This window comes from Rhizobium sp. WSM4643, from assembly GCF_025152745.1.
Taxonomy (GTDB): domain Bacteria; phylum Pseudomonadota; class Alphaproteobacteria; order Rhizobiales; family Rhizobiaceae; genus Rhizobium; species Rhizobium leguminosarum_I.
Window position 1 is genome coordinate 1,687,882 of sequence record NZ_CP104040.1, and the last position, 112,361, is coordinate 1,800,242.

The 112,361-nt window shown below is 60.1% G+C and carries 111 protein-coding genes, 6 tRNA genes and 2 pseudogenes (2 of these 119 only partly in view); 73 read left to right on the top strand and 46 right to left on the bottom strand.

What is annotated here, in order from left to right; all coding sequences use genetic code 11:
• Together N1937_RS08595 and N1937_RS08600 are read left to right on the top strand one after the other, a co-directional pair.
• On the top strand, positions 1–2,331 hold the 3' portion of the coding sequence (locus N1937_RS08595) for a valine--tRNA ligase (protein WP_260058289.1). 513 nt of this gene lie to the left of the window's left edge; the window shows 2,331 of its 2,844 coding nt (coding positions 514–2,844); its start codon lies off the left edge, out of view; it ends in the stop codon at positions 2,329–2,331.
• A gap of 398 nt (positions 2,332–2,729) precedes the next feature.
• Positions 2,730–3,977, top strand: a complete 1,248-nt coding sequence (locus N1937_RS08600; protein WP_170258540.1) for an OmpP1/FadL family transporter — start codon at positions 2,730–2,732, stop codon at positions 3,975–3,977.
• Positions 3,978–4,024: 47 nt separating this feature from the next.
• On the opposite strand, the gene N1937_RS08605 is transcribed toward N1937_RS08600, so the two are convergent.
• The gene (locus N1937_RS08605) at positions 4,025–4,342 is read right to left on the bottom strand and encodes a hypothetical protein (protein ID WP_170258539.1); all 318 of its coding nucleotides are present in this window, start codon (positions 4,340–4,342) and stop codon (positions 4,025–4,027) included.
• Positions 4,343–4,697: 355 nt separating this feature from the next.
• Here N1937_RS08605 and exoR point away from each other — a divergent pair, with 355 nt between their 5' ends.
• The gene (exoR, locus tag N1937_RS08610) at positions 4,698–5,495 is read left to right on the top strand and encodes an exopolysaccharide production regulator ExoR (RefSeq protein ID WP_260058290.1); all 798 of its coding nucleotides are present in this window, start codon (positions 4,698–4,700) and stop codon (positions 5,493–5,495) included.
• Between the two features lie 108 nt (positions 5,496–5,603).
• On the opposite strand, the gene xth is transcribed toward exoR, so the two are convergent.
• A complete protein-coding gene (xth, locus tag N1937_RS08615; RefSeq protein ID WP_260058292.1) occupies positions 5,604–6,395 on the bottom strand; it encodes an exodeoxyribonuclease III in 792 nt (263 codons plus the stop codon).
• 227 nt (positions 6,396–6,622) lie between these two features.
• The gene (gene erpA / locus N1937_RS08620) at positions 6,623–6,955 is read right to left on the bottom strand and encodes an iron-sulfur cluster insertion protein ErpA (RefSeq protein WP_017964047.1); all 333 of its coding nucleotides are present in this window, start codon (positions 6,953–6,955) and stop codon (positions 6,623–6,625) included.
• A 222-nt stretch (positions 6,956–7,177) separates the two neighbouring features.
• On the opposite strand from erpA, the gene N1937_RS08625 reads away from it, so the two are divergent.
• The 13 genes from N1937_RS08625 (at position 7,178) to N1937_RS08685 (ending at position 22,716) form a co-directional block, all read left to right on the top strand.
• Positions 7,178–8,395 carry a deoxyguanosinetriphosphate triphosphohydrolase gene (locus N1937_RS08625; protein WP_017964048.1) on the top strand — a complete coding sequence of 406 codons (1,218 nt, stop codon included), beginning with the start codon at positions 7,178–7,180 and terminating at the stop codon, positions 8,393–8,395.
• Positions 8,396–8,460: 65 nt separating this feature from the next.
• Positions 8,461–10,218, top strand: a complete 1,758-nt coding sequence (gene argS / locus N1937_RS08630) for an arginine--tRNA ligase (RefSeq protein WP_260058293.1) — start codon at positions 8,461–8,463, stop codon at positions 10,216–10,218.
• A gap of 61 nt (positions 10,219–10,279) precedes the next feature.
• Entirely contained in the window at positions 10,280–13,477 is a 3,198-nt protein-coding gene (locus N1937_RS08635) for an SPOR domain-containing protein (protein WP_260058294.1), read from the top strand.
• A 116-nt stretch (positions 13,478–13,593) separates the two neighbouring features.
• Positions 13,594–14,607, top strand: a complete 1,014-nt coding sequence (gene nagZ / locus N1937_RS08640; protein WP_170277932.1) for a beta-N-acetylhexosaminidase — start codon at positions 13,594–13,596, stop codon at positions 14,605–14,607.
• An 18-nt stretch (positions 14,608–14,625) separates the two neighbouring features.
• The gene (locus N1937_RS08645; protein ID WP_260058296.1) at positions 14,626–15,483 is read left to right on the top strand and encodes a segregation and condensation protein A; all 858 of its coding nucleotides are present in this window, start codon (positions 14,626–14,628) and stop codon (positions 15,481–15,483) included.
• On the top strand, positions 15,480–16,196 hold the full coding sequence (gene scpB, locus N1937_RS08650; protein ID WP_260058297.1) for an SMC-Scp complex subunit ScpB: 717 nt from the start codon (positions 15,480–15,482) through the stop codon (positions 16,194–16,196). The genes N1937_RS08645 and scpB overlap by 4 nt, the downstream gene beginning before the upstream one ends.
• Before the next feature lie 181 nt (positions 16,197–16,377).
• On the top strand, positions 16,378–16,569 hold the full coding sequence (locus tag N1937_RS08655; protein ID WP_018073376.1) for a twin-arginine translocase TatA/TatE family subunit: 192 nt from the start codon (positions 16,378–16,380) through the stop codon (positions 16,567–16,569).
• A 51-nt stretch (positions 16,570–16,620) separates the two neighbouring features.
• Complete coding sequence (gene tatB, locus N1937_RS08660; protein ID WP_017964055.1) at positions 16,621–17,232, top strand: Sec-independent protein translocase protein TatB; 612 nt, start codon at positions 16,621–16,623, stop codon at positions 17,230–17,232.
• A complete protein-coding gene (gene tatC / locus N1937_RS08665) occupies positions 17,229–18,056 on the top strand; it encodes a twin-arginine translocase subunit TatC (protein ID WP_260058305.1) in 828 nt (275 codons plus the stop codon). Before tatB ends, tatC begins: the two co-directional genes overlap by 4 nt.
• A 101-nt stretch (positions 18,057–18,157) precedes the next feature.
• Positions 18,158–19,441: a serine--tRNA ligase gene (gene serS / locus N1937_RS08670; RefSeq protein ID WP_260058306.1), complete on the top strand. Its 1,284-nt coding sequence runs from the start codon at positions 18,158–18,160 to the stop codon at positions 19,439–19,441.
• 4 nt (positions 19,442–19,445) lie between these two features.
• Positions 19,446–20,219, top strand: coding sequence for a 5'/3'-nucleotidase SurE (gene surE, locus N1937_RS08675; RefSeq protein ID WP_170258530.1), 774 nt, complete (start codon positions 19,446–19,448; stop codon positions 20,217–20,219).
• Entirely contained in the window at positions 20,216–20,869 is a 654-nt protein-coding gene (locus tag N1937_RS08680; RefSeq protein WP_260058308.1) for a protein-L-isoaspartate(D-aspartate) O-methyltransferase, read from the top strand. Before surE ends, N1937_RS08680 begins: the two co-directional genes overlap by 4 nt.
• 242 nt (positions 20,870–21,111) lie before the next feature.
• Positions 21,112–22,716: a peptidoglycan DD-metalloendopeptidase family protein gene (locus N1937_RS08685; protein WP_260058309.1), complete on the top strand. Its 1,605-nt coding sequence runs from the start codon at positions 21,112–21,114 to the stop codon at positions 22,714–22,716.
• A gap of 54 nt (positions 22,717–22,770) precedes the next feature.
• Here N1937_RS08685 and N1937_RS08690 read toward each other — a convergent pair whose 3' ends face one another.
• A complete protein-coding gene (locus N1937_RS08690; RefSeq protein WP_260058310.1) occupies positions 22,771–23,643 on the bottom strand; it encodes an ATP-binding protein in 873 nt (290 codons plus the stop codon).
• 309 nt (positions 23,644–23,952) lie between these two features.
• Here N1937_RS08690 and yajC point away from each other — a divergent pair, with 309 nt between their 5' ends.
• The 5 genes from yajC (at position 23,953) to N1937_RS08715 (ending at position 28,676) form a co-directional block, all read left to right on the top strand.
• Positions 23,953–24,300: a preprotein translocase subunit YajC gene (yajC, locus tag N1937_RS08695; RefSeq protein WP_003558894.1), complete on the top strand. Its 348-nt coding sequence runs from the start codon at positions 23,953–23,955 to the stop codon at positions 24,298–24,300.
• Between the two features lie 45 nt (positions 24,301–24,345).
• A complete protein-coding gene (secDF, locus tag N1937_RS08700) occupies positions 24,346–26,886 on the top strand; it encodes a protein translocase subunit SecDF (protein ID WP_260058316.1) in 2,541 nt (846 codons plus the stop codon).
• 4 nt (positions 26,887–26,890) lie between these two features.
• On the top strand, positions 26,891–27,277 hold the full coding sequence (locus N1937_RS08705) for an Mth938-like domain-containing protein (protein WP_162118720.1): 387 nt from the start codon (positions 26,891–26,893) through the stop codon (positions 27,275–27,277).
• A gap of 2 nt (positions 27,278–27,279) precedes the next feature.
• On the top strand, positions 27,280–28,137 hold the full coding sequence (locus tag N1937_RS08710) for a phytoene/squalene synthase family protein (RefSeq protein WP_260058317.1): 858 nt from the start codon (positions 27,280–27,282) through the stop codon (positions 28,135–28,137).
• A gap of 71 nt (positions 28,138–28,208) precedes the next feature.
• On the top strand, positions 28,209–28,676 hold the full coding sequence (locus N1937_RS08715) for a hypothetical protein (RefSeq protein WP_170261381.1): 468 nt from the start codon (positions 28,209–28,211) through the stop codon (positions 28,674–28,676).
• Positions 28,677–28,786: 110 nt separating this feature from the next.
• Here the strand turns inward: N1937_RS08715 and trmFO are convergent, their stop codons facing one another.
• The 3 genes from trmFO to N1937_RS08730 all read right to left on the bottom strand — a co-directional run bounded on the left by trmFO (position 28,787) and on the right by N1937_RS08730 (position 30,893).
• Entirely contained in the window at positions 28,787–30,217 is a 1,431-nt protein-coding gene (trmFO, locus tag N1937_RS08720; protein ID WP_260058318.1) for a methylenetetrahydrofolate--tRNA-(uracil(54)-C(5))-methyltransferase (FADH(2)-oxidizing) TrmFO, read from the bottom strand.
• Positions 30,218–30,309: 92 nt separating this feature from the next.
• A complete protein-coding gene (locus N1937_RS08725; RefSeq protein WP_003539017.1) occupies positions 30,310–30,453 on the bottom strand; it encodes a DUF1127 domain-containing protein in 144 nt (47 codons plus the stop codon).
• A 293-nt stretch (positions 30,454–30,746) separates the two neighbouring features.
• A complete protein-coding gene (locus N1937_RS08730) occupies positions 30,747–30,893 on the bottom strand; it encodes a DUF1127 domain-containing protein (protein WP_010067591.1) in 147 nt (48 codons plus the stop codon).
• A gap of 869 nt (positions 30,894–31,762) precedes the next feature.
• On the opposite strand from N1937_RS08730, the gene N1937_RS08735 reads away from it, so the two are divergent.
• The 5 genes from N1937_RS08735 (at position 31,763) to N1937_RS08755 (ending at position 36,072) form a co-directional block, all read left to right on the top strand.
• A complete protein-coding gene (locus N1937_RS08735; RefSeq protein ID WP_260058325.1) occupies positions 31,763–32,866 on the top strand; it encodes a DUF2157 domain-containing protein in 1,104 nt (367 codons plus the stop codon).
• On the top strand, positions 32,863–33,453 hold the full coding sequence (locus N1937_RS08740) for a GDYXXLXY domain-containing protein (RefSeq protein ID WP_170280568.1): 591 nt from the start codon (positions 32,863–32,865) through the stop codon (positions 33,451–33,453). Before N1937_RS08735 ends, N1937_RS08740 begins: the two co-directional genes overlap by 4 nt.
• A gap of 153 nt (positions 33,454–33,606) precedes the next feature.
• A tRNA-Leu gene (locus N1937_RS08745) sits at positions 33,607–33,691 on the top strand.
• Between the two features lie 200 nt (positions 33,692–33,891).
• Complete coding sequence (gene tig, locus N1937_RS08750) at positions 33,892–35,376, top strand: trigger factor (RefSeq protein WP_162118715.1); 1,485 nt, start codon at positions 33,892–33,894, stop codon at positions 35,374–35,376.
• 276 nt (positions 35,377–35,652) lie between these two features.
• Positions 35,653–36,072 (top strand): nuclear transport factor 2 family protein, encoded by a 420-nt coding sequence (locus N1937_RS08755; RefSeq protein ID WP_170258524.1) that lies wholly within the window; start codon positions 35,653–35,655, stop codon positions 36,070–36,072.
• Positions 36,073–36,187: 115 nt separating this feature from the next.
• Here N1937_RS08755 and N1937_RS08760 read toward each other — a convergent pair whose 3' ends face one another.
• The 5 genes from N1937_RS08760 to map form a co-directional block, all read right to left on the bottom strand.
• The gene (locus N1937_RS08760; RefSeq protein ID WP_260058328.1) at positions 36,188–37,957 is read right to left on the bottom strand and encodes a B12-binding domain-containing radical SAM protein; all 1,770 of its coding nucleotides are present in this window, start codon (positions 37,955–37,957) and stop codon (positions 36,188–36,190) included.
• A gap of 159 nt (positions 37,958–38,116) precedes the next feature.
• Complete coding sequence (locus N1937_RS08765) at positions 38,117–38,926, bottom strand: endonuclease/exonuclease/phosphatase family protein (protein WP_260058329.1); 810 nt, start codon at positions 38,924–38,926, stop codon at positions 38,117–38,119.
• Positions 38,927–38,984: 58 nt separating this feature from the next.
• Positions 38,985–40,391 carry a Si-specific NAD(P)(+) transhydrogenase gene (sthA, locus tag N1937_RS08770; RefSeq protein ID WP_222281141.1) on the bottom strand — a complete coding sequence of 469 codons (1,407 nt, stop codon included), beginning with the start codon at positions 40,389–40,391 and terminating at the stop codon, positions 38,985–38,987.
• 119 nt (positions 40,392–40,510) lie between these two features.
• Positions 40,511–41,338, bottom strand: coding sequence for a RadC family protein (radC, locus tag N1937_RS08775; RefSeq protein WP_222281142.1), 828 nt, complete (start codon positions 41,336–41,338; stop codon positions 40,511–40,513).
• A 7-nt stretch (positions 41,339–41,345) separates the two neighbouring features.
• Positions 41,346–42,182, bottom strand: a complete 837-nt coding sequence (gene map, locus N1937_RS08780) for a type I methionyl aminopeptidase (protein WP_012757260.1) — start codon at positions 42,180–42,182, stop codon at positions 41,346–41,348.
• A 248-nt stretch (positions 42,183–42,430) separates the two neighbouring features.
• Between map and N1937_RS08785 the strand changes: the two genes are divergently transcribed.
• The 3 genes from N1937_RS08785 (at position 42,431) to N1937_RS08795 (ending at position 43,722) form a co-directional block, all read left to right on the top strand.
• Positions 42,431–43,090 (top strand): TetR/AcrR family transcriptional regulator, encoded by a 660-nt coding sequence (locus tag N1937_RS08785; protein WP_222290665.1) that lies wholly within the window; start codon positions 42,431–42,433, stop codon positions 43,088–43,090.
• 129 nt (positions 43,091–43,219) lie between these two features.
• On the top strand, positions 43,220–43,393 hold the full coding sequence (locus tag N1937_RS08790; RefSeq protein ID WP_170261388.1) for a hypothetical protein: 174 nt from the start codon (positions 43,220–43,222) through the stop codon (positions 43,391–43,393).
• Positions 43,390–43,722, top strand: coding sequence for a DUF6105 family protein (locus tag N1937_RS08795; protein WP_017964078.1), 333 nt, complete (start codon positions 43,390–43,392; stop codon positions 43,720–43,722). Before N1937_RS08790 ends, N1937_RS08795 begins: the two co-directional genes overlap by 4 nt.
• Here the strand turns inward: N1937_RS08795 and ruvX are convergent.
• Entirely contained in the window at positions 43,659–44,153 is a 495-nt protein-coding gene (gene ruvX / locus N1937_RS08800; protein ID WP_170258518.1) for a Holliday junction resolvase RuvX, read from the bottom strand. The two genes, N1937_RS08795 and ruvX, sit on opposite strands and share 64 nt — an antisense overlap.
• Before the next feature lie 116 nt (positions 44,154–44,269).
• Here ruvX and N1937_RS08805 point away from each other — a divergent pair, with 116 nt between their 5' ends.
• The 4 genes from N1937_RS08805 (at position 44,270) to N1937_RS08820 (ending at position 47,249) form a co-directional block, all read left to right on the top strand.
• Positions 44,270–44,974 carry a metal-dependent hydrolase gene (locus N1937_RS08805; protein ID WP_162118709.1) on the top strand — a complete coding sequence of 235 codons (705 nt, stop codon included), beginning with the start codon at positions 44,270–44,272 and terminating at the stop codon, positions 44,972–44,974.
• Positions 44,975–45,043: 69 nt separating this feature from the next.
• Positions 45,044–45,331 (top strand): Asp-tRNA(Asn)/Glu-tRNA(Gln) amidotransferase subunit GatC, encoded by a 288-nt coding sequence (gene gatC / locus N1937_RS08810; protein ID WP_017964081.1) that lies wholly within the window; start codon positions 45,044–45,046, stop codon positions 45,329–45,331.
• Between the two features lie 57 nt (positions 45,332–45,388).
• Positions 45,389–46,870, top strand: a complete 1,482-nt coding sequence (gatA, locus tag N1937_RS08815; protein ID WP_260058332.1) for an Asp-tRNA(Asn)/Glu-tRNA(Gln) amidotransferase subunit GatA — start codon at positions 45,389–45,391, stop codon at positions 46,868–46,870.
• Positions 46,871–46,973: 103 nt separating this feature from the next.
• Positions 46,974–47,249, top strand: a complete 276-nt coding sequence (locus tag N1937_RS08820) for a hypothetical protein (protein ID WP_017964083.1) — start codon at positions 46,974–46,976, stop codon at positions 47,247–47,249.
• Positions 47,250–47,299: 50 nt separating this feature from the next.
• On the opposite strand, the gene N1937_RS08825 is transcribed toward N1937_RS08820, so the two are convergent.
• Positions 47,300–47,557 (bottom strand): YjhX family toxin, encoded by a 258-nt coding sequence (locus N1937_RS08825; RefSeq protein WP_017964084.1) that lies wholly within the window; start codon positions 47,555–47,557, stop codon positions 47,300–47,302.
• A 311-nt stretch (positions 47,558–47,868) separates the two neighbouring features.
• Between N1937_RS08825 and N1937_RS08830 the strand changes: the two genes are divergently transcribed.
• Positions 47,869–48,378: a GNAT family N-acetyltransferase gene (locus tag N1937_RS08830; protein ID WP_017964085.1), complete on the top strand. Its 510-nt coding sequence runs from the start codon at positions 47,869–47,871 to the stop codon at positions 48,376–48,378.
• A gap of 4 nt (positions 48,379–48,382) precedes the next feature.
• Here the strand turns inward: N1937_RS08830 and N1937_RS08835 are convergent, their stop codons facing one another.
• Complete coding sequence (locus N1937_RS08835) at positions 48,383–48,694, bottom strand: DUF1294 domain-containing protein (RefSeq protein WP_162118703.1); 312 nt, start codon at positions 48,692–48,694, stop codon at positions 48,383–48,385.
• 148 nt (positions 48,695–48,842) lie between these two features.
• Here N1937_RS08835 and gatB point away from each other — a divergent pair, with 148 nt between their 5' ends.
• The 5 genes from gatB to N1937_RS08860 all read left to right on the top strand — a co-directional run bounded on the left by gatB (position 48,843) and on the right by N1937_RS08860 (position 52,383).
• Positions 48,843–50,345: an Asp-tRNA(Asn)/Glu-tRNA(Gln) amidotransferase subunit GatB gene (gatB, locus tag N1937_RS08840; RefSeq protein ID WP_170258512.1), complete on the top strand. Its 1,503-nt coding sequence runs from the start codon at positions 48,843–48,845 to the stop codon at positions 50,343–50,345.
• A gap of 3 nt (positions 50,346–50,348) precedes the next feature.
• Positions 50,349–50,852 carry a GNAT family N-acetyltransferase gene (locus N1937_RS08845; protein WP_170258511.1) on the top strand — a complete coding sequence of 168 codons (504 nt, stop codon included), beginning with the start codon at positions 50,349–50,351 and terminating at the stop codon, positions 50,850–50,852.
• Between the two features lie 4 nt (positions 50,853–50,856).
• The gene (locus tag N1937_RS08850) at positions 50,857–51,330 is read left to right on the top strand and encodes a GNAT family N-acetyltransferase (RefSeq protein WP_260058334.1); all 474 of its coding nucleotides are present in this window, start codon (positions 50,857–50,859) and stop codon (positions 51,328–51,330) included.
• Between the two features lie 103 nt (positions 51,331–51,433).
• Complete coding sequence (locus N1937_RS08855) at positions 51,434–51,832, top strand: NADH:ubiquinone oxidoreductase subunit NDUFA12 (protein ID WP_162118699.1); 399 nt, start codon at positions 51,434–51,436, stop codon at positions 51,830–51,832.
• 116 nt (positions 51,833–51,948) lie between these two features.
• Positions 51,949–52,383: a DUF2155 domain-containing protein gene (locus N1937_RS08860; RefSeq protein WP_017964092.1), complete on the top strand. Its 435-nt coding sequence runs from the start codon at positions 51,949–51,951 to the stop codon at positions 52,381–52,383.
• Between the two features lie 110 nt (positions 52,384–52,493).
• On the opposite strand, the gene aat is transcribed toward N1937_RS08860, so the two are convergent.
• The 5 genes from aat to N1937_RS08885 all read right to left on the bottom strand — a co-directional run bounded on the left by aat (position 52,494) and on the right by N1937_RS08885 (position 56,317).
• The gene (aat, locus tag N1937_RS08865; RefSeq protein ID WP_162118698.1) at positions 52,494–53,108 is read right to left on the bottom strand and encodes a leucyl/phenylalanyl-tRNA--protein transferase; all 615 of its coding nucleotides are present in this window, start codon (positions 53,106–53,108) and stop codon (positions 52,494–52,496) included.
• Positions 53,109–53,115: 7 nt separating this feature from the next.
• Positions 53,116–54,471 (bottom strand): acetyl-CoA carboxylase biotin carboxylase subunit, encoded by a 1,356-nt coding sequence (gene accC, locus N1937_RS08870; protein ID WP_017964094.1) that lies wholly within the window; start codon positions 54,469–54,471, stop codon positions 53,116–53,118.
• Between the two features lie 4 nt (positions 54,472–54,475).
• The gene (gene accB / locus N1937_RS08875) at positions 54,476–54,940 is read right to left on the bottom strand and encodes an acetyl-CoA carboxylase biotin carboxyl carrier protein (RefSeq protein WP_170261398.1); all 465 of its coding nucleotides are present in this window, start codon (positions 54,938–54,940) and stop codon (positions 54,476–54,478) included.
• A 20-nt stretch (positions 54,941–54,960) separates the two neighbouring features.
• The gene (aroQ, locus tag N1937_RS08880) at positions 54,961–55,398 is read right to left on the bottom strand and encodes a type II 3-dehydroquinate dehydratase (protein WP_162118696.1); all 438 of its coding nucleotides are present in this window, start codon (positions 55,396–55,398) and stop codon (positions 54,961–54,963) included.
• A 160-nt stretch (positions 55,399–55,558) separates the two neighbouring features.
• Entirely contained in the window at positions 55,559–56,317 is a 759-nt protein-coding gene (locus N1937_RS08885) for a DsbA family protein (protein WP_170280583.1), read from the bottom strand.
• 211 nt (positions 56,318–56,528) lie between these two features.
• Between N1937_RS08885 and N1937_RS08890 the strand changes: the two genes are divergently transcribed.
• Entirely contained in the window at positions 56,529–57,686 is a 1,158-nt protein-coding gene (locus N1937_RS08890; RefSeq protein WP_260058337.1) for a pyridoxal phosphate-dependent aminotransferase, read from the top strand.
• Here N1937_RS08890 and N1937_RS08895 read toward each other — a convergent pair.
• From N1937_RS08895 to N1937_RS08905, 3 genes are all read right to left on the bottom strand, one after another.
• On the bottom strand, positions 57,623–58,012 hold the full coding sequence (locus N1937_RS08895; protein WP_441005660.1) for an HlyD family efflux transporter periplasmic adaptor subunit: 390 nt from the start codon (positions 58,010–58,012) through the stop codon (positions 57,623–57,625). The two genes, N1937_RS08890 and N1937_RS08895, sit on opposite strands and share 64 nt — an antisense overlap.
• Before the next feature lie 664 nt (positions 58,013–58,676).
• Positions 58,677–60,014 carry a DUF2778 domain-containing protein gene (locus N1937_RS08900; RefSeq protein WP_260058338.1) on the bottom strand — a complete coding sequence of 446 codons (1,338 nt, stop codon included), beginning with the start codon at positions 60,012–60,014 and terminating at the stop codon, positions 58,677–58,679.
• 207 nt (positions 60,015–60,221) lie between these two features.
• A complete protein-coding gene (locus N1937_RS08905; protein WP_260059080.1) occupies positions 60,222–62,090 on the bottom strand; it encodes a PHA/PHB synthase family protein in 1,869 nt (622 codons plus the stop codon).
• Positions 62,091–62,239: 149 nt separating this feature from the next.
• Between N1937_RS08905 and N1937_RS08910 the strand changes: the two genes are divergently transcribed.
• The 5 genes from N1937_RS08910 (at position 62,240) to recJ (ending at position 67,886) form a co-directional block, all read left to right on the top strand.
• The gene (locus N1937_RS08910) at positions 62,240–62,653 is read left to right on the top strand and encodes a hypothetical protein (RefSeq protein WP_260058339.1); all 414 of its coding nucleotides are present in this window, start codon (positions 62,240–62,242) and stop codon (positions 62,651–62,653) included.
• Positions 62,654–62,875: 222 nt separating this feature from the next.
• The gene (locus N1937_RS08915) at positions 62,876–64,093 is read left to right on the top strand and encodes an LL-diaminopimelate aminotransferase (protein WP_026154130.1); all 1,218 of its coding nucleotides are present in this window, start codon (positions 62,876–62,878) and stop codon (positions 64,091–64,093) included.
• A gap of 61 nt (positions 64,094–64,154) precedes the next feature.
• On the top strand, positions 64,155–65,480 hold the full coding sequence (locus N1937_RS08920; RefSeq protein ID WP_260058342.1) for a homoserine dehydrogenase: 1,326 nt from the start codon (positions 64,155–64,157) through the stop codon (positions 65,478–65,480).
• A gap of 162 nt (positions 65,481–65,642) precedes the next feature.
• Positions 65,643–65,897, top strand: coding sequence for a hypothetical protein (locus N1937_RS08925; RefSeq protein WP_026154131.1), 255 nt, complete (start codon positions 65,643–65,645; stop codon positions 65,895–65,897).
• A gap of 186 nt (positions 65,898–66,083) precedes the next feature.
• A complete protein-coding gene (gene recJ / locus N1937_RS08930; RefSeq protein ID WP_170258613.1) occupies positions 66,084–67,886 on the top strand; it encodes a single-stranded-DNA-specific exonuclease RecJ in 1,803 nt (600 codons plus the stop codon).
• Positions 67,887–67,933: 47 nt separating this feature from the next.
• On the opposite strand, the gene N1937_RS08935 is transcribed toward recJ, so the two are convergent.
• From N1937_RS08935 to gloA, 5 genes are all read right to left on the bottom strand, one after another.
• A tRNA-Glu gene (locus N1937_RS08935) sits at positions 67,934–68,008 on the bottom strand.
• Positions 68,009–68,230: 222 nt separating this feature from the next.
• Positions 68,231–68,305 (bottom strand) — tRNA-Glu (locus N1937_RS08940).
• A gap of 74 nt (positions 68,306–68,379) precedes the next feature.
• Positions 68,380–68,454, bottom strand: a tRNA-Glu gene (locus tag N1937_RS08945).
• A gap of 197 nt (positions 68,455–68,651) precedes the next feature.
• A complete protein-coding gene (locus N1937_RS08950; RefSeq protein WP_441005671.1) occupies positions 68,652–69,707 on the bottom strand; it encodes a D-Ala-D-Ala carboxypeptidase family metallohydrolase in 1,056 nt (351 codons plus the stop codon).
• Positions 69,708–69,882: 175 nt separating this feature from the next.
• On the bottom strand, positions 69,883–70,323 hold the full coding sequence (gloA, locus tag N1937_RS08955) for a lactoylglutathione lyase (RefSeq protein WP_170258615.1): 441 nt from the start codon (positions 70,321–70,323) through the stop codon (positions 69,883–69,885).
• A gap of 195 nt (positions 70,324–70,518) precedes the next feature.
• Here gloA and N1937_RS08960 point away from each other — a divergent pair, with 195 nt between their 5' ends.
• Positions 70,519–71,097, top strand: coding sequence for a cold-shock protein (locus tag N1937_RS08960; RefSeq protein WP_012757289.1), 579 nt, complete (start codon positions 70,519–70,521; stop codon positions 71,095–71,097).
• A gap of 2 nt (positions 71,098–71,099) precedes the next feature.
• The gene (locus N1937_RS08965; protein ID WP_260058352.1) at positions 71,100–71,588 is read left to right on the top strand and encodes a DUF192 domain-containing protein; all 489 of its coding nucleotides are present in this window, start codon (positions 71,100–71,102) and stop codon (positions 71,586–71,588) included.
• Positions 71,589–71,795: 207 nt separating this feature from the next.
• Here the strand turns inward: N1937_RS08965 and N1937_RS08970 are convergent, their stop codons facing one another.
• Positions 71,796–72,506 (bottom strand): AbiU2 domain-containing protein, encoded by a 711-nt coding sequence (locus tag N1937_RS08970; protein WP_260058354.1) that lies wholly within the window; start codon positions 72,504–72,506, stop codon positions 71,796–71,798.
• Between the two features lie 146 nt (positions 72,507–72,652).
• On the opposite strand from N1937_RS08970, the gene N1937_RS08975 reads away from it, so the two are divergent.
• Entirely contained in the window at positions 72,653–72,961 is a 309-nt protein-coding gene (locus N1937_RS08975; protein WP_260058355.1) for a hypothetical protein, read from the top strand.
• Between the two features lie 121 nt (positions 72,962–73,082).
• On the opposite strand, the gene N1937_RS08980 is transcribed toward N1937_RS08975, so the two are convergent.
• Positions 73,083–73,159: transfer RNA gene (locus tag N1937_RS08980), tRNA-Pro, on the bottom strand.
• Between the two features lie 705 nt (positions 73,160–73,864).
• Here N1937_RS08980 and N1937_RS08985 point away from each other — a divergent pair.
• From N1937_RS08985 to N1937_RS08995, 3 genes and pseudogenes are all read left to right on the top strand, one after another.
• Entirely contained in the window at positions 73,865–74,170 is a 306-nt protein-coding gene (locus tag N1937_RS08985) for an ETC complex I subunit (protein ID WP_017964111.1), read from the top strand.
• A 57-nt stretch (positions 74,171–74,227) separates the two neighbouring features.
• Positions 74,228–74,304 (top strand) — tRNA-Arg (locus N1937_RS08990).
• Positions 74,305–74,414: 110 nt separating this feature from the next.
• Positions 74,415–74,626, top strand: a pseudogene (locus N1937_RS08995) (ATP-binding protein); the annotation flags it as partial.
• Between the two features lie 184 nt (positions 74,627–74,810).
• Here N1937_RS08995 and N1937_RS09000 read toward each other — a convergent pair.
• Complete coding sequence (locus tag N1937_RS09000) at positions 74,811–76,658, bottom strand: M10 family metallopeptidase C-terminal domain-containing protein (protein ID WP_260058357.1); 1,848 nt, start codon at positions 76,656–76,658, stop codon at positions 74,811–74,813.
• 579 nt (positions 76,659–77,237) lie between these two features.
• Positions 77,238–78,272 (bottom strand): annotated as a pseudogene (locus tag N1937_RS09005) (IS256 family transposase); the annotation flags it as partial.
• A 300-nt stretch (positions 78,273–78,572) separates the two neighbouring features.
• Between N1937_RS09005 and N1937_RS09010 the strand changes: the two are divergent.
• A complete protein-coding gene (locus N1937_RS09010; RefSeq protein WP_260058358.1) occupies positions 78,573–79,166 on the top strand; it encodes a hypothetical protein in 594 nt (197 codons plus the stop codon).
• Positions 79,167–79,306: 140 nt separating this feature from the next.
• Here the strand turns inward: N1937_RS09010 and N1937_RS09015 are convergent, their stop codons facing one another.
• On the bottom strand, positions 79,307–79,588 hold the full coding sequence (locus N1937_RS09015; protein ID WP_162118793.1) for a hypothetical protein: 282 nt from the start codon (positions 79,586–79,588) through the stop codon (positions 79,307–79,309).
• A gap of 691 nt (positions 79,589–80,279) precedes the next feature.
• The gene (locus N1937_RS09020; protein WP_017964116.1) at positions 80,280–80,570 is read right to left on the bottom strand and encodes a DUF982 domain-containing protein; all 291 of its coding nucleotides are present in this window, start codon (positions 80,568–80,570) and stop codon (positions 80,280–80,282) included.
• Between the two features lie 750 nt (positions 80,571–81,320).
• On the opposite strand from N1937_RS09020, the gene N1937_RS09025 reads away from it, so the two are divergent.
• On the top strand, positions 81,321–81,500 hold the full coding sequence (locus N1937_RS09025; protein WP_017964118.1) for a hypothetical protein: 180 nt from the start codon (positions 81,321–81,323) through the stop codon (positions 81,498–81,500).
• A gap of 151 nt (positions 81,501–81,651) precedes the next feature.
• On the opposite strand, the gene N1937_RS09030 is transcribed toward N1937_RS09025, so the two are convergent.
• From N1937_RS09030 to N1937_RS09055, 6 genes are all read right to left on the bottom strand, one after another.
• Positions 81,652–81,963 (bottom strand): hypothetical protein, encoded by a 312-nt coding sequence (locus tag N1937_RS09030; RefSeq protein ID WP_170258289.1) that lies wholly within the window; start codon positions 81,961–81,963, stop codon positions 81,652–81,654.
• A 210-nt stretch (positions 81,964–82,173) separates the two neighbouring features.
• Positions 82,174–82,602 carry a DUF3597 domain-containing protein gene (locus N1937_RS09035; protein WP_162118790.1) on the bottom strand — a complete coding sequence of 143 codons (429 nt, stop codon included), beginning with the start codon at positions 82,600–82,602 and terminating at the stop codon, positions 82,174–82,176.
• A 329-nt stretch (positions 82,603–82,931) separates the two neighbouring features.
• Positions 82,932–83,705 (bottom strand): amino acid ABC transporter ATP-binding protein, encoded by a 774-nt coding sequence (locus tag N1937_RS09040; RefSeq protein ID WP_162118789.1) that lies wholly within the window; start codon positions 83,703–83,705, stop codon positions 82,932–82,934.
• A 35-nt stretch (positions 83,706–83,740) separates the two neighbouring features.
• Positions 83,741–84,895, bottom strand: coding sequence for an amino acid ABC transporter permease (locus N1937_RS09045; RefSeq protein WP_017964123.1), 1,155 nt, complete (start codon positions 84,893–84,895; stop codon positions 83,741–83,743).
• A gap of 1 nt (position 84,896) precedes the next feature.
• Complete coding sequence (locus tag N1937_RS09050; RefSeq protein ID WP_260058365.1) at positions 84,897–86,099, bottom strand: amino acid ABC transporter permease; 1,203 nt, start codon at positions 86,097–86,099, stop codon at positions 84,897–84,899.
• A 103-nt stretch (positions 86,100–86,202) separates the two neighbouring features.
• Positions 86,203–87,228, bottom strand: a complete 1,026-nt coding sequence (locus N1937_RS09055; protein WP_017964125.1) for an amino acid ABC transporter substrate-binding protein — start codon at positions 87,226–87,228, stop codon at positions 86,203–86,205.
• A 361-nt stretch (positions 87,229–87,589) separates the two neighbouring features.
• Between N1937_RS09055 and N1937_RS09060 the strand changes: the two genes are divergently transcribed.
• Positions 87,590–88,780 carry a cystathionine beta-lyase gene (locus N1937_RS09060; protein ID WP_170262068.1) on the top strand — a complete coding sequence of 397 codons (1,191 nt, stop codon included), beginning with the start codon at positions 87,590–87,592 and terminating at the stop codon, positions 88,778–88,780.
• A 31-nt stretch (positions 88,781–88,811) separates the two neighbouring features.
• Here the strand turns inward: N1937_RS09060 and N1937_RS09065 are convergent, their stop codons facing one another.
• Complete coding sequence (locus N1937_RS09065) at positions 88,812–89,966, bottom strand: FAD-dependent monooxygenase (RefSeq protein ID WP_260058369.1); 1,155 nt, start codon at positions 89,964–89,966, stop codon at positions 88,812–88,814.
• Between the two features lie 27 nt (positions 89,967–89,993).
• The gene (locus N1937_RS09070; protein WP_260058371.1) at positions 89,994–90,239 is read right to left on the bottom strand and encodes a zinc-finger domain-containing protein; all 246 of its coding nucleotides are present in this window, start codon (positions 90,237–90,239) and stop codon (positions 89,994–89,996) included.
• Between the two features lie 157 nt (positions 90,240–90,396).
• Here N1937_RS09070 and N1937_RS09075 point away from each other — a divergent pair, with 157 nt between their 5' ends.
• The 6 genes from N1937_RS09075 to clpA all read left to right on the top strand — a co-directional run bounded on the left by N1937_RS09075 (position 90,397) and on the right by clpA (position 96,263).
• Positions 90,397–91,182: an alpha/beta fold hydrolase gene (locus N1937_RS09075; protein WP_260058373.1), complete on the top strand. Its 786-nt coding sequence runs from the start codon at positions 90,397–90,399 to the stop codon at positions 91,180–91,182.
• Positions 91,183–91,310: 128 nt separating this feature from the next.
• Positions 91,311–92,144, top strand: a complete 834-nt coding sequence (gene cysE, locus N1937_RS09080) for a serine O-acetyltransferase (protein WP_011651805.1) — start codon at positions 91,311–91,313, stop codon at positions 92,142–92,144.
• 140 nt (positions 92,145–92,284) lie between these two features.
• On the top strand, positions 92,285–92,488 hold the full coding sequence (locus tag N1937_RS09085; RefSeq protein WP_003539277.1) for a DUF3126 family protein: 204 nt from the start codon (positions 92,285–92,287) through the stop codon (positions 92,486–92,488).
• Positions 92,489–92,760: 272 nt separating this feature from the next.
• Positions 92,761–93,135 carry a phasin family protein gene (locus tag N1937_RS09090; RefSeq protein ID WP_017964130.1) on the top strand — a complete coding sequence of 125 codons (375 nt, stop codon included), beginning with the start codon at positions 92,761–92,763 and terminating at the stop codon, positions 93,133–93,135.
• 274 nt (positions 93,136–93,409) lie between these two features.
• Positions 93,410–93,760 (top strand): ATP-dependent Clp protease adapter ClpS, encoded by a 351-nt coding sequence (gene clpS / locus N1937_RS09095; protein ID WP_017988219.1) that lies wholly within the window; start codon positions 93,410–93,412, stop codon positions 93,758–93,760.
• Between the two features lie 10 nt (positions 93,761–93,770).
• Positions 93,771–96,263 (top strand): ATP-dependent Clp protease ATP-binding subunit ClpA, encoded by a 2,493-nt coding sequence (clpA, locus tag N1937_RS09100; RefSeq protein WP_260058386.1) that lies wholly within the window; start codon positions 93,771–93,773, stop codon positions 96,261–96,263.
• An 87-nt stretch (positions 96,264–96,350) separates the two neighbouring features.
• On the opposite strand, the gene N1937_RS09105 is transcribed toward clpA, so the two are convergent.
• From N1937_RS09105 to N1937_RS09120, 4 genes are all read right to left on the bottom strand, one after another.
• Positions 96,351–96,782: an HIT family protein gene (locus N1937_RS09105; RefSeq protein ID WP_170262092.1), complete on the bottom strand. Its 432-nt coding sequence runs from the start codon at positions 96,780–96,782 to the stop codon at positions 96,351–96,353.
• A 55-nt stretch (positions 96,783–96,837) separates the two neighbouring features.
• Positions 96,838–98,028 carry a GNAT family N-acetyltransferase gene (locus tag N1937_RS09110; RefSeq protein WP_222290845.1) on the bottom strand — a complete coding sequence of 397 codons (1,191 nt, stop codon included), beginning with the start codon at positions 98,026–98,028 and terminating at the stop codon, positions 96,838–96,840.
• A 178-nt stretch (positions 98,029–98,206) separates the two neighbouring features.
• Entirely contained in the window at positions 98,207–98,926 is a 720-nt protein-coding gene (locus N1937_RS09115; protein WP_017964134.1) for a glycerophosphodiester phosphodiesterase, read from the bottom strand.
• Entirely contained in the window at positions 98,923–99,393 is a 471-nt protein-coding gene (locus N1937_RS09120) for a RidA family protein (protein WP_017964135.1), read from the bottom strand. Before N1937_RS09120 ends, N1937_RS09115 begins: the two co-directional genes overlap by 4 nt.
• Positions 99,394–99,529: 136 nt before the next feature.
• Between N1937_RS09120 and N1937_RS09125 the strand changes: the two genes are divergently transcribed.
• From N1937_RS09125 to bamA, 13 genes are all read left to right on the top strand, one after another.
• Positions 99,530–100,366, top strand: coding sequence for a cell envelope integrity EipB family protein (locus N1937_RS09125; protein WP_017964136.1), 837 nt, complete (start codon positions 99,530–99,532; stop codon positions 100,364–100,366).
• Positions 100,367–100,557: 191 nt separating this feature from the next.
• A complete protein-coding gene (locus N1937_RS09130; RefSeq protein WP_162118779.1) occupies positions 100,558–101,634 on the top strand; it encodes a toxic anion resistance protein in 1,077 nt (358 codons plus the stop codon).
• A 14-nt stretch (positions 101,635–101,648) separates the two neighbouring features.
• Positions 101,649–103,217 (top strand): substrate-binding domain-containing protein, encoded by a 1,569-nt coding sequence (locus N1937_RS09135; protein ID WP_162118802.1) that lies wholly within the window; start codon positions 101,649–101,651, stop codon positions 103,215–103,217.
• Positions 103,218–103,224: 7 nt separating this feature from the next.
• Positions 103,225–103,842, top strand: coding sequence for a 5-bromo-4-chloroindolyl phosphate hydrolysis family protein (locus tag N1937_RS09140; protein ID WP_170258300.1), 618 nt, complete (start codon positions 103,225–103,227; stop codon positions 103,840–103,842).
• A complete protein-coding gene (locus N1937_RS09145) occupies positions 103,842–104,948 on the top strand; it encodes a substrate-binding domain-containing protein (RefSeq protein WP_260058388.1) in 1,107 nt (368 codons plus the stop codon). The genes N1937_RS09140 and N1937_RS09145 overlap by 1 nt, the downstream gene beginning before the upstream one ends.
• Before the next feature lie 181 nt (positions 104,949–105,129).
• Entirely contained in the window at positions 105,130–105,897 is a 768-nt protein-coding gene (rpsB, locus tag N1937_RS09150; RefSeq protein ID WP_260058389.1) for a 30S ribosomal protein S2, read from the top strand.
• Between the two features lie 256 nt (positions 105,898–106,153).
• Positions 106,154–107,080, top strand: coding sequence for a translation elongation factor Ts (gene tsf / locus N1937_RS09155; RefSeq protein WP_017964142.1), 927 nt, complete (start codon positions 106,154–106,156; stop codon positions 107,078–107,080).
• A 96-nt stretch (positions 107,081–107,176) separates the two neighbouring features.
• A complete protein-coding gene (gene pyrH / locus N1937_RS09160; protein WP_003539289.1) occupies positions 107,177–107,899 on the top strand; it encodes a UMP kinase in 723 nt (240 codons plus the stop codon).
• A 164-nt stretch (positions 107,900–108,063) separates the two neighbouring features.
• Positions 108,064–108,624 carry a ribosome recycling factor gene (gene frr, locus N1937_RS09165; protein ID WP_017964143.1) on the top strand — a complete coding sequence of 187 codons (561 nt, stop codon included), beginning with the start codon at positions 108,064–108,066 and terminating at the stop codon, positions 108,622–108,624.
• A 37-nt stretch (positions 108,625–108,661) separates the two neighbouring features.
• Positions 108,662–109,405, top strand: coding sequence for an isoprenyl transferase (locus tag N1937_RS09170; protein WP_064250068.1), 744 nt, complete (start codon positions 108,662–108,664; stop codon positions 109,403–109,405).
• Positions 109,405–110,235 carry a phosphatidate cytidylyltransferase gene (locus N1937_RS09175; protein ID WP_260058393.1) on the top strand — a complete coding sequence of 277 codons (831 nt, stop codon included), beginning with the start codon at positions 109,405–109,407 and terminating at the stop codon, positions 110,233–110,235. Before N1937_RS09170 ends, N1937_RS09175 begins: the two co-directional genes overlap by 1 nt.
• Positions 110,236–110,259: 24 nt before the next feature.
• Positions 110,260–111,393 (top strand): RIP metalloprotease RseP, encoded by a 1,134-nt coding sequence (rseP, locus tag N1937_RS09180; RefSeq protein ID WP_017964146.1) that lies wholly within the window; start codon positions 110,260–110,262, stop codon positions 111,391–111,393.
• A 197-nt stretch (positions 111,394–111,590) separates the two neighbouring features.
• Positions 111,591–112,361, top strand: the start of a protein-coding gene (gene bamA, locus N1937_RS09185; RefSeq protein ID WP_162118774.1) for an outer membrane protein assembly factor BamA. The gene runs 1,563 nt beyond the window's last position; 771 of the gene's 2,334 nt are visible here — the first part of the coding sequence; its start codon is at positions 111,591–111,593; its stop codon lies off the right edge, out of view.

Consider the following 112,361-nt stretch of genomic DNA (forward strand, 5'->3'; position numbering starts at 1 on the left):
GACAAGCGCCTGGTCAATTGGGACCCGAAGCTCTTGACGGCGATTTCCGATATCGAAGTCGAGCAGCACGAGGTCAAGGGCAATCTCTGGCACCTGCGCTATCCGCTGGAAAAGGGCGTAACCTACCAGTACCCGATCGCTTTCGATGAAGAAGGCAAGCCGACCGAATTCGAGACGCGCGATTATGTAGTCGTCGCAACGACACGACCGGAGACCATGCTGGGCGATACCGGTGTGGCTGTCAATCCGAAGGATGAACGCTATCAGGGCATTGTCGGCAAGCATGTCATTCTGCCGATCGTCGGCCGCAGGATTCCGATCGTTGCCGACGATTATGCCGATCCGGCTGCCGGCACCGGCGCGGTGAAGATAACGCCCGCGCACGATTTCAACGACTTCGACGTCGGCAAGCGCGCAGGTCTTCGTGTCATCAATATCATGAATGGCGACGGCACGATCACCATCAAGGACAATGAGGACTTTCTCGAAGGTCTCGACAATCCGGCGGCGCTGCATGGCGCCTGGGATCGCCTGGAAGGGCAGGACCGTTTCTATGCGCGCAAGGTCATTGTCGAGATTTTCGAAGAGGCGGGCCTGGTCGACAAGATCGAACCGCACAAGCATATGGTCCCGCACGGCGACCGCGGCGGCGTGCCGATCGAGCCGCGGCTGACCGAACAATGGTATGTCGATGCCAAGACGCTCGCCGAACCGGCGATCGCTTCGGTGCGCGAAGGCCGCACCAGGATGGTGCCGAAGAGCTGGGACAAGACTTATTACGAATGGATGGAAAACATCCAGCCCTGGTGCGTCTCCCGTCAGCTCTGGTGGGGTCACCAGATCCCCGCCTGGTACGGCCCGGACGGCCAGGTCTTCGTCGAAAGGGCCGAGGAAGAGGCACTGCAGGCGGCGATCCAGCATTATCTCTCTCATGAGGGGCCGATGAAGGCCTATGTCGAGGACCTGCTCGAAAACTTCAAGCCGGGCGAGATCCTGACGCGTGACGAGGACGTGCTCGACACCTGGTTCTCCTCAGCACTCTGGCCCTTCTCGACGCTCGGCTGGCCGGACGAGACGCCGGAGCTGGCGCGTTATTACCCGACCAATGTTCTCGTTACCGGCTTCGACATCATCTTCTTCTGGGTCGCCCGCATGATGATGATGGGTCTGCACTTCATGAAGGACGAGGACGGCGAACCCGTCGAGCCGTTCCAGACCGTCTATGTCCACGCGCTGGTGCGCGACAAGAATGGGCAGAAGATGTCGAAATCGAAAGGCAACGTCATCGATCCCCTGGAGCTGATCGACGAATACGGCGCCGACGCGCTACGGTTCACTCTGGCGATTATGGCGGCGCAGGGCCGCGACGTGAAGCTCGATCCGGCCCGCATCGCCGGCTACCGCAATTTCGGCACCAAGCTCTGGAACGCCACGCGCTTCGCTGAGATGAATGGTGCGAAGAGCGACCCGCACTTCGTGCCGGAGGCCGCCGAACTCACCATCAACCGCTGGATCCTTACGGAACTTGCCCGCACGGAACGTGACGTTACGGAAGCGCTCGAAGCCTTCCGCTTCAACGATGCCGCCGGCGCGCTCTATCGCTTCGTCTGGAACGAGGTCTGCGACTGGTATCTCGAGCTCTTGAAGCCGGTCTTCAATGGCGAAGACGAGGGCGCCAAGGCTGAAGCCCAGGCTTGTAGCGCTTATGTTCTCGAAGAGATTTACAAGCTGCTGCATCCCTTCATGCCCTTCATGACCGAAGAGCTCTGGGCGCATACGGCAGGCGAAGGTAAAGAGCGCGACACATTGGTCTGCCATGCCGAATGGCCGGCGCCGTCCTATGCCGACGACGGAGCGGCCGACGAGATCAACTGGCTGATCGACCTCGTTTCCGGCATCCGCTCGGTGCGCGCCGAAATGAATGTGCCGCCGTCGGCGACAGCGCCGCTCGTCGTCGTCAAGGCCAATAACCTGACACGCGAAAGGCTGTTCCGCCACGACGCCGCCATCAAGCGGCTTGCGCGCGTCGAGGCGATATCGCTGGCTGAGGATGCGCCCAAGGGTGCCGCTCAGATCGTCGTCGCCGAAGCTACCATCTGCCTGCCGCTCGGCAAACTGATCGACCTTTCCGCCGAAAAGGCTCGCTTGGAAAAGGCGATTGCCAAGATGGAAGGCGAGATCTCCCGCATCGACGGCAAGCTCTCCAATGAGAAGTTCGTCGCCAACGCCAATCCCGACGTGGTCGATGCCGAACGCGATCGTCTCGAGGAACTGAAGGGTCAGATCGCAAGCTTGAGGATCGCTCTTTCCAGGGTGAGCGAAGCCGGGTAAGTTTCACCAACCCATTTTGGTAAGTTATTTCAAGGACGCGCCCTCTGCCGGCGCGTCTTTTTGTCGTTCTGGGCACACGCGATTCGGTCGTGAATTCGGCTAATTCGGGCGCTGAGCCTGTGGATTGAGGCTGAACGGGCGTCCAGATGGCGAAAACTGCCACTGTTGTGGGATTGATACAGCTTCGGCAATATTTGGAATGAAAACCCAAAAGCCCACCTGAAATTAGGCAAGTCTGGAATAAAATTTTATTAACCAGGTTTTTTGACGTGTCCGTCAATTTCTTTACGTAAGTTGGTCGTTGCAATGCCCGGGAGCGCTGCCGTAGGCGCGTTGCCATATCACGCGAACACTTACTAGAGTGGGGTCACATCAATTGCTGGAGTGGGGGAGACACAATGGCATCTCGTAGGTTTTCCAAGGGCATAACGTCGCTCGTTCTTCTTTCGTCGCTTGCCTCGCCGTCCTTCGCCGGGGGGCTGGAGCGTGGCGGCTATAACATCGATCAGTTGTTCGACACGTCGCCTTTCACGTTTCAGTCCGGTGTGACCTACGTCACACCGCAACGCAGGCTGAAGGATGTCCGAGATACGGATACGTCGATATTCTCAGGCGGCGGCAATCTGAACAGCCGTCCAAACACAGCTGACGATACCTCAAATTATACCATCCCATATATTGGCTTTAAGGCTGGATTTGGCGACGCAATCGACTGCTTGGTCGACTATTCAGAGCCCTTCGGCGGGCATAACGACCCCGGTGTGAACTGGGCTGGCGCCAACAACAACATTGAGACAGAGATCAAAACCCGCAACTATGGCGGCACCTGCTCCTATCGTTTTGATGTCGGCCCTGGGCAGCTTCGCTTCATCGGCGGCGCTTTCTATCAGGAAGTCGAAGGCTTCAAGGAACGTCTGGTTTCAACGCTTCCGCTTCTGCTCGGTACCGGAACTGGCGTCGGTCGCCTCGATATCGACGATAGCGGCTGGGGCTGGCGCGCCGGTCTCGCCTACGAGATCCCCGAATATGCGATGCGTGCGAGCCTCGTCTATAACAGCCGTGTCAACTACGATAACCTGACCGGGACTGTTGATCTGCGTCAGGTTCCAATTGTGCCGCTATATGGGGGCCAGGTAACACCTGTTTCCGGTTCCGCCGAAGCGCCGGATTCGCTGGAGCTGAAGTTACAAAGCGGCATCGCTCCGGATTGGCTTGCATTCGGATCGGTTAAATGGACGAATTGGAGCGTCCTGCAGTCGGTAGCATTCTGCCCGACCAACGGGTTGCCTTGCCCAGCGGGCGGTCTAACTTCGCTCGACCTTCTTTACCAGGACGGTTGGACGATCTCCGGTGGTGTCGGCCACAAGTTCAACGACCAGTGGGCAGGTGCAGTCAGTCTCACCTGGGACCGTGGCACCAGCCAGGGCTATGGCGCGCAGACCGATAGCTGGACGCTGGGGCTCGGTGCAGCCTTCACCCCGACCGAACATATCGAATGGCGCGTCGCCGGTGCCGTGGGCGTGTTGACGAGCGGTTCGTCCGGCGCCGTGACCCAGAACGGCGTCACGTTTGGAGATGATGTCTCCTATTCTTTTGGCAACGATCTGGTCGCTGCGCTGTCGACGAGCCTAAAGATCAAGTTCTAATTCTCCCACTTGAAGAATTGAGGAGCCCGGCGCTGCCGGGCTCTTCTTTATTCGTGGCCGTTAATCATGCCATTTCCCGGTCCCAATTTGTGACGATTCAGCAACACATTTTTACGACGTTTGGCGTATGGTGGTGGCGGGGCGAATTTGTCCATTTCCCGCCACAAAGAGGGCGCAGCGATATTTGCGAGTGAGGAAATGGCAGGCATACGGTGCGTGTAAATAGTAGCATGGGTCGATTTTTTTCCGGGTACATCAGATCGTGCGGCGCGATTGGCAACAATCGTTTGATTGCGGTCGTTTCGCTTTTCGAACAAGGCTGTTCCAGCCGCCAATCCGGCCTCGCGACGAAGTCGTCGATCCATTCATTGTCGTTATTTTCGACCCGCTCAGCTGAGCGGCCCGGCTTTGCCGAAAGGTCGATACCGGTTTCGTCACATTTGCCGTTTACGAATGCGATAAAGGCGGGAAGGCGGGATGCCGCGCCTGCCGAAAGAGTGCCACGGAGATTGCAGTCGGGCCATGCCGGGAGCCGGGTGGCTCTGAAGGATGTGCTGAGAATATCGCCTTTGAGAAAAGGCCAGTGGGCTGGATGCGACGCGGGCAAAGGAGCCATGGAGCTCGCCGCGGGATCGCTCGCCTCGAAGGAATACATCCGCGGGATGCACGGCGCCAGCGCCGTTGCCGCCTGCCTTGGATGAACGAAAGAAATCGGTTGAAATGGTGACGTCCGAGTTCAAACTGTTCAAATTCATGCTGGTGGGCATGTCGATAGCCATAGCGCTGTCCGGTCCGTGCCGCGCATTCGACATCAAAGGCGGCGTCAGCAAGGAGTCCGGACCCTTCGATCTCTTCAAGTTCGGCTTCAAGGCCTATAAGAACGGCCAGAAGGAAGAGGCGGTCGAAGCCTATAAATACGCCGCCGAAAAGGGCCACACCGGCTCGCGCTGGGCGCTCGCCAACATGTATGCCGACGGCGACGGTGTCACGCAGGATGATTTTGAAGCCTTCAAGATCTATAGCGAGATCGCCCAGCAGGGCGTCGAACCTGGTTCGGAAGATACGGGTTTCTTCGTCAACGCGCTGCTCTCGCTCGCCAGCTATTACAAGCATGGCATTGCCGGCAGCCCGGTCAGGATCGACCTCAGCCAGGCGCGCCAGCTTTATTTTCAGGTGGCCTCCACCTTTGGCGTGCCCGAGGCGCAGTTCCAGCTGGCGCAGATGATGCTGGCCGGCGAGGGCGGCAATGCCAGCCCGCAGCAAGCCAAGAAATGGCTAAACCAGGCCCGCAAGAGTGGCCATCCTGGCGCCATGGCAGTCTTCGGCAATATTCTGTTCGACGAAGGCCAGACGGCTCGCGGCCTGGCGCTGATGACGGCAGCACTCGACCGCTGCAAGCCCAAGGACTGCGGCTGGATGGAAGCGCTGCAGGAGCAGGCCTTCTCGGTTGCCAACGAATCCGACCGACGCACGGCTGTCTCCCTCTCGCACACCATCGCGAGCGGTTCCGACGACTAGAGCAATTCCAGGAAAAGTGCGAAGCGGTTTCCGTCCGGAATTGCGTAAAGACAAAAGGCTAGAGCGGCGCCCGTAAAAGCTGAACCGCTCTAAGCCCCGATCGGACGCTCAGCCCGCCAAATCGAAATAGGCGATGACAGGCACGTGGTCGGACGGCTTTTCCCAGGCCCGCACATGTTTTTCGATCGCAGCCGATGTCATTCGGTCGGCAGCTTCCGGCGATAGCAGCAGATGGTCGATGCGGATGCCATTGTTTTTCGGCCAAGCGCCGGCCTGATAATCCCAGAAGGAATAGAACTGCGTCGCATCCGTCGTCGCGCGCACCGCATCCATCAGCCCGAGATTTTCGAGCCTGCGGAACGCCTCCCGGGTCTGTGGCAGAAACAGTGCGTCGTTTTCCCAGACCTTGGGATCGAAGCAGTCGTGCGGTTCCGGGATGACATTGTAATCGCCGGCAAGAACCAGCATCTCCTCATAGGCCAGCCGTTCAGCAGCGAACGTCCTTAGACGCTCCATCCAGGCGAGCTTGTAGGGATATTTCTCCGTTTCGACAGGATTGCCGTTTGGTAGGTAGATGCAGCAGACGCGCAGGATGCGCGTATCGGACAGCGTAAACGCCGCTTCGAGGAAACGCGCCTGTTCGTCCAGCGGATCGCCGGGCAGGCCGCGGTTCACTTCGAAAGGTGAGCTCTTGGAGAGGATCGCCACGCCGTTGAAGCCTTTCTGGCCGTGCGTCTCGACATGATAGCCGAGCGCCTCGATCTCCAGTCGCGGGAAAGCTTCGTCGACCGTCTTGATCTCCTGAAGGCAGACGATATCCGGATCGGAATCCTTCAGCCATTGCGTGAGATTGTCGATGCGCGCCTTGACGCCGTTGATGTTCCAGGTCGCGATCTTCATGGCTCTGTCCCGTTCCGCATACTGCATGTCGCCCAGAAGTGTGCAGCGGTTCTGGGATAACGACAGGCATAAAAACAAAGGGCTAAAGCGCACCGCATGAAGCAGCGTCGATGCAGCGCACTTTAGTGCGCTTCTTTTATCGCGGTCTTTCACCGGCGGACAAGACGATAAACCGGCCGGAAGGAATTCTTCGGCCGGTTTGATGGGGAGTCCGTGCGTTTAGACGTTCAGATCGAGAAACTGGTGCCGCAGCCGCAGCTTGCCACTGCATTCGGGTTCTTGATCTGGAAGGATTGGCCAAGCAGATTGTCGACGAAGTCGATCTCCGAGCCCGCCATGTAGACGATCGACAGGCTGTCGATCAGCACCTTGGCATTGTTCTTCTCGACGATGATGTCGTCGTCCGCTGCGCTGTCGGCAAGATCGAACTTGTAGGAAAAGCCCGAACAGCCGCCGCCTTCGACGGAAACGCGCAAGGCGCTCTTGCCGGCTTCGGCGCCGACGATGGCTGCGATACGCTTTGCCGCGGCATCTGAAAGGGTTACACTTGTATCCGTCATATTTCCTCCTGCCGGGGTCAAGATCCGGAGAGAATGGGTTTGGGCACTTGAATGTTCAAATGCCTGATATCAAAGAAACTTACCATGATCTTCGCGAAAAGGCGATGATGCGCCGAAGCGATTAGGAAAGAGCCTCTTTGCCGTTTCATCGACCTATAGGTATGAAGAGCACAAAGCGGCGTCAATGGGGGGAAGCGGCAACATGCAGGATGACGGTGAAGAATGACGATCGATACGCGTGCTTTGGGTTTCGGCAGCAGTGAAAGGGCGGTTTATGCGGCCGACCCCTGGACGACGCGCGGACGGCTCTATCAGGAAGACGGAAGCCCGACGCGCTCCGATTTCCAGCGTGACCGCGACCGCATCGTCCACACCACCGCCTTCCGCCGGCTGAAGCACAAGACCCAGGTCTTCATCGCCCAGGACGGCGATCATTACCGCACCCGGCTGACGCATACGATCGAAGTGGCGCAGATCGCCCGCGCTCTTGCCCGCGCGCTGAAGCTCGACGAGGATCTGGCCGAAGGTGTGGCGCTCGTGCACGATTTCGGCCACACGCCGTTCGGCCATACCGGCGAGGATGCGCTGCACGAGGTGCTGCTGCCCTATGGCGGCTTCGACCATAATGCACAATCGCTACGCATCGTGACCAAGCTGGAGAGGCGTTATGCCGAATTTGACGGCATCAATCTGACATGGGAAAGCCTGGAAGGTCTCGTCAAGCACAATGGTCCGCTTCTGACGCCTGATGGAGTGGGTACGCACGGTCCCGTTCCGCAGCCGATCCTCGATTATTGCGAGCTGCACGATCTCGAGCTTGCAAGCTATGCCAGCCTCGAAGCCCAGGTCGCGGCGATCGCCGACGACATCGCCTATAATACCCATGATATCGACGATGGCCTGCGTTCCGGCTACCTGACTTTCGACATGCTGGAGGAAATCCCGTTTCTTGCCGGGCTAATGGCCGAGGTGAGGGAGCGATATCCGCACCTGGAGCCGAGCCGCTTCACCCATGAGATCATGCGCCGCCAGATCACCCGCATGGTCGAAGACGTGATCGGCGTCGCGCAGCAGCGCCTGTCCCTCTTGCGCCCTGAGAGTGCAGACGATATTCGCGGCGCCGGCCAGGTTATCGCCACCTTTTCCGAGGGGATGGCCGAGACCGACAGGCAGATCAAGGCGATGCTCTTCAAACGCATCTACCGCAATCCCGATATCATGCGCATCCGTGCCGGTGCTGCCCAGATCGTCACCGATCTCTTTGCCGCCTACATGGCCAATCCGAAAGAGATGCAAAGCCACTACTGGGTCGATCATATCGCCGGCCTATCCGATGCGCCGAAGGCCCGCCATGTCGGCGATTATCTCGCCGGCATGACCGACACCTATGCGATCAGCGCCCACAGGCGGTTGTTTGACCACACTCCTGATTTGCGATAGGCAGCGGTCGCCCACGCCGAGGGCCGATTTGAGCCTTTGGCACAGCCTATGCATGGAAGAGTGCGATGAACCTTTTTACCGACTTCGAAGCCAGGATCAAAACCGCCCTTGAACAGATCGATCTGGTCAGGGAAAAGCGATCCGAGCTCGATTTCGGCCGCATCACCGTCGAGCCGCCGCGTGACGCGAGCCATGGCGATGTCGCGACCAATGCCGCGATGGTGCTGGCAAAACCGCTCGGAACCAACCCGCGCGCGCTGGCCGATGTCATCATCGCCAAGCTGAAAGAGGATTCCGACGTCGCCGATATCTCGGTCGCGGGTCCGGGCTTCATCAACATCCGTCTCGCCGTCGGCTACTGGCAGCGGCTGCTCGCCTCGATGATCGGTGCCGGTACCGATTACGGTCGCTCGACGCTTGGAAACGGCAGGAAGGTCAACGTCGAATATGTCTCGGCCAACCCGACCGGCCCGATGCATGTCGGCCATTGCAGGGGTGCCGTCGTCGGCGACGCGCTTGCCAACCTGCTCGCTTTTGCCGGTTACGGTGTCGAGAAGGAATATTACATCAACGACGCCGGCTCGCAGATCGATGTGCTCGCCCGCTCCGTCTTCCTGCGCTATCGCGAAGCGCTCGGCGAAAAGATCGGCGAAATCCCCTCGGGTCTCTATCCCGGCGACTATCTCGTGCCCGTCGGCCAGTCGCTTGCCGCCGATTACGGCGTGCGGCTGCACAACATGCCGGAAGACCAATGGATGCCGATCGTCAAGGACCGCACGATCGATGCGATGATGGTGATGATCCGGGACGATCTGGCGGCGCTGAACGTCCATCACGACGTCTTCTTCTCCGAACGCACCCTGCATGCCAATGGCGCGGCCGCGATCCGCACCGCGATCAACGACCTGACCTTCAAGGGCTATGTCTACAAGGGCACGCTGCCGCCGCCGAAGGGCCAGCTTCCCGAGGACTGGGAGGATCGCGAACAGACCCTGTTCCGTTCGACCGAGGTGGGCGACGATATCGACCGGCCGCTGATCAAGTCGGATGGCTCCTACACCTATTTCGCCGCCGACGTCGCCTACTTCAAGAACAAGTTCGACCGTGGTTTCGACGAGATGATCTATGTGCTTGGCGCTGACCATGGCGGTTACGTCAAACGCCTGGAAGCGGTTGCACGTGGCGTTTCGGACGGCAAGGCGAAGCTGACTGTGCTGCTCTGTCAGCTCGTCAAGCTCTATCGCAACGGCGAACCGGTGAAGATGTCGAAGCGTTCGGGCGATTTCGTCACGCTTCGGGACGTCGTCGAAGAAGTCGGCCGTGATTCGGTCCGGTTCATGATGCTTTACCGCAAGAATTCCGAACCGCTCGACTTCGATTTCGCCAAAGTGACGGAACAATCGAAAGATAATCCAGTCTTCTACGTGCAATATGCGCATGCTCGCTGCATGTCGGTCTTCCGGCAGGCGAGGGAGGCTTTTCCCGACCTCGATGTCTCGCCCGAGAAACTCGCGAAAACCGTTGCAGGCATTGGCGATCCGGCCGAATTGCAGCTCGTCGCCAAGCTTGCTGAATTCCCGCGTGTCGTCGAGGCAGCGGCCCAGTCGCAGGAGCCGCATCGCATCGCTTTTTACCTCTACGACGTCGCCAGTTCCTTCCACGCGCACTGGAACAAAGGTAAAGATCAGACGGAATTACGATTTGTTAATGATAAAAACCGAGAATCAAGTATTGCCAGACTTGGGCTGGTGTACGCTGTCGCGTCGGTTTTGAAGTCGGGACTCGCCATTACAGGCACTGCCGCACCGGACGAAATGCGATAACGTCACCATTTCCCCACAATGCGCTGGCATTTGAGCGTTGGCGTTTGCGAGTGGGATAGGCATGGCTGATAAACAACTTGCGTATGATACGCGCGGAAAAAACGATCTGTTTGGCGACGATGATCCGTTGGCTGAACTTGCCCGTATCGTCGGCTTCGAGCCGCGTGTTGCAGCGAATACGGTGACCGAGGCCGAACGCCGCGAGCCCGCCCTTGATCTCGAGGACGAGCTGGGGCGTGAGTTCGATCTATACGATTCGCCCCGTCCGCTCGCAGAGCTCGACCGGCCCGCCGAGCCGATCTCTGATGATATGCCTGAAGATTACGTCGAGCCGGTTCTCGATACTTCTCCGGCTGCCGAAAATGCGGAGGTTCCTGAGCCGGTTTCCGTCGCCGCAGTTGAGGCTGAAGAAGCAGCTGTGCCTGCGGCCGCCGACTGGGCGGAGCATCTTTCCCCCGAGCCCGAGGCATCGCTGCAATCAGCATTCGGCGGTGCACGCGATCTGATCGAGGAGCTTGAGCTGTCGATCGGCGCCGCACCCGTCTCTTCGCTGGCGCAGCCCGCCAAGGCGCCGCAATGGTCGGCTGCCAGCATCCGGCTACCGCTTGCCAATTTCCATGCTCCGAAACGCGAAGAACCGGTTGTTTTGCCGGAGCCTGTGGCCGAAACGGTCGTAGCACCGGCAGCTGAAGTGCCGTCTGTCGATCTTCCTGTCCTGAAGCCTGAACTTGTCATCGAACCGCCGGCGCCCGTCGCCGCCATAGAGCCTTCCGAGGGATTCGAATCCGCTTCACCGTCGCTTGGCTTCCCCGCCGAACTCGACCGCCATGATGAGGTGATCGCGCCGGAAGAGACTGCCGAGGCCGAAGAATTCATCGAAGTCGAGGAGGAACCGGAGGATTTCGGGTCCGATGCCGGTTTCGATCTGATCGCCGCCGCCGTCCAGGGCGAGATCCAGGCCGATGCCGCGCTGACCGAAGTCGTGCCTGATGTTCCGCACACCGCCGGCACTTTCGATCTTGACGATCTGCTTGCCGACGTCTCGCGTTATCCGGTGCCGCAACGTGCCAATCCGGCGCCCGTCACGCCGCCGCCCGCATCGATCGAGGCCGCGCCCATTCCTGCCGCCCCCGTGGCAGACGCACCTGTCCAGACCGAGGTGATCGCCCCCCCACCAGTCGCCGCAGCGTCCGTCCGGCCTGCTCCGGTCTATGCAGCCGAAGCCGCACGGCCAGTCGCGCCGCAGCTTGCAGAGGTCGTTGCGTCAGAGCCTGCTGCAACGGCATATTCGCGGGCGCCGCAGCCGATACCGGAAGCCGAAGACCCCTTCGCCGGCCATGATTTTGAGTTGGATCTTGCCGGCATCGAGCTGGAGCTCGCCGATCTCGATTTCTCCGAGCCGTCCGAGCCCGCGCCGCAGCCTGAGGTGCCGGCGCCTGCTCCCCAGCAGGCCGCGGCCGTCCCGCCTCGGTCCGCTCCCGTTTTTGCTCCTGAGCCGCAAACTCCGGCCTACCAGCAGGATGCTGCCCCCTCGCGGCCGGCTCCGGCCTTCGTTCCCGAGCCGCAGGCTCCAGCACCGGCTCCGTCTTTCAACTGGGCGTCAGCCGGCGACTCAACCGAAGACCTGCCATTCGATCCGGCGATGATCTCTGACCCGGAGGATCGTCCCGAGACCGTCGACGACATGCACGTGCCGGCGCTGCCGCCAGTGGAGCAGCCCGCCCCGGTCGCCAAAACCGCAGATTACGAGTTCGATCTCGACGCAGAGATCGCCAGCTTCTTTGAACCGGCCAAGCCGCGGGAAACACCGGCGCCTGCCCGGGATACGGCTGCCGCCGCGGCAAAGCCTGTCAAGCCTACCATCGCCGACGGCCTCGATGATTTCGAACGGGCGCTGGAGGAGGATTTCCGCCGCAGCGTGCGTGAACCGGTCGAGCGCCGTGAGACCTCCGAAGTTCGGATCGAATCGGCAAGCCAGGCCGCTGATTTCAGCCGCGCCCGGTCGATGCGTCGGCTGCTCGCCGGGGCCGTCGTGCTCGTGGTCTTTGGCGGCGTCGGTTATGGCGTCTATTCCTCCGTCTGGAACGGCGAGGGGCTCGGCATTGTCGCGTCCGGTGAGCCGCGTGTGATCACCGCCGACAAGGAGCCGGTCAAGGTCGTTCCGGAAAATCCTGGCGGCAAGACCGTGCCGAACCAGGATAAGGCCGTTTACGACCGCGTTGCGGGTTCTGCCGAAGAGCCGAAGCAGAAGGCGCTGGTTTCATCCGACGAGGCGCCCGTCGATGTCGTCCAGCGCACGCTGACACCGGAAGCGCTGCCTGAGGACGACGAGAACGCCAACGCCGACGATCAGGTCACGCCGACTGCGGTCGGTGAGACGGAGGATCCGCGTCTGCTGCCGGACCAGGACAACGCCGACAAGGCTCTCGCAAGCGACGCCGACAAGACGCCGTCGGTTTCTCCGCGCAAGGTCCGCACGATGATCGTCAAGCCTGACGGTACACTGGTCGCCCGCGAGGAACCGGCGCCCGTCGATCAGCCGGCGCCGTCTGCCCGGGCGACACAGTCTGCCCCGGCGACGCAGTCTGCCCAGGCGACGCAGTCTGCCCAGCCGACGCCGCCGGCTCAGCCACCGTTGACGGCTCAGTCGACCCCGCCCGTGCCGCCTGTCGGTGGAACGGCTGCGAGCTTCCCGGCAAGCGCCGAGGTTGCTTCTGCCGATGCTCGTTCTGCAGCCCCGATCGAAACCGCGCCGGTACAGCCGTCGCTCGCCGGCAGTGCGGATGCGCAGGCCGCAAACCCGGCCCCGGTCGCTCCACCGGTGCGCCCGGTCAAGAGCTCGGCGATCACCGATACCGCTCCGATCCCCACCGCCCGTCCGGCCGATCAGCCCGTTAACGTTGTCAGCACCGTGACCGAGAAGGGCAATGTCCGCCCGCCAGCGCAGCAGCCGAAGACGACTGAGGTCGCGGCCGCAGCGCCAGTCGCCGCAAAGCCGCAGCAGGCCGCATCCGCCGGCGGCTACGGCATCCAGATCGCCTCGCTGCCTTCGGAAGACGAGGCGACCAAATCCTATGCCAACCTGTCGAAGAAATTCGCCAGCGTGCTTAGTGGCCGCAGTCATGAGATCCGCAGGGCCGATATCGCCGGCAAGGGCACTTTCTATCGTGTCCGCATTCCGGCCGGTTCCAAGGACGAGGCCGCTGCACTCTGCGAACAGTATCGGGCAGCGGGCGGAAGCTGCCTGATCTCCAAGTAGATCGGTTTTTTTTGGATAGAATGTAAGAGCGGCGGGCCGGATCGGTCCGCTGCTCTTTTTTGTGCATCGCGCCCGACCTTGCTCGCATTTGGCCGGGCGCCGTCTATGATTCCGATATGACCGAATCAAAAGCGATGATCCTTGGCTGTAGCGGCCTTGCCCTCACATCCGAAGAGAAGGCCTTTTACCGGGGCGAACGACCCTGGGGCTTCATCCTCTTCGGGCGCAACATCTCCGAAGCGCCGCAGATCGCCGATCTCGTCGCCGAATTGCGCGACAGCGTCGGCTGGCATGCGCCGGTGCTGATCGACCAGGAGGGCGGCCGCGTCCAGCGCATCCGCCCGCCCGTTCTGGCGCGTTATCCTTCCGGCCAGGCGCTCGGCGATCTCTATCGCCGCGATCGCGCGCTCGGCCTGCGCGCCGCCTGGCTGATGTCGCGGCTGCACGCCTTCGACCTTTCGAGCCTCGGCATCGATGTCGATTGCCTGCCGGTGCTCGATGTGCCGGTCGAGGGCAGCAGCAACGTCATCGGCGACCGCGCCTATGGCGGCGATTCCGAAACCGTCATCGCGATGGGAAAAGCGGCTGCCGCAGGGCTGAAGGCCGGCGGCCTGTTGCCTGTAATGAAGCATATGCCCGGCCACGGCCGCGGCTTTGCGGATTCACATCTGGAGCTGCCTGTGGTCACTGTCTCGCGCCATGAGCTGGAGTTCCATGATTTCCCACCCTTTGTTGCGATGAAGGACGAGTTGATGGCGATGACCTGTCACGTCGTTTTCGCCGCCATCGACCCCGACAACCCAGCGACGACCTCGCGCAAGGTGATCGACGGCATCATCCGCGAACACATCGGGTTTAACGGTCTGCTGCTCTCCGACGACAGCTCGATGAACGCACTTTCCGGCACGATCGGTGAACGTGCGGCGAATATCATTGCAGGCGGATGCGATATCGTGCTGCATTGCAACGGCAATATGGACGAGATGCTCGATGTCGTGGCAAATGTTCCGCCGCTCGCCGGCGTATCGCTTGCCCGCGCAAAAGCCGTGGAAGCGGGCTTCGCGGCGCCGGATACTTCAGATGAAGCGGAATTGAGGATGGAATTCGAGGCGATGTTTGCGACGGTCTGATCGTAAGGGAGCAGCTAGGTGAACACGGTCAAGGGCACGGAACGTCCGCAGGCGGCAACGCCAATGGACAAGCTGTGGCAGGATAACGGTGCCGAGCGCGCCAGCCACGAGCCGGCGCTGGTGATCGACGTCGCCGGCTTCGAAGGCCCGCTCGACCTGTTGCTCTATCTCGCCCGCAACCAGAAGGTCGATCTGTCGCGCATTTCGGTGCTGGCGCTCGCCGAGCAATATCTGCTGTTCATCGAAAGTGCCCGGCGTATTCGCATCGAGCTTGCCGCCGATTACCTCGTCATGGCAGCGTGGCTTGCCTATCTCAAGTCGAAGCTGCTCATTCCCCAGCAAGCCAGGGATGACGGCCCTTCCGGCGAGGAGCTGGCGGCAACACTCGCCTTCCGCCTGAAACGTCTCGAAGCCATGCGACAGGCGGCGGACGGCCTCGTCAACCGCAACCGCCTCGGCCGCGATATCTTCGTGCGCGGCGCGCCCGAGCATATTCCCGACCGGCAGCAATCCGCTTATGCGGCAAGCCTCTACGATCTCTTGACCGCCTATGCGGCGCTGCGCCAGCGCCATGCCGTCACCCAGGTGACGATCGAGCGGCGTACCGTCTGGTCGCTGACCGACGCCCGCGAGCTGCTGACCCAGATGATCGGCGAGATCGGCGACTGGACGGCGATGGAGCATTATCTGCTGCGTTATCTCGCCGCGCCCGAGGAGCGCGTCACGGCGATCGCCAGCGCCTTTGCCGCCTCGCTGGAGCTGGTGCGCGAGGGCAAGCTCGAAATCCGCCAGGACGGCGCCTTTCAGCCGATATACATGCGCCGCGGTCCGAAACATGCCACACTGCAGGTGGTCGAACAGGAGCAGCCGGCTTGATCGATCCGAGGAGCGAAGAGGAATTCGACGGCAATTTCGAAGACCGGGGCCGCGACCTGCAGGCCGATATCGAGGCCGAGCGCATTGCCGAGGCTCTGGTTTTCGCCTCCTCGCAACCGGTCTCCGAAGGCTTCCTCGCCGAGCGCCTGCCTGAGAAGACCGACGTGCACGCGATCATGCTGCGGCTGAAGGAGCAGTATGCGCCGCGCGGCGTCAATCTCGTGCAGGTCGAAGGCGCCTGGGCCTTTCGCACCGCCGCCGACCTGTCCTTTGTCATCCGTCGTGATGACAATGAGGTGAAGAAGCTTTCGCGCGCCGCACTGGAAGTGCTGGCGATCATCGCCTATCACCAACCGGTGACGCGTGCCGAAATCGAGGATATCCGCGGCGTTCAGACCTCGCGCGGCACGCTCGACGTGCTGATGGAAGCCGGCTGGGTACGGTTTCGCGGCCGCGGCGCACGCCGGGCCGGGCCGGTGACATTGGGCACGACGCGCGATTTTCTCGACCATTTCGGCCTGGAAGAGCTGCGCGATCTGCCTGGTCTCGAAGAATTGAAGGGGGCGGGCCTGCTGTCGGGCCGCATCCCGGCGAACTTCAATATTCCCTCGCCGTTGATGAACGATGAGTTGACCGAGGACGAAGATCCGATCACCCAGATGGATCTCGAAGAACTGGGGTTGCTGGCCCCGCGTTCTACCTCCGAAGATTGAAGGACTTCGTCTTGCTTTTGCCACGCATGACGAAAACAATAGTGCTCACCATTTTTCGACGGATCTGTGGCTTGTCACAAAGGGCGATACCGTGACATTAAGCACAGTTCAAAGGGCTTGATGTTGGAAACGGTGTGGGAAATTCTTACATTAGGGAACATCACAACAGGGAGTAAGCGTAATGGGTTCTTTTGGCATCTACCACTGGCTGATCGTTCTGGCGGTCGTGCTGTTGTTGTTCGGTCGCGGCAAGATTCCGGAACTGATGGGCGATGTCGCCAAGGGCATCAAAAGCTTCAAGAAGGGCATGACGGACGAGGACGCGCCGGACACGGCAAAGACCGTCGATCACAAGGCCGACGAAACGAAGTAACCAAGTCCGGGAAAAAGCGCAGCCCCCGCGCTTCCCGTCCAGGAGCCTTGCATGTTCGATATTGGCTGGACCGAGCTTTTGGTCATCGCGGTCGTACTGATCGTGGTGGTCGGTCCCAAGGATTTGCCGCCGATGCTGCGCGCTTTCGGCAAGATGACGCAGCGCGCCCGCAAGGTGGCGGGTGAATTTCGTGCGCAGTTCGACGAAGCGTTGCGCGAAGCCGAGCTTGACGACGTTCGGCAGACGATCAGCGACGCCCAGAAACTGAACCCGGTCAACAGCCTGCGCGAGGCGATGAACCCGCTTCGCCAGATGGGCAACGAGATCAAGGCCGACCTGCAGAAGTCGTCCACGATCACGGAAAACAAGACCGAGGTGCCGCCAAGTGCTGTCGCAGCCCCGACGCCGTCGATGAGCCTGCCGGAAACGCCGCCATTGGTAGCGACGCCTGCGCCGTCGGAACCCGTCGCAGCAGCGATTGTTCAGGCCGATACAGTTGCCGCCAAGCCGAAACCCGTGCGCAAGCCGCGCGTCAAGGCTGCTGACAGGGTCGATGCTGCGGCCGCTATCGCCGTGCCTGTGGAAAAACCGAAACGCACGACGGCAGCCAGGAAGCCTGCAACGCCGAAGAAGCCGGCGCAGACGAAGAAGGATGAGGCATGAGCGGTGATATCGAAGACAAGCCGCAGCCGTTGATCGAGCACTTGATGGAGCTGCGCAAGCGGCTGATATGGTCGATCGGCGCGTTTTTCGTCGCCTTCATCGCATGCTTCTTTTTTGCCAAGCATCTCTTCAACTATCTGGTCATTCCCTACAAGACAGCCGTCGTGTGGGCGCATCTCGACGTCGAGAAGGCCCAGCTCATCTACACCGCGCCGCAGGAATTCTTCTTCACGCAGGTCAAGGTGGCGATGTTCGGCGGCCTCGTGGTCGCGTTCCCGATCATTGCCGCCCAGGTCTACAAGTTCGTGGCGCCCGGTCTCTACAAGAACGAGCGCCAGGCTTTCTTGCCGTTCCTGATCGCCTCACCGGTCCTGTTCCTGATGGGCGGCGCGCTCGTCTATTTCTTCTTCACGCCGATGGTCATGTGGTTCTTCCTGTCGATGCAGCAGGCACCGGGTCATGACGAGATAGCGATCTCGCTGATGCCGAAGGTCTCGGAATATCTGAGCCTGATCATGACGCTGGTCTTCTCCTTCGGTCTCGTCTTCCAGCTTCCCGTCATCACCACGCTGCTCGCCCGTGTCGGTCTTCTGACGTCGCATTGGCTTGCCGAAAAGCGCAAGTTTGCCATCGTCCTCGCCTTTGTCGTCGCTGCCGTGCTGACGCCGCCGGACCCGATGTCCCAGATCGGCCTTGCGATCCCGACGATCCTTCTCTACGAGATTTCCATCTATGCGGCGCGACTCGTGGAGCGCCAGCGTGCCCGGCAGGCGGTCGAAAAGGACACCGGATCCGCGGACGTTGCCAAGACGGACAGCGTCTGAGCGGCGATCCCAATCCTCCTTTGTGAACGCCGTTTCACATCCGGCCGAGGCCCGATCAGGCTTTGGCCGGGTCATCTCTGTTGCAACGACCTGGAACGACGATGCTCGATATCAAATGGATCCGTGAGAATCCCGAAGCGCTCGATGCCGCCCTTGCCAAGCGCGGTGCGGAGCCTCTGGCCCAAAGCCTCGTTGCCCTCGATGAAAAGCGGCGCTCCGCCGTGCAGAAAGCGCAGGACTTGCTGTCCCGCCGCAACGTCGCCTCCAAGGAGATTGGCGCGGCGATGGCTCAAAAGAATAGCGAACTTGCCGAGAAGCTGAAGGCTGAGGTCGCAGAACTGAAGACGCTGCTGCCGGCGGTCGAGGAAGAAGACCGGCAACTGACGGCCGAACTCAACGACGCGCTCTCGCGCATCCCGAACATCCCCTTCGACGATGTCCCGGTCGGCAAGGACGAGCATGACAATGTCGTCACCCGCACCGTCGGCGAAAAGCCGCGCTGGAACCACACGCCGAAGGAGCACTTCGAAATCGGCGAGGCGCTCGGCTATATGGATTTCGAGCGCGCCGCCAAGCTCTCCGGCTCGCGCTTCACGGTTCTGACCGGGCCGCTCGCCAAGCTCGAGCGCGCGCTCGGCCAGTTCATGATCGATCTCCACACCAGCGAGCACGGTTATACCGAGGTCAGCTCGCCACTGATGGTGCGCGCTGAAGCGGTGTTCGGCACCGGCAGCCTGCCGAAGTTCGAAGAGGATCTCTTCAAGACCACGGATGGCCGCTATCTGATCCCGACGGCCGAAGTGACGCTCACCAATCTGGTACGCGAGGAAATCCTCGATCAAGAAAATCTGCCGTTGCGCTTCACCGCGCTGACGCCGTCCTTCCGCTCGGAAGCAGGCTCTGCCGGCCGTGATACGCGCGGCATGCTGCGCCAGCACCAGTTCTGGAAATGCGAACTCGTCTCGATCACCGATGCCGAGAGCGCCGTTGCCGAGCATGAACGCATGACCGCCTGCGCCGAGGAAGTGTTGAAACGCCTCGGCCTGCATTTCCGCACCATGACGCTTTGTACCGGCGACATGGGCTTCGGCTCACGCAAGACCTACGATCTCGAAGTGTGGCTGCCGGGACAGAATGCCTTCCGTGAAATCTCCTCCTGCTCGGTCTGCGGCGATTTTCAGGGCCGCCGAATGAACGCGCGGTATCGCGGCAAGGAAGACAAGAGCAACAGGTTCGTGCACACGCTGAACGGTTCCGGCACGGCCGTCGGCCGCTGCCTGATCGCCGTCCTCGAAAATTATCTGAATGAGGACGGTTCCGTCACGATTCCGGACGTTTTGCTGCCTTATATGGGCGGATTGACCAAGATCGAACGGGCGACCTGAGGCGATGCGCATCCTGCTTACGAATGACGACGGCATTCATGCCGAAGGCCTTGCCGCGCTGGAGCGGATCGCGCGCACGCTGTCCGACGATGTCTGGATCGTGGCGCCGGAGACCGACCAGAGCGGTCTTGCCCATTCGCTGAGCCTCTCCGAACCTCTGCGGCTGCGCAAGATTTCCGAGAAGCATTTCGCCCTGCGCGGCACGCCGACCGATTGCGTCATCATGGGCATCAGGCAGGTTATGGACGTCAAGCCGGACCTTGTCCTCTCCGGCGTCAATTCAGGCTCGAACGTTGCCGACGACGTGACCTATTCCGGCACGATCGCCGGCGCCATCGAGGGCACCATGCAGGGCGTGCGCTCCTTCGCGCTGAGCCAGGCCTATCTCTATGAGGACGGCGCGCGCATCGTGCCCTGGGAGGTCTGTGAGACGCATGCCCCGGCTCTTTTGGAAAAGCTGATGGTCCTGGACCTGCCGGAGGGCACGTTCCTCAATCTCAACTTCCCGAACTGCCGTCCCGACGAAGTCGATGGCGCCGAGGTGACCATGCAAGGCAAGCTGGCCTTCAATCTGCAGGTCGACGCCCGCTCCGACGGCCGGGGGTTTCCTTACTACTGGCTGAAGTTTGGCGAACGCGCCGGCGCCTTCATCGAAGGCACCGATATTCACGCCCTGAAGCATAACAAGATTTCGGTAACGCCTTTGAAACTGGATCTGACCGATTATTCCGTGACGGACCGCGTGGCGCGGGCCTTGGGATACGGAGCACAAGTTTGACGGCAAGACTGGCGGAGAAGGAGGGCTTTGCTGCGCTCGTCCTTAGATTGCGTGCCGAAGGCATCTCCGACCTCGATCTGCTGACGGCGGTCGAGCAGACGCAGCGCTCGCTGTTCGTGCCGCCGCAATTTGCCGACGACGCCTATTCGAGCCGGACGATCCCGATCGAATGCGGCTCTTTTCTCGAAGGCATCGATATTGCCGTCCGCATCCTGCATCACCTGAAACTCAAGCCCGGCCAACGCGTCCTGGAGATCGGCACCGGAAGCGGCTTTACCGCCGCCGTCATGGGCCGCATGGCCGAGCGTGTCCTGTCCATCGACCGCTACAAGACGCTGACGACGGCAGCGCAGCGGCGCATGGAATCGCTTGGCCTGCGTAGCGTCATCATCCGCCACGCCGACGGCAGCGCCGGCATGCAGGGTGAGGGCACCTTCGACCGTATCCTGGTGACGGCCGCCTTCAACGCGATGCCGCGCTTTTATACCGACCAGCTCGTTTCCGGCGGCTCGATGATCGCGCCGCTGATGATTTCCGAAAATGAGTGTCGCATGGTGCGGCTGACGAAAACCGGCAGCCGTTTCGAACGCGAGGAACTGTTCGACGCTCCATATCTGCCGATCGTTCCGCGCCTTGCCTCACTGCTATAGATTTGGACGATTTCAGGCCGCATCGGCCTGAAATCCGACCATCAAAAAACCAGAGCATGGGGTGGTGCGAAAGCCGCTCAGGCCTTTTGGCATCATGCTCGGCACACTGCGATTTTTCACCCGTAAGCTATGGTTATCAACTTCTCAAAAATATCGCACTGATTCCAGCATCTTAACGGCGTGGTAATACTAACGCGTTTTAATAGACTCACAAATGGTTGCGTTCTCAGTGGGTCGAGTTCATGCGTTTCAGTCTTTCGCCAAAGTTCGGGAAGTCGGCCGGTAATCTTCTGGTTGTTGGCCTGCTGGCAAGTGCCGCAACGGGCTGCAGTTCCGATGTGACACGGTTTGGCGGCTTGTTTTCCTCCTCCGGGCAGGATCAGATCACCACAAGTTCCATTCCGCGCAGGAATATGAACGGTTCTCAGGGCGATCCGGTGCCGCGAGCCGATCTCGGCGGTTCGGCGGTTGCCAGCCAGTCGGGCTACGGCGGCGGCAATGACGCGCTGAACCAGCCTTATCCCGCACGCCAGGGTTACGATCCGACCCGCACGTCGAACTCGAGCGCGCGTCTCGCTTCGGCACCGGTGTCGGTGCAGCGTTCCGAGCTGGCCGCGCCGACGGCTGCTGCCCCCTCCCGGCAGCGGGAAAAGGAGGTCGCGCTCGCCCAACCTTTCCCGTCTGCGCCGCAGGCTGAAAAGCCCCGATTGGTCGCGCCGGCTGCGCCGAAGATGACGCCCGATACGCTGACGACCGGCACGACGCCGAAGGTTTCCGGCTGGTCCGCGACCAACGCGCCTTCCGTGACGCTGCGTCCGGGTGAAAGCATCGCCACGCTCTCCAGGCGTTTCGGCGTCCCGGAAAAAGAAATTCTGCGCGTCAATGCTCTGAGGACGGCATCTGCCGCCCAGCCTGGCCAGGCGATCCTGATCCCGACCTTCAACGGCGGCAATGCCGCCAAGGCGGCATCGCAAGCGGCTGACCTTTCCAAGCCCGCCAAGATGCCGGAGGCGCCGAAGACGCCTGAGCAGAACGTTGCCGTCATTCCAGGCGCCAATTCCGCCCGCGACAAGACGCTGGCGAGTGCCGATACCACCGGCAAAATTCCCGCCGGCACCGGCAAGGATCCGAAGGCGCCTGCCGGCACCTATGTCGTCAAGCAAGGCGATTCCCTGGCGAAGATTGCCAAGGCGACTGGCAGCAATGTCGACGACCTCAAGGCCGCCAATAATCTGTCGGCCAACTCGCTCCGCATCGGTCAGGCCCTGAAGATCCCGAACGGCACCGCCGACAATATCAAGACCGCCTCGATCCCGGCCGGGAAGGTCGATTCGAAGCAGACCCAGCCGGCGGCTGCCCAGCAGACGGCGTCCGTTCAGCCCGCGCCCTATAAGGCGCCGGCCGCTACCCAGACCGTCGACGATGCCGAGAAGAAGTCGGACGTCAGCTCCGCCGCACCGGAATCGACCGGCATCGGCAAATACCGCTGGCCGGTGCGCGGCCAGGTCATTGCTTCATACGGCGCCAACGTCAACGGCAACCGCAATGACGGCATCGACATCTCGGTACCGCAGGGCACGCCGATCAAGGCCGCTGAAAACGGCGTCGTCATTTATGCCGGCAACGGCCTGAAGGAACTCGGCAACACCGTTCTCGTCCGTCACGACGACGGCACTGTCACCGTCTACGGCAACGCCGATACGCTGAGCGTCACCCGCGGCCAGAAGATCCAGCGCGGCCAGACCGTCGCCGTCTCCGGCATGAGCGGCGACGTCAAGCAGCCGCAGGTCCATTTCGAGGTGCGCAAGGACGCGTCCCCGGTCAACCCGATGACTTTCCTGGAATAGGTACTGCGTACCAGGAAGCGCAAAAGCCCGGCCAACAGCCGGGCTTTTGTTATTTCAGGCTCTGTCGATATGAACGCGCATGCGCCCGGCCAGGTCCTGGATATATTGCCAGGCGACGCGGCCGGAGCGCGCGCCGCGCGTCGTTGCCCATTCCAGCGCCTCGGCATGCATCTTGTCGCGTTCGAGCCCGAGCTTGAAGTGATCGGCATAGCCGTCGATCATCCCGAGATAATCCTCCTGGCTGCATTTGTGGAAGCCGAGCCAGAGGCCGAAGCGGTCGGAAAGCGAAACCTTTTCCTCGACCGCCTCCGATGGATTGATCGCCGTCGACTGCTCGTTTTCCATCATGTGGCGCGGCAGGAGGTGGCGCCGGTTGGAGGTGGCGTAGAAGAGCACATTGTCCGGCCGCCCTTCGACGCCGCCGTCGAGTGCCGCCTTCAGCGACTTGTAGGCGGTGTCGTCGTGATCGAAGGAAAGATCGTCGCAGAACACGATCACGCGGTACGGCGTGTCCTTCAGGAGGTCGAGCAGATGGGGAAGGCTGGCGATATCCTCGCGATGGACTTCGACCAGCTTCAGCAAGATGCTGCTTTCGCGCCTGACGTCTTCGTGGACGGCTTTGACCAGCGAGGATTTGCCCATGCCGCGCGCGCCCCAGAGCAGTACATTGTTGGCGGCATACCCCTCGGCGAAACGTACCGTATTCTCATGCAGGATGTCGCGCACATGATCGACGCCGCGGATAAGCGTCAACGCCACCCGGTTCGGCTTCTTGACCGGCTGCAGATGCTGGCGCAATGGCACCCAGACGAAACAATCGGCAGCATCCCAATCGTTGAGGGCAGGTGCCGGTCCGGCAAGACGTTCGACGGCCTCAGCGAGCCGTCTCAGTTCGGCGAGCAGGGCTGTGTTGATTTCCTCGGTCATCGGTGGCCTCCTGATTTCTCACTGCGGCAATCCGCTTTGATCTTTCGATGCCGCTAATGCATGTCGCCCGGAAGTGTGGAGCGGTTCCGGATAACGACATGCTTGAAAACAAAAGAGCTAAAGCGCGTCGCATCGATCAAGTTCGATGCGACGCGCTTTAGCATGGCGTTTTGACGGCGGAAAGGTTATGAGGCAGCGGAATCGGTACTGTTTCCGGCTGTTTCTGTTGCATTCATCGAAGCCGTAACTATAGTCCGGCAACCTGAAAAGAGAGGCGGAGCTCCGCCGCCCAAGCCTGAGGAGTTTAGCATGTTCATCACCCCGGCATTCGCCCAGAGCGCGACCGATACCGCAACGGGATTCGGCGGCTCCGGTTTCGAAATGATCATCCTGTTCGTGCCGCTGATGGTCGTCTGGTACTTCCTGCTGATCCGTCCGCAGCGCGCACAGGCAAAGAAGCGTGAGGAGACCCTGAAGGCGATCCGTCGCGGCGACCAGGTCGTCACCGGCGGCGGTCTCGTCGGCAAGGTCACCAAGGTTGTTGACGAAAAGGAAGTCGAAGTCGAGATCGCTGATGGCGTGCGTGTGCGCATTGTCCGCAGCGGCATCTCCGAAATTCGCGTCAAGGGTGAACCGGTCAAGGCCGACGCGGCGTAACAAGCGATAACGGCAGGACCGCCGGATCGGAAGATCGTCGAGAGAATGTTGCATTTTTCCCGCTGGAAAACACTTCTGATTTGGCTGGTCGCGTTTGCGGCCATCGTCGTCGCTGCGCCCAATCTGCTGACTGAGGCGCAGCGATCCTCCCTGCCGGACTGGTTGGGGCACGACCGCTTGACGCTCGGTCTCGACCTGCAGGGCGGCTCGCATATCGTTCTGAAGGTCGAGCGTTCCGATGTCGTCAAGGACCGCCTGGAGGAGTTGGTCGCCAATGTGCGTAACGCGCTACGCGGCGCCGGCATCCGCTATACTGGGCTGACCGGCAATGACCAGACCGTCACCGTCCGCATCACCGATCCGGCCCAGACGCAGGCGGCGGTCGATCTCCTGAAGCCGTTGACGACGGCTGGTGGACATTCCGGATCTGAGGTCGCGCTTCGGCAGGGCGAGGAGGGGCAACTCTCACTGCAGATTTCCGACGCCGGCATTACGGCTGATGTCGCTTCCGCGCGGAGCCGCTCGCTCGATATCGTTGGCCGCCGCATCGCCGGATTCGGCTATGAAAATTTCCTCGTTCGCCCCGATGGCGCCGACCGCATCGTGATGCATGTGCTGGGATCGGTCGACGCCGAGCGGCTGAAGAACATCCTGAACCAGCCCGCCAAGCTTTCCTTTCATCTGATTGACGAAAGCATGTCGGGGCAGGAGGCGCTGAACGGCCGCTGGCCTGCAACGTCGCAAGTCCTTTATTCCCTCGACGATCCGCCGATTCCCTATCTCGTCGACCGCACGGCTTTTGTCACCGGCAGCAACATGATCGATATCGAGCCCATCGTCGATCCGCAGACGCAGGAGACCTCGATTGCCTACCGTCTCGATGCGGAAGGCACACAGCGGCTGGCGCAGGCGACGGAGCGGAATATCGGCAAGCACCTTGCCATCGTCTTCGACGACCAGGTGATGTCGTCACCGGTCATCGATGCGGCGATCACTGGCGGCGAGGGCCGGATTTCGGCAAACTTCTCCGAGGACGGCGTCCGCGACCTTGCGATCATGCTGCGCGCCGGCGCCTTGCCGGCGACGCTGACGAGCGTTGAGGAACGCAGCGTCAGCCCGAGCTTCGGCGCCGATTCCATCTTCAACGGTCTCGTTGCCGGCCTTGTCGCCGTCGTGCTGGTCGCAGCACTGATGATCGCCCTCTATCGTATTCTCGGCATCATCGCCGTCGTCTCGCTCTTCCTCAACCTGATCCTCATCGTCGCGGTGCTCAGTCTTGTCGGTGCGACGCTCACCTTGCCCGGGATTGCCGGCATCGTGCTGATCGTCGGCATGGCGGTCGATTCGAACGTACTGATCTACGAGCGCATCCGCGAAGAGGAAAAAACCACCCATTTCTTTGCCGAGGCCGTCGGCCGCGGTTTCTCGCGCGCATTTGCAACGATCGTCGACGCCAATGTGACGATCTTCATCGCCGCCATCATCCTCTTTTTCCTTGGCAGCGAATCCATCCGCGGTTTCGCGGTGACGCTGGCGGTCGGCATCCTGACGACCGTTTCCACGGCTTTCACGCTGACGCGCTCGATCGTTGCCGTCTGGCTGAGCGCGCGCCATCCCCGGCATCTGCCGAAGAGCGTCCTGACCCATCTTTTCGAACACGCCAACATCCGATTCATGGGAATCCGCCGCTATGTCTTTACGGCGTCGGCGGTCATCTCGCTGATCGCCATGGCCGCCTTTGCCACCGTCGGCCTGCATCTCGGCATCGATTTCTCCGGCGGCTCGCTCATCGAGGTGACGGCAAAGCAGGGCAACGCCGACATCGCCGATCTCCACTCGCGCCTCAATGATCTCAATCTCGGCGATGTCAGCGTTGAGCGCACGGGCGGGCCGGCGAACGCGCGAATCCGCATCGCTTCCCAGGGCGGCGGCGAGAATGCCGAGCAGTCGGCGGCGACGCTGGTGCGCGGTGAGCTCCAGGAAGATTATGATTTTCGCCGCGTCGACGTCGTCGGCCCCGCCATCTCGGGCGAATTGACGATGATGGCGACGCTCGGTGTGCTTGCAGCACTTGCGGCGATCCTGTTCTACATCTGGATCCGCTTCGAATGGCAATTCGCCGTCGGTGCCATCGTCGCAACGCTGCATGACGTCATCATTATGCTCGGTCTCTTCGTCCTCACCGGCATCGAGTTCAACCTGACGAGCATCGCCGCCGTGCTGACCATCGTCGGTTATTCCCTGAACGATACGGTCGTGGTCTACGACCGAATGCGCGAAAATCTCAAGCGATACAAGAAGATGCCGCTGCCGATCCTGATCGATGCCTCGATCAATCAGACTCTGTCACGCACCGTTCTGACCGCGGCGACGACGCTGATCGCCTTGCTCGCGCTCTTTCTCTTCGGGGGCGAAGTCATCCGCTCCTTCACCTTTGCGATGCTCTTCGGCGTCGCTCTCGGCACCTTCTCTTCGATCTATATCGCCGCTCCTATCTTGATCATCTTCCGGCTGCGGCCGGAGGCTCCCGACGGGGAAGAGAGCAACAAGACGGATGCTGGTGTAAAATCCGGCACGGTGGTTTGAAAACATGGCAAAAGGCATAGAAATCCGCGCTGCGCATTTCCCCGGGCGCGCCCCGATCGACGCTTACGGCAATGGCGGCTTTCGCTTTGCCGACATGTCGCATCGCGGCTCGATCCTTTGTCTACCCTCCGGCATTCATGGCTGGGACATGGATATGTCGAAACCGCTGTCGCCTGAAAATTTCCGCCGAGTGCTGGATGAGGGAGCCGATATCGAGGTTCTGCTCGTCGGCACCGGAACCGAGCTTCGCCGTCTGCCCGAGGAATTGAGGCTGGCGCTGAAGTCGCGCGGCATCTCCTCCGATCCGATGAGCACCGGCGCTGCAGTGCGCACCTTCAATATCATGCTCGCCGAGCAACGCGCCGTCGCCGCGGCATTGATTGCGGTCTGACGATGACTGAAGCGCATATTGCGACGAACCAGGAGATCTGCCTGGCGATGCTGCGTGACAGCGATCGCGACCGCTATCTCGCCTGTCTGCTGTCGCCGGAGGAAAAGCGCGGCGCGCTTGCAGCTCTTTATGCCTTCAATGCCGAGCTTGCCCGCATCCGCGACCTCGTGCACGAGCCGCTGCCCGGCGAGGTGCGGCTACAATATTGGCACGACCTGCTGGAAGGCAGCGCACACGGCTCGACGGCTGCCAATCCCGTCGCCGCAGCCCTTCTGACCGCGATCGAAACGAACCGCCTGCCGCGCAAGACGCTGATCGACATGATCGAGGCCCGCACCTTCGATCTCTATGACGATCCGATGGAGACACGTCTTTCGCTTGAAGGCTATGCCGGTGAAACGGCATCGGCCCTGATCCAGCTCGCAAGTCTCGTGCTGTCGCCGGAGGAAGCCGCACGATCGGCCGACGCCGCCGGCCATGCCGGCGTCGCCCAGGCGGTCGCCGGATTGCTGCTGCTGATGCCGCTGCATCGTCGCCGCGGCCAGGTCTATATTCCGCTGCAGATCCTTTCCGCCACCGGTCTCGATCGCGATGCCTTCCTTGCCGGAAAAGACAGGCCGCGCATCTCTGCTGCCATCGAGGCCTTCGCCGGTCTTGGTCGCGAACATCTGGTGGAGGCGAGGGCGGCCGGGCCGATTGCGCCGGCCGTCTTTCCAGCCTTCCTTCCGGCGACGCTTGCCGAACCGGTGCTCCTCAGGGCGCAGAAACGAGGCGCCTTGCTGTTCGACCGACCGCTGCAGCCGCCGCAATGGCGCCGCCAGCTGCGAATGGGACTGGCAGCAACCCGCCGGAAAATCTGATATCGGTCAAATTCGCGCAAGTCTCGCGCGTTACAAGGCTTCCACCGCTACCCTTTGAACGGAGACTCGGCGTGGGCATTATCGTCTGGTGCGTTCTTTTCGCCATCGTCATTATCATTGCTTTTGTAGCAACGCGCATGGCCGCGCAGAACAAGGAAGACGGCCTGCATGACACTGGCCTCGCCATCATCGAATTCGGTCGCGCCTTTCCGAACGAGGCGATCCGTCAGTTGCAGGCGACGGAAAACGGTCAGGCCGTCTTCGTGCGCCTGCATGACAACAAGGCGGGCTTCATGCGCAACATGTCGCGCCATTTCGCCTGCCATCTGATCGAGCCGGGTCGGGTGCGCGTCGTCGGCTCGGAGACGGGCCGGGGACTGGTGATCGACTTCCTCGATGCACCCTATCACAACGCTGATTTCGAATTCGCTTCAGCCAAGGAAGCCTCGGAGGTTTCGCTCTGGCTGCTCGGCAATTATATCGCCGAGCCGGATAAGGACCTGCCGACCGGCAATATTTCGGCGGCGAACAAGCAGTAATGCATGTCGCCCAAAAATGTGCAGCGGTTTTGGGAGGACGACATGCTAAAGGCAAAGACTTCAAGCGGGTCGCATGAACCGGTTCGGTGCGACGCGCTTGAAAACGCCGGTCAGGCGCTTTCGGCAAGCTTCGGTTCTTGACCGAGCCAGGTGCCGCAGTCGGCAAGGGCGCGGCGTGCGATCAGCTGCCGCTTCATGATCGTCTTGTCCTTGCCGCGGAAGCGCTTGACGCCTTCGGGCTTGACGATCGAGCCCGGCTGGAGTTCCGGAAACAGCCCGAAATTGATGTTCATCGGCTGGAACGATCGTTTGCCCGGCTCCTCGTGGGTGACCAAGTGCCCACCGGTGATATGACTAAGCAGCGAGCCGAGCGCCGTCGTCGCCGGCGGCAGCGAGATCGCCTCGCCCTTGCGTTCCGCGGCGGCGAAACGCCCGGCCAACAGCCCGACGCTGGCACTTTCCACATAACCCTCGCAGCCGGTGATCTGGCCGGCGAAACGCAGGCCGGGCCGCGATTTCAGCGTCAGCGACGGGTCGAGCAGGGTAGGCGAGTTGATATAGGTATTGCGGTGCAGCCCGCCGAGACGGGCAAATTCCGCATTTTCCAGACCCGGGATCATCCGGAAGATGTCCGCCTGCGCGCCATATTTCAGCTTCGTCTGGAAGCCAACCATATTGTAGAGCGTGCCGAGTGCATTGTCCTGCCGCAGTTGCACGACGGCATAGGCCTTGACCGTCGGATTATGCGCGTTCGTCAGCCCCATCGGCTTCATCGGTCCGTGGCGCAGTGTCTCGCGGCCGCGTTCGGCCATCACCTCGATGGGCAGGCAGCCGTCAAAATAAGGCGTACCCTCCCATTCCTTGAAGCCGACCGTGTCGCCTGATATCAGCGCGTCGACGAAGGCATTGTACCGCGCCTCGTCCATCGGGCAGTTGATGTAATCCTTGCCGGTGCCGCCAGGCCCGACCTTGTCGTAGCGCGACTGATACCAGCAGATGTCCATGTCGATGCTCTCGCGGTAGACGATCGGCGCGATGGCGTCGAAGAAGGCAAGCGAATCCTCGCCGGTTTCCACCTGGATGGCGCTCGCGAGCGACGGCGCCGTCAACGGTCCGGTGGCAACGATGGCCAGGTCCCAATCCTTCGGCGGCAGGCCGGTGACCTCTTCACGCACGACGGTGATCAGCGGGTGGTCATGGACGGCTTTGGTCACCGCCTCAGAGAAGCCATCGCGATCGACGGCGAGCGCACCACCGGCCGGTACCTGGCATCGATCGGCAGCGGCCATGATCAGCGAGCCCGCCATGCGCATCTCGGCATGGATGACGCCGACGGCATTGCTGGTCGCGTCATCGGACCGGAAAGAATTGGAGCAGACAAGTTCGGCAAGACCGTCGGTCTTGTGCGCATCCGTGCCGCGCACCCCGCGCATTTCATGCAGGATGACCGGAACGCCGGAATTGGCGATCTGCCAGGCGGCTTCCGAACCGGCAAGCCCACCGCCGACGACGTGGATAGGGGAATAGGAGATCGTGTTCATTCCGGGCTGATATCATGTCGGCCGGTGCGATCCAACACCCCGGAATCAAAAACGGCGCCTTGGGCGCCGTCTTGGAAGCATCGTACTCGCTATTAGCGGAACGAGCGGGATGCGATATTGCGGATGTCGTAGCGGCTAACGCCGATATCGGACAGGGTCTGGTTCGAAAGGCCGCCGAGTTCATTGAGCGTGCGACGGTAGCTGAGCCAGCTTCTTGCAATGCGGATCGGGTTCATTGTCTTCTTCCTATGTCCGCGGGACGGCGGGATCGCCTGTCTCTCTGCGGTTGATGTTTATATAGGCGAGAACCGTCCGATTGTGCAGTGCAAATAAAAGGCGTCTGCCATGCAATTGTGCACTATGATGCTCTTCAATTAAGCAGAGGATATTTTTTGAGCGGGCTAAACAAGCGGAAAACATGCAACCACCGCGGCCACCACGTGCAGACAAAAGAAAACGCCCGCTGTGTGTACAGCGGGCGTTTCAATCGAGAACAATCCTGCTTGGGAGGAGCAGCGATCGCCTGGAATTAGCGGGAAGAAGCCTCACGGGCAACGCGATGGATGTCCGAACGGTCGATGCCGAGATCGTGCAATTCGCGGTTGGTCATGCGGCCGAGTTCCGTGACGGTCTGACGATACTTGCGCCAGTTGTTGAAAGAGCGAGAGAAGTTCATGGTAAGCCCCTTTCCGAGGGTTTCATTCGCCAGCAGCCACCGATCGGCGCTGACCTCTGTTTGATGACTGGAATATATGTTGCGATGCGAAAGACTAAAACAGCCAAGTTTTCAGATCACCTATGCGAGACATGCAATGCTCAAAGGGTATTTGACGCAGACTTACCATTTTTTGGCCAACGAATAGGCAGAATGACTTTTGAGAAAGCGGTTCGATTTGGAGAGGCGAATGAAGTGCCATAGCAGAAAACGCTGCTTCCTCCGGTGATTCCGCTCGTCCATCCGCTGCAAAGAGGCGTTCCGCTTCGGATTGGAAGTCGCCCACCCATTCGCGGGGTTGGTGGCGCGGCGTGACGACAATGTGGCATGACGGCGCCCTGCGACGAAAATCCTCTTACCGCCAAGGCCTTAATGAAGCTCTGGCTATACAAAAACGCCCGCCGGGGGAGGATCCGGCGGGCGTGTTATGGTGACTGACAACTGGGAGGAGGAGTGTTGCCAGTCTATCGCAGCGCGCTGGGAGGAGGAGTGCGCGGCTGCGAATCTCGTCACGGACAATGCATCCGCGGGCGTCCGGCTGATGCCGGGCCGGGGCGCCATCCCCGTGCTTTGATGTGTTGATCAATAGTATGACTAATGAATATTGTGCAGTGCAATAGATTCATGCCGGATATGCGAAATACGCATATCTCTCCGTCCATAAGCTTATATTAGCGCGTCTGGCGTTAGCGGCTGGTTAACACTCGGTACTATTTAGACCAGTGAGGAACTTGTATGTTTGTTGCAGAGCGTTTTGCGAACACCGGTCCTGCGTCTATAACGGCGTGAGCCGCAGGCGCAGTCGGCGTTGCAGAAATAAGGGGTAGGGCATGTATCGCGGCAGATTGGAGCGGGATCTCTCGCTCTGGGTAGGCAAAGGCCTGCTCAGGCAGGAAACGGCGGGTGCGCTTCTCGCCGAATATGATAGCCGCCCGGCAAGCTTCAGCCTCGGCCGGGTGCTGATGGCGCTGGCGGCGGTGCTGCTTGCCGCTGCCATTCTGTTGGTCGTCGCCTCCAATTGGGAGGCCATCCCGCGCCTCGTCCGCGTCGGCGCCATCCTTGCCCTGATCTGGGTCGTGCACATCGCCGCTGCCCGTCTGCTCGCCCGCGGTGCGACGGCGGCGGCAGGAGGGTTGCTGGTCATCGGCGCGATGAGCTTCGGCGGCGCCATCTCGCTGGTCGGCCAGATGTATCATCTCTCCGGCGATGAACAGACGGTAATGTATCTCTGGTTCGCCATCGCGACGATCTCGGCGATCCTGTTCCGTTCGGGCGCAGTGGCCGTCGTCGCGGGCTTCCTCTCCTGGGCGTCGTTTGCCCTCTATCTTGAGAACCACGACACGCATTGGATAGGGTTCGATCCCTGGATGGCGCCTCTCATGGCGGCAATCGTCATCGGGTTGGTGCGTTATACCGGCGCCGAGCGGGCCCGCCATCTCGCCTATCTGCTGCTGATCGGCTGGCTCGCCTGGCTCTACACTCTTTATGAGGAGATCGCCGTGGCGCTTGCCTTCGCGATCGGCGGCATGGCGGCCTTCGTGCTGACGGCGTTGCCGCTCCGGCCTATTGCCTCCCTGGTCAGGAGCGCCGGCGCGGCCCCGGCCTTCTACAGCTTCCTTGTCGCCGGGATCGGCTTGCTGCTGCTGCATATCGAGATCGAGGACGGCTGGCGGCTGGTGGTGCTCGGAGTGGCGACACTTGCCGCTTCGGTGCTGGCGATTGCCCTGCATGGCAGGGATAATGGCGCGGTGCGTTATCTCGCTTATACGATTTTTGCCGCGGAGATGCTCTATCTCGCCTCCGTCACCGTCGGCTCGATCCTCGGCACGTCGAGCCTCTTCCTTTTCTCCGGTCTCGTGGTGGCACTTGTCGCCTGGATCGTCATCCGTCTCGAGCGGCGTTTTTCGGCGAATGCACAGGGGGAGGGCGCATGAACTCGTTCATGTCAAGGCTGCAATCCGGCAAGGGCTATCTGCTTTCGGCGATCATCGTCGCCAGTCTGCAGACCCTGATCCTCGGCACGATCATCCAGAGCCGGGCGTCGATCCTCAGCGATGGCGCTGAAGTGCTGCTGAAGACGGCGCCCGTCGATCCGCGTGATTTCCTGCGCGGCGATTATGTCGTTTTGAACTACGACATTTCCTCTGTGCCGGTGCAGACGGTCTCCGGCGGCATTCCGGCAGAGCCAGGCGAACGCGTGCTATGGGTCCGGTTGAAGAAGCAGGAAGACGGTTTCTGGACGGTGATCGAATCGTCCTTTCACGAACTGCCTCCGCAGCCGGAGACCGTGATCCTGCGCAGCCAGCCATTTTATAGTGGCGGACTTGCTGCCGGCGACAGCATGCGTGTCGAATACGGCATCGAGCGCTACTACGTTCCAGAAGGCGAGGGCAAGCCGATCGAGGAGGCCCGCAATGACGGCAACGTCGCCATCGCAGTGCGTGTCTCGCCTGATGGAAGCGCACAGATTCGCAGCCTTCTCGTTGACGGCAAGCCGGTTTACGACGAGCCGCTTTACTAATCTCGTCGCACTTCGGGGCAGGGCGGCTCCAGGGCCGCAAATGCCCTGTCATTTGCCGTTCATTTTTCCTTTGCCTCGACCAAATCGGGTGATATAGAGACGCCGCGCTCCGGAAGGCCTCATGCGCAGGCATAGGCATGCGGTTTTGTGAACGCGGGTATGGTGAAATTGGTAGACACGCCAGATTTAGGTTCTGGTGCCGCAAGGCGTGGGAGTTCAAGTCTCTCTACCCGCACCAAGCTGTTTGCAGGCGGGAGACTGAAATCGGTTGGCTTAGGGCAGCCGAGAGTTGTCCCGAATAGCCCGCGAGTGCCGTTCCCCTTTGGGCGGAATGATACAGGAATTGGGAAAAGCCACGCGCGGCAGGATCGCCGGCGTCGTGCTCATCGAAACGAACGGCGTCTGGGCACGGCCGCCACGAAATGAAGGTAGGAAGACATGCAGGTTATCGAAACGCTCGCTGAAGGGCTGAAGCGCGAAATCAAGGTCGTTATCCCGGCCAAGGACATGCAAGACAAGATGAATGAGCGTCTTGCCGATGTGAAGGACAAGGTTCGCATCAACGGCTTCCGTCCGGGCAAGGTCCCTGCCGCTCACCTGAAGAAGGTCTACGGCAAGTCGATCATGGCCGATCTCGTCAACGAGATCGTCCGCGAGCAGCCGGCCGCCATCCTGTCCAGCCGCGGTGAGAAGTCGGCCACGCAGCCGGAAATCGCCATGACGGAAGACAAGGACGAAGCCGACAAGATCCTCGCTGCCGAGCAGGATTTCGAATTCACGCTTTCCTATGAAGTGCTGCCGCCGATCGAACTGAAGTCGGTCAAGGGCATCAAGGTCACGCGCGAAGTGATCGACATCTCGGACGACGAAGTCAACGAGCAGGTCCTGAAGGTCGCCGAAAGCGCTCGCGCCTACGAGACCAAGACCGGCAAGGCCGCGAATGGCGACCGCATCACCATGGATTATGTCGGCAAGGTCGACGGCGAAGCCTTCGAAGGCGGCACCGATCAGGGCGCCGAACTGGTGCTCGGCTCCGGCCGCTTCATTCCGGGCTTCGAAGACCAGCTCGTCGGCGCCAAGGCCGGCGACGAGAAGACCATCACCGTGACCTTCCCGGCCGACTATCCGGCCAAGAACCTCGCCGGCAAGGAAGCGACCTTCGACGTGACAGTCAAGGAAGTCGCCGCACCTGCCGATGTCGAGATCAACGACGAACTCGCTTCCAAGCTCGGCATCGAATCCGCCGATCGCCTGAAGGAAATCGTCCGTGGCCAGATCGAATCGCAGTACGGCTCGCTGACCCGCCAGAAGCTGAAGCGCCAGATCCTCGACCAGCTGGACGAGATGTACAAGTTCGAAACCCCGAACTCGCTCGTCGACGCCGAATATAACGGCATCTGGAGTCAGGTGAACAACGACCTCGCCCAGTCCGGCAAGACCTTCGAGGACGAAGACACGACCGAAGAGAAGGCTCGCGAGGAATACAAGACGCTCGCCGAGCGCCGTGTTCGCCTCGGCCTCGTTCTCTCCGAAATCGGCGAAAAGGCCGGCGTCGAAGTCAGCGAAGACGAAATGCAGCGCGCCATCTACGATCAACTGCGCCAGTATCCGGGCCAGGAAAAGCAGATCCTCGAATTCTTCCGCAGCCAGCCGGGTGCCGCCGCTTCGATCCGCGCACCGATCTTCGAAGAGAAGGTCATCGATCACCTGCTGACCGAAATCGATGTCACCGACAAGAAGGTGACGAAGGAAGAGCTGCTCGCCGAGGAAGAAGGCGAAGCGAAGGCCGAGACCAAGAAGGCCGCGCCGAAGAAGAAGGCTGCCGCCAAGGCCGAAGCAGCGGACACCGGTGAAGGCGAAGAAGCCGCACCGAAGAAGAAGGCTGCTCCGAAGAAGAAGGCGGCTGACGAAAGCGCCGAATAGTCGCTTTTCAGTTCTACAGCGCCGCGCGTCTTTTCAGACGCGCAAAGGACGCTGTAACACTTTGAGTTGCTGCATGATTTTGTCCTTAAATCGATTCCGATTTAAGGAATCATGCAGTAAAGTTTGGGAGGCCTCGCCATCGTGCGGGGCCTTTTCTATTGTACAGGGCAGTTCATTTCTCGCCGCCTACTCCTTTGTGTTTATTCACCAGGAACAACAAAGAGTTGCAATAAAGTATAATTCGATGCAGATTCTACTGATGGGGAGGACCTGAAAATGACTGCAAAGCATGATATGAAGAAGCTGGTGGAAGAAATGTATGCTGTGCGCGACTGCGGCGATGTCGAAGCTACGCTGGCGCTGATCGGCGAGGGTTGCACCTTTCGCATGGTCGGCAATACACGGCTGGCGCCTTTTTCGACTGAATCAAGCGGGCATGCTTTTCGCCAAGCGATAACGCAGCTTATCACAGTATGGGATCTATCGAATATCAGGACAGCTATCTATGTGGACGAGGATGAGCATATGGTCTTTGCCCACCGTGAAGGCGAGGTCAGGCACATCCCATCGGGCGTGAGCTTCCATACGGAATTCATCGACAAGATCCATTTCCGGGATGGGAAACTGGTCAAGATCGTCGAATTCGTCGACACGCTGCAAGTGGCCGAGACGGCCAAGATGATCCAAGTCGCTTAAACGGCCACCAAGGTCGGAGCCTTCGAAGCGTTGTCAAAGTTGATTCATGCGACGCGCTTTAGAGTTTAATGCCGCCCATGTTTTCGGGCGTCAGCCGCCGGTCAAGAATTGCCGCTCAATGCGCTGTCAGTTGCGCGACTTTCCTGACATGGCTCACGGCTGCCGCACCGCCTGCGGTCTGTGTGAAGAGGTGGAGCGTTTCCTCTTCGTCGTCGGCGACAGGCGTCAGCGCCTGATCCATGTAGGTCCTCGACTTTGCATCCCTTGAAATCAGGAACGCCGAAATCGTCAGGCCAATGATCGTGCCGGCGAGCGAAGCATGTTTGCGGAAGGTTTCCCAGGCAAAGCGCGGCCAGAAGACCAGCGGATTCTCGCGCGGCAGGTCAGGGCGCCGCTCCGCCGGCGTCTTCAGGCGCAGCAGGCCGCTTTGCAGCGGATGCACGTTTTCCAGCGGCACGGTGGTCGCGAAGGAGACCAGAACCTTGACGAGCCTTGCCAGCGGTACCCCGGTCGCAACGGCGCGGCGCAGCAGCGTCTTCATATGATCAGGCGAATAATAGAGCGACCAGGCCTCGTGGTAGATGTCTTCCCATTCCTGCTTGGTCATTTTGGGATGCGCGGTGCAGACGTGCTCGACATCGTAGATGTTGAGATCGGCATCCATCTCGATGCCCTTCTTCCACAGGACCTGATGGTCCTCAGAGCCGGGCAGCGGCGTCAGGATGAAGAATTCGATGACGTCGAGCGGCAGCTCTTCCTGGATGATCGCGATGTCGCGGCGGATCGACTCCGGCGTATCGGCGGGGAAGCCCAAGATATAACCGGCAAGCGTCATGATGCCCTGTGCCTTCCAGGCGAGCAGCATCTTGCGATATTCGGTGATCTTGTTCTGGTTCTTCTTGGCGGCGGTCAGATTGTCCGGATTGACGTTTTCGAGGCCGATGAAGACGCGGGTGACGCCGGCGCGCCGGGATTTCTCGATAAAATTAGGGATCTTGTGGCAGAGCGTGTCGACCTGGATCATCAGGCCGAGCGGAATGCCGTCCCGTTCCTTGAGTTCGATCAACCGGTCGAAGATCGCTTCCCAATCCTTGTTGCGGGCGAAATTGTCGTCGGTGATGAAAAATTTGTGGATGCCCTGCGCCCAGTTCATCCGCACCAGCTTTTCGACGTCGTCGGCCGAACGGAAGCGCGACTTGCGCCCCTGCACGTTGATGATGGTGCAGAACGAGCACTGATAGGGACAGCCACGTCCGGCATCGAAGCTGGTGCTGAGCCCGAGCGTGCGCTGGATATTGTCCTTCGGCAGAAAGGGAACCGGCGTGCCGCCGATGCCGGGAAGGTCGTTCATGAAATTGTAGAGCGGCTTCAGCTCACCGGCGGCGGCGTCGCGCAGCACCATGTCGAGCCGGCCCTCGGCTTCGCCGGCAAACATCGAGATGCCCATGTCGCGGCAGGCGTCGAGCCCGACGGCCTTGCCATCCAGCATCGACAGGCAACCGGAAACATGGAAGCCGCCGATCGAAACCGGCAGGCCGGCATCGCGGAAGGGACGGGCGATATCGAGAGCGCGCGGATATTGGTTGGTCTGGACGCCGACGAGCGCGATCATGCCGAAATTGTCGTGACGCTTGAACTGTGCGAGCAGTCCGGCGATATCGATTCGTGTGTTGGTCTCGTCGATCACGGTGATGTCGATCGCCGTATCGTCTCCGAGCACCTTGCGCTCGGCACATTCGGCGGCAATGCCGTAGAGCGCCGCCAGCGAATTGGAGGGGATCATCGCCCGCCACCAGCGGATGACGTAGCCGTCGTCATCATAATGCGACGGCTTGATCAAGATCAGCTGAAAACGTCTGCGCGCAGCTTCCAAGACATGGGACAAGAGTATCTATCTTTCTCTAGAAGCTTTTGCCCGAAGGCAAAATGGCGTTAAAGGCATATGCAGGCACGACGTATCAATGCGATTTAGGCGGTCAAACTAAGGCGTAAAAAAACGGCACGGCGCCCAAACGCTTCGCGAAGTGTATCATTCCTCAATATACTACCCGATATCGAGCAGCAATGCGCGATGGTCGGAGACTTCGGGCGCCGCGACCACCTCGAATTTGGCTACCTTGACCCCCGGCGTCACCAGCATGTAGTCGGCAAAGCGGCCCTGCTTCAGATAGTAGGAGGTTCGGGTGTCTACAAGACCGTTTCCGGTGACGAGATCGGAAAGCCCGAGTCTGGCGAGAATCGCAAAGGTCGCGCTGTCAGGCAGCACGTTGAAATCGCCGCAGACGACGAGATTTTCGTCGCCGGGCCAGACGCGCTCGATGAGCCTGACCAGCGCCTCGGCCTGCTCCTCGCGCGCGGCCGTATCGCCCTTACCTGCGGGATCGCGCAGGCCATGCATGTGGGCGATGGTCACGGTAGAAGCATGCTCATGGCTGAAAAGGCGGATGCAATGGGCGTTTCGCGGCCGCGGATGTTCGCCCCAGCCATCGGCGGAAAAACGGCTATGCACGAAGTCCAGCCCCTCTGCGATGAGGGAATGCGTCTTGCGCACGAAGGTCGCCAGCCCGAATTCGGCGACGATCGCGGTATCGCCATCGAAAAGCTCGCCTCTCGAGGTCGGGCAGAAGAAGCCGTCGTGGCCGGGCAGGGCGGTGCTGATCTCAGTAAACAGATTGGCGCGCTGTGGCAGCTCCAGCCCCGCGTCCCGATAGATCGACCAGCTGCCGCCCATACCTGGCGCCCGCAGCACTTCTTGCAGGCAGAGTACATCCGGATCGGCTTGCCTGACATAGCCGATCAAGGCCTCATGCAGCCTGCCGCCCCATGCGTTCAGGGAAATGATGCGCAATGTCATTCGGCTCCGTTTTGGCGGCCGGATTTAGACGACAGCTCCGCGGTCTACATGATGCGTTTTAAAGTTCTGACTTGATGTCGCCCATCCGGTTCCAGGCATCGAGGCCGGCGATCTTGTAGGCTTCGGCGAGCGTCGGATAGTTGAAGGTGTTCTCGACGAAATATTCGACCGTGCCTTTGAGATTGAGCACCGCCTGGCCGATATGGACCAGCTCGGTGGCGCCTTCGCCGACGATATGCACGCCGAGCAGGCGGCGAGTCTTCAGCGAGAAGATCAGTTTCAAAAGACCCGTGTCGAGGCCCATGATATGACCGCGCGATGTCTCGCGGAAGCGCGCGATGCCGCATTCATAGGGAATGCCGCGCTCCTTCATTTCTTCCTCGGTCAGGCCGCAGGTCGAAATCTCCGGCACGGCATAGATGCCATAGGGAAAATATTTCGGCGGCTCCTTGGCGACCGCGCCGACCGCGACGCGGGCAGCGATGCGGCCCTGTTCCATCGAGGTCGAGGCAAGGCTCGGAAAGCCGACGACGTCGCCAGCGGCGTAAATGTTGGCAACCGATGTCTGGAAGGTTTCCGGATTGACCTTGAGACGGCCGCGGCTGTCGGCGTCGAGGCCGATGGCCCGAAGGTTCAGCGCATCGGTTGCCCCCATGCGGCCGGCGGCGAAAAGCACCATGTCGGTCGTAAGGCGTCGGCCGCTGTCGAGCGTCAGTTCGACCTTGCCGTTTTCGAGCCTCTCCACCTTGTCGGCCTTCTGGCCGAGCAGCAGCTTCATGTTGCGGTCGCGCAGCTGGTAGGTAAAATCCTCGATGATTTCCTTGTCGATGAAGTCGAGCATCGTCGCCTTCGGATCGATGACGGTGACGGCGGTGTCGAGCGCGCTGAAGATCGTCGCATATTCGATTCCGATGACGCCGGCGCCGATGACGACCATTGATCGCGGCAGGTCCTGGATGTCGAGCAGTTCGTCGCTGTCGAGAACGGTCTTGCCGTCGAAGGGTATGTAATCTGGGCGGAAAGGCTTTGTGCCGACGGCAAGCAGCACGCTGGCGCCGGTGACCTGCGTGGTCTCGCCGTCATCCTTGATCACCTGCAGCGTCGATGCATCGATGAAGCTCGCCTTGCCGCGAATATGCTGCACGCGGTTGCGGGCGAACTGGTGTTCCAGCACCTCGACCTCGTGGTTGAGCGTAATCAGCAGGCGGCGGCGCAGGTCATCTGCACTGATCTCTTCCTTGACGCGGTAAGACCGGCCGTAGAAGCCGCGTTCGCGCCAGCCGGAAAGATTAAGCGCGGTCTCGCGCAGCGTTTTGGAAGGGATGGTGCCGGTATGCACGGACACGCCGCCGACGCGTTTGCCCTGCTCGATGACAAGCACTTTCTTGCCGAGTTTTGCCGCCTGGATCGCGCCGCGGCGCCCTGCTGGACCGCTGCCCACCACAACGAGATCGTACTGAAGCATCATCAAGCCCCGGATTGGAAAGGAATCATATTGCGACGCAAAATGTCACCCGTCCATCGTTAGCCGGTCAATGTTACAGATTGTTTTACGACCGCCGGTTCCGCCGGGCCTGTGCCTTTTCAGATCAGCTTCAGCCCCTTCAGGCTGACATGCCCATCCCTGCCGATGATGACGTGGTCGTGGACGGTGATATCGAGCGCCTTGGCGGCATCGATGATCACCTTCGTCATGTCGATATCAGCGCGCGATGGCGTAGGATCGCCGGAGGGATGGTTGTGGACGAGGATCAACGCCGTTGCCGAAAGCTCGAGCGCGCGTTTGACCACCTCGCGCGGATAGACCGGCGTATGGTCGACCGTGCCGCGGCCCTGCACCTCATCGGCGATCAGCACATTGCGCTTGTCGAGGAAGAGGATGCGGAACTGTTCGCGTGTCTCGTGCGCCATGGCTGCATGGCAATACTGGATGACCGAAGACCACGAAGACAGAACCTGTTTGCTCCTGAGCTCGCTCTTCAGTGTCCGGTGGGCGACAGTCGAGATCAGCTTCAGGTCGAGCGCCACGGTCTCGCCGACGCCCTTGACTTCCATCAGCAGCGCCTGGGGCGCACCGAAGACGCCGGAGAGCGAGCCGAACCGTTCGATCAGCGCCTTGGCGATCGGTTTGGTGTCACGCCGCGGGATCAGCCGGAAAAGCAGCAGTTCGAGGATTTCATAGTCGGCAAGGGCGATGTCGCCCTGTTCGCGGAAGCGGTCACGCAGCCGCTCGCGATGGCCATGATAATGCTCCTGAGCGGCGAGCGAGGCGGGCAGGGCGGCCTTGGCATTCGGCCCGGCCGGTTTTTGCGGGTGTCCGCCGAAAAACGAGCGTTCGTCGGCGGCAATAGGCTCCTGCGTTGGGAAAGGCAGCTCGTCGTCGGAAGATGTCGAAACGGGGCCCTTCGCCATCGAAGCGTCACCCGTTGTGTGACGGCAGGCCGGGGCGGTCGAGCCCGCCAGGCGACAGCGTGAAGATCTCGCAGCCGTCGGAGGTGACGCCGACGGTGTGTTCGTACTGCGCCGAAAGTGAGCGGTCGCGGGTGACTGCCGTCCAGCCGTCGGCCAGCACCTTCACATGCGGCCGGCCGAGGTTGATCATCGGCTCGATGGTGAAGATCATGCCTTCGCGCAGCTCCGGCCCCTCGTTGGCACGGCCGTAATGCAGGATATTCGGCGAATCGTGGAACAGCCGGCCAACGCCATGGCCGCAGAAATCGCGCACCACCGAACAGCGTTCGGCCTCCGCATAGGTCTGGATCGCCTCGCCGATCGCGCCGGTACGGGCGCCGGGCCTGACGGCGGCAATGCCGCGCATCAGCGATTCATAGGTGACTTCGAGCAGCCGCTCGGCAGCGCGCTTGACGACGCCGACGGGATACATCCGGCTGGAATCGCCGTGCCAGCCGTCGAGCACGAAGGTGACGTCGATATTGACGATGTCGCCGTCACGCAGCGGTTTGTCGTTGGGAATGCCGTGGCAGACGACGTGGTTGATCGAGGTGCAGGTCGATTTGGTATAGCCGCGATAGTTCAGCGTCGCCGGATAGGCGCCGTGATCCATGCCGAAATCGAAGACGAACCTGTCGATCTCATCGGTCAGCAGGCCGGGTTTGACGATGTCGGCAAGCGCATCGAGGCAGCGCGCGGTCAGCTGACATGCCCTGCGCATACCCTCGAATGCTTCAGCATCATAAAGCCGGATGGCGCCCGTATTCTTCGGGGGCGCGGTAGAGGCTTCGATATAGTTCACCATTGCAGGGCCTTAGCAGAGATTGTTAGATTTGTTCATAATGCAGCTATGCCGGGTTCGTCCATCACGATCAACTGCCAGGACGAGATTTCTGGACGGATCCGATCAGTCCGGCGTGCAGCTTTCCACATCCGTTCGGCGGACAATCAGCCGTCCGGCTGGAATATCCACAATCTTCCCAAAGGGATAGGATTGATTGCATGAAGCCTCCCCGCTACTCACCGATTGGTGACAGCGGGGAAGGGTCGATCATGCTGAATGAAGCCGTAAATCTTGAAAATTCACCCGGGGCCGGCGGCGAGCCGGAACGGCGGGTGCGTGATCGCGGCGCCACCGAGCGCGCAATCCTTGCCGCCGCCAAGGGGCTGCTCGCCGAGGAAGGCTTCCAGAATTTCGGCATCAATGCGGTTGCCCGCCGCGCCGGTTGCGACAAGCAGTTGATCTATCGCTACTATGGAGGCCTCGACGGCTTGGTCGAGGCGATCGGCACCGATCTCGGCACATGGGTAAAGGATCGCATCCCGGAAGACGCCGGCGGCATGTTCCTGCTCACCTATGGCGACCTGATGGAGCGGCTGTCGCTTCTCCTTCTCGACGCCTTGAGAACCGATCCGCTGATGCGCCGCATCCTCGCCTGGGAGATTTCTGAAAACACCGAACAGGTGAGGCGGTTGTCCGAAGCGCGTTCGAAGGCGCTCGCTCTCTGGCTGGAGCGCATGCGCGGCTCGCTGGCGCCGCCGAAGGGCGTGGATGCGGCTGCCGTCAACGCCGTCGTCATCGCCGCGATCCAGCACCTCGTGCTGGCCGCCGCAGCCGGCGGGCAGTGCGCCGGCCTGTCGCTGAAGACATCAAAGGACTGGGAGAAGGCGGCACTAGCGCTGAAGCGCATCGTGCGCGGCGTCTACGGCTGATGCCTGCCTCATCCACAGGGGGCGGGGCCACGTTAACCTTAACGAATGGTTTACGTTGCGGGGGCCTGGTTAACCCGACAGTGTGGCGGTGAGCAGAGATGTACGAGTAGAAGCCCCGAGTTGACGCCCATGAGAATCAAGATCGCTAAAGCCGCGTTCCTGGTGACGGCGATGATGTTTTTCGCAGTCCTGGCGCTGGATATCGCAATTCCGGCGCTGGTGCTTTGCATCATGGCATCGTCGACTTGGTTGGTCACCCTCGATCTGCCCGTGACGCGCAAGCATGGAGGAGAGGCCGCATGAAGTGGTTTCTGGTCTTCTGGGCCGGCCCCATCGTCTTTCTGGGCGGATGGTACTGGCTCTCCTATTACGACATGAGTTTCGGCATCTTCATGTTCACGCGGCAGGTCCACGACCTGACATTCCAGCTTTACGGCAAGGCGCTCGGCATTCCGCCGGAGTCTATCCCGCCGCTCGTTGCCCGCGCGATCGCGGTCGACAGCCTCGTCGTCTTCGCGATCACGGCCTTCCGCAAGCGCAAGTCGATCATCGCCTGGTGGAAAGCGCGTCAGGCGCTGAATTCGTCTCCGTCAGACCTTGCCAGCAAGGAAAGCCTGTCGAGCGCGCCCTGAAGGATGAAGCTTGCTGCGGCCGAATCGATCCGTTCGGCCCGCTTGGCGCGCGAGACGTCCATTTCGAGCAGCGTCCGTTCGGCCGCAACCGTCGAAAGCCGCTCATCCCAATAGACGAAGGGCAGCGCCGTCTTCTGCTCCATATTACGCACGAAGGCGCGTGTCGCCTGCACGCGCGGACCCGCCGATCCGTCCATGTTCATCGGCAGGCCGATGACGAAGCCTGCGACCCTTTCCGCTACCGCGAAGTCGAGCAGCGCCTGGGCATCGATGGTGAACTTGACGCGGCGGATCACCGTGCGCGGCGTGGCGAAGCGCCGCCCGAGATCGGACATCGAAAGCCCGATCGTCTTGGTGCCGAGATCGAGGCCGGCAATTGCCTGTCGCGGAGCGAGCGTTTCGGCCATTTCCTCGATCGTCAGCACCGTCATCGCCGTCTCATCCTGTCAAAACAAATTGAAGTTGCCGCCGCTTTTCTTTGCGGCCGCATAAGATATGTCCTTAGCATCTAAACCGGCTTTGCATCACGTAATAAAGGAGACATTTCATGAAGATCACCTGGCTTGGCCATTCCGCCTTCCGCATCGAGACATCAAGGGCGAAGATCCTGCTCGATCCATTCCTCAGCTATAACGCCTCCTTTTCCGGCCAGGATATCAAGGATGTGTCTGCCGGCATCACCCACATCCTGCTGACGCATGGCCATGGCGATCATGTCGGCGATACCGTGGCACTCGCCAAGGAAACCGGCGCCGTCGTTCTCGCCAATGCCGATCTCGCCGCTTGGCTCGGCTCCAAGGGCGTCGACAAGATCGAGATGGGCAATACCGGCGGCACGATCGCGCTCGGCAGCTTCTCGGCAACCTTCACCAACGCGCTGCACTCTTCCGCCCAGATCACCGAGGACGGCGTCTCGCATGCGCTCGGCAACGCCAACGGCCTGATGCTGCATTTCGACGACGAAGCCTCGATCCTTGCCATGGGCGATACCGACATCTTCTCAGACATGGCGCTGATCAACGAATTGCACCAGCCCGATATCGGCTTCGTGCCGGTCGGCGACCGCTTTACCATGGGCGGCGCTGTGGCAGCCCTTGCCTGCCGGCGCTATTTCAACTTCAAGACCGCGATCCCCTGCCACTACGGCACCTTCCCGATCATCGACCAGACGGCGGAAAAATTCGTTGCCGGCATGGAAGGATCGAAGACCGAAGTGAAGGCGATCAGGCCTTCCGAGAGCCTGTCGATCTGACGAAACCCCGTTGCGTCAGGCGGACAGGGCCTTTATAGCGGGTAGGAAAAATCCTACCCGGAGAATGCCATGTCCGTCGATCTTGCCACCGTGAAGCGCGTCGCCCGCCTTGCCCGTATTGCCGTCTCCGAGGACGAAGCAAATCGCATGGTCGGCGAGCTGAACGGCATCCTCGGCTTCGTCGAGCAACTCTCCGAAGTGAATGTCGACGGCGTCGAGGCGATGACCTCGGTGACCCCAATGGCGATGAAGAAGCGCACCGACGCGGTGACTGACGGCAGCAAGGCAGCCGATATCGTCGCCAATGCGCCCGTCACCGACCACAATTTTTTCCTGGTGCCGAAAGTCGTCGAATAAGGCTTCGCAGCCTCTTTCCGACCCTGTTGCCATTTCCAGATCTGAAGCGAAAACACGATGAGCGAACTCACCAACCTGACCATTGCCGAAGCCCGCCAGAAGCTGCGCGGCAAGGAAATCACCGCGATCGAACTGACTGATTCCTATATCTCGGCGATCGATGCGGCCAATGATCGGTTGAATGCCTATATCAAGGTCACGCCGGATCTCGCCCGCGTCATGGCGAAGAACTCCGACGAGCGCATCGCCGCCGGCAAGGCCGGTGACCTCGAAGGCATTCCGCTTGGCATCAAGGATCTCTTCGCCACCGTCGGTGTCCACACCCAGGCCTGCAGCCACATTCTCGATGGTTTCGAGCCGCGTTATGAATCGACCGTCACGCAGAACCTCTGGGATGACGGCGCCGTCATGCTCGGCAAGCTCAACATGGACGAATTCGCCATGGGCTCGTCGAATGAAACATCCTATTACGGCCCGGTGATCAATCCCTGGCGCGCCGCAGGCTCCAACCAGCAACTTGTTCCCGGCGGCTCCTCCGGCGGTTCAGCCGCCGCCGTCGCCGCGCATCTTTGCGCCGGCGCGACCGCAACCGATACCGGCGGCTCGATCCGCCAGCCGGCCGCCTTCACCGGCACCGTCGGCATCAAGCCGACCTATGGCCGCTGCTCGCGCTGGGGCACCGTCGCCTTTGCCTCCTCGCTCGACCAGGCCGGCCCGATCGCCCGCGACGTCCGCGATGCCGCCATCCTTTTGAAGTCGATGGCAAGCGTCGACGCCAAGGACACGACATCGGTCGATCTGCCGGTGCCGGATTACGAAGCGGCCCTCGGCCAGTCGCTGAAGGGCATGAAGATCGGCATTCCGAACGAATACCGTGTCGACGGCATGCCGGATGAGATCGAGACCCTCTGGCGCCAGGGCATCGCCTGGCTGAAGGATGCCGGCGCCGAGATCGTCGACATCTCGCTGCCGCACACCAAATACGCTCTTCCGGCCTATTACATCGTCGCTCCCGCCGAAGCATCCTCGAACCTCGCGCGTTACGACGGCGTGCGCTACGGCCTGCGCGTCGACGGCAAGGATATCGTCGACATGTATGAGAGGACGCGCGCCGCGGGCTTCGGCAAGGAAGTCAAGCGCCGCATCATGATCGGCACCTATGTGCTGTCGGCCGGTTATTACGATGCCTATTACATCCGCGCCCAGAAGGTGCGTACGCTGATCAAGCGCGATTTCGAACTCGCCTTCGACGCCGGTGTCAATGCTATCCTGACGCCGGCGACACCGTCGTCTGCCTTTGGCGTTGCCGATGAGAACCTCGCCGCCGATCCGGTGAAGATGTATCTGAACGACATCTTCACGGTGACCGTCAACATGGCGGGCCTGCCCGGCATCGCCGTGCCGGCCGGCCTCGACCACAAGGGCCTGCCGCTCGGCCTGCAGTTGATCGGCAAACCCTTCGATGAGGAAACCCTCTTCAAGACCGCCCACGTCATCGAACAGGCGGCCGGCCGGTTTACGCCGGCCAAGTGGTGGTAACGGATCTAACGATTCATAAGATAGCGGCTGCCGACCACGAAGCGGTCGGCGCCGTCGGCTTTGCCGCATGGTTGATTGATAGCCGGAACCAGGAGAAGGTTTTATGGCCAGCAATGATATTGCGCAATTGATCGAGGCATTCGATCGCCTCTCTGCCGGTGGTTTCACCAAGGGCGCGGATTGGCAGGCCGTCCACGACATCTGCCAGCGCCACGAAGGCGAACAGCCGTTCGACTGGGGGCACGCCCTTTGCCATCGCATCGAGGGCGATGCCTGGAACGCCGATTACTGGTATCGCCGCGCCGGTAAGGCGCGGGGCACGGGCACGATGGCCGACGAGTGGTCGGTGATGCGGACGGAACTTTCTGCAAAGGCCTGAGACGATCCCCCTGACCGCGCCCGTTCGAGACGCGATCAGGGGTGCCACGATTACCTGTTGTTCAGCTGCGACCTGACCAACCTCAGCCCTCTTTCGGTGATCCGGTAGGGCTGGCCACCTGAGGACTTGATTGCCCTCAGCCGCTTCAGCCGGCGGAAGAGATCGAGGTCGACGCCGGGATAGAGCCAGCCGTCGCGGGTGAAGCAACTGACCGTCCCGATTTTCCTGTCGTCGTCGCGGGTAATTTCAATGCGGCCGCCTTGGGCCATGAGATGCAGGATGCGCTGCTCCGTGCGAGAAATATCCATGTGTTGAGATCCGGTATCGCGCCCGGCAGGGCGCACAAAAACGATCTGGCGCTCATTCGAACGTCAGGGCTTCGTTTTTTTCGGGCCCATGCGCGCAAGCAAACTTGCGGGCAGGGCCTTTACCGGGTCTCAGGAAGGCTCAACATAAAACACCTCGATAGGGTCTATTATTCAGCCCGGAAAATTCGGTCAAGAGCCTGTTCTCAGGTCAAAACCAGTCGAAAACCGCGGTTTCGGTGGATCATCCCCTTGGAGCTACTGGTAAAATCCGCGACTCAATGGTCTAGTTCACGGGTAACGCGGAGGTGTCGTTGATCCACATTCGCAATGCCCGCGACGGTGAAGCGGAGCTATTGAGCGAGATCGGGCTGAGGGCCTGGCAAAAGGCGATGGCGTCGATCGGCGAATCGGACGCGATGATCGACGCAGCGCGCAACGCCTTTCGGAACTTCGTGGAAAACGACTGGCTGACCATCACCGTCGTCGAGCAGAACGGCCAGGTCGCAGGCTGGGCAGCGCGCGAGGGATTGGACGAAACCATCTCGGATTTCTGGATCGATCCCGTCTTCACCCGCCGGGGCCTTGGTTCGGCCCTTCTCGCCCGCATCGAAAAGGAGATCGCCGATCAGGGCCTCGAGAAGGCGGCGATGCAGACCCACTCCGGCAATAGCGAGGCGATCGGCTTCTTCCGGAAGCACGGCTACCGCATCCATTGGCTCTCGGTCGCCTACAATCCGAAGCTTGATCGCGACGTACCCTCCGTTGGACTGAAGAAACAGCTCGTTTCGGATGACCAAGGTGGATATGGGCAGGAATTCTGATGCTTCAAAAATCCTGAAGAAGGAAAACGCGCCATTTTGGCGCAAAGATCAGCACCGCGGCCAATGCGCTGTGCAACATCAGGATCGCCGCCAGGATCGACCGGAACGGCTCCTTTCTCGTTTTGTGCCGCAGGAATTGCTGTGCAGCCACCGCGCCGAGGCTGCCGCCGATCAGCGCAAGCGTCAGAAGCGTACGCTCGCTGATCCGCCACCTGCCATCGCGCGCCGCCTGCTTGTCGAGGAAATAGATCGAGAAGACGAGGAGGTTCAGCGCCAGAAACGGTGCGGCCCACTTGGTGATATCGATTATCGTCATGCGACAACTCTACCGTGCGTTGGTTAACACACGACAAATGTCGCCGCCCGCCGTCAAACCGTGATGCGGGCCATGGCGAAAGCCTTGCACCGGTACGCCATTTCCTTTACCTCACCAGTGGAAAAGAACAGCCTGCAAAGAGCATCAGATGACCCTTGTCGACGTCCGCACGCCTGATCCGAAACGCTTCATCCCCGGCGCCACCGGCGACTGGGAAGTCATCGTCGGTATGGAAGTCCATGCCCAGGTGCTGTCCAATTCGAAGCTCTTCTCCGGCGCCTCGACGGAATTCGGCAAGCCGCAGAATTCGAACGTCTCGATGGTCGACGCCGCCATGCCCGGCATGCTGCCCGTGATCAACGAAGAATGCGTCAAGCAGGCGGTGCGCACCGGCCTCGGCCTGAAAGCCCAAATCAACAAGCGCTCCCTCTTTGATCGCAAGAACTATTTCTATCCCGACCTGCCGCAGGGCTATCAGATCTCGCAGTTCAAGGATCCGATCGTCGGCGAAGGCAAGATCGTCATTTCGCTCGGGCCCGACCGCCAGGGTCAGTTCGAGGACATCGAGATCGGCATCGAGCGCCTGCATCTGGAGCAGGATGCCGGCAAGTCGATGCATGACCAGCACGCGACCATGTCCTATGTCGATCTGAACCGCTCCGGCGTCGCCTTGATGGAGATCGTCTCCAAGCCCGACATGCGCTCGTCCGACGAGGCCAAGGCCTATATGACCAAGCTGCGCTCGATCGTGCGTTATCTCGGCACTTGCGACGGCAACATGGACGAGGGCTCGATGCGCGCCGACGTCAACGTCTCCGTCCGCCGGCCGGGCGAAGATTTTGGCACGCGCTGCGAGATCAAGAACGTTAACTCCATCCGCTTCATCGGCCAGGCGATCGAATATGAAGCCCGCCGCCAGATCGGCATTCTGGAGGAGGGCGGCAAGATTGATCAGGAGACCCGCCTTTTCGATCCGAACAAGGGCGAGACGCGCTCGATGCGCTCCAAGGAGGATGCGCACGACTATCGTTATTTCCCCGATCCGGATCTGCTGCCGCTCGAATTCGACGACGCCTTCATCAAGGCGCTCGAAGCCGATCTGCCGGAACTGCCTGACGACAAGAAGGAGCGCTTCGTGCGCGAGCTCGGCCTGTCGATCTACGACGCCTCGGTGCTCGTTTCCGAAAAAGCGATCGCCGACTATTTCGAAGCCGTCGCCGCAGGCCGTGACGGCAAGACGGCTGCCAACTGGGTGATTAACGATCTGCTCGGCGCGCTGAACCGCACGGGCAAGGACATCGAGCAGACGCCGGTTTCGCCGGCCCAGCTCGGCGCCATCATCGATCTCATCAAGGCCGAAACCATCTCCGGCAAGATCGCCAAGGATCTCTTCGAGATCGTGCTCAACGAGGGCGGCGATCCCGCCGAGATCGTCGAAGTGCGCGGCATGAAGCAGGTGACGGATACCGGCGCCATCGAAAAGGCCGTCGACGAGATCATCGCCGCCAATCCTGACCAGGTCGCCAAGGTCAAGGCGAAGCCGACCATGGCGGCATGGTTCGTCGGCCAGGTGATGAAGGCGACCGGCGGCAAGGCCAATCCGCAGGCTGTCCAGGCTCTCGTCAAGGCGAAGCTCGGCATCGAGGAATAAGCGGTGTATTTCGTCCGCACGGCCGGCGAGCGCGACCTGGAGAAGGTGCGCGCCCTGCTCGTGGAGAGCTTTCATGCCAGCTATGACGGCCTGCATGGCAGGGCCAGGGTAGATGAACTGATCACCCATCTCTTTTCGCCGGCGGCGCTGAAAACGCGCCTGGTGCAAAAGGATGCCGAATTCCTCGTTGCCGATGACGGCCGTAATATCGGCGGCATGGGGTATGCGGCAATGTCGCAGCAATTGACGAAAACGGTCATGCTGCATCTCCTCTACGTCAGGCCGGCGCTACAGCGCCAGGGTATCGGCCGCGATATCTTCGCCGAACTCGAAACCTGCTTTCCGGATGCGGAGATCATGCGTCTCGAAGTTGAACCGCAAAACGCTGCGGCGATCGCCTTCTATCTCTCGCACGGCTTCATCGAGGTCGGACGCAACGAAAATAGCGGGGCCGGGCAATCCGGCATTCCGGCACTGATCCTCGAAAAACCGCTCGAAGGACATTGAAGCCGTGGCCGTTGAGTTATCCGACATTCTCATTCGTCAGGCGCGCAAGGACGACCTGTCGGCGCTCGTGGCTATGTTTGCCGCCGATGCGCTCGGCGGTCACGGCGATACGACCGATCCCGAAGCCTTTCCCGACTATGTCAGGGCCTTCGCCGCCATCGAGTCTTCGCCCGACCAGACGCTTTACGTCGCAGAGCGCGGCGGCGAGGTCGTCGGCACGTTCCAGACGATGGTGACGACGTCGCTCACCAGCCGCGGCTCCTCGGCGATGATCATCGAGGCGGTGCAGACGCGCGCCGATATGCGAGGGCAGGGGGTCGGCGCCCTGATGATCGAATTCGCCATTGCCGAGGCAAAAGGCCGCGGTATCGGGCGGGTAGCGTTGACCTCGAACGCGATACGCAAGGACGCCCATTGTTTCTACAAAAGGCTGGGCTTCAAGCCCTCGCACCTGGGCTTCAAGATGGCTTTGAAATGACCTGTGTCCGTCGTGGAATCGCTGGACAATTCGGCTTGGCGACGGCATAAGCGAGGAAACGAATTCTGGTTTGGCTCGCATCTGGCGGGCACAAGGAAAAGACATGTGGAATCTTCTGGTTCAGACCTTTACCTGGTGGAACGGTCAGACGATGGGCACGCGTTTTGCGACCTGGCGTTTTGGCAAGCGCGTCGGCGAGGATGAATTCGGCAACGTCTACTACGAAGGCGGCATGTCTTCCTACGGTCTGCCGAAGCGTTGGGTGATCTACAAGGGTTATGCCGAAGCCTCCGCCATTCCGCCGGGTTGGCATGGCTGGATGCATCATCGCACCGATGTTCCTCCGTCCAAGGAGAGCTACGTCGCCAAGGAATGGCAGAAGCCGCACCGTCCCAACCATACCGGTTCATCGCAGGCCTATCGTCCGCCGGGTTCCATCTCCGTTCCGGGCGAGCGTCCACGAGTCACCGGCGATTACGACGCCTGGACGCCAGGCAACTGAGACGGCCCGACCGGGGCGATCCCAAGACCCGGCTTTTGGCCACAATTGACCTTTACCCGCAGGTTGGCCGCGCTTGACCGCGGCGGTGAACTGAAAATGTCTGGAGACGGGTACACATGAAGCTCTTCACGCGGAACATGGTGCTGCGTGCCGCCGGATCGCTGCTGGCGCTTTTGGCCCTGCTTCCGCCAGTTGCGGCAAATGCCGCACGCATCGAAAATCCGGTTGCCGTCTTCTCCGGCCTCGACAAGATCACCGGCCGCATCACGACCTTCGACGTCTATGTCAATGAGACGGTACAGTTCGGCGCGCTGCAAGTGACACCGAAGGCCTGTTATTCGCGCGACCAGGCAGAAGCCCAGAAGATCGACGGTTTCGTCGAGGTCGACGAGATCACCCTAGACCGCAAGATCCGCCGGATTTTCACCGGCTGGATGTTTGCCGCCAGCCCCGGCCTCAATGCCGTCGAGCACCCGATCTACGACGTCTGGCTGAAAGACTGCAAGGCAAACTCGGATGTCCCGGCGCCTGACGGCGCCAAGGCGAAATAACTGCGTCTTCGCTGGTCTTCGGCACCCTCCACAACCCGACGCGTGGAACGAGGTGATCCACGACGGGTAAGGACGATATTGTCTGCCGAATTTTACTCTGAAAACGATCCTCAGAATTCCAGATGCGGCGATTCCATCGCCGCCGCAAGCATCATGGCATAATCGGCCTTCGGAACGTCGATCGCTCCGAACGTCTTCAAGTGCTCGGTAGTGAACTGCGTGTCGAGCAGGGTGAAGCCCTTTTCCCGCAGCCGGTCGACCAGATGCACGAGGCAGATCTTCGAGGCATCCGTCCGGCGCGAAAACATGCTTTCGCCGAAGAAGGCCGAGCCGAGCGAGACGCCATAGAGGCCGCCGACCAGTTCATTGCCCTCCCAGGCTTCGACGGTATGGGCATGGCCCATGTCGAAGAGCGTCGCGTAAAGCGATCTGATCGTCTTGTTGATCCAGGTGCTCGGGCGCCCGGATGTCTCCTCCGCACAGGCAGCAATGACCTGATCGAAAGCGTGATCGAAACGGATATTGAAGCGTTTCTTGCGCACTGCCTTGGCAAGGCTTTTCGACACATGGAAACGGTCGAACGGCAGCACGCCGCGGAGTTCCGGTTCGACCCAGAAAATCTCCGGATCGTCGGCGGATTCGGCCATCGGGAAGAGCCCGATGGAATAGGCGCGCAGGAGAATGTCAGGGGTTATGCCTGGTGACTTCCTGCGCGATCCTGCCATTCCTGTCCTATGCCGCCGGTGTGTTGGCGAGGTAGTCTTCCAGCCAGTGGATGTCGTAGTCGCCGTTGGCGATATCCTGGTTGGAGACGAGATCCTGGAATAGTGGCAGCGTCGTATTGATGCCGTCAACGACGAATTCGTCGAGCGCCCGGCGCAGGCGCATCATGCATTCGACGCGGGTACGGCCATGCACGATCAGCTTGCCGATGAGGCTGTCGTAATAGGGCGGGATCTTGTAGCCCTGATAGGCGCCGGAATCGATGCGTACGCCGAGGCCACCCGGCGCGTGGAAATGCGTGATCGTACCGGGTGAGGGCACGAAGGTGCGCGGGTGCTCGGCATTGATACGGCACTCGATGGCGTGACCGGAAAAATGCACTTCATCCTGCGTCACCGAGAGACCGCCGCCGGAAGCGACGCGGATCTGTTCGTGCACGAGGTCGATGCCGGTGATCGCTTCGGTGATCGGATGCTCCACCTGCAGACGGGTGTTCATTTCGATGAAATAGAACTCGCCGTTCTCGTAGAGAAATTCGATCGTGCCGGCGCCGCGATATTTCAGCTTCTTCATGGCATCGGCACAGATTTGGCCGATCTTCATGCGCTGCTCGACGTTGAGCGCTGGCGAATTCGCCTCTTCCCAGACCTTCTGATGGCGGCGCTGCAGCGAGCAGTCGCGCTCGCCGAGATGGATTGCATTGCCTTCGCCGTCGCCGAACACCTGGATTTCGATGTGCCGCGGCTTGCCGAGATATTTTTCCATGTAGACGGCATCATTGCCGAAGGCAGCTGCCGCTTCGCTGCGCGCCGTCGACCAGGCCTCGATCAGGTCGGCCTCGCTTTTCGCGACCTTCATGCCGCGTCCGCCGCCGCCGGCCGTGGCCTTGATCAGTACGGGATAGCCGATTTCGGCGGCCGTCTTCAGCGCATCCTCTTCGGTCTTCACTTCGCCGTCCGAGCCCGGAACGACGGGAATACCGAGTTCCAGCGCCGTCGTCTTGGCGGTGATCTTGTCGCCCATGATGCGGATGTGGTCCGCCGTCGGCCCGATAAAGGTGATGCCGTGGGCGTCGAGGATATCGGCGAACTTGGCATTCTCCGACAGAAAGCCGTAGCCCGGATGCACGGCGTCGGCGCCGGTGATCTCGCAGGCGGCGACGATCTGGTGGATGTTGAGATAGCTCTCGCGCGACGAGGGCGGGCCGATGCACACACTTTCGTCGGCAAGGCGCACATGCATGGCATCGGCGTCGGCGGTGGAATGCACTACGACGCAGGCGATGCCGAGCTCTTTGCAGGCCCGGAGCACGCGAAGGGCGATTTCCCCGCGATTGGCGATGAGGATTTTCGAAATCATGGGCATCGGCCTATTCGATGACGACGAGGGCTTGGCCGTACTCAACGGGATGTCCGTCATCGACGAGGATCTCGGTCACCTTGCCTGACTTCGGCGAAGGGATCTGGTTCATCGTCTTCATCGCTTCGATGATGATGAGCGTCTGGCCTTCCTTGACGATTGCGCCGACTTCGATGAACGGACGCGCGCCTGGAGCCGCCGCCATGTAGACGGTGCCAACCATCGGTGCACTGACGACATTGGCCGGGTTGCGGCTGGGAGCTGCGACGGGCGCGGCAGCGGCTGCCACTGCGGCGGGCGCGGCAAAGGCCGGTGCTGCGATCGGCGCCTGGACATATTGCGGCGTGCCGGCGCGCGAAACGCGGATACGCAGGTCGTCCTGCTCGACCTCGATCTCCGTCAGATCCGTTTCGTTGAGAATATTGGCGAGATCGCGGATCAGTGCCTGGTCGATACCCGATTTCTTTTCAGCCATGGTGTTGCCCTGTCTTCTTCTTATGCCGTGATGTTCTTCAGCGCGTGGAGCGCCAGGATGTAGCTGTGAGGCCCGAAGCCATAGATCACGCCTTTGCATGCCGGCGCGATCATCGACTTGTGGCGGAATTCTTCCCGTGCATGCACGTTGGATATGTGGAGCTCGACGACGGGAATGGAAATGGCGCGGATCGCATCATGCAGCGCGACCGATGTATGCGTATAGGCGCCTGCATTGATCGCAACGCCGACTGCATTTTCATCGGCCTCATGGAACCAGTCGACGAGCGTGCCTTCGTGGTTGCTCTGACGGAAATCGATATCGATGCCGAGTTCGCGGCCTGCGGCCTTGCAGTCCGCCTCGATGTCCTTGAGCGTCTTGCCGCCATAAATGCCGGGCTCTCGTTTACCCAGCATGTTCAGGTTGGGGCCGTTCAGGACAAAAATCGTTTGCGTCATCGAATGTTCCGTAAAATGTACGACGGCAACCTATAGACTCCGCGAGAGCTGAATGAAAGCCCTTACGGATTGGCCAGCTGCAATCGCGCCACATTTGTCCACATGGTTGAAACGCTTCGATTTTGGCGATTTGATGGGCTATCGTTTGGCGGTTGATTGCTCAGCAGGCGGTCTTGCCGCAGCTGCGCATGTTCTTGACCTTGGCTTCGAGATCGTCGAGCCCGACGGCACCCGGCACCAGTTCGTTGCCGATCACATAAGAGGGCGTGCCGCTGATGCCGAGACTGGAGGCGAGCTGGTAGGTCGCCTGGACGATACCGTCATTCGGGCTCTTTGCCATCTCCGCGCGGATCTTGTCCTCGCTGACGCCGAGCGAAGCGGCGACCGCTATCGCTGTTTCGTCAGAGGCGCGGCCTTCGGTGCCGAGAAGGGTGACGTGGAAATCGGCATATTTCTCGGGTGCCAGCTTGCGGAAAGCGTCAGCCACCTTGTGGGCGGCAACCGAATCCGGCCCGAGGATCGGGAATTCCTTGAGGACGAAACGGACGTTCTTGTCCTTCTTAAGCATCGCCTGCATGTCGGGCAGCGCATGCCGGCAGTAGCTGCAATTATAATCGAAGAACTCGACGACCGTCACATCGCCCTTGGGATTGCCGAGCGTAACGTCGTTCTTCGATTCGAAGATGTCGGTGGTGTTCTCTTCGATCGCCATATTGGCCTTCACCAACCGCTGGGCTTCCTGCTTCTTCTGCAGCGCGTCCTGGACTTCCAGCATGATCTCGGGATTCTCGATCAGGTATTGCTTGATGAATTCACCGAACTCCTTCTTCTGCTGGTCGTCGAGCGCTGCCGCCGGAAGCGGAAGGGCGATCGATGCGGCAAGCACCAGAGCGGTGAAGGTCTTCGGGAAGAATGCCATGATATCCTCGTCATCGGCGGTATGGTCGTCTCTTTGTCGAGAAGACGCTCGCCGGGTTAATGGACTTGAATGCCTCGCGTCAAGGTACGGTGCGTTCGGTTCTGCTCAAACAGGAATTTTTCATCCCCGCATGGCCCTCGCGGGATTGTGATCAGCCGATTAATGCGGCAATTGTCGGGCCGTCATTGCAGAAGCTGAGCGAGAAGCGATCTTGTTTTCCATATCGAAACGCAGCGAAGTCGAGCCTTTTCATGCCATGGACGTTTTGGCGGAGGCGACGAAGCGGCGCGCGAGCGGCCATCCGGTGATCTCGATGGCGGTCGGTCAGCCCTCGCATCCGGCACCTCAAGCGGCTCTCGAAGCGGCGCGCGCAGCCCTTGTCGAAGGCCGGATCGGCTATACCGATGCGCTCGGTACGGCGCGGCTGAAATCGGCACTCGCCTGGCACTACAAGGATCGCCACGGCCTGGAGATCGATCCAAAGCGCATCGCCATCACCACCGGTTCCTCGGCCGGCTTCAATCTCGCCTTCCTGTCGCTCTTCGATGCCGGCGATGCGGTGGCGATCGCAAGACCCGGTTATCCCGCCTATCGCAATATCCTCGGCGCACTCGGCCTGAAGGTTCTCGAAGTGCCCGTAACGGCCGAGACCCACTTCACCCTGACGCCGCAAAGCCTCGAAGCGGCGCAGAAGGAAAGCGGCATCACGCTGAAAGGCGTGCTGCTCGCCAGTCCCGCCAACCCGACCGGCACGGTGACCGGCCGCGAGGGGCTGAAGGCGCTTTCGGATTACTGCGCGGCCCATTCCATCGCCTTCATCTCCGATGAAATCTACCACGGGCTGACCTTCGCCGGCGAGGAGGCGAGTGCGCTGGAACTGACCGACGAGGCGATCGTCATCAACTCCTTCTCCAAATATTATTGCATGACCGGCTGGCGAATCGGCTGGATGGTGCTGCCGGAACGCCTGGTCCGTCCGATCGAGCGAGTGGCGCAGAGCCTCTACATCTCCCCGCCCGAGCTCTCCCAGATCGCCGCCACGGCTGCTCTTGGCGCTGGCGCCGAACTCGATCGTTATAAGGCAAGCTATGCCGCTAACCGCGAGCTGCTGATGCGGCGACTGCCGCAGATCGGCCTTTCGATCGCCTCGCCGATGGACGGCGCCTTCTATGCCTATCTCGACGTTATCCGCTTCACCAATGACAGCATGGGCTTTGCCAAACGCATGCTCGCGGAAATCGACGTCGCCGCCACGCCCGGTCTCGATTTCGATCCGCTGGAGGGAAATCGAACGCTGCGTCTGTCCTATGCGGGCTCGCAGGCAGAGATCGCCGAGGCGGTGGAGCGAATCGCAGCCTGGCTGAAGTAGCGTGCGCTGCCGGGCGGCTGCTCGCTGTCCTGTAGCGCCGAGCGTCTTTCGAGACGCGCAAAGGACCGGCGTCGGTGGTGCGTGCGGGGGTCCGCCTCGATCAGCTGCGCATCGGGTTCGGGAATTGCATTCTTTGCGATATGGGTGATGACGCCAGGAACCGTGCCGTAGCGTGTGAACGGGAACGCTTCCAGTTTGACGCTCACAGCCTGGCCGGTGCGCACGAAGCCGATATCACCGTTGGGAAGATAGGCCTCGATGCTCAGGGCTGGATCAGCAGGCACGATCCGCATGACCGGTGTGAGTTCGCTTGCTTTTATTGACATTATCGATCCAGATCTCGATATTCTACATTTTCTGTGTATCGTGCCATCTTTCGCCGACGACTCCGCAACAATTCATGAAGAATGTCGTATCAGATATGTATGTTTTTCCGTCTCTAATGAATGTATAGCTGATGTCGACTCTCGTTTCTCTTATTCCAAGTATCAAAGGCAATGCAGATTCGATAGGACTTTGTCCGGATCTCGCAGAACAGCAATTTTTATAGATATCACGAAATCGATCTACCTTAGTAATGTCAGTAGGAATTGTATCTCTCTCGTCGGATAAAACTCGATCAATTCCAATATCGATAAGTCGTTCGTTGGTAAAAAAGGAAATTTTCTCGTAACAAAATCCAATTACATTTAGAGAAATAAAAGCTGCGCTCAATGTGATCGCAATGAAATGATATCTGCTCACGGTGAAACTTTCTTGCTCCAAGCGTCATCTGGTGGGCGTGAGATACGTGGCAAATAACTTTCGACTCTCTCCGGCTAGCCTATGAGGTGCCTTCAACAATAGGCGAAAATAGGTATTCAAGGGGCTGACGCTTGCCTGTCCTGATCTCTGCGGTGAGAGAGAAGATCGCATTGCGCGCAAAGAGCTCCGCGCTGTATGCGTCTCGCCCAGAACCGTTGCACCCTTCCGGGTGACATACGGCAACGATCAGCTGCGCGACGAAAACAGCGAAGCGAACGTCGAAGACGGTTTGTTGTTCAGCCTTGGCACCACCACGAGTTGCCTGATGTCGCCGCGCTTGTAGGCGGCGAGGAAGCGGCGGTAGTCCTTGAAGGAGACGCAGCCGTTGGAATCGCCGTTCTTGCCGAGCATATAAGTATGGGCGAGAAGGCCGACACGGTCATAGATGGCGTCCGAACCCTGGACCGGCGTCAGCCGCAGCGCCTCGACCCCATGGAAAAGGCTCTCGCGTATGGTGAGGACATAGGTGTGCGGCGGTGTTGGTCCGCGCATCTTCTTGTTCACATAACGCGGGTTGTCGCGCATCTTGCCGAGCCCGGAATGGGCCTCGAGCCGTTCGCCGTTCGGCAGATAGACGGTGCTGTTTTCGATATCGTAGATCGCCACGCCTGCGCGCAGCTTCGGCGAGAACACCGGCTTGTCGTAGCGCGGCACTGCGTCGTCCTCGTCATCCTCGATCGGCGAGTTCGGCTGGGCATAGGCAAGTGCAGGCTCGCCAGCGCGCTGGGAACCCTTGGAGGCCGGTGCCGGTTTGCCGATGAGGCCATCGGGGCGTGCCATCGGCAGCGGCACGGAACCTTCGTCCGGCGCCAGAACGAGATCGAAGGGTGGCGCGCCGTCCGCGGCGGCGACGACCACTGGTGCAGGTTCCGAGGCGGGAATTGAGGCCGTTTTGACGGGAGAAGCGGTTGGCTCTACCGGAGCCGGCGCGATTTGCCTGGATCCTGCATCGGCAAGCGCAAGCAGGGCTGTCAGTTCGGCTGCAGCGACCGCCTCCTTCGAGGGAACGATGATCCGGTCGCCGTCGTCTTCTTCGGTCTCTGCCGAGGCAAGCTCGACCGGCGGCGCGATAACATCGTCCTTGCGGAATTTGGCGCTGTCGGAAATCGCAGCCACAATGGGCTGTTCGGCAGCCATAGCGAGGCGATTATTTTTGGCGAGAACCGCGAGCGCCGTTGCAGCGGCGGCGGTCTTTTCGGCATGGGATTGAATGAGGCTCGCCGTCAGCGGGATCGTCGGCTTCGCGTCGAAGGCGGTTAGCCGGTCGGCCTTGCCGACATGGATCAGCCTCTCATGGCGCGGTGTAGGCGCCACCTTCGGCGCAGCCGCCACCTGTGCCAGGCGATCCGGCGGAGAATAGGGAGCGGCGATCGAGTGCATCGTCGCGAAGGTCGCGATCAGCCATGTCGAGGTCAGAAATCCGGCGCCGACAACACTGTAAAGGAAACCGCGAGATCTGCGCCAACGGAAAGCAGATCCGCCAAGAGGGGTGACGTCATCGAACGTCCCGACCGCACACGCCATACTACACTCGTCTTTCAAACTCGCTACGCAGGCCGGCGGCACTGACTGACTACACTTCGCCGGGGGCCGGTACAGGCGCAAATGGGCCGAATTTAGACCACCCACGACGTCCGACTGTTTCGCAAGGATGACGAATTATGGTTTCTAATTTGTTTACGCGGCGTTGCAGTTTCTCACGACGTCTCAAAAAGAGATGCGTTGGGCGTCTCAGGCGCGCTCCATCACATAACTTCCCGGCGCTTCCTCGATGGCGTTCAAGGCGTCGCCGCCGGGTTTGCGGGCCGGCACACGCCTGCCGTCATGCGTCTCGATCCAGGCCTGCCAATGTGGCCACCATGATCCCGGGGTCTCGGTCGCCTGCTCGAGCCAGGTCTCGTAGTCCCCCTTGGCCGGGCCGCCCGTCCAGAATTGATACTTCTTCCTGTCGGGCGGGTTGACGACGCCGGCGATATGTCCCGAGCCGGTCACGACGAATTCCACCTTGCCGCCGAAGAACCGGCTGCCGAGGAAGACGGACTTGGCAGGTGCGATGTGATCCTCGCGGGTGGCGAGATTATAGATCGGGATCTTCACATCCTTCAGCGACACGGACTTGCCGTCGAGGATCATCTCGTTCCGCGTCAGCGCGTTCTTGAGATAGCAATTGCGCAGGTAGAAGGCATGGTTTGCCGCCGCCATGCGGGTCGAGTCGGCGTTCCAGAACAGTAGGTCGAAGGGCAGGGGATCTTGGCCCTTGAGGTAGTTGTTGACGAAATAAGGCCAGATCAGCTCGGAGGCGCGCAGCATGTTGAAGGCCATCGACATCTTCGTGCCGTCGAGATAGCCGGTCGCCTGCATATGCTCTTCGAGCGCTTCAAGCTGCTCCTCGTCGACGAAGACCTTGAGGTCGCCGGCATGGGTGAAGTCGACCTGGGTGGTGAAGAGTGTCGCGGTCTTGATGCGCTTGTTCTTCTCCTTGGCATGCAGCGCCAGTGTCGCCGCCAGCAGCGTGCCGCCGACGCAGTAGCCGACGGCGTTGACGTCCTTTTCGCCGGTCGCCTTCTCGATTGTATCAAGCGCGAAATCGATGCCCTCGCGGGCATAGGCTGCCCAGTCCTTGTCGGCGTGGCGCGCATCCGGGTTGACCCAGGAAATAACGAAGACCGTCTGACCCTGGTCGACGCACCATTTGATGAAGGACTTTTGCGGGTTGAGGTCGAGAATATAGAATTTGTTGATCCAGGGCGGGCAGATCAAAAGCGGCCGCTTCAGCACCGTTTCGGTCGAAGCCTCGTACTGGATGATCTGGCAGATGTCGTTCTGGGCGATCACCTTGCCTGGCGTCAGCGCCATGTCGCGGCCAACTGCGAATTTCGTCATGTCGGTCTGGCGAAGGCGAAGATCACCATGTCCGGCAGCGATATCCTCGGCCAGCATCTTCATCCCGCGCACCAGATTGGCGCCGCTGGTTGCGATCGTCTCGCGGTAGAGCTGCGGATTGGTGGCGATGAAGTTGGTCGGCGAAAGCGCTGCCGTGATCTGCTTCACGTAGAAGCCGGCCTTGTGCTTGGTATGCTCGTCGAGGCCATCGGTCTCCGACACCAGCTTTTCCACCCAGTCGGTGGTGACGAAATAGACCTGGCGGAGAAAATCGAAGAACGGATTCTTCTGCCAGTCCTCGTCCGAGAAGCGCTTGTCGTTGCGGGTGTCCGGTTCCGGCTGCGTGGGTTCGCCTTGCATGCCGCGCGTGCCTTGCATGCGCTGCATTGAGCGCATCCAGATGCCGAAGAACGAGGACATCAGCTGCGTCTGCGCCTCGAAGGTGCGGCGCGGATCGGAAATCCAGTATTCGGTCACCTTGGAAAGCGTCTTGACCATGTCGGTCATCGGATCGACGGCGGTTTCGGCGATCTCGCCGCGCTCGCGCGGCGCAAGCCAGGCAGACGCTGCTTGTCCGAGATTTTCGAGCGCTCGGGCGAAATTCATCGCCATGGCCTCGGGATCCTTCAACAGATAGGGATCGAGATCGGTCGCGTCGAAGCCGGCCTTTTCGCCATTTTTTTGGCCGCCATTCTCCTGCTTGCTGTCGGTCACCATTTCCTCCGGCGGCAGCACCACTCTTTTTATCCATTCGTTGTACATCGTGATCGAACGAGAAAACAAGTTCCACCCGCATCGGCTCATGCTATTGCTTTGTGGCTGCGACAAATTTAACAGTCGAGCAGTCAGAACTGGATTTTTGAGGCATGACAAAGAACGGCATTCGGCGCATCGCAATCCTCAACCGCACCGCACTGATCTGCGCCGCGGCGGCGATGGCGCTTGCCGGATGCAATCTGACGGCGGAACAAAAGGCCGCAGCTGCCGCTAAGCGGGCGGCGCCGACCGCCGTCGTCATGCCGGCCACCAAGGGCGAGGCGGCCGAGGGTGGTCTTGCAAAATACCCGGACGGCTATCCGAGTTTCGGTGCGCCGCTGACGGCTGCCAATGTCCAGATGAGTGACGAGCAAGCAGCCGAACTGCAGCATCAGCTGACGGCACTTGCCGCTCGGCGTAAGGCCGGCACGATCTCGGAAGCCGAATATCAGGCCAAGGTCGCCGAAATGCGGCGTCTCGCCGCCGAGCACGGTGCCGATACACTCTCCGAAATCTCCAAATAGACCTTGCCTTTCAGGCAATTTGGACGCAAAGCCATTCCGAATGGATCGGAAGATACAATTTTTCCGATAAAGCGCGTTACGCGGCCTTTCCGTCAAAGATTCGCCGCGTCACTTGGGTCTGATGAACACGGCGTTGCGATTCTGAAGTTCGTGTCGCAGCCGCCGGAAGACGGAACGAACTTCGACTGCGGCCCGAAATGCCGCCTTTCCATGGGGAATGAGATGGAAGAGTTTCACAAAGTCCGGCGTTTGCCGCCTTACGTTTTCGAACAGGTCAACCGTTTGAAAGCAAGCGCGCGAGCGGGCGGCGCCGATATCATCGATCTCGGCATGGGAAACCCAGACCTCCCCACTCCCCAGTCGATCGTCGACAAGCTGTGCGAGGTCGTGCAGGATCCGCGCACGCACCGCTATTCCTCTTCCAAGGGCATTCCGGGCCTGCGCCGCGCCCAGGCCGCCTATTATGCCCGTCGTTTTGGTGTCAAGCTCAACCCGGATACCCAGGTGGTCGCCACCTTGGGCTCCAAGGAAGGGTTCGCCAATATGGCGCAGGCGATTACGGCGCCGGGCGACGTGATCCTCTGCCCGAACCCCACCTATCCGATCCACGCCTTCGGCTTCCTGATGGCGGGCGGCGTGATCCGTTCCATGTCGGTGGAGCCGGATGCGAGCTTCTTCGAACCGCTGGAACGTGCCGTCCGGCATTCGATCCCGAAGCCCTTGGCGCTGATCCTCAACTACCCCTCGAATCCGACGGCTTTTGTCGCGACGCTCGATTTCTACAAGGACGTCATCGCCTTTGCGAAAAAGCACGACATCATCGTGCTTTCCGACCTTGCCTATTCGGAAATTTACTTCAACGGCGCCCCGCCGCCCTCGGTTCTTGAAGTGCCGGGCGCGATGGACGTGACCGTCGAGTTCACCTCGATGTCGAAGACTTTCTCCATGCCCGGCTGGCGCATGGGCTTTGCCGTCGGCAACGAGCGGCTGATCGCGGCGCTTACCCGCGTCAAGTCCTATCTCGACTACGGCGCCTTCACGCCGATCCAGGTGGCGGCGACGCATGCGTTGAACGGCGATGGTTCCGACATTGCGGAAGTCCGCAACGTCTATAAACGCCGCCGCGACGTCATGGTCGAAAGCTTCGGCAAGGCTGGGTTCGAGGTGCCGCCGCCGGCTGCGACGATGTTCGCCTGGGCGAAGATCCCGGAAAAGTTCCGTCATCTCGGTTCGCTGGAATTCTCCAAGCTGCTGGTCGAGAAGGCCGACGTCGCCGTTGCGCCGGGCATCGGCTTCGGCGAAATGGGCGACGACTACGTCCGTCTGGCACTTGTCGAGAACGAACACCGCATCCGCCAGGCTGCGCGCAACATCAAGAAGTTCATGTCGACGGCAGACGAGACGATGCACAACGTGATCTCGCTGAACGCCCACCGCTAATCCAACCGTTGGGCAGCCGCGTTCGGCGGCTGCCGCCACACAGACATTTCAGGATCGATCCATGGCAGATGCCCTCAAAATCGGCATTGCGGGCTTGGGCACCGTTGGCGCCTCGCTTGTCCGTATCATTCAGCAGAAAAGCAACGAGCTTGCCGTCACCTGCGGGCGTCCGATCACCATCACGGCGGTCTCCGCGCGTGACAAGGCGAGGGACCGCGGCATCGATCTTTCCACCGTTACCTGGTTCGACCGGCCGGAAGAGCTTGCCGAAAAAGGCGATATCGACGTCTTCGTCGAGCTGATGGGTGGCGCCGAAGGGGCGGCCAACGTTTCGGTGCGTACGGCACTCCAACGTGGTCTCCATGTGGTGACAGCCAACAAGGCGCTGCTTGCCTATCACGGCGTCGAGCTTGCGACGATCGCCGAGGAGAAGGGTTCGCTGCTGAACTTCGAGGCGGCAGTCGCCGGCGGCATTCCGGTCATCAAGGCGCTGCGTGAATCGCTGACGGGCAATTCCGTCTCGCGCATCTATGGCATCATGAACGGCACCTGCAATTACATCCTGACCAAGATGGAGAAGGAGGGGCTTTCCTTCGCCGAATGCCTCAAGGAAGCGCAGCAGCTGGGTTATGCCGAGGCCGATCCAGCCTTCGATATCGAGGGCAACGACACGGCCCATAAGCTTTCCATCCTGACGACGCTCGCCTTCGGCAATCAGATCGCCGCCGACGACATCTATCTCGAAGGCATCACCAACATCTCGATCGAGGATATCCACGCTGCCGCCGAGCTCGGCTATCGCATCAAGCTCTTAGGCGTTGCCCAGCGCACCGATACCGGCATCGAGCAGCGCGTCCATCCCACAATGGTGCCAGTCGATTCGGTCATCGCCCAGGTCGACGGCGTCACCAATGCGGTGGCGATCGAATCCGACGTGCTCGGCGAACTGCTGATGGTCGGCCCGGGCGCCGGCGGCAACGCGACGGCCTCGTCCGTGCTCGGCGATATCGCCGATATTGCCAAGAGCCAGCCAGGCGCCCAGCGCGTGCCGGTGCTCGGCCATCCCGCAGCGACGCTGGAACCCTACCGCAAGGCGCAGATGCAGAGCCACGAGGGCGGCTATTTCATCCGCCTGACCGTGCTCGACCGCACCGGCGTCTTTGCCAGCGTCGCAACCCGCATGGCGGAAAACAACATCTCGCTGGAATCGATCGTCCAGCGCTCCAAGCAGCACCTGGCGCCATCGCACCACCAGACGATCATTCTCGTCACCCATGCGACGATGGAAGAGTCGGTGCGCAAGGCGGTCGCCTCGATCAAGTCGGAAGGTTACCTCTTCGGCGAACCGCAGGTGATTCGCATCGAGCGGCCAAAAGAGGAAGGTTGAACTCTTTTTTGCCACAATCCGGGATGGCTGACCCGCTCTGTGCACGCAGAGCGGGTTTTTTTATTGCCTGTTTAACCGCTCTCACGAAAACTTATATTAACAGGTACCGAAACATTGATATAAATAAGCCGGGAGAGGGAGTCGCCGGCTTTGGAGAACATCGTGAACAAGGACAGCCATGCCGGGAAGGGGTATGGTCGCCCGGAAGAGGAACCTCCCGATCATCCTGGTCTGTTTGAGGAAGTTCCCGAGACGAACCGTGATGAGGTTCGTTACCACCCCTCCGATGGGGCCTCCAATGAGGCCTATGACGACGAAAGCCCGGAAGGCCGCAACTGGGCCATTCTTCTCACTCTCTTCTCCGTCATCCTGGTGCAACTGGCCGGCATCGCCCTGATCGTCTGGGCGGTATTCTAAAGCGTGTCGCGATCTTTCAGATTCGCTCTCGCGCTTTGGGTCTTTATTTTTACGCATGTCGTTGTCGCAAAATCGCTGCACGCTTTTGCGCGACATGCTTTGGTAAAAATCCGTGTCTGCAAATCCATCGCTATGTTATCTCCGCTGCTCCTGTAGAAAGAGCAGATGAAGTCAGCGGAGTGTGGCATGGCAGATCTCGTCGACCCCGTACAGCGCGCGTTTCTCGGCGTGGAGAAATCCGCGCTCGACAATCGCTGGGTGGCGCGGCTCGACCAGGCCGGGCAGAACCGCGCGCTGGCCATGTCGCAGATCCATGGATTGCCGGATCTGATCGCCCGGGTGCTCGCCGGGCGCGGCGTGACGGTAGACGAGGCGATCGAATTCCTCGATCCGACGATCCGCAGCCTGATGCCCGATCCCCATAGACTGACTGATTGCGAAAAGGCCGGGACCCGCCTCCTGCGCGCAATCGAGCGCGGCGAGAGCGTCGCGATTTTTGGCGACTACGACGTCGACGGCGCAGCCTCCTCGGCACTGATGTTCCGCTTTCTCAGCCATTTCGGTGTCAGGGCGACCATCTATATTCCAGACCGCGTCTTCGAAGGTTACGGCCCCAATCCGGCGGCGATCAACCAGTTGATCGACAACGGCGCTGAGCTGATCATCACCGTCGATTGCGGCTCCACCAGCCATGAGGCACTGGCCGCTGCCGCGGCGCGCAACATCGATGTCGTCGTCATCGATCACCACCAGGTGACACATGAGCTGCCGCCCTGCCATGCGCTGGTCAACCCGAACCGCGAGGACGATCTCTCGGGGCAGGGGCATCTTTGCGCCGCCGGCGTCGTCTTCATGGTGCTGGTCGCGACACTCAGGCTGCTGCGCGCGGCCGGCAACAAGCGCATCCTGGCGCTCGACCTGCTGCAATGGCTGGATATCGTGGCACTTGCGACGGTCTGCGATGTCGTGCCGCTGAAGGGTCTCAACCGCGCCTATGTGGTAAAGGGGCTGGTTGCTGCCCGCCACCAGAGCAATGCCGGACTGGCAGCACTCTTCCGCAAGGCGGGGCTCGCCGGCCCGGTGACGCCCTATCATTTCGGTTTCCTGATCGGCCCGCGCATCAATGCCGGCGGGCGGATCGGCGACGCCGCACTCGGAAGCCGGCTGCTGACGCTCGATGACGCCGGAGAGGCGGATGTGATCGCGCAGCGCCTGGACGAGCTCAATCGCGAACGCCAGGCGATGGAGGCGATCATGCTGCAGGAGGCCGAAGCCGAGGCGCTTGCCGAATATGGCGACGGCGAGGGCGCCTCCGTCATCGTCACCGCCCATGAGAAATGGCATCCCGGTATCGTCGGGCTGATCGCGGCGCGGCTGAAGGAGAAATTCAAACGGCCGGCCTTTGCGATCGCCTTCGATCCCTCCGGCCGCGGCACCGGCTCGGGCCGCTCCATCAACGGCTTCGACATGGGCAGGATGGTCCGGGCCGCAGTCGACGAGGGGCTGCTCGTCAAAGGCGGCGGCCACGCAATGGCCGCGGGGCTGACGGTCGAGCGCGCTGATCTCGGCAGGCTGAGGACCTTCTTCACGGAGAAGGCCGAGAGGACGGTGGCTAGCCTCGTCGCCAACGAAACGCTGAAGATCGACGGTGCGATCGGCGCAAGTGGCGCCACCCTCGAACTCATCGACCGCCTGGAGGCCGCCGGCCCCTACGGCTCCGGCCACGCACTGCCGCTCTTTGCCATACCGGCGCATCGTCTGCGCGACGCCCGCCTGGTCGGCGAGAAACATGTGAAGGTGACGCTGGAGGCTATGGACGGATCGCGGCTCGACGGCATCGCCTTCCGCGCCGCCGACACGCCGCTTGGCAATCTTCTCATCAATTCACGCGGTGCCAGCCTGCATGTCGCGGGTTCGCTCGGTGCCGACCACTACCAGGGCGCACGCCGCATCCAGCTGCGCGTCTGCGATGCTGCACCGGCGAAATAGAACGGTCGCGCAAGAGCGCTGACGATGTGAAATCAAGGGAGAGAAAGTGGTACGCCCTAGGGGAGTCGAACCCCTCTTCCCAGAATGAAAATCTGGTGTCCTAACCGATAGACGAAGGGCGCTTCCTTCGTGGTGGCGCCCTTATAGTCAGCGCCTTCGAAGGCCGCAAGCGCCAAGGCGCGAAAAAATCATCGTTTTCGCCGATTTATTTCGGCTGTGGAAAATCGCGGCACAGTCTACGCGGAATGGAGGTCAAGCCGGCGGGCTGGGATGAGCAGCGGCGCGCGAACCCAGAGGGTTCTACACGAGGGGACTCATAGGGCCGGTGGCCTATCATCAGGAATTGGTACGCCCTAGGGGAGTCGAACCCCTCTTTACAGAATGAGAATCTGTCGTCCTAACCGATAGACGAAGGGCGCAGGCAGCCTCGTTAAAATAGGAGCGTGCGCCGGCTTCTGCAAGCGGAAGTGATGGCTTCTATATAGGGAGAAAGTGGTACGCCCTAGGGGAGTCGAACCCCTCTTCCCAGAATGAAAATCTGGTGTCCTAACCGATAGACGAAGGGCGCTTCCTTCGTGGTGGCGCCCTTATAGTCAGGCGTATTGAATCCCGCAAGCGGCAATTGCGGTTTCTTTCAAAAAAATGACAGGAAATCCGAGCGCGTTCGAGAAGCCGATTATTGAAGCCGAATCAACAGGCTGCCGGTTGTTTCTTTATTGAGACTAGCTGATGCTGCCGTAACGTAATGCGAAAATCGCGCGGCCGTCAGATCGCTCGTGCGGTCGTCATCGGCGCGCGTTTGCCGCCGCAGCCCCAGTTCCAGTCACGACTTTTGCCGGTATCGAGGTGGACCGAATCCGTATGGCAATAGGTGCCGACGCCGCCGCGGTCCGGCAACGAGCGGATATAGGCGGCGATATCCCATTTCGTAACACCGTCGATCTGGATGTCGGCCGCCTCGCAGCTCTTGTGCATCGATTCGTCAGCCCCGCCGGCCAGGCGGTTGTGCTCTTCGTCTCGATAGCCGGAGGTGACGATGACCGGTCGCCCGAAATGGTTTTCGACCGTCTTGATCACTTTCAGCAGGTCGGGCTTGAAGCAACCGACCTCGACCTTGTCGTTCTGGAGATGCAGCCCGTTCGGCGCGATGCGCGTCATGCCGGGCAGGGCCGCCTTGTGCAGGAGGCCCGAGAGGCTGCCGAGCAGGTTCTGCTTCGGCGCGCTGTAGAGCGCATTCATCGTCGAGGTCGGAATGCTGCCCGTCGCCAGCGACGCAGTCTGCACAGGCGCAAGCTGCGTGCTGTTATTCTGCGAGGATTGCTGCGGCAGCACCGGCTCTGCCGGCTGTGTAGGCACGGGCGACTGGCTATAGACGCTGCTCCGCGCCGGTGCTGCACCTTCCACCGGCACATAGGCCTGCGGCTGAATGACGGTGGAGGTGCTATTGTTCTGCGGCGCCGGCTGGCGATCTGAAAAGATGCTCATCGACTGCGCGTTGATCCTGGTCGACTGCAGGACCAACCCGCCGATATTGGCAGGCGCCGCCGTTGCCGAGCCGGCGGGCGGAGCGGCGGCATTTGGATCTTGTGCCACGACCTGAGGCGCGCCCTGGACGCCGGAGACGTTGACGAGCCGTGGGTCCGTATAGACCGAACGTGGGGCAGGGCCCCCAGGCGCTGCGGTGGCAAGCTGCGGTGCTGCGGCTTGTGCTGGAACAACTGCGGCGGAATCGAGCGCCTTCTTGTCCGACGCGCAACTGGACAGCGCCAGCACCGAGGTGGCGATCAGCAAAGCGCCCGTCACGGGCATCCGCATCTGCATCTTACGCAAGCGACAGTCTCCAGTTGATCCGGAAAATAAGCGAAAACCGCTTCTCTTCCGCTTCGAGTCGTTAGGAGATTGCCTGCGGGGCCGGATCGCGGCAAGCGCCGAAGCGTCGGCCGGACCCGAAATCGGAAAAGCCGCAAGCCTCGCAAAAGCCTTGCGCCGAAAAGCCTTACCAGGCGCCGGTATTGCCCATCGAGAGCCAGGGCTCAGTGGCCGGAAGCGGGCTGCCCTTTTGCAGGATTTCGATCGAGATACCGTCGGGCGAGCGCACGAACGCCATGTTCCCGTCGCGCGGCGGCCGGTTGATGGTGACGCCGTTGTCCATCAGATTCTGGCAGGTCGCGTAAATATCGTCGACCTCATAAGCGAGGTGGCCGAAATTGCGACCTCCGCTATAATCTTCCGTGTCCCAATTGTAGGTAAGCTCGAGGCAGGGGGCCTTTTCGCTGCGCGCACGGTCGAGATCGTCGCGAGCAGCCAGGAAAACCAGGGTGAAGCGGCCCTTCTCGTTTTCGTGGCGGCGAATCTCCTCCAGCCCGAAAAGCGTGGTGTAAAAGGCAAGCGAGGCGTCCAGGTCTTTGACGCGCACCATTGTATGAAGATAACGCATTCTATTTACTCCTTTATTGGGGCTAGCTTTTTTCGGCGAGCCGAGGTCAGCTTCGGGCAAGTCATCTTTATAAAATGTGCACCTGGGAATAACCGAAAACTAGGACTTGCGCTTATCCGTTACCAAGATGTTAATCTTGATTTCAAGAATCAGTTAACCGTAACAGTGTGACGCGTATTCGAGGGGCTGGCGACAATGGCTGACAGGATTTCATCGAACGAATACTCCGACCTCGACGAGCTATCGGGAGAGGCGGTCGATCTTGTTGAAATCACCGGCGTCGTCAAGTGGTTCGACGTTGCCAAGGGTTTCGGCTTCATCGTGCCAGACAACGGCATGCAGGATGTACTCCTGCACGTGACCTGCCTGCGCCGCGACGGCTACCAGACGATCCTCGAGGGAACGCGCATCGTCGCCCTCATCCAGCGCCGCGAGCGCGGCTATCAGGCTTTCAAGATCCTCTCGATGGACCAGTCGACCGCGGTTCATCCCTCGCAGCTGCCGCCGGTGCGCACCCATGTGCAGGTCACCGCAACGAGCGGACTCGAGCGTGCACTTGTCAAATGGTTCAACCGCACCAAGGGCTTCGGCTTCCTGACGCGCGGCGAGGGCACCGAAGACATCTTCGTGCACATGGAAACGCTCCGCCGCTTCGGCCTGACGGAACTGCGCCCCGGCCAGGTGGTGCTCGTCCGCTTCGGCGACGGAGAAAAGGGCTTGATGGCCGCAGAGATCCATCCCGACGTTCCGAGCCCGGCAAGCCGGTCGCACTGAACATGCGCGGCCTAATCCTATTTGATGCTATCAGAAGCGCCATCCTGGCGCTTTTTTTCATGGTTGGGCTGCCGGCCTTCGCTGACGAGCAGATGCGGTTCGACAAGGAGCCGCTGCTCATCCAGACTGCTGCGGGCAAGGTGTTGCATTTTACTGTCGAGATCGCCGCGACCCCGGATCAGCGCGCCCGCGGCCTGATGTTTCGCAAGGTGATGGCCGATGATGCCGGCATGATCTTCGATTTCGACGAGCCAAGGCGCGTCACCATGTGGATGGAAAACACCATCCTGCCGCTCGACATGCTCTTTGCCGACGACGCCGGTACGATTCGCCACATCAAGGAAAAGGCAGTGCCCTATTCGCGCGACATCATCGATTCGATGGTTGCGGTGAAATACGTCGTCGAACTCAACGCCGGCATTGTTGCCAAACTCGGAATCAAGCCTGGCGACAGGATCGTCAGCGCCACGACGACGAAGAAGGCGAAGTGACGGCGCGTGCCGCGGTGCACCTGCCAAGGAATTCAAAAATATCGGGATATTGAATGATCGGAGTGGAGAGATTCGAACTCGTATAGACTATTGAAAAACAATGACTATTTACACTCTTTGTAACGCTGTTACGACCTAACTTCTGTCATACCCAATGATCGTTATGTCGTGTCACCGGGAAGCACAAGAGATCATTCATTCATCGCCTTACGCGCCATGGCGCTCGCCGAGCAATGCCATACGCCAGAATTCATTAGCTTGATCGAGAAAGATCCGCTCTTGTTCGTCCAAGCTGGAGTTGTCCCCGCTGACGGCGATTCGGGCGTTTTCAACGAAAGCCTTCGCGCAATCGGTAAGACGGAAAAGTTGATTGTAGATCGGCTTCACGTCCACGTCGGTCATCAGCGAGTGAGCCATGAAAGTATCTCGAAATGCCTTTAGCGTCTTCAGTCCGCCACGTCCAAACTGTCCTTTGAATGTTTCGGAGTAGCTTGCTGACACGCGCTCAAGCGCGTTCGCGCAATCTCGCTCGAATTGGTCAGCGTAGCTTCGTGAACCGGGAATCCAGTTGCGGGCGCGGGCCTTAAGTTCCCTCTGGCATCGCTTCTGTCGAAGTAGCCGGATCGTCAGCGGGATCGAAGCAATATCGCGGCTGTTGACATGCCGGTTTCTATTTCCCACGTCGTAAAGTCTCGCGAGGTGCATGGCGAGATCAAAGGCCAAGCTCTGCATGATGGCGTTGAAAGCAACGGCGCCCGGAAGGGCGTTAGGTAGGTTCGGGATGAGGGCATTACCCGCTTCCATCGTCGCCTCTATCCGGATCGCGTTGACGATGTTGCGGTAGAGAACCGGAATCATCATATCGAGCCGGGCAATTGCGTCTGCGTTGGATAGCAGAACCTTCTTCTTTTTCGCCATATGATACCGTAGAGTCGTAGCGGGGGACCAATGGTGACTTTAACTGACGCTTCGAAGGAAATGAAAGAACAAGCTCGCAAGCTCGATGATATGTTGACCCTCGCGTATGGCCCGCATGCTGAGCACGGGTTTCTTAGGAGGGTAGGGTGACCAAGCGCGTAAGTATTATCTGTCTAGTCGGTTTCATCATCTGTTTGCTTGGCGTGTTTGCCCTAGGAATTTTCAGTGGGGGTGTGGAATATATGGGTGTGTTCGTCAGATATACATACAATATTCTTTGGGCGATTCTTGTATTACTATTTCTGCCGGGCCTGATGAGTTATTTATTTTCGCGGGCGTGGCCGGAGTTTCGCAAGGATAAAGCCAATAGAGAATTCGTGCGCAAGAATCCCTTGTTGACGTTTTTTATATGGCGCGAAATCAGGGATGAAGGGATAGACGATGGGCATCATTAGGAAGCAGTGACTAAGAATTTGCGCCCGCGGCGACAAGTGCTCTCACGGCGCTCTCACAAGGCCATCTGCGGGAGCTGCAGCGGAAACATCAAATTCACATTGTTATCAGGGGGAAACACGGTGGTCGGAGTGGAGAGATTCGAACTCCCGACCCTCTGGTCCCAAACCAGATGCGCTACCAGGCTGCGCTACACTCCGTGCCGTGAATGGCAGGGGAGATACACGGTTCACTTCGCCGTCGCAACCCATAAATCCAGCTCTGGCCGAATATTCCTCGCCGGACCTGTGGATGCAAGATAGAAAAATCTTGATGGGCGGTCAGTCTGCTTACCAGCGCACTAATCCGTTTGCCCGGCACAATTGGCGTCAGGGCAATTCTACCTTAGCCGTGAGCGATCAGGCCGATATATTGAGCGTAGCTGATCGCAAGGTAGAAGAACGCCGTGATACCAGCCCCGATCACAATGGCATTGAACTCCGCCGAACGTCTCATCATGAGTGCGAATCCACTGAAACCAACCGAGCCGTAGAAATAATGCCGAGGGCTGGCTGCGGCAATCAGGTTGCAATCACAACATGCGACAATCGGTAACATTGCGCAACCCGCCCCAGAGTCGCTTGGCCTTCAAGAGATGGCTGGCTCGACCCGAGGGGAAGAATGCGCACAGCCGCTTGTCCTCCGACATTCTTTGTTTCCCTAACGCATCGGCTTGTCATGGGATGGAGTCGGCAGCGTCGTCGTGCACCGCCTTTTTCCTTGAAAAAGCGGGGATTCGCCGCTAAGCAAAATTCATCTCTTTGCGTTATCCTCAGCGATGATGCAAAAGGCCCGGCACGGGCCGGCAACGGGATTGAGACCATAAATGGCGGGCATTGTCCCGCATAGTCGGAGACGCTGCAGTCATGTCTGCCAAGATCTATCGTCCAGCCAAGACCGCAATGCAGTCCGGCAAGGCCAAGACCAATCTCTGGGTGCTTGAGTTCGATCAGGAGTCTCCGCTTAAGATCGATCCGATCATGGGCTACACCTCTTCGGGTGACATGCGCCAGCAGGTGAAGCTCACCTTCGAAACGCAGGAACTCGCCGAAGCCTATGCCCAACGCAACGGTATCGACTACCGCGTCATCGCGCCGAAGGACCCGACACGCCAGGTTGTCGCCTATCCGGACAATTTCCGCTATACCCGCACGCAGCCCTGGACGCATTGAGATTTCTGGTCCAGATATGCCGCATCCGGTCGCGCTCGTGAGACGCGGCCGCCGGACGGCCCCTTAGCTCAGCTGGATAGAGCACCTGCCTTCTAAGCAGGTTGTCGCAGGTTCGATTCCTGCAGGGGTCGCCACAAATTCAATGACTTGAAGCCGCCCGTGACCAGCCCGAAGGAGCCTGGTCACCGGGCGCTCACATTTGGACCGCGCCCGGCGAATCCCGCGTACGGCGGCCGGACGGGCGTCCCAGACCGGTGCGGAATTATTGTTTGAACTGATCTCGCAAGACGTCGACGAGTGCCATCTGATCACCAGCAACCTTGCGTTCGAGGAATCCTGGGATCCGAGTGCCTGACCGGCGCTCTGCTGGACCGCGTCACCCGCCACGTCGACATCCGCGAGATGAACGGCGACAGTTATCGCCTCGCGCAAGTCCGCACTCGAAAGGCCGGCTGACAGCCGTCAAAAAAATCGCAGCGCGCGGATGGGATCGCCGTTCGGGCTACGCCCTCCCAGCTTGCTCATCCACGCGCTGAAGTAGTCGAATTTTGCGCGCCGCGTGGCGGGTTTTACTCCGCCGTCGACACATTTTGTTAGCACGATTGTTGCGGCGATCGGACGACCGCCGCAACAGGTATAGTTACAGGATCAAATCGCCTGCCCCCAGGTGGACGAGGCCCTGCAGCTGAATCTCGAAGTCATGAACGCCGTCGCCGTTCAGGTCGGCCTGGACAACGGTAATATCGTGATCGGATCCAGCATTGTCTTGATAGTGCCAAGCGAGCGCGCCAGCCTTCTTATCGAACAAGGCATTCTCTTGCGCCTGGAAATGGAAGGCTGCATCGCCCTGCGCAGAGCCATTCGCATCGATCGCCGAGAGGTCTATCTTGTCGACGCCATGCTGGAAGTCGGTGATGACGTCGCGGTTCCAGCCGGACCCGGTCTCCGTCGCTGTCTTGAAGGTAAACGTATCCGAGCCGATACCACCGCTCATGATGTCCTTTCCGGCACCACCAATGAGGACGTCCGAGCCGGCGCCGCCCTTCAACACGTCATTGCCGCCGAGACCCTTGTAGGTTTCGTTGCCGCCGTTGGACTGACCGGTGTGTGGCAGGTAGTCGTTACCCTCGGTGCCGGTATATACCTTCGTCGATGTGGTCGGCGTTGTCGGCTCTGTCGGTTGCGTCGGCGTGGTCGGCGTTCCCGAGCCGGAGCTCGGCTGCGTCGGCGTGGTTGGCTCTGTCGGCGTGGTCGGCGTTGTCGGTTGCGTCGGCGTGGTTGGCGTTCCCGGTGCCGCGCTGGAGCCCGATTCGTAGGCACCCATATCGACAGTTCCAACGACGCGAGCGTGGCCGTCCAGATCGGTCGAGCCGACGCCGTACTTGGTGGTTCCACCGTCGATCGCCGACGAGCCGGAGCCGAGGTGGAAGTTGTCGGTCGCTGCCCCCGCGAAATGCGGGTCGACACCGAGCTTGTTGCCGTTCGTCGCACTCGGCATCGCGTTGCCGCCGTCGGTCCTGACCGAGTCCTGGCCGGCCGTGCCGTTGTAAGTGATGTTGTTGGCCCAGACGGTGTTGGCGTTGGTGTAGCCACCGTACGACGTGTTATCGACAGCGGTGTTGTTCTTGTTCACCGATGGGTCGGCTACGGCGACGTTGTTGACCCAGGTGTTGTTGCTCGACTGCGCGTTGCTGAGTTCGCCGCGCCAGGTGCCGTCGTTCAGCGGGTCCTGGTTGTTGTGATATGCTGTGTTGTTCTGCACCGTGACGGAGTCGCTCCAGGCAACCTGGACGCCTTTGCCGCCGTTCTCGTAGACCAGGTTGTTGTCGACGAGGGTCTTAAACGTATAGTTCGGATGACCATCCGCCTGTGTGCTCTGAAAATCGTCGATGATGATGCCGTTGCCATCGGTGTGCGCACCCGTCTTCGTGACGTTGTCGTGCGAGATGTTGTTTTGTACGATATTCCGGTAGCCGGTCGTCGAGGTATCGCCGGTGATGTTCCGGTTCTCGTAGATCGAGATGCCCGAGAACCAGCCCGTGGACGCGTTATGGTAGGTCTCGTTCCCGACGATCTTGACGAAGTCAGAATAGTTGAACTGAATGCCCGACTCGCCGCTGTCGTGGACCTTGTTGTTGAGAATTGAGACGTGATGGACGTTGTTCGCTTCGATGCCGTCACCGTTGCCGCCCTTGATGTCGAAGCCGTCGATTGTCACGTAGTTGGCGTTGACACTGATCCCGGTGTACGAGCCCGCGGGCGGCCGGATCAGCGCTGCGCCAGGCACTTCCGAGCGTAGCGTGATGTCGCCTGCCGCCGAGCCGTCCTTGTCGATGTTGATGCTCTCGTTGTAGGTTCCTGGCTTCACCACCACCTCGTCGCCGGGCTTAAGGTTCGCCGACATTGCCTCGCCAATCGTGCGAAAGGGAGTGGAGGCACTTCCGTTACCACCGCCGCTGCCGGTCGTCGCTACATAGTATGTCGTCATGTTCTTGTTCCTCAACCTTAGCGTTGTCTTTGCCGGTACTATTTTTGGTTAATCAGGCGTTACGGCGAGGGGTTATAGGGTGACATCCTGGAGGGCGCAACAGTAGAGCGATAGTAAGTGCTTGACAAACATAGCCATATTGCTGCCACATTATCAAAATCGATCCGAAGTTACGTTTTGAAATATTTAGTGAAATTTGAGTCGCCCAAATTGAGGCAGTATAAAGGTCTCGCTTTCCGCGAATTATTCTTTCTGCAACTACCGCGATATACGCCCCTTGAAAACATTGGAAAAACCTGACGGGCGTGAGCGGATTCCTCCCGCGAAGGGCGGAATCGACATTTTTTCTGTATTTAGCGATTTTAGGCAGCGCCGCTTTACCGATTGGGACAAATCGAGAGGGTGATGGGAGGGCATGACCGCAGCAGATTCGGCCAAACCCATTGTTCAGCATTTCAAGCGCCGCCGATTCCCCGCCGAGATCATTGGGCATGCGGTACGACTGTACTTTCGGTTTCCGCTGCGCCTGCGTCATATCGAGAATCTGCGTGCCGAGCGTCGTATCGATGTCTCGTTCCAGCGGCGAATCTCCTCGTTGAAGCGCTCGAGCATGTTGGTGCTCTTGAGATGCTTGTGGTGGGTGCGCGGCAGGCGGAAGAAGGTCAGCGTCTGCTCGATGGCTTCCTCGAGCCAGCCGGTCAGCCGTGGATATTTTCCCGACCATTTACCAAGCCAGGCGGACAGATCGGCCTTCGCCTCGGCGAGGTCGCGCCGGTCGTAGATCCATCGCAGTTCCTGCAGGCAATCGTCGCCGTGCTTGCGCGGCAGATGGTCGAGCGCATTGCGCAGGAAGTGCACATAGCAGCGCTGCCAGGCGGCTTCCGGAATGACCTCGCCGATGGCCGCGACGAGGCCGGCATGATCGTCGGAGACGACGAATTCGACACCCTTGAGGCCGCGGGCTTTCAATCCCAGCAGGAAGTCCTTCCAGGCCGAGCGGCTCTCGCGGCTGGCCATCTCGACGGACAGGATTTGCCGCCGGCCATCCCAATCGATGCCGACGGCGATCAGCACCGCCTGGCTCCTGACGACGCCGGCCTCTCTGACCTTCTCATAACGGGCATCGAGGATGAGGTAGGGAAAGGGCTCTTGAAGCGGGCGGCAGGCAAAGGCCTTCAGGCTTTCATCGAGCCGCTTGTTGATCGCCGAGATCGATGAGGCCGAGAACGCATGCCCACACAGTTCTTCGGTGATCGCCTTGACCTTGCGCGTCGACACCCCCTGCACATACATCTCGGCCAGCGTGGCGACCAGCGCCCGCTCCGAGCGCTGGTAGCGTTCGAACAGCTCGGTGGAGAAGTGCCCCGAGCGGTCCTGCGGCACCCTGAGCTCCAATTTACCCACCCGCGTCATCAGCGTGCGGCCGTAATGGCCGGAGCGGTAGCCGAGCCGTTCGGGCGTGCGTTCGCCTTTCGCGGCTCCTAAAGCCTCGTCCATCTCGGCTTCAAGGACCTCCTGCATCACCGCGCGCAGCACCTCGTGCAGCCCATCGGGGTTCGAAAGCAGAATGTCTTTGACGGTAGCAACAGCAGTCTTATCTTCAGTCTTGGTCATGGTGGCGTTCCTTCCAGGGAATCAGGTGACGTTGAACATCACCAGCCTGCCATGACCGCCCCTCTCAGTGAATTTGCAGAACCTTCCGCACACTACCTACCGATATACGAGGTGGCAGGATTGGCGAGTTCGATCGACCGCAGTTTCACCATTTCAAATATCTCTCGACTCAGTCACTGGAGTTCCGCCGCTGGAGGGTAAGGGCGTGACGGTTATCGACTGGTTGCTGTCGGACCGGTCCGGCTCGACTTCTGGATGCAAATATGGTCAAGATCACCCTTCCTGCCCGAGGAGGTCAATATGGCGAGTGACCCTGCATTGGTGCTGTTGACCGCCGAGGAATATCGGCGGGCCTCAATTATTCTTGAAGGGGTGCCAGGAACTGCGGCTCATCTGGACCCTCGATCGCTTGTTCCAGGCATGACCTATGTTGCCTTTGCGACGGAACTTTACTTCAAGTTCCTCTTCCTTAGAGATAAGGGAAAAGACGCCCCAAACGAGCACGATCTGAGAAAACTCTTCAGAATGCTGCGACGCGATATTCAAAAAAGGATCAAAACGAAATGGGAAAGCCCTGTTGCAGGCGTTTTGATAATACGCAATCCCATAGCCGCCGCGACAAGGAAGCCTCACCCGGATTTTGACGAAACACTGCGTTTGTCAGCCAACGCATTCATTAGGCTGCGTTATGCCTACCAATATCCTCGTAGTGCACTTAATTATATCGGTGGAGATATCATGGAATGCGCGCGCGACGTAATCTATGAGGATTATCCGACTGAATATGCAGCATCGAGACTGCCACTGCCGCCCGGCGCAATCAATAAGAGCCAGATAACAGGCGTGGTCGACAAGTTGGACACCCACCCGCTTCGGCAGCCACCGAAAAAATAGCGTCAAATGCGATCCACACCCAGCAAGCGCGCGGTCTTTGTGCCTCCGCTTCCAAACCGCCAGCCGCGCCTTGAACAATGGAGCGAGGCCAAAAATAGCCACGCGACCATGGAAATTTGATAAACCTAAGTAATACAAAGTCACCGGTAGAGAATTGGTCGTGTAAACTTGGCAATAATACGAGCGAATGTGCTGGCAGCTGAAGTCCATGTGTGTGGAGTGACTACATCTATTCCAAGATGCTGGCGTCCCTTATTCGTCAATGCCAGCGTTTCCGTAAAGCCTAGGTCCCCGCCATGATACTCTTTGGAAATGAGGCCGAGCAACTCGGCTTCCACGTCCAAGGGATAATAGTGGTCTTCTACGACTTCCATCGCCCCGCCCTTGTCGGCAATCTCCTTAAGCATACCGTCAATATCCATGCGAAGGCCCTATTAACTTATCGAATTTCGGACGGCGCGATCATTGTTGTGATACTCGCGAAATCCTTACTCCTCTTGCATTTAAACAAGGGTGAATCAACTGGTAAGTATTGGTCCGGGATCAGGGGCAAGCGCACGATCAGCGCAGGATCAATGACGCCGCTGCTCACTATCGGCAGATTGCCGGCTGCGTCGCATGCACGCCAGCTCCGATCCACGCGCTGTCAGTGTAGAGCCCCGCAGTTTCCGATGCCGATGCAATATCAAAGACGCGCGCCAGTGGTGCCGGAACTGCCCGCTGCGCAGAATTGAAGGTCTGTCGGACGCCGTTTGTCGGTTTGTCGCGGCCACAACGGTGTTGTTGCTACCAATGATCGGCGTCTGATTTCTATTTCGATTCGCGTGACGCGAAAGACCATGCGGCGGCTTTCACGTATTTCATGCCTTTGACGAGGTCCAACGGGTAGCGTATTGCAGCTAGTCACTACAGGTGGGATGTCGTTTCGCCCGATATGATCCACTCACGCCCGCAGCTCGATCTGGGAGGGCTCACAGGACCAGTGCTATCCCGCATTTCCTCAGCATAGCAGGCAGGCTGCAGCTCTCCGCCATCCATCCTACCTAGCCGCAGAATTCGGCCTCGGCGATCAGCGTGGCTGCGCGCCGTTTCTGCCCGATCCAGGCGGTGATCTCAGTGAACGACCGAGAGGTAGCGGATGCCGGCTTCATCAGCCGCTCTCATCAGCGCTTCCCGCGCGGCGTTTGCGGGCGTGGTGCCGCGGATCGCGTCGAGGCATGTCTTCACCGCCACGATATACTCCTCGCCATCATCCCCAGGCCATTCGGAGATGAGCATGATGGCTGCGTCGCCGAGGGTTCTGACGACGCTGTATTTATCTTGGCCGCTCATGAGCATCCTCAGGGCGGGAAACTGATGCGATGTGTACCGATTCATGACATTTGGTCCTTGCATCATCAACATATTAGTAACCCTGCAAAAAGCGTTCCAACGGGAGCTGCTGCATGATCATCCGCGGATGGTTCCGCAACAACGGCCGGCAACGGAACGGGGAGATCGATGCAGTCGCAGAGCGGTCAAACCGATCAAACCGATCTGGGTCAAAGCGCGGCCGAGCAGATCCGAACTGGTCTTGGGATGCTTCTCGGACGGATGACAGTCTCCAATGAGGGCTGCCGTTACCACCGCACCGGAGTACACCGAGAACACGAGGTTCTCACTCCGCGATGAAGGCCACCGATCCCATCAAAAACCGTGACATGTCGTTTTACCGTTGAAATCGTAAGTTGTTGTTTTGTCGGGCGCAGCTTTCGATCGGATTATCTGGATTGTTAAAGTGCTTAGGGCTATTGCCCTTGTCCGATTGGGCAGAAATTCGAGGCAATGCCTAGACAACCAAGTGGCCGGGAACTTGTTTTAAACACATTGCCGTCCTATTGATTCTTCTATCGAAATTGCTTGTCGAGCTTGGTTTGCGCCCTTGGCGTCCCAGCTGATCTTTCCTTTCAAAATCGATTTCTGCGCCGTCCGGCAGCCGCCGGAGGGTGATTGTCATGCCGGTTGAGGGGGATCGTCATGAACGCAGGCAATTCTTTGATCGACGCAAGCCTCCGCCAAACACCCATCGTCGCTGCCTGATATGCCTTCGGTCTTTGCCCGCGGATGTCAGCGGCGCCATTCAGGCTGGGTTTTCCAGCCATTGAGGAGAATTTCATGAGCAAGACCAATGCAGAAGCACTGTTGCGTAAAATGCAGCGCCAGGTCGCCAATACCAGTGGCGGTGGCCATCTCGGCGGCACCAACTTCGGTCAGGGCAATGACGCCAAGACCTCGTCCGGAAGCGGCAATCGACCGGCAGGCAAGGGCAGGCCGCCAAGTGGCGGCAAACGCTGACGACAGCGCCGCGCGTCTTTTAAGGCGCGCAAAGGACGCTGTAGCATTTTGAAGGGCTGCATCGCGATCGAAGACAACCCCGCCATAATGGCGGGGTTTTGTTTGATGCGCCTCTGAAGGCCTACGGCGGATTGGATCTGCTCGGCTCTTCTCAGCGATCCAGGAAATGATCGAAGTAGACCTGGGGGATGGGGTAGGCGTAGACGCCCCTGTCGACGAAACTGTACCTATAGAGGCAACTTCTGAGAGCTGCGTTGTAATAGAGGCTATGCGGGTCCGTTGAGCCGCGTCGCCATGAGCCAGCCTCCGGCACGCACCGTTGAAGCACTTTATCGTATCGAGCCAGGAGCGCCGGGTCGGTATCGACCCGAATGCCGCCGTAGGACTGATAGTTTGAAGGAGATTCTGCGGCCGATATACAGCCCAGGCTAAGTGCAAGACCAACGACTGCCATCAATCTCATTGAATTTATTCCCCCTGATCGATTATCGAAGTATCGGGCAGAACGTTATTAGTTCCAGTGCCTGCGGGCAAGGCCCGCTTGTTGCGGCCTCTACATCGGCGGCGTGATCTTCCGGATGGCCGACCGTGAGAAATGAGCGAGATCATCTCGCGAAGCGCACCGGCGGCTTGAGAGCTGCCGCCACGGATGGCGGCAGCAATTTTGTACCGATCAATCCAAGAGATCGGCGGGAACCTTGCCGCCATTTTCCGAAAGCCGCTTCATCAGCGCCTTGTGCAGCCACACATTCATTTTTGCGGAATCGTTGGCGTCGCCGGTATAGCCGAGTTCAGCGGCAAGTTCCTTGCGCTCGGTTAGGCTTGCATCCATCCCAACGGCTTTCATCAAGTCCACGATCGAGTGGCGCCAATCGAGTTTCTGGCCGCTCTTCTTCACAGCCGCGTCAAGGATCGGGACGATATCGACTGTGGCGGTGGCCGGCTTGCTTTGCGGGGCAGGGGCAGCAGGCGTTGGACTGGGCGCTGCCGACGGTGAGGCAGGCGCTTGCGCCGGCTCCATCTTCGGCGCGCCGGCAGCAACGGGTTCGGCTGCTTTCGCCTCTCCGAAGATTGCATGTTTGATTTTGTCGAAAATGCCCATTCTAAACCTCCAGTTCCATCAGATGAGAACATGCTGAAACATGGACTTCCCGCCTGATATATCCAGGCGGGAGGGGAGTTATTTTTAACAGGTTCAATCCTTGGTGGAAAAGCCAATGCCGCGTGTGATCGATCTCGAGGAAGAACTCCGATCGGATTATTCGCCGCCTCCCGCTGAACATGCAAAACCCGCCGAGCCAGCGGCTCGGCGGGTCTTTTCAAAGGATGCTTCGATCTAAAACATGCAAAAGTGAGCAGCGGTTTGCGACAACATGCGTAAAAACAAGGGCCTAAAGCGCGGGGAGAGAATCCGAAAGATCGTGACCCGCTTTAGTGCAGGATCTGGCTGAGGAACAGCTTGGTGCGTTCGTGCTGCGGATTGTCGAAGAACTCGGCCGGTGAATTCTGCTCGACGATCTGGCCCTGGTCCATGAAGATGACGCGGTTGGCGACCTGGCGGGCAAAGCCCATTTCATGCGTGACGCAGAGCATGGTCATGCCTTCCTCGGCAAGACCCACCATGGTGTCGAGCACTTCCTTGATCATTTCGGGATCGAGCGCCGAGGTCGGCTCGTCGAACAGCATGATCTTCGGGTTCATACACAGCGACCGGGCGATCGCCACGCGCTGCTGCTGGCCGCCGGAGAGCTGGCCCGGATATTTGTTGGCTTGCTCCGGAATCTTGACCCGCTTGAGGAAGTGCATGGCCACTTCTTCGGCTTGCTTCTTCGGCATCTTGCGGACCCAGATCGGCGCCAGCGTGCAGTTTTCGAGGATCGTCAGGTGCGGGAAGAGGTTGAAGTGCTGGAACACCATGCCGACTTCGCGCCGCACTTCGTCGATCTTCTTCAGGTCGTTGGTGAGCTCGGTGCCATCGACGATGATTTTGCCCTTCTGATGCTCTTCCAGGCGATTGATGCAGCGGATCATCGTCGACTTGCCCGAGCCCGACGGACCGGCGATGACGATACGCTCGCCACGCATGACCTTCAGGTTGATGTCGCGTAGCACGTGGAAATCGCCGTACCACTTGTTCATGTTGACGATCTCTACCGCCACTTCCGTCGCGGAAACGGTGAGCTTTTTCGCTGGAGCTTCAGCCATGACTATTTTCCCTCATTTTTATCGTTTTAGCGTTCTTATCGTTTGTGGCCGGTATCGAGATGGCGTTCCATGAAACCTGAATAGCGCGACATGCCGAAGCAGAACAGCCAGAAGATGAAGCCCGCGAAGATCAGACCCGTGATCGGCGTGACAGCGCTTGCCCAGTTGGCATCTGAGAAGTTCAGCTTGACGATGCCAAGCAGATCGAACATGCCGATAATGGTGACCAGCGACGTGTCCTTGAACGTTCCGATGAAGGTGTTCACGATGCTCGGGATCACCAGCTTGATGGCCTGCGGCATGATGATCAGCCGGGTCTTCTGCCAATAGCCGAGGCCAAGTGAATCGGCGCCTTCGAACTGTCCCTTCGGGATCGCCTGAAGGCCGCCGCGGATCACTTCCGCCATATAGGCCGACGTGAAGATCGACACACCGATCAGCGCCCGAAGCAGTTTGTCCACGTTCCAGCCTGTGGGAAGGAAGAGCGGCAGCATGACACTTGCCATGAACAGAACGGTGATCAGCGGAACGCCTCGAATGACCTCGATGAAGGTAACGCAAAGCATCCGGATGACGGGCATCTTCGAGCGGCGTCCCAGCGCGAGCAGAATGCCGCAGGGTAAAGAGACGGCAATACCGACAAAGGATAGAACGAGCGTCACCATCAACCCGCCCCAGAGCGGAGTATCCACCACTTCGAGGCCGAAGCCGCCGTGAAGAAGCCAGAAGGCGAGGACCGGCAGGACGGCGAACAGAAGAATGGCGTTCATGCCCTTGCGCGGCGCCGACGGGATCAACATCGGGACCAGCAGCAGAATGAACAGGATCCCGACGATCGCCGGCCTCCAACGCTCACCGAGCGGATAGCGGCCGAAAATAAACTGATCGTACTTGGCGCTGATGAAGGCCCAGCATGCACCGCTCCAGCCGTCAGGCTGGATGCCGCCCTGGATCGTCGTCGCGCAGAATGTGCGGTCCGGGCCTGACCATACGGCCTGGATGAACAGCCAGTTGACGAGATGCGGCACGGCCCATGCGATGAGCGCAAGAGCCAGGATCGTCAGGATCACGTCCTTCGGAGTTGCCAGGAGATTGCGGCGTATCCAGGCGACGGCCCCCGTCTCGCCGGGGGGCGGCGGTTCGGCGGCAAGGATGGACGTTCTGACAAAGGGTTTATCGGCGACCGACATCTTATCTCTCCACCAGTGCCATCTTGGCATTGAACCAATTCATGAACAGCGACGTGAGAATGCTCAAGCTGAGATAGACGATACCCCAGATGCAGACGATCTCGATCGCTTGACCGCTCTGATTGAGGATCGTGCCGCCGACGGCAACGAGATCCGAGAAACCGATCGCGATGGCGAGTGAGGAGTTCTTGGTCAGGTTCAGGTACTGGCTCGTCAGCGGCGGGATGATGATGCGCAGCGCCTGCGGCACCACGACAAGTCTCGTCACGCTCGATGGATGCAGTCCCAGCGCACCGGCTGCTTCGGATTGTCCCTTTGCGACGCCGCGAATGCCGCCGCGAACGATCTCGGCGATGAACGAGGCTGTATAGAAGGACAGGGCGAGAAACAGCGACATGAATTCGGGGCCGACGACGGAGCCGCCCGTGAGATTGAATTTTCCGGCAATCGGAACGTCGAAGGTGAGCGGAAAGCCGGAGACAACAAAGACCAGCAATGGCATGCCGACGATCAGCGCGATCGACGTCCATACAGTGTGGAACGGCTGGCCGGTTGCGGCTTGGCGCTTGTGGGCCCAGCGCACGATGATGATGGTGGCGACAATCGCAATCAGCAGGGCGATGCCGACCGCTATCATGCCTGTCTCAAAGATCGGCTTCGGGAAGGCTAGTCCTCTGTTGTTGAGGAACATGTTGAACGGCAGACCCACCGACTCGCGCGGCTGCGGCAAGACGGAGAGAACGCCGAGATACCAGAAAAAGATGACAAGCAGCGGCGGAATGTTGCGGAAAACCTCGACATAGACCGTGCAGAGCTTGGCAATCAGCCAATTGCGCGACAGCCGGCCGATCCCGATCAGGAAGCCGATGATGGTCGCCGTGAATATCCCGGTCACCGCCACCAGCAAGGTATTCAGAATGCCGACGAGAAGCGCGCGCGCATAAGTCGAGTCACTCGAAAAGCTGATCAGCGACTGGCCGATTTCGAAACCGGCGCGACCGCGAAGAAAGCCGAAACCCGATGCCGTATTGCTGCGGGCAAGGTTCACGGCGGTGTTGTGGGCCACCCACCACACAAAGCCCACGAGAACAACGATTGTTAGAACCTGGTAAAATATGCTCCGGTATTTCGGGTCGTACATTGCCGACCGGAAACTCCAGCCGGTGCCATGCAAAGGTGTCGTATCCACAGCCTCATGCGTCATGCCGCGCCAATCCCCTTGTGCCCGTTTTCGGGCTTTCTTTTTAGCTTTTTGGAAGCGGGAAGGCGGCTTGGCCGCCTTCCCGGTATTTCATGCCAGGGCTCGATTAACGAACCGGCGGTGCGTACTGGATGCCGCCCTTGTTCCACAGGGCATTCAAGCCGCGTGCGATCTTGAGGGGGCTACCCTGACCGATGTTGCGTTCGAAGATTTCGCCATAATTGCCGACGCCCTTGATGACATTGGCGGCCCAATCATTGGTCAGGCCGAGGTCGGTGCCGATCTTGGTATCGGCCTCGCTGCCGAGGAAGCGCTTGATATCCGGGTTCGGCGAGTTCTTCATCTCGTCGACATTTGCCTGGGTAATGCCGAACTCTTCGGCATTGATCAGCGCATAAGCCGTCCAGGAAACGATGTCGAACCACTGGTCGTCACCCTGACGGACGGCCGGGCCAAGTGGCTCCTTCGAGATGATCTCAGGAAGGATGACGTGTTCGTCGGGATTCTTCAGCGTCAGACGCAACGAATAGAGACCGGATTGGTCGGTCGTGTAAACGTCGCAACGACCGGCGTCATAGGCGGCGTTGACCTCAGGAAGATTTTCGAAGACGACCGGATTGTACTGCAGATTGTTCGTCTTGAAGTAATCGGCGAGGTTCAGTTCGGTAGTCGTGCCTGACTGTACGCACACTGCGGCGCCGGAGAGTTCGAGAGCCGACTTCACGTTCAGGCCCTTGCGCACCATGAAGCCCTGGCCGTCGTAATAGGTGACAGGACGGAAGTTGAAGCCGAGTGCGGTGTCGCGATTGATCGTCCAGGTCGTATTGCGCGAGAGAACGTCGATTTCGCCGGACTGCAGAGCGGTGAAGCGTTCCTTCGCATTTGTCGGCGTGTATTTGACCTTGGTGGGGTCGCCGAACACGGCCGAAGCGACGGCCTTGCAGAAGTCGACGTCGAAGCCGGCCCAATTGCCGGAAGCGTCAGGTGCGGCAAAGCCGGTAAGGCCGGTATTGACGCCGCACTGAACGAAACCCTTTGCCTTGACGTCTGAGAGAGTGGTGGCGGAGGCGGCCGAGGCGCCAGCTGCCAAAACTGCTGCGCCGATGGCGGCCGACAGGAGCTTATTTTTCATTTTCCCAACCTTTTCCGTTGTCTTATCTTTTCTTGTGGAGAGTGCGTGCGAACAATCCGTGCCGCCTCCCCATTGTCTCGACACCCTCCCGGCGCGAGTGACCCTATCACAGTCGCAAATGTCACTATGGTCAAGTGTCGCGCCCAATAATTGCCGCAAAATTCAGAATTTTGGTAGATTGCGCTGCATTCGTGGGCGGCTGGCTATGAAATAGGCGTCCGGTTGCGGAAAAATAACGCGAAAATCGAAATTTCCATCATTTCGGATCGTCGCCTGCAACCGATCTTCAAGGGGTTGACCCGAAACGGCGGGGCGTCCAAAAGTCTGGTTTCGCGACCCTTCGCCAAAGGCTATTCCCGACATGAAAGACAAAGACAGCTTGCTGCAGAATGCCGGCATCAACACCCGCCTGACCCATATCGGCAACGACCCGTTCGACTATCACGGCTTCATCAATCCGCCGGTCGTGCATGCCTCGACTGTGTTGTTTCCGAATGCACGGGCGATGGAGACGCGCACGCAGAAATACACCTACGGAACGCGCGGCACACCGACGACGGATGCGCTCTGCGAGGCGATCGACGCGCTCGAAGGCTCGGCCGGCACGATCCTCGTCCCCTCGGGCCTTGCGGCCGTCACCATTCCGTTCCTGGGTTTCGTCGCTGCCGGCGATCATGCGCTGGTGGTCGATTCGGTCTATGGTCCGACGCGCCATTTCTGCGACACGATGCTGAAGCGCCTCGGCGTCGAGGTGGAATATTACGATCCGGAGATCGGCGCCGGCATCGAGACGTTGTTCCGGTCGAACACGAAGCTCGTCCATACCGAGGCCCCGGGCTCCAATACCTTCGAAATGCAGGATATTCCGGCGATCTCGGCGGTTGCGCACCGCCATGGCGCCGTCGTCATGATGGACAATACCTGGGCAACGCCGCTCTATTTCAGGCCGCTCGATCACGGCGTCGACATCTCGATCCACGCATCGACGAAATATCCGTCCGGCCATTCCGATATTCTGCTCGGAACGGTTTCGGCCAATGCCGAGCATTGGGAGCGGCTGAAGGAGGCAAACGGTGTGCTCGGCATCTGCGGCGCACCCGATGATGCCTACCAGATCCTGCGCGGATTGCGCACCATGGGCCTGCGTCTCGAGCGGCATTATGAAAGCGCGCTCGATATCGCGGAATGGCTGGAGGGCAGGGAGGATGTCGCCCGCGTGCTGCATCCGGCCCTGCCGAGTTTCCCCTCCCACCATATCTGGAAGCGCGATTTCAAAGGTGCCAGCGGCATCTTTTCCTTCGTGCTTGCCGCCGATGGTCCCGAGAAGTCCAGAGCAAAGGCGCATGCCTTCCTCGACGCGCTCAGGATTTTCGGTCTCGGCTATTCCTGGGGCGGCTATGAAAGCCTCGCCTTGCACGCCTATCTCAACGATCGCACGGTCGCCAAGGCTCCGACGGACGGTCCGGTCATCCGCCTGCAGATCGGCATCGAGGACGTGGCCGACCTCAAGGCCGATATCGAGAGGGGTTTTGCCGCCGCAAGCGCCATCTGATCGGACACGATTTGAAGTCGCTGGCAGCGGCTCACGGCAGATCTGCAGCCCGATAGCCGTAGATCCAGTCGAGATCTGCCGCCAGGCTTAGCGGCGGCTTGAGGCCGAGCACGAGATCGCGGCCGATCCGGATCGGCCCTTTCGCATGATAGGCAAACCGGTTGAAGGCGCCGCGCTGGCGAAGCTTCGCGATGCGCGGCGCGCGATGTCGTTCGAAGAGCGCCAGTGCTTCCGCCACGGGACGGTTCGAAAGAAATGCGGCCAGTTCATAGGCGTCTTCGATCGCCATCGCCGCTCCCTGGGCGGCAAACGGCATCATCGCATGTGCGGCGTCGCCGATCAGAACCGTCTTTCGGCCGTCCTGCCATGCGCCTGATGTGGTTTCGAACAGTGGCCAGAACGTCAGCTTCCTATTTCGGCTGAGTAGCGAGACGATCGAGGCGTTCCAGCCGGAAAGGCGCGCCCGCAGCTGCACCCGCTGCTCGGCCGTCGGCTCGCTTTGCCAGGCCTGCGGCGCGATATTGCTGGCGGTGATCGCCACCATGTTGAAGCTGCCGGTCTCCCTGAGCGGATAGCAGACGAGATGTGCCGAGCCGCCGAGAAAAGCCGAAACGCTTGCCCGGTCGAGGAAACCAGGCGCCTCATTTTCGGGAATGGTAAAGCGGTAGGCGATATTGCCGGAAAAGCGCGGCGAGGGGCTGCCCGGAACGAATTGCCGAAGCTTCGACCAGACGCCGTCGGCGCCGATGATGACATCGGCCGCCCGCTCGAAAGGCGGTAGGGTCGAGTCCATCCGCACGCCGAGGTGAAGCCGGCAGAGCGGATCGGCCGTAACCGCATCCAGAAGGGCTTTTTGCAATGTGGTGCGGTGCAGGACGCCATAGGGAGCGCCCCAGCGTTCCCGCGCGAATTTGCCGGCCGGCACCGTCGCGAGCTGGCGAAGCGAACTGCCTGATATCAGCCGGATCGCGTCCGGCTCGAGCCAGACCTTTGACAGTCCCTCAAGGATACCGAATTCGGCAAGGATGCGGGAGGCGTTCGGCGAAACCTGCAATCCGGCGCCAATGTCGGTGAGTTCGCCCGCCTGCTCGAAGATCTCCGAACTGATACCCCGGCGCGAAAGCGCAAGCGCAGCGGTCAGCCCTGATATGCCGGCGCCGATGATGGCGGCATGTTCGATCGGCATTGTCCGTCCGATCCGGATCTGGACGGGTCAGGCCGCCTTCACGTGGAAAACGCAACCGGCCGGATTGGTCTGGCTGGGCTTGAGCGCGGAATCGAAACGATAGAGCGTCGAGCAATAGGAACAGACCTTCTCGTTGTCGTCGCCCATGTCGATGAAGATATGCGGATGATCGAAGGGAGCCGAAGCGCCGGTGCACATGAATTCCTTGACGCCAACTTCGATAACGCTGTGACCGCCGTCGTTCTGGAAGTGGGGAATGTTGTGGCCGGCCATGTCGCTCTCCGAATGCTTTGAAATGTGCGCGAACCTTATAAGCCTTCGCCGCAAATGTGTAGAGCCAAACCGCCGCGCCAGGCACAGTTTTTAGCCACAGTTTTTGGCTTCACGATGAAAGGCCGCTCGACTATGGTCGCGCCAAAAGGAAGGCCCGATGAATCTGAATACACCCGCATTTTCAAGCTTCACCCATGATGGATTGCAGCTCGCCTTCTTCGATGAGGGCGATCCGGCCGGTATGCCCGTGTTGTTGATCCACGGCTTTGCCTCGACCGCTAACGTCAACTGGGTGCATCCGGGCTGGCTGAAGACGCTGGGCGATGCCGGCTACCGGGTGATCGCCATGGACAATCGCGGCCACGGCGCAAGCGACAAGCCGCACGATGCCGAAGCCTATCGTCCATGGATCATGGCCGGCGATGCGGTCGCGCTGCTCGACCATCTTGGCATCCCGGAAGCCAATGTCATGGGCTATTCGATGGGCGCGCGTATTTCCGTCTTTGCCGCACTTGCCAATCCCCATCGGGTCCGTTCGCTGGTGCTCGGCGGCCTCGGCATCGGCATGACCGACGGCGTCGGCGATTGGGACCCGATCGCCGATGCGCTGCTGGCGCCCTCGCTCGAGGCGGTGACGCATGCCCGCGGCCGCGTGTTCCGCGCCTTCGCCGAGCAGACGAAGAGTGACCGCGTCGCCCTTGCCGACTGTATCCGCGGCTCGCGCGATCTCGTTGCCCGCTCCGATATGGCCAAGCTCGACATGCCGACGCTGATCGGCGTCGGCACCAAGGATGATATTGCCGGCTCGCCGCAGGAATTGGCGGAGCTGATGCAAAATGCCGAGGCGCTGGATATTCCGGGCCGCGATCATATGCTCGCCGTCGGCGACAGGGTTTTCAAGCAGGCGGTGCTGGCCTTCTATGCAAGGGTCGCCCATCGCTGACAACATCGTGATGCCGAAAAACCATGCTAAAAAACCATGGCGACGGCACCCATTTATGTTATTGGCGTTTTCCTTTATATATTGGCATTCCGAAAACGGCATTCCTTCCGGCAACGAGGAGAGCGGCGATGGTCGCAAAGACTGACATCCGTGCTTTTGAGACAGGCCATCCGCTGAAGGTGATGGACCCCATCTGGGACAGCCTGCGCGAGGAAGCCCGGCTCGCCGCCGAACGGGATCCGGTTCTCGCCGCCTTCCTCTATTCTACGGTGATCAACTACCATTCGCTCGAGGAATGCGTCATCCACCGCATCTGCGAACGTCTCGATCATCCCGACATGCAGGCGAACCTCCTGCGCCAGACCTTCGAGGAAATGCTTCTCGACTGGCCTGACTGGAGTTCCATCCTGCGCGTCGATATCCAGGCGATCTATGACCGCGATCCCGCATGCCTGCGCTTCATGGAGGCGGTGCTTTATTTCAAGGGCTTCCATGCGCTGCAGACACACCGTCTCGCCCATTGGCTGCTGAACCGCGGCCGGCGTGATTTCGCCCTCTATCTGCAGAGCCGCTCTTCCAGCGTCTTCCAGACCGACATCAATCCGGCCGCCCGGATCGGCAAGGGCATCTTCCTCGATCACGCCACCGGCCTCGTCGTCGGCGAGACGGCTGTCATCGGCGACAACGTCTCGATCCTGCACGGCGTCACACTCGGCGGCACCGGCAAGGAGGGCGCCGACCGTCATCCGAAGATCGGCTCCGGCGTCATGATCGGCGCCGGCGCCAAGATCCTTGGCAATATCGAGATCGGCTACTGCTCACGTGTCGCAGCCGGCTCCGTTGTCTTGAAGGCGGTGCCTCCCAAGAAGACGGTGGCGGGCGTTCCGGCTAAGGTCGTCGGCGAGGCCGGTTGTTCCGAGCCGTCGCGCAACATGGACCAGGTGATCGGCGCCGATATCTGAGCGCCCGTTGGAAACAGGGATAGGAGAAATCGGCGGGATCCGAGCGAGGAGGGCCATGAGCAGACGGCAACCTTGCCTTTACACCGCTGCATTTCCTGTGCAAGAAGCGGCCAATCAAGACCGCTTACGGAGATGACAGAGTGAAGCCAGAAGAAATCAAGAAGCTCGACGCCTATTTCAAGCGCATGTTCAATCCGCAGATGATCGTCAAGGCGCGTCCGCGCAAGGATGATTCTGCGGAAGTCTATCTCGGCGAAGAATTTCTGGGCGTCGTCTATATCGATGACGAGGACGGTGACCGCTCCTACAACTTTTCGATGGCGATCCTCGACGTCGATCTCTGATCGCGTTCGACTAATTTAGCTGAGCCGGGCGGCACGATCCGCCCGGTTTTTTTGTCTTTTGTGCTCACGAGTAAAATTCTTTTTAAAGCTTATAGTTGCAACGTCGGCCCATATATTAGCGAAATCCGTTAAAGACGTACGTGCCCCGGGACATCGGCTTTGTTTTATTATTGTCATGCAACCCAAAGAGGTGTTGCATCGCACAAGACTACTTGACTATTTGTGCATTGCAGCTACCCTGCGGCCATCAACAGCCCAACGGAGGATGGCTCATGTTCAACTTTGACGATGCTAACAAAAAGAGCAAGGAAGCCGTCGACACGGCCCTGAAAACCTATTCCGACACGACCAAGGGCTTTCAGGCGATCGCCGCCGAAGCCACTGAATATTCGAAGAAATCCTTCCAGGACGCAGTGACGCATTTCGAAACGCTGGCCGGCGTCAAGAGCTTCGAGGCGGCCTTCGAGTTGCAGACGAGCTACGTCAAGGCGTATTTCGAAGGCTTTGTCTCCGAGACGACGAAGCTCAGTGAGATGTATGCCGATCTCGCCAAATCAGCCTACAAGCCCTATGAAGCACCGATCGCCGCTGCCGTCGTCAAGAGCGCCAAGTCGGCGCCGTCGGCGGCGACGCCTGCTGCTGCATGAACTGATTTTGACGCGCAACCTGCGCTACATATTGAAAAATGAGGACCGGCTACGCATCTGTAGCCGGTCTTTTTGTTTCCACTTTCGCTGCAGCGCCCGCATGGGATCGACCGGGGACTTTTTTGGTCTTTCCCGTGCATGCGGCCATTTCTTGATTGCAGTGTCTGACAGGGGGCTTAAAATCAGCCTATTATGAACTAAGTTAGTGTTTCAGATATTCGGCGGGAAAAGCACCCTCCCATGCTCCGCTGGATTGCTTGAGGAATGAATGACAATGATCGCAAAGCCGATCCGGATGCAGAACGACAGCGAAAGGAACGGGGACAACGCAAATCGAACCTCGGTCATCACGCGCACCAAGCCGAAGACCAAGAAGCCCAATCTTTATCGTGTGCTGCTTTTGAATGACGACTACACTCCCATGGAATTCGTCATCCATATTCTGGAGCGTTTTTTTCAGAAGGATCGTGAAAGTGCCACCCGCATCATGCTCCATGTCCATAACCACGGCGTTGGCGAATGCGGAATATTCACATACGAGGTAGCGGAAACGAAGGTCAGCCAGGTGATGGACTTCGCCCGGCAGCACCAGCATCCGCTGCAATGCGTCATGGAAAAGAAGTGAGGATCTGAACGTGCCAACATTTTCGCCTAGTTTAGAGAAGGCGCTCCATCAGGCACTGACCTTTGCCAACGAGCGGCACCACGAATACGCGACGCTCGAGCATTTGCTGCTTGCCCTGATCGACGATGCCGATGCGGCCGCGGTCATGGGTGCCTGCAATGTCGATCTCGACGCGCTGCGCAAGACGCTCGTCGAATATGTCGATAACGAACTTTCCAACCTGATCACCGGTTATGACGAGGATTCGAAGCCGACCTCCGGCTTCCAGCGCGTCATTCAGCGTGCGGTCATCCACGTGCAGTCGTCCGGCCGCGAAGAGGTGACCGGCGCCAATGTGCTCGTCGCGATCTTCGCCGAGCGCGAAAGCCATGCCGCCTATTTCCTGCAGGAGCAGGAGATGACCCGCTACGATGCCGTCAACTACATCTCCCATGGCATCGGCAAGCGCCCCGGCGTTTCGGAAGGGCGCCCCCCGCGCGGCGCCGAAGACGAAGCGGAAAGCAGCAAGCCGACGGCGCGCGGCGGCGAGGAAGAGGGCGGCCCCAAAAAGCAGCAGGACGCGCTCAAGGCCTACTGCGTCAATCTCAACGAGAAGGCCAAGGGCGGCAAGATCGATCCGCTGATCGGCCGTCACGCTGAGGTGAGCCGCACGATCCAGATCCTGTGCCGCCGTTCGAAGAACAATCCGCTCTACGTCGGTGATCCCGGCGTCGGCAAGACGGCGATCGCCGAAGGCCTTGCCAAGCGCATCGTCGAAGGCAAGGTGCCGGAAGCGCTCGCCGATGCGACGATCTTCTCGCTCGACATGGGCACGCTCTTGGCCGGCACGCGCTACCGCGGCGATTTCGAGGAGCGCCTGAAGCAGGTCGTCAAGGAACTGGAAGAATATCCGGGCGCCGTGCTCTTCATCGACGAGATCCACACGGTGATCGGCGCCGGCGCCACCTCGGGCGGCGCGATGGATGCATCGAACCTCCTGAAGCCGGCCCTGTCATCGGGCGCGATTCGCTGCATCGGTTCGACAACGTACAAGGAATACCGCCAGTTCTTCGAGAAGGACAGGGCGCTGGTCCGTCGTTTCCAGAAGATCGACGTCAGCGAGCCGTCGATCGATGATGCGATCGAGATCATGAAGGGCCTGAAGCCCTATTTCGAAGAGTATCACCACCTGCGTTATTCGAACGATGCCATCAAGTCGGCCGTCGAATTGTCGGCCCGCTACATCTCCGACCGCAAGCTGCCCGACAAGGCGATCGACGTGATCGACGAAACCGGTGCGGCCCAGATGCTGCTGCCGCCGTCGAAGCGCCGCAAGCTGATCACCGAAAAGGAGATCGAGGCGACGGTCGCCACGATGGCGCGCATTCCGCCGAAGACCGTCTCCAAGGACGATGAAGCCGTGCTCGCCAATCTCGAGCAGGAACTGCGTTCGGTGGTCTACGGCCAGGATATCGCGATCGAAGCTCTTTCGACCTCGATCAAGCTGGCGCGTGCCGGTCTTCGCGAGCCGAACAAACCGATCGGCGCCTATGTCTTCTCCGGTCCGACCGGCGTCGGCAAGACCGAGGTGGCAAAACAGCTGGCATCGTCGCTCGGCGTCGAACTCCTGCGCTTCGACATGTCGGAATATATGGAGCGGCACACGGTTTCGCGTCTGCTCGGTGCACCTCCCGGCTATGTCGGCTTCGACCAGGGCGGCCTCCTCACAGATGGCGTCGACCAGCACCCGCATTGCGTGGTCCTGCTCGACGAAATCGAGAAGGCGCATCCCGACATCTACAATATCCTGTTGCAGGTCATGGACCACGGCACGCTGACCGACCATAACGGCAAGAAGATCGACTTCCGCAACGTCATCCTGATCATGACGACCAATGCGGGCGCATCCGAAATGGCCAAGGCTGCAATCGGCTTCGGTTCGTCCAAGCGCACCGGCGAAGACGAGGAGGCGCTGACCCGTCTCTTCACGCCGGAATTCCGCAACCGTCTCGACGCGATCATTCCCTTCGCGGCGTTGCCGACGGCGGTCATCCACAAGGTCGTGCAGAAGTTCATCATGCAGCTGGAGGCCCAGCTTTCCGAAAGGAACGTCACCTTCGACCTGCACGAGGATGCGATCGCCTGGCTGGCGGAAAAGGGTTACGACGAGAAGATGGGCGCCCGCCCGCTTGCGCGCGTCATCCAGGATACGATCAAGAAGCCGCTCGCCAACGAAATCCTCTTCGGCAAGCTGAAGAAGGGCGGCGTCGTCAATGTCAGCGTCGGCCCCAAGGAAGACGGCAAGCCCGGCATCGTGCTCGAAGCCATTTCGGAAACGGCGCCGATCAAGCCGAAGCCCGAAGCCGAGGTCGCCCACCCCGAAGTCGACGGCGAGGATGACGGTGAGCTGAAGACGAAGGCGGCCCGCAAGGCGCGCGCCAAGACAGCCCCGCGGGCCGAGCCTGAGGTTCGCGACGCTCCGAAGAAGGGAAGCGCGGTTCCGAAGGTTCCACGCAAGAAGTAAGATAGTGTCACCGAATTGGAAAAAGGCCGCGTCACCGCGGCCTTTTTTGGTTTTCGGCTCGTTCCATCGCTTTGGCTGATATCGACCTTACGCCAGCGCTGCCCTGATCTTTTCGGCATTGGCGGCCAGCACGGCACCGTCCTCCATCTTGCCGGAATGCGGCTTCAGGGCGGTGCCCTCAAGCCGCGGGATGACGTGGAAATGCAGATGGAACACCGTTTGCCCGGCGGCCGGTTCGTTGAACTGGGCGATGAAAACGCCGTCGGCGTCGAAAACATCCTTGACCGCATTGGCGACCTTCTGGACGACGGTAATCGCACGGGTAAGGGTGGCGGGATCGGCATCGAAGATATTGCGCGACGCCGCCTTCGGAACGACGAGCACGTGGCCCGGCGCCTGCGGCATCACATCCATGATCGCGACGGTATGCTCGTCTTCATAAACCCGGTGCGAAGGGATTTCGCCGCGGAGGATCTTGGCGAAGATGTTGCTGTCGTCATAGGCGGCTGGGCTGGTCATCACGAAAATCTCCTCGTTTCCAGATTATTCGGGTAGCGCGACCATTGCGGCGGCGTCAATCCTCCTGCTGACGCTCGCCCTTGCGGAACGGGCTATGCTCGCTCAGCAGCTCGCTCATCTGTTCGACGTCGGTGCGCTCGCGGGCGAGATAGTCGCCGATCGCCCGGCGAAGGCCGGCATGGGCGACATAATGGGCGGAATGCGTTGTCACCGGCAGGTAACCGCGGGCGAGCTTGTGTTCGCCCTGCGCGCCGGCCTCGACCCGTTTTAACCCTTTCGAAAGAGCGAAGTCGATCGCCTGGTGATAGCAGACCTCGAAATGCAGGAAGGGGTGATCCTCGACGCAGCCCCAGTGACGGCCGTAGAGCGTATCGCCGCCGATGAAGTTGATCGCGCCGGCGACATAGCGCCCGTCGCGCTTGGCCATGACGAGCAGGACGTCGTCGGCCATGCGTTCGCCGATCAGCGAATAGAACTTACGGGTGAGGTAGGGCCGACCCCACTTGCGCCCGCCGGTATCCATGTAGAACTTGAAGAATTGATCCCAGATGCGTTCTGTCAGGTCGCTGCCGGTCAGCCAGTCGATGCTGATACCGTTTTCGAGTGCGGCGCGACGCTCCTTGCGCAACGCCTTGCGTTTGCGCGAGGCAAGCGTTTCGAGGAATTCCTCGTGATTGGCATAGCCGTCATTGATGAAATGGAACTGCTGGTCGGTGCGGTGCAGATAGCCGTCCATCTCGAAGACGCCGATCTCATCATCTGGCACGAAGGTGATATGGGCCGAGGAGATGCCGAGCCGGCGCACGACCTCCTTCAGGCTTTCGGCGATAGCGCTCTGGATCGGAAGCCGCCGCAGCCCCTCGGCGACAAGAAGACGCGGGCCTGTCGCCGGGGTGAACGGGATCGAGCACTGAAGTTTGGGATAATAACGCCCGCCGGCCCGCTCGAAGGCGTCGGCCCAGCCATGGTCGAAGACATATTCGCCCTGGCTGTGGTTCTTGAGATAGCCGGGCAGGGCGCCGACCAGTTCGCCGCGATCGGTCTCGAGCAGCAGGTGGTGGCCGAGCCAGCCGGTCTCGGCGTCGGCCGAACCGGATTCCTCCAGCGACGATAAAAAGGCGTGCGAAACGAAGGGGTTGTAGGTAAGCGTACTGCAGGTTTTGGATGCCCCGGAAAGCCTGGACCAACTCTCCGGGGGAATCGCGGTGAAGGAGCGTTCTACGCGAATGGATAGTTCTTCATTCATGGGGCAAATGGAAGCCTGTGGGAGGATAGTCTCAGCTCTGCCTTACGGCGCCGCACGTCTTTCACACGCGCAAAGGACGCTGTAACACTTTGAGTTGCTGCATAATTTTATCCCCAATTCGATCCGATTTAAGGAATTATGCAGCAGTCTGCGCATGATCTTGGCCAAAAAGCGAGCGTCAAGCAGCCACGCGCGGATCAAAGCCCTCGAAGGTCATCTGGTCTGCATTGGCGAATGTGCGTCGGCGCCCCTCGTCGTCACGCACCGTCCAGGTGATGACGGGAATGCCCTTTTCGCGTTCGCCCGTGATGAAGGCATTCGGCAGGTCGTCATAATAATAGGAGATGAAATCGAGACCGATCGCCATCGCCTTCGCATGCGTGTTGAACTCTTCCGGCGTGTTGCCGTTGGCGGTCAGGCCGAGCGGGTAGGGTGAGTCAAGCGCCTTCAGATCGCGAAGCAGCCAGTGGTCGAAGCTCATCAGCGCCACCTTGCCCTCATAGCCCTGAAGCACTTCGAGGACGGATTCCGCGAAACCTTCGTCATCGGCCTCGCGGCCCTTGAGCTCCAGCACCAGCGGCACCTTGCCCTTGACGAGGTCGAGGAGCTGGCGCAGCGTCGGCACCTTGTCGCTGGTGCCGCCGACGGCGATCAGTCCGAGTTCCCTGGAGGTGCGCTCGCGGATGTCGCCGCTGAGATTGCACAGGCGCTGCAAGTCCTCGTCGTGAAAGATGACCGGCACGCCGTCGGAGGCGTAATGCAGGTCGCATTCGATCGCAAAGCCCGCTTCGACGGCACGCGAGAATGCCGAAAGCGTATTTTCCCAGATATGGGTGTTGAGATCGTGATAGCCGCGATGGGCGACCGGCAGGTCCCTGATCCAGGCAGCATTGGTCATTCGGCGATTTCCATGATAGCGTCTATCTCGACGGCGGCGTTCAACGGCAGGGCGGCCATGCCGACAGCAGCACGCGCATGTTTGCCGGCTTGGCCGAGCACGCCGACAATCAGGTTCGAAGCGCCATTGATAACGAGATGCTGCTCAATGAAGTCGGGCGCCGAGGCGACGAAGCCGTTCAGCTTGACGACGCGCCGGATACGGCTGAGTTCACCGCCAAGTGCCGCCTTCGCCTGGGCAAGGATGTTGATGGCGCAAAGTTCGGCGCCGCGCTGGCCCGTTGCGACGTCGACGGTCTTGCCGAGATGGCCCGATACGGCGACCTTGCCGCCTTCGAGCGGTAGCTGGCCGGAGATGTAGAGGAGATTGCCGCTGATGACATAGGGAACGTAATTTGCAGCAGGTGCTGCGGCTTCGGGCAGGGTTATCCCCATCTCAATCAGGCGCGCTGCTATTTCATCGGACATTTTCGCCTCCGCTTTTGTTGTCAATTCTTCTAAAATTATGCATCAAGACTAGAATCTTTAATATGACAGTTTCGAGCCTCGATTTGGCCGAAAGCGTTCTTATAACATCGCGAGCGAGTCCAACAGGAGTTAGTGAATGTTCCGATCGAGTCTTGTCGCTCTGCTTCTTGCCAGCGTTTCCGCCAATGCATGGGCGGCTGCGCCCGCGGTAAGCGCTGCGATCGCGACCGGCCTCGTCGCACATCGTGCGGTCTACGATCTGGAATTGAAGGACGCCTCGGACCGCTCTGGCATCGCCGCCATGTATGGTCGCATGGTCTATGAGTTCGATGGCAGCTATTGCCAGGGCTTCACCACCAATTTCCGCTTCGTGACGCAGATCGACACCGGCGACAACGTTCGCGTCAGCGACCAGCAGACGAAGACCTTTGAGAACCTGAAGGACGGCAAGTTCACCTTCGACACTAAGTCCTTCACTGACGACCAGCTCGACAAGGAGGTCAACGGTGCGGCTCAGGATCAGCCGGATGGTGTCAAGGTCGATCTGACGCAGCCGGCGAGCCGCGAGCTGCAGCTTTTAGAAAGCCGTTTTCCCACAGAACATATGCTCGACGTGATCCAGCACGCCAAGGACGGCAAGCGCTTCTTCGAGGCGCGAGTCTTCGACGGTTCGGACGACGGCGACAAGTCGCTGGTGACGACGACGATCGTCGGCAAGCAGGAGACGCCGATCGCCGAGGAAACCGATGCCGGTAACGCCGGCGCTTTCTCCAAGACGGCCTTCTGGCCGGTAACGATCGCCTATTTCAACGAGAGTGCGAAATCCGATGCTTTGCCGGTCTACCGCATGTCGTTCAAGCTTTATGAGAACGGCATCACCCGCGACCTGACGATGGATTATGGCGACTTCGTCCTGACCGGCAAGCTCGCCAAGCTGGAGCTGCTCGACCGCAAGGCCGAGGTTTGCAAATAGGCGACGAGATCTCGCCTGTCATAAAACTGTATCATAAAATTCACTATGGTTCGGCGATCAGCGATGACTGAGTCGCCGTCTGTCGTCCTGCTTTTCGGGTCGGTGCGATCCGAGCGGCCAAGCCATTGCGATGACGTCTATCTGTCAGACCGCGTAGACCATTACGCATCGCAAGCTTGAAAGCCCGAACCATGGCCGACACGGATCTCGCGACTGTTCAAAATGCCGCCCTGCCGGTTGTCGTCGGCGATCCGGCGGAAATTGCCCGCATTTCCGATAGCATCGACATCACCGACCGCGCCGGCATCTCGGTCTATGGTGACCGCGCCCAGCAGGCGGTCAGCGATTATGCCGACAGGATCCTGCGCGAAGTTCGCAACAAGGACCTCGGCGATGTCGGCCGCCTGCTGACCGACATCATCCTCAAATCGAAGAGCCTCGATCCGGCGTCATTGAAGGATAAGGGTTTCCTCAGCCGCATGTTTTTCTCGGCCAAGGCCCGCCTCGAACGCTTCAAGGCGGAATTCGAGGACGTGGCCGGCCAGATCGACCGGATCGGCCTGGAACTCGACCGTCACAAGGATACGCTGAGGCGCGACATTGCGCTGCTCGACGACCTGCATGAGGAAACCCGGCAATCGATCATGCGGCTCGAGGCCTATGTCCAGGCCGGCAAGACTTTCGCCGAGCGTTTTCGCAGCGTCGAGCTGCCGAGGCTGAAGGCGCAAGCCGAGGCGGCAGCGACAGGCCCCGGCGGCGGCATGCTGGAGGCGCAGACCTATCAGGACAGCCTGCAGGCGCTCGACCGGCTGGAAAAGCGGGTCTTCTACCTGCAGCAGGCCCGCCAGCTCGGTATCCAGCAATTACCGCAGATCCGCATCGTTCAGGCGGGCGACGAAACGCTGATCGAGAACCTGCAGGCGACTTCGGCGCTGACGGTGCCGGCCTGGAAGCAGAAGATGGTGATCCTGCTCGGCCTGACGCGGCAGAAATCGGCGCTCGACCTGCAGAAGGCGGTGACCGACGCCACCAACGACATGATCCGCCAGGCATCCGAGATGATGAAGGATCAGGCGATATCAATCGAGCAGCAGTCGCAGCGCGGCATCGTCGATATCGACACGCTTGCCAAGGCGAACAGGGATCTGATCGATACGATATCCGGCGTGCTGCAGGTTCAGGAGGAGGGTCGGCGAAAGCGGGCGCTCGCCGAGCAGCAGATGGAGCAGATGACGATCGAACTCAAGAAGGCGATGACCCAGGCGTGATCGGCAAGATGGCGATGCGAGCACTGCTTTCAGGCTTGGCACTTCTTGCAGCTCTGCCCCTTGCCGGCTGCAATCCCTTCGGCCAGGGGCCGGATTTCTCGATCGTATCGGGATCGGAGAATACCATTCTGCAGCCGATCGTTGAGGAATTCTGCAAGCAGAAGAACGCCACCTGCACCTTCAAATATGAAGGCACGCTCGATATCGGCCTGGCGTTGCAGAGCGACGAGGGCGTCGCGCAGGATGCGGTCTGGCCGGCTTCCAGCGTCTGGGTCGACATGTTCGACACCAAGCGCCGCGTCAAGAGCTTGACCTCGATCGCTCAGACGCCGGTGGTCTTGGGTGTGCGCAGATCGAAGGCGCAGCAGCTTGGCTGGATCGGCAAGGATGTATTCATGAAAGACATTCTCGCTGCTGTCGAGAGCGGATCACTGAAGTTCCTGATGACCTCGGCGACGCAATCCAATTCGGGCGCCAGCGCCTATCTTGCCATGCTGTCGAGCGCACTCGGCAACAAACCGGTAATCGAACCCGGCGATCTCGACGACAGACACGTCCAGGAAAGCGTCCGGTCGCTGCTGTCAGGTGTCGTGCGCTCTTCCGGTTCTTCGGGCTGGCTCGCCGATCTCTATGTCGAATCCGCCGGCAAGGGCACCGTCTATGACGCGATGTGGAATTACGAAGCGGTGCTGAAGGAAACCAACGACAAGCTCGCTGCCCTGTCGCAGGAACCGCTTTACGCCATCTATCCGGCTGATGGTGTGGCCATGGCGGATTCGCCGATCGGTTTCGTCGATCATGGCCGCGGGCCAGAAGTCCAGACCTTCTTCAACGATCTGCTCGCCTATCTGAGCTCTGCCCCCGTGCAGCAGCGCATCGCCGATAGCGGCCGGCGCATTCCGCTGACCGGCGTTGCCGCAAAACCGGAGCCGAGCTGGAATTTCGATCCCGCCCGGCTGGTGACGGCGATCCGCATGCCGGAGGCGAGCGTCATCCGCCAGGCGCTCAACCTTTATCAGGCGGCGCTGCGCAAACCGTCGTTGACCGCGCTCTGCCTCGATTTTTCCGGCTCGATGCAAGGTGACGGCGAGGACCAGTTGCAGAAGGCGATGCGTTTCCTGTTGACGCCCGACGAAGCGAGCAAGGTGCTGGTGCAATGGTCGCCCGCCGATCAGATTATCGTCATTCCCTTCGACGGCAACGTGCGCAGCACGTTCGTGGCGAGTGGAAACCCGCTGGAGCAGGAAGGGCTGCTGAACGAGATTTCCCGCCAGAAGGCCGATGGCGGCACGAACATGTATGCCTGCGCCGAACGAGCTCTGCAGCAGATTGCCCGAACCGACAGGCTCTCGACTTATCTGCCTGCCATCGTCATCATGACCGACGGCAAGTCCGATGATCAAAGCCAGGCTTTCATGCGTTCATGGAACGCGATGGAGCCACATGTGCCGATCTTCGGCATCACATTCGGCGATGCCGACAAGACGCAGCTCGACAGCCTCGCCAAGCTGAGCTCAGCGCGCGTGTTCGACGGCGGCTCGGACCTCGCCACCGCCTTTCGTACGGCGCGGGGCTATAATTAGGACAGGCATGCGCAACTGGCTCGGCAATGACGGCAACTGGATCGTAGCGGGACTGGCGGCGGCAATCACCGTGCCGTTCTTGAGCTTTGCCGCCGGCATGCCGTTCTGGATCGCTGCCATCATCGCCCTCCTGGTCTTTGCCGGCCTTGTCATTCTGCTTGCACCGCGCCGGCTGTTCGAAGGCCTCGATATCAAGCGCATCGGCAGTGGACGCGTCGCCTTTGCCCGCGACCTGCTGGAGGCCGCCGTTCCCTTTGCCGAACGCCTGGAGACTGCCGCGGATGTGATCGGCGACAAACAGATGGCGGCCGCAGTCCGGCATCTCGCTGAAATCGCCGCCGATGTCTTTCGAAAGGTCGAAGCCAAGCCCGAAAGTGCCAATGCCGTGCGGCGGTTCCTCTCCTATTATCTGCCGCGTTCTGCCGAGCTGGCGGAAGGGTTTGCCGTCATCGAGGCCAAGCGCGTTCCCGACCTCAAGCAGCTGGAGGAAGTGCGCGGCGTGCTGGTGAAGCTCGAAGAGGCCTTCGTCCATTATGCCGACAGTCTGGTTGATGAGGAACTCGGCACGCTCGACACCGATCTGCGCCTCATCCAGGCATCGCTCAAAGAGGATATCGGACGCTGATGGCCCTTTCTCGTCGCGCCTTTGGAGTGGGACTGCTCGGAGCCGGCGTCGCGGGCACCGGCGGTTATTTCGCCGTCCGGGATCGGCCGGAATTGCAGGGCCTGCTCGGCAGCCGCAAGACGTTGTTCGGCTTCATCGGCGGCGAGAAGGAGGCCTTCCTGGCCGATCCTGACGTCATCAGGGCGCTCGGCGGATACGGGTTGACGGTGGACAGCCGCGTCGCGGGCTCCGTGGAGATGGTCCGCGAACAGGCGCTGCTGTCGCAGCGTCCGCAATTCCTCTGGCCGTCCTCCTCGATCATGGTCGATATCGCCAGGCAAAACGGCATCAATATCCGCGACGACCGCGTCGTGCTGAACACACCGATCGTCGTCTATTCCTGGCAGCCCGTCGTCGACGGACTGATGAAAGCGGGATTGGTGACGGTGACGAACGAAGGTCATCATCAGCTCGACCTCAAGGCGTTGCTTGATGCGATTCTTGCCGGATCCGACTGGTCGAAGCTCGGCGTCAATTCGCTCTACGGCCGCGCCCGCATCGTCTCGACCGATCCGAACCGCTCGAATTCCGGCTTCATGTTCGCCGGCCTCGCGCTCAGCCTTTTCAGCGGCAATGTCGCGACATCAGGTGACCTTGCTACCTTTGGCGGCAAAGTGCAGGCGATCTTCCGCAATATGGGCTTCAAGTCACCATCCTCAGGCAAGCTTTTCGACCAGTATCTGGCAGGCGGCCTCGGCGGCGAGCCGATGATCGTCGGCTATGAGAACCAGCTGGTCGAATGGATCCTCGCCGATCCCGCGCGATGGGAACGCATCAAGGCGAGCGCCGGCGCAAAGCCCGTGGTGCTCTATCCGCGCCCGACCGTTTATTCGGCACATCCGCTGATCGTCGTCGACGAGAGCGCCAACCGGCTGATCGAAGCGCTGGTGAGCGCGAAGCTCCAGGAACTTGCCTGGACGAGACACGGCTTCCGTGGTCCGCTGGGAACTGCCACCGGTAATGCCGACAGCACGATCGGCTCTCTGCTGCCGGCCGAGGTCGATGCCATCCTGCCGACGCCGGATGCGGGCGTCATGCTGTCGCTGCTGCCGACACTGCTAAGCTAAGCGGCCAGGTTTTTTCCGCATAAGCCTTGCTTTTGCGCCAAATCGAATGTATGGGCACCGGCATTCCACACGTAAGGCATGGGATCGTCCGGGAGAAATCCGGGCTGTTCCGCCCGGTGGCATTCTCGAAGAGGATGCTGTTCGCCTTGCGGAGGTTCAACCGGAAAAGGAGTAACAAGGCATGGCATTGCCTGATTTTTCTATGCGCCAGCTTCTTGAGGCAGGCGTCCACTTCGGCCACCAGACGCATCGCTGGAACCCGAAGATGAAGCCGCACATCTTCGGCGATCGCAATAACATCCACATCATCGACCTGGCTCAGACCGTTCCGATGCTGTCGCGCGCCCTTCAGGTCGTCAGCGACACCGTTGCCCGCGGCGGCCGTGTTCTCTTCGTCGGCACCAAGCGCCAGGCGTCTGAGATCATCGCCGACAGCGCCAAGCGCTCGGCCCAGTACTACGTCAACTCGCGCTGGCTCGGCGGCATGATGACGAACTGGAAGACGATCTCCAACTCGATCCAGCGCCTGCGCAAGCTCGACGAGATCCTGAACGGCGAAGCCCAGGGCTTCACAAAGAAGGAACGCCTGAACCTCGAGCGCGAGCGTGAAAAGCTCGACAAGGCTCTCGGCGGTATCCGCGATATGGGCGGCACGCCCGACCTGATGTTCATCATCGACACCAACAAGGAAAAGATCGCGATCGACGAAGCCAAGCGCCTCGGCATTCCGGTTGTCGCCATCATCGATTCGAACTGCGATCCGGACCTGATCGACTATCCGATCCCGGGTAACGACGACGCATCGCGCGCGATCGCCCTTTACTGCGAGCTGATCTCCCGCGCCGCCATCGACGGCATCGCGCGTCAGCAGGGCTCTTCCGGCCGCGATCTCGGCGCATCCTTCGAAGTTCCGGTCGAGCCGGCTCTCGAGGAATCAGCCGAAGGCTGATGAAAGCAGGCGGATCGAAAAGGTCCGCCGATGCTTGCAGAGACTGGGCTTGCAGAGACTGGGAAAGGCCGCTCGCGACTCATCGAAGTTCGGCGGCCTTGCCTGTTTCAAGGGGAGGGCATCAGGCTCTCCGCCCGATAAGTTTCGTTATGACGCGTCTTCATCACGCTGTCATACACACAGGTACATTTCGTGCCTCAATCCGGTGCCGAGCCGCGCTTTGCGGTCCACCGTATGAACCGACAAGAGGAAGCTAATGAGCGAGATTACGGCTGCAATGGTGAAGGAACTGCGCGAAAAGACCGGCGCAGGCATGATGGACTGCAAGAAGGCTCTTGCTGAAACCGGTGGCGACATGGAAGCGGCGATCGATTGGCTGCGCGCCAAGGGCATCGCCAAGGCCGACAAGAAGTCCGGCCGCACCGCTGCCGAAGGCCTCATCGGCGTTGCGAGCCAGGGCACCAAGGCCGTCGTCGTCGAAGTCAATTCCGAAACCGACTTCGTTGCCCGTAACGATGCCTTCCAGGAACTCGTCCGCGGCATCGCCAAGGTCGCTGTCTCGACCGACGGCACTGTCGAGGCTGTTGCCGCTGCGGCCTACCCGGCATCCGGCAAGTCGGTTTCCGACACGATCAAGGACGCGATCGCAACGATCGGCGAGAACATGAACCTGCGTCGTTCAACCGCTCTCTCCGTCGAGGACGGCGTCGTCGCCACCTATATCCACAATGCTGTTTCCGACGGCCTCGGCAAGCTCGGCGTTCTGGTTGCGCTGAAGTCGACCGGCGACAAGGAAGCCCTGAACGCCATCGGCCGTCAGGTCGCCATGCACATCGCCGCGACCGCGCCGCTGGCGATCCGCCCGGAAGAAGTCGATGCCGCCGTCGCCGAGCGCGAGCGCAACGTCTTCATCGAGCAGTCGCGCGCTTCCGGCAAGCCTGACAACATCATCGAAAAGATGGTCGAAGGCCGCATGCGCAAGTTCTTCGAGGAAGTCGCCCTTCTCTCGCAGGCTTTCGTCATCAATCCGGATCTGACCGTCGCCGCTGCCATCAAGGAAGCTGAAAAGGCCGTCGGCGCGCCGATCGAGGTTGCCGGCATGGCCCGTCTGCTCCTCGGCGAAGGCGTCGAGAAGGAAGAAACCGACTTCGCAGCCGAAGTCGCTGCTGCCGTCAAGGGTTGATCTTCCAGCCATATTTGGGAAAACACGAAGGGCATCGCGTGACAACGCGGTGCCCTTCGTGTATCGGGCATTCACGGCAATTTACGAGGAGCCAAGATGTCTTTAGAGCCTGTCTATAAACGTGTTCTACTCAAGGCTTCCGGCGAAGCGCTGATGGGTGGCCAGGGTTTCGGGATCGATGTGACGGTGGCGGACCGCATTGCATCCGACATCGCCGAGGCAAGGCATATGGGCGTGGAAGTCGGCGTTGTCGTCGGTGGCGGCAATATCTTCCGCGGTGTCGCGGTAGCGTCCAAGGGCGGCGACCGGGTCACCGGCGACCATATGGGCATGCTCGGCACCATCATCAACGCGCTGGCGCTGGCGACGTCGTTGCGCAAGCTGAACATCGATACGGTGGTGCTCTCGGCCATCTCCATGCCGGAGATTTGTGAAAGTTTCTCGCAGCGCGCGACCCTCTACCATCTGTCGATGGGACGCGTGGTGATCTTTGCCGGCGGCACCGGCAATCCCTTCTTCACCACCGATTCCGCTGCGGCACTGCGCGCCGCCGAAATGGGTGCGGAAGCGATCTTCAAGGGCACGCAGGTCGACGGCATCTACACCGCCGACCCCAAAAAATATCCCGATGCGACCCGCCTCGACCGGCTGACGCACCAGGAAGTGCTGGACAGAGGGCTGGCGGTGATGGACGTTGCCGCCGTGGCGCTCGCCAGAGAAAATTCCATTCCGATCATCGTCTTTTCGATCCACGAAAAAGGCGGTTTTGCTGAAATCTTGACGGGCGGTGGCCTCAAGACCATCGTCTCCGACAACTGATATAAGCTGCGCCGCGGTTTCGGCGCAGCCCTCGCTAGAACATGATGATTTTAGGCCCGATGGGCCTAAATCTGAATCATGTTCTACATTAGATAGTTAAAGCATGATGTCGCCCGAAAACCGCTGACACTTTTCGGCATCATGCTCTGGACGGGAGCATCGACATGAGTGAAGGTATAGATATCAAGGAACTGAAGCGCCGCATGGATGGCGCGATTTCCGCATTCAAGGGCGACATCGCATCGCTGCGCACCGGCCGTGCTTCGGCCAACATCCTCGACCCGGTCACGGTCGAGGCCTATGGTTCGCGCATGCCGCTGAACCAGGTCGCCAACATCACCGTGCCTGAGCCGCGCATGCTGTCGGTCTCCGTCTGGGACAAGTCGATGGTCAGCGCCGTCGAGCGCGGCATCCGCGAATCCAATCTCGGCCTCAACCCGATCATCGACGGCCAGAACCTGCGCATTCCGCTGCCGGAACTGAACGAGGAGCGCCGCAAGTCGCTCGTCAAGGTGGCGCACGACTATGCCGAAAAGAGCAAGGTGGCGATTCGCCATGTCCGCCGCGACGGCATGGACGGCCTCAAGAAGGCCGAAAAGGACGGCGTCATCGGCCAGGACGAGAGCCGGGCGCAGTCGGAACGTGTACAGAAGATGACGGACGAGACGATTTCCGAAGTCGACCGCTTGCTTGGCGAGAAGGAAAAGGAAATCATGCAGGTCTAGTGGATCTGTGCCTTTGCCTGGAAAGACCGGACGGGAAATGTCGGAATCTGTATTTGTAACTGTGCCAGAGCATGTTGCCATCATCATGGACGGCAATGGCCGTTGGGCCAAGCAGCGTGGTCTGCCGCGCACGATGGGCCATCGCAAGGGTGTGGAGGCGGTACGCGAGACAGTACGCGCCGCTGGCGCCGTCGGGATAAAATATCTGACCCTCTTTGCCTTCTCCTCGGAGAACTGGCGTCGGCCCGAAGCCGAGGTCTCCGATCTGCTCGGTCTCCTCAAGGCTTTCATCCGCCGCGACCTCGCCGAGCTCCATCGCCAGAACGTGCGGATCAAGGTGATCGGCGACCGCCACAGCCTGCGCAGCGACATTCTCGGCCTGCTGCTCGAAGCCGAGGAAACGACTAAGGACAACACGGCGCTGACGCTGGTCATCGCCTTCAATTATGGTTCTCGCGACGAGATCGCCCGCGCCGCAGTGAGCCTTGCCAGGGATGTCGAGGCTGGCCGCTTGAGGGCGCAGGACATCACCCCGGCGCTGATCAACGCCCGTCTTGATACAGCAGGTATCCCCGATCCGGATCTCATCATCCGCACCAGCGGCGAGGAGCGGCTTTCCAACTTCCTCCTCTGGCAGGCGGCCTATTCGGAATTCATCTTCCTTCCGGAATACTGGCCGGATTTCACCGCCGAGATCTTCCGTTCGGCGCTCGAGACATTCGCCTCTCGCGACCGGCGCTTCGGCGGCCTCTCGTCGCAGGCAGCCGCGGTCGGCACCTGATGCAGAGGGAATTGAAGCTCCGCATTGTTTCAGGGCTGATTCTTGCGGTCATCGTTCTCGCCGCCACCTGGTATGGCGGGCTTGCCTTCCGCATCCTGGCAGTCGTCATTGGCCTGCTGATCTACTATGAATGGTCGAAGATCACAGGTATCGCCCGCGATTGGGTTGCCAATGCCGTCGGCTGGATCGGCGAGGCGGCGATAGCCTTCCTCGTGCTTGTCGGCAATTTCGAATTCGCCGCCGGCATGCTGGCCGGCGTCACCGCCGTCGGCATCGCCCTGATCATCTTGCAGGGCACGAGCCGCTGGTTTCCGACTGGCCTGTTTTATTCCGGCGCTACCGGCCTGGCGCTTGCCGCGATCAGAAGCGATGACCGGCCCGGCCTTTACGCCATGCTCTTCGTCTTTGCCGTCGTCTGGGCAACCGATATCCTTGCCTATTTCGTCGGCAGGGCGCTCGGCGGACCGAAGCTTGCCCCTTCGATCTCGCCTGGAAAGACCTGGTCTGGCGCAATCGGCGGTGCCGCCTCGGCAGTCGCCGCCGGCGTCGTTCTCGTCCATTTTCTCCTTCCGGGCGCTGAAATCATCGCCGCCTTCGTGGCGCTCGTGCTGTCGGTTTGCAGCCAGTCCGGCGATCTTTTCGAATCGTTCATCAAGCGGAAATTCGGCGTCAAGGATTCCAGCCGTCTCATTCCGGGCCATGGCGGCGTCATGGACCGTGTCGACGGACTGATTTTTGCCTGTTTTTCGGCGTTCTTGCTTGGAGGGCTTTTTTCCCTGATAAAGGGGACCGGAATGACGTCGCTCGGCGCGGCATTGTTCGGACTCTGACAACGCGTCTGACGGAAGGCACCCATGGAAACCCTGAGCGGCATATACGCATTTTTGATGGGGAATATCGTCACCTTCATCCTCGTGCTGTCACTGCTCGTCTTCGTGCATGAGATGGGCCATTACCTTGTCGGGCGTTGGAGCGGCATTCGCATCCTTGCCTTTTCCGTCGGTTTCGGTCCGGAGATATTCGGCTTCACCGACCGCCATGGAACGCGCTGGAAGATCTCTGTGATCCCACTTGGCGGCTACGTCCGGTTCTTTGGCGACGAGGATGCCTCGAGCAAGCCCGACACCGACAAGATCGCCGCCATGTCCGAAGAGGACAGGGCGCGCTCCTTTGCCGGCGCCAAGCTATGGAAACGAGCTGTAACCGTCGCGGCTGGCCCGATTGCCAATTTTCTGCTGGCGATCGCCATCTTCACCATTCTTTTCTCAGTCTATGGCCGCATGATCGCCGATCCTGTCGTTGCCGAAGTCAAGCCTGATGGCGCTGCCGCCGCCGCCGGCATCCTTCCAGGCGATCTATTGGTCGCCATCGATGGCGGTAAGGTCGAGACCTTCGACGACGTGCGCCGCTATGTCAGCATCCGGCCGAGCCAGCAGATCGTCGTGACGATCGAGCGCGCCGGCCAGAAGCTCGACGTGCCGATGGTGCCGCAACGCACCGACACGACTGACCAGTTCGGTAACAAGGCTGAGGTCGGCCAGATCGGCATCGTCACCAACCAGCAGGCCGGCAATTTCCGCCTGCAGACCTATACGCCGCTCCAGGCGCTGCGTGAGTCTGTGCTCCAGACCCGGGATATCGTCACCGGCACCTTCAAATATATCGGTAACATCTTCAGCGGAACGATGCGCGCCGACCAATTGGGCGGGCCGATCCGCGTCGCGCAAGCCTCGGGCCAGATGGCGTCGCTTGGGATAGGCGCAGTGTTGCAGCTTGCGGCGGTGCTTTCTGTTTCGATAGGATTGCTTAACCTGATGCCGGTTCCGGTACTTGATGGCGGCCACTTGATGTTCTATGCGGTGGAAGCGGTGAGGGGAAAGCCGCTCGGCTCTTCGGCCCAGGAAATTGCATTTCGCATCGGCTTGGCGATGATCCTGACATTGATGGTTTTCACGACCTGGAACGACATTGGCTCGTTGAGAGGGTAAACGCGCAAGCGGGGCCAATTACTATTTATTTACGATGTTTCAAGGCTGTAGTGGCGAATGGGTCACGCTTGCAAATGAAGTAAACAGAAATTAACGACCTGCCTTGCTTGTATGTCAAAAGCGGGTAAAACGACACACGTGACCGGAATCGGGTTCTCCCGGAACCGGGGACGAGGGAAACAAAGGTAATAGGTGAAATGAAGGCTGGTTCAAAGTTTTTGAACGCAGTATCGGCGGTTGCGCTGTCTGCTAGTGTTGTTGCTTCGGGCGCAGGTGCTTTGACGTTCGTTTCCGCTACGGCCGCTGAGGCCGCGGTCATCCAGCGTATCGATGTGCGCGGCGCAAGCCGTGTCGGCGCGGAAGCCGTCCGGTCGAACCTTACCATCGCTCCCGGCAAGAGTTTTTCCAACAGCGATATCGATGCCTCGGTCAAGCAGCTCTACGGGACGGGCTACTTCTCCGACGTCAAGATCTCGGTCTCCGGAAGCACGCTCGTCGTCAACGTCCAGGAAGCCCAGCTCGTCAATCAGGTTGTCTTCAACGGCAACCGCAAGATCAAGGACGACAAGCTCGCGACCGTCGTCCAGACCCATGCTGCCGGCCCTTATAGCGACACCCAGATTCAGGCTGACATCCAGTCGATCAAGGACGCCTATGCCGCCACCGGCCGCAGCGAGGTCGAAGTTACGACGCAGGTGGTGCCGCTCGGCGAAGGCCGCGTTAACCTTGCCTTCGTCATCAACGAGGGGGACCGCACCAAGATCGATTCGATCAACTTCGTCGGCAACAATGCCTACAGCGCCGGCCGCCTGGCTGCCGTCATCGCCACCAAGCGTTCGAACTTCCTGTCGTTCCTGACCCGCAAGGACGTCTACAACGAAGACAAGCTCCACGCCGACGAAGAAGCGCTGCGCCAGTTCTATTACAATCGCGGCTACGCCGACATGCGCATCGTCTCTTCCGATGCC

What these genes read in the sequence shown, in the direction of transcription:
- N1937_RS08600 (WP_170258540.1), top strand. Translation starts at nt 2,730, where the DNA reads ATGGCATCTCGTAGGTTTTCCAAGGGCATAACGTCGCTCGTTCTTCTT.
- N1937_RS08605 (WP_170258539.1), bottom strand. Translation starts at nt 4,342, where the DNA reads ATGGATCGACGACTTCGTCGCGAGGCCGGATTGGCGGCTGGAACAGCC.
- exoR (WP_260058290.1), top strand. Translation starts at nt 4,698, where the DNA reads ATGGTGACGTCCGAGTTCAAACTGTTCAAATTCATGCTGGTGGGCATG.
- xth (WP_260058292.1), bottom strand. Translation starts at nt 6,395, where the DNA reads ATGAAGATCGCGACCTGGAACATCAACGGCGTCAAGGCGCGCATCGAC.
- erpA (WP_017964047.1), bottom strand. Translation starts at nt 6,955, where the DNA reads ATGACGGATACAAGTGTAACCCTTTCAGATGCCGCGGCAAAGCGTATC.
- N1937_RS08625 (WP_017964048.1), top strand. Translation starts at nt 7,178, where the DNA reads ATGACGATCGATACGCGTGCTTTGGGTTTCGGCAGCAGTGAAAGGGCG.
- argS (WP_260058293.1), top strand. Translation starts at nt 8,461, where the DNA reads ATGAACCTTTTTACCGACTTCGAAGCCAGGATCAAAACCGCCCTTGAA.
- N1937_RS08635 (WP_260058294.1), top strand. Translation starts at nt 10,280, where the DNA reads ATGGCTGATAAACAACTTGCGTATGATACGCGCGGAAAAAACGATCTG.
- nagZ (WP_170277932.1), top strand. Translation starts at nt 13,594, where the DNA reads ATGACCGAATCAAAAGCGATGATCCTTGGCTGTAGCGGCCTTGCCCTC.
- N1937_RS08655 (WP_018073376.1), top strand. Translation starts at nt 16,378, where the DNA reads ATGGGTTCTTTTGGCATCTACCACTGGCTGATCGTTCTGGCGGTCGTG.
- tatB (WP_017964055.1), top strand. Translation starts at nt 16,621, where the DNA reads ATGTTCGATATTGGCTGGACCGAGCTTTTGGTCATCGCGGTCGTACTG.
- tatC (WP_260058305.1), top strand. Translation starts at nt 17,229, where the DNA reads ATGAGCGGTGATATCGAAGACAAGCCGCAGCCGTTGATCGAGCACTTG.
- serS (WP_260058306.1), top strand. Translation starts at nt 18,158, where the DNA reads ATGCTCGATATCAAATGGATCCGTGAGAATCCCGAAGCGCTCGATGCC.
- surE (WP_170258530.1), top strand. Translation starts at nt 19,446, where the DNA reads ATGCGCATCCTGCTTACGAATGACGACGGCATTCATGCCGAAGGCCTT.
- N1937_RS08685 (WP_260058309.1), top strand. Translation starts at nt 21,112, where the DNA reads ATGCGTTTCAGTCTTTCGCCAAAGTTCGGGAAGTCGGCCGGTAATCTT.
- N1937_RS08690 (WP_260058310.1), bottom strand. Translation starts at nt 23,643, where the DNA reads ATGACCGAGGAAATCAACACAGCCCTGCTCGCCGAACTGAGACGGCTC.
- yajC (WP_003558894.1), top strand. Translation starts at nt 23,953, where the DNA reads ATGTTCATCACCCCGGCATTCGCCCAGAGCGCGACCGATACCGCAACG.
- secDF (WP_260058316.1), top strand. Translation starts at nt 24,346, where the DNA reads ATGTTGCATTTTTCCCGCTGGAAAACACTTCTGATTTGGCTGGTCGCG.
- N1937_RS08705 (WP_162118720.1), top strand. Translation starts at nt 26,891, where the DNA reads ATGGCAAAAGGCATAGAAATCCGCGCTGCGCATTTCCCCGGGCGCGCC.
- N1937_RS08710 (WP_260058317.1), top strand. Translation starts at nt 27,280, where the DNA reads ATGACTGAAGCGCATATTGCGACGAACCAGGAGATCTGCCTGGCGATG.
- trmFO (WP_260058318.1), bottom strand. Translation starts at nt 30,217, where the DNA reads ATGAACACGATCTCCTATTCCCCTATCCACGTCGTCGGCGGTGGGCTT.
- N1937_RS08725 (WP_003539017.1), bottom strand. Translation starts at nt 30,453, where the DNA reads ATGAACCCGATCCGCATTGCAAGAAGCTGGCTCAGCTACCGTCGCACG.
- N1937_RS08730 (WP_010067591.1), bottom strand. Translation starts at nt 30,893, where the DNA reads ATGAACTTCTCTCGCTCTTTCAACAACTGGCGCAAGTATCGTCAGACC.
- N1937_RS08735 (WP_260058325.1), top strand. Translation starts at nt 31,763, where the DNA reads ATGTATCGCGGCAGATTGGAGCGGGATCTCTCGCTCTGGGTAGGCAAA.
- N1937_RS08740 (WP_170280568.1), top strand. Translation starts at nt 32,863, where the DNA reads ATGAACTCGTTCATGTCAAGGCTGCAATCCGGCAAGGGCTATCTGCTT.
- tig (WP_162118715.1), top strand. Translation starts at nt 33,892, where the DNA reads ATGCAGGTTATCGAAACGCTCGCTGAAGGGCTGAAGCGCGAAATCAAG.
- N1937_RS08755 (WP_170258524.1), top strand. Translation starts at nt 35,653, where the DNA reads ATGACTGCAAAGCATGATATGAAGAAGCTGGTGGAAGAAATGTATGCT.
- N1937_RS08765 (WP_260058329.1), bottom strand. Translation starts at nt 38,926, where the DNA reads ATGACATTGCGCATCATTTCCCTGAACGCATGGGGCGGCAGGCTGCAT.
- sthA (WP_222281141.1), bottom strand. Translation starts at nt 40,391, where the DNA reads ATGCTTCAGTACGATCTCGTTGTGGTGGGCAGCGGTCCAGCAGGGCGC.
- radC (WP_222281142.1), bottom strand. Translation starts at nt 41,338, where the DNA reads ATGGCGAAGGGCCCCGTTTCGACATCTTCCGACGACGAGCTGCCTTTC.
- map (WP_012757260.1), bottom strand. Translation starts at nt 42,182, where the DNA reads ATGGTGAACTATATCGAAGCCTCTACCGCGCCCCCGAAGAATACGGGC.
- N1937_RS08785 (WP_222290665.1), top strand. Translation starts at nt 42,431, where the DNA reads ATGCTGAATGAAGCCGTAAATCTTGAAAATTCACCCGGGGCCGGCGGC.
- N1937_RS08790 (WP_170261388.1), top strand. Translation starts at nt 43,220, where the DNA reads ATGAGAATCAAGATCGCTAAAGCCGCGTTCCTGGTGACGGCGATGATG.
- N1937_RS08795 (WP_017964078.1), top strand. Translation starts at nt 43,390, where the DNA reads ATGAAGTGGTTTCTGGTCTTCTGGGCCGGCCCCATCGTCTTTCTGGGC.
- ruvX (WP_170258518.1), bottom strand. Translation starts at nt 44,153, where the DNA reads ATGACGGTGCTGACGATCGAGGAAATGGCCGAAACGCTCGCTCCGCGA.
- N1937_RS08805 (WP_162118709.1), top strand. Translation starts at nt 44,270, where the DNA reads ATGAAGATCACCTGGCTTGGCCATTCCGCCTTCCGCATCGAGACATCA.
- gatC (WP_017964081.1), top strand. Translation starts at nt 45,044, where the DNA reads ATGTCCGTCGATCTTGCCACCGTGAAGCGCGTCGCCCGCCTTGCCCGT.
- gatA (WP_260058332.1), top strand. Translation starts at nt 45,389, where the DNA reads ATGAGCGAACTCACCAACCTGACCATTGCCGAAGCCCGCCAGAAGCTG.
- N1937_RS08820 (WP_017964083.1), top strand. Translation starts at nt 46,974, where the DNA reads ATGGCCAGCAATGATATTGCGCAATTGATCGAGGCATTCGATCGCCTC.
- N1937_RS08825 (WP_017964084.1), bottom strand. Translation starts at nt 47,557, where the DNA reads ATGGATATTTCTCGCACGGAGCAGCGCATCCTGCATCTCATGGCCCAA.
- N1937_RS08835 (WP_162118703.1), bottom strand. Translation starts at nt 48,694, where the DNA reads ATGACGATAATCGATATCACCAAGTGGGCCGCACCGTTTCTGGCGCTG.
- gatB (WP_170258512.1), top strand. Translation starts at nt 48,843, where the DNA reads ATGACCCTTGTCGACGTCCGCACGCCTGATCCGAAACGCTTCATCCCC.
- N1937_RS08855 (WP_162118699.1), top strand. Translation starts at nt 51,434, where the DNA reads ATGTGGAATCTTCTGGTTCAGACCTTTACCTGGTGGAACGGTCAGACG.
- N1937_RS08860 (WP_017964092.1), top strand. Translation starts at nt 51,949, where the DNA reads ATGAAGCTCTTCACGCGGAACATGGTGCTGCGTGCCGCCGGATCGCTG.
- aat (WP_162118698.1), bottom strand. Translation starts at nt 53,108, where the DNA reads ATGGCAGGATCGCGCAGGAAGTCACCAGGCATAACCCCTGACATTCTC.
- accC (WP_017964094.1), bottom strand. Translation starts at nt 54,471, where the DNA reads ATGCCCATGATTTCGAAAATCCTCATCGCCAATCGCGGGGAAATCGCC.
- accB (WP_170261398.1), bottom strand. Translation starts at nt 54,940, where the DNA reads ATGGCTGAAAAGAAATCGGGTATCGACCAGGCACTGATCCGCGATCTC.
- aroQ (WP_162118696.1), bottom strand. Translation starts at nt 55,398, where the DNA reads ATGACGCAAACGATTTTTGTCCTGAACGGCCCCAACCTGAACATGCTG.
- N1937_RS08885 (WP_170280583.1), bottom strand. Translation starts at nt 56,317, where the DNA reads ATGGCATTCTTCCCGAAGACCTTCACCGCTCTGGTGCTTGCCGCATCG.
- N1937_RS08895 (WP_441005660.1), bottom strand. Translation starts at nt 58,012, where the DNA reads ATGTCAATAAAAGCAAGCGAACTCACACCGGTCATGCGGATCGTGCCT.
- N1937_RS08900 (WP_260058338.1), bottom strand. Translation starts at nt 60,014, where the DNA reads ATGGCGTGTGCGGTCGGGACGTTCGATGACGTCACCCCTCTTGGCGGA.
- N1937_RS08905 (WP_260059080.1), bottom strand. Translation starts at nt 62,090, where the DNA reads ATGGTGACCGACAGCAAGCAGGAGAATGGCGGCCAAAAAAATGGCGAA.
- N1937_RS08910 (WP_260058339.1), top strand. Translation starts at nt 62,240, where the DNA reads ATGACAAAGAACGGCATTCGGCGCATCGCAATCCTCAACCGCACCGCA.
- N1937_RS08915 (WP_026154130.1), top strand. Translation starts at nt 62,876, where the DNA reads ATGGAAGAGTTTCACAAAGTCCGGCGTTTGCCGCCTTACGTTTTCGAA.
- N1937_RS08920 (WP_260058342.1), top strand. Translation starts at nt 64,155, where the DNA reads ATGGCAGATGCCCTCAAAATCGGCATTGCGGGCTTGGGCACCGTTGGC.
- recJ (WP_170258613.1), top strand. Translation starts at nt 66,084, where the DNA reads ATGGCAGATCTCGTCGACCCCGTACAGCGCGCGTTTCTCGGCGTGGAG.
- N1937_RS08950 (WP_441005671.1), bottom strand. Translation starts at nt 69,707, where the DNA reads ATGCAGATGCGGATGCCCGTGACGGGCGCTTTGCTGATCGCCACCTCG.
- gloA (WP_170258615.1), bottom strand. Translation starts at nt 70,323, where the DNA reads ATGCGTTATCTTCATACAATGGTGCGCGTCAAAGACCTGGACGCCTCG.
- N1937_RS08960 (WP_012757289.1), top strand. Translation starts at nt 70,519, where the DNA reads ATGGCTGACAGGATTTCATCGAACGAATACTCCGACCTCGACGAGCTA.
- N1937_RS08965 (WP_260058352.1), top strand. Translation starts at nt 71,100, where the DNA reads ATGCGCGGCCTAATCCTATTTGATGCTATCAGAAGCGCCATCCTGGCG.
- N1937_RS08970 (WP_260058354.1), bottom strand. Translation starts at nt 72,506, where the DNA reads ATGGCGAAAAAGAAGAAGGTTCTGCTATCCAACGCAGACGCAATTGCC.
- N1937_RS08985 (WP_017964111.1), top strand. Translation starts at nt 73,865, where the DNA reads ATGTCTGCCAAGATCTATCGTCCAGCCAAGACCGCAATGCAGTCCGGC.
- N1937_RS09000 (WP_260058357.1), bottom strand. Translation starts at nt 76,658, where the DNA reads ATGACGACATACTATGTAGCGACGACCGGCAGCGGCGGTGGTAACGGA.
- N1937_RS09010 (WP_260058358.1), top strand. Translation starts at nt 78,573, where the DNA reads ATGGCGAGTGACCCTGCATTGGTGCTGTTGACCGCCGAGGAATATCGG.
- N1937_RS09015 (WP_162118793.1), bottom strand. Translation starts at nt 79,588, where the DNA reads ATGGATATTGACGGTATGCTTAAGGAGATTGCCGACAAGGGCGGGGCG.
- N1937_RS09020 (WP_017964116.1), bottom strand. Translation starts at nt 80,570, where the DNA reads ATGTTGATGATGCAAGGACCAAATGTCATGAATCGGTACACATCGCAT.
- N1937_RS09025 (WP_017964118.1), top strand. Translation starts at nt 81,321, where the DNA reads ATGAGCAAGACCAATGCAGAAGCACTGTTGCGTAAAATGCAGCGCCAG.
- N1937_RS09030 (WP_170258289.1), bottom strand. Translation starts at nt 81,963, where the DNA reads ATGAGATTGATGGCAGTCGTTGGTCTTGCACTTAGCCTGGGCTGTATA.
- N1937_RS09035 (WP_162118790.1), bottom strand. Translation starts at nt 82,602, where the DNA reads ATGGGCATTTTCGACAAAATCAAACATGCAATCTTCGGAGAGGCGAAA.
- N1937_RS09040 (WP_162118789.1), bottom strand. Translation starts at nt 83,705, where the DNA reads ATGGCTGAAGCTCCAGCGAAAAAGCTCACCGTTTCCGCGACGGAAGTG.
- N1937_RS09045 (WP_017964123.1), bottom strand. Translation starts at nt 84,895, where the DNA reads ATGTCGGTCGCCGATAAACCCTTTGTCAGAACGTCCATCCTTGCCGCC.
- N1937_RS09050 (WP_260058365.1), bottom strand. Translation starts at nt 86,099, where the DNA reads ATGACGCATGAGGCTGTGGATACGACACCTTTGCATGGCACCGGCTGG.
- N1937_RS09055 (WP_017964125.1), bottom strand. Translation starts at nt 87,228, where the DNA reads ATGAAAAATAAGCTCCTGTCGGCCGCCATCGGCGCAGCAGTTTTGGCA.
- N1937_RS09060 (WP_170262068.1), top strand. Translation starts at nt 87,590, where the DNA reads ATGAAAGACAAAGACAGCTTGCTGCAGAATGCCGGCATCAACACCCGC.
- N1937_RS09065 (WP_260058369.1), bottom strand. Translation starts at nt 89,966, where the DNA reads ATGCCGATCGAACATGCCGCCATCATCGGCGCCGGCATATCAGGGCTG.
- N1937_RS09070 (WP_260058371.1), bottom strand. Translation starts at nt 90,239, where the DNA reads ATGGCCGGCCACAACATTCCCCACTTCCAGAACGACGGCGGTCACAGC.
- N1937_RS09075 (WP_260058373.1), top strand. Translation starts at nt 90,397, where the DNA reads ATGAATCTGAATACACCCGCATTTTCAAGCTTCACCCATGATGGATTG.
- cysE (WP_011651805.1), top strand. Translation starts at nt 91,311, where the DNA reads ATGGTCGCAAAGACTGACATCCGTGCTTTTGAGACAGGCCATCCGCTG.
- N1937_RS09090 (WP_017964130.1), top strand. Translation starts at nt 92,761, where the DNA reads ATGTTCAACTTTGACGATGCTAACAAAAAGAGCAAGGAAGCCGTCGAC.
- clpS (WP_017988219.1), top strand. Translation starts at nt 93,410, where the DNA reads ATGATCGCAAAGCCGATCCGGATGCAGAACGACAGCGAAAGGAACGGG.
- N1937_RS09105 (WP_170262092.1), bottom strand. Translation starts at nt 96,782, where the DNA reads ATGACCAGCCCAGCCGCCTATGACGACAGCAACATCTTCGCCAAGATC.
- N1937_RS09110 (WP_222290845.1), bottom strand. Translation starts at nt 98,028, where the DNA reads ATGAATGAAGAACTATCCATTCGCGTAGAACGCTCCTTCACCGCGATT.
- N1937_RS09115 (WP_017964134.1), bottom strand. Translation starts at nt 98,926, where the DNA reads ATGACCAATGCTGCCTGGATCAGGGACCTGCCGGTCGCCCATCGCGGC.
- N1937_RS09120 (WP_017964135.1), bottom strand. Translation starts at nt 99,393, where the DNA reads ATGTCCGATGAAATAGCAGCGCGCCTGATTGAGATGGGGATAACCCTG.
- N1937_RS09125 (WP_017964136.1), top strand. Translation starts at nt 99,530, where the DNA reads ATGTTCCGATCGAGTCTTGTCGCTCTGCTTCTTGCCAGCGTTTCCGCC.
- N1937_RS09130 (WP_162118779.1), top strand. Translation starts at nt 100,558, where the DNA reads ATGGCCGACACGGATCTCGCGACTGTTCAAAATGCCGCCCTGCCGGTT.
- N1937_RS09135 (WP_162118802.1), top strand. Translation starts at nt 101,649, where the DNA reads ATGCGAGCACTGCTTTCAGGCTTGGCACTTCTTGCAGCTCTGCCCCTT.
- N1937_RS09140 (WP_170258300.1), top strand. Translation starts at nt 103,225, where the DNA reads ATGCGCAACTGGCTCGGCAATGACGGCAACTGGATCGTAGCGGGACTG.
- N1937_RS09145 (WP_260058388.1), top strand. Translation starts at nt 103,842, where the DNA reads ATGGCCCTTTCTCGTCGCGCCTTTGGAGTGGGACTGCTCGGAGCCGGC.
- rpsB (WP_260058389.1), top strand. Translation starts at nt 105,130, where the DNA reads ATGGCATTGCCTGATTTTTCTATGCGCCAGCTTCTTGAGGCAGGCGTC.
- tsf (WP_017964142.1), top strand. Translation starts at nt 106,154, where the DNA reads ATGAGCGAGATTACGGCTGCAATGGTGAAGGAACTGCGCGAAAAGACC.
- pyrH (WP_003539289.1), top strand. Translation starts at nt 107,177, where the DNA reads ATGTCTTTAGAGCCTGTCTATAAACGTGTTCTACTCAAGGCTTCCGGC.
- frr (WP_017964143.1), top strand. Translation starts at nt 108,064, where the DNA reads ATGAGTGAAGGTATAGATATCAAGGAACTGAAGCGCCGCATGGATGGC.
- N1937_RS09170 (WP_064250068.1), top strand. Translation starts at nt 108,662, where the DNA reads ATGTCGGAATCTGTATTTGTAACTGTGCCAGAGCATGTTGCCATCATC.
- N1937_RS09175 (WP_260058393.1), top strand. Translation starts at nt 109,405, where the DNA reads ATGCAGAGGGAATTGAAGCTCCGCATTGTTTCAGGGCTGATTCTTGCG.
- rseP (WP_017964146.1), top strand. Translation starts at nt 110,260, where the DNA reads ATGGAAACCCTGAGCGGCATATACGCATTTTTGATGGGGAATATCGTC.